Origin of the sequence: Pseudomonas sp. p106 (assembly GCF_003936645.1) — a bacterium.
In the GTDB taxonomy this organism is placed as follows: Bacteria; Pseudomonadota; Gammaproteobacteria; order Pseudomonadales; family Pseudomonadaceae; genus Aquipseudomonas; species Aquipseudomonas putida_E.
The window spans coordinates 55,862-170,814 of sequence record NZ_RHQR01000011.1; the positions used below are offsets into that span (position 1 = coordinate 55,862).

Below are 114,953 nucleotides of genomic sequence, written 5' to 3' on the forward strand. Positions count from 1 at the left end.
TGACCGACCTGCACGAGCAAGGACGCAGCACCCCATGGAAGGTCACCGATGCACCCAGCGATTACATCGAAGGCATGCTCCGCGCCATCGTCGGCTTCCGCCTGCCCATCGCACGCCTGCAGGGGGCACGCAAACTCAGCCAGAACCGCTCAACGCAGGACATCGAAGGCGTACGCCAAGGGTTGGCCAGCAGTACCGATCAGCTAAACAATCAACTGGCGGCGCAGATGCGCACGCCCTGAAGGAACAGCCCCATGCCCAACGTCATCCTGCGCCCCGTCAGCGCCAACGACCACGCCGCGTGGCTGCCCCTGTGGCAGGCCTACCTGCGCTTTTATCAAACCGAACTGGCCGATGAAGTCAGCGCCGTGACATGGCAACGCATCCTCGACTCGCAGGAGCCAACCCACTCGGCGCTGGCCTGGATCGATGGCAAGGCGGTAGGCATGGTCAACTGGATCTATCATCGAACCAACTGGAGCATTGCCAACGCCTGCTACCTGCAGGACCTGTACGTTGACGGTAAGCAGCGCGGCCTGGGCGTTGGCCGGCAACTGATCGAACTGGTCAACGCCAGTGCCAAAGCGGCCGGCTGTTGCAAGGTGCACTGGCTGACACATGAAACCAACGCTACCGCCATCGGCTTGTACGAGCAGGTCGCCGAGCGACCCGGCTTCATCCAATTTCGCCAAACGCTGTGAGACGGGAGCAACGCATGAGTCAACCCAATAACTGGCAACCTGCGGCCCTGCCCCAGGCCGAGCCCCTTGAAGGGCGTTTCATCCGCCTGGAGAAGCTCGATCCGGCGGGTCATGCGGACGATCTCTGGGAGGTGCTGCAAGGTCCGCACTGCGACCCAGCACTGTGGGACTACCTGCCCTATGGACCGTTTGCCGAGCGCGGTACGTTCGATCAATGGCTTGCAGACAATGCCGCCAGCCGCGATCCGCTGTTTTACAGCGTCATCGACCGCAGCAGCGGCCAGGTACAAGGCATTCTGAGCCTGATGTCGATGGTGCCTGCCCACGGTCGCATCGAGATCGGCCATATTGCCTTTGGCGCAGCCATGCAACGCACCCCCAAGGGCACCGAAGCGGTATACCTGCTGGGCAAGCTCGGTTTTGAACTGGGTAATCGCCGACTGGAATGGAAGTGCAACAACGCCAATGCCCGCTCCAAGCGCGCAGCGGAGCGCTTTGGCTTCATCTACGAGGGTGTGTTCCGCAATCACATGGTGATCAAGGGCCAGAACCGCGACACGGCCTGGTACTCGATTACCGATCACGAGTGGCCTGCAGTGGCGGCCGCTTTCGAGCGCTGGCTGAGTGCCGACAACCAGCGCCACGAGGGTCAGTCGAAAACGCTGGAAGCCTGCCGGGAGCAGGGCTGAGGCTCAGCTCAGGTTACGCTTGAGCTCAGCGATGTGCTCTGGCCCGATGCCACAGCATCCGCCGAGCAAGCTGGCGCCGCGCTGGCGCCAATCCTGGGCCCAGCTCAGGTAACCCGGCGGGTCGAGGTCTTCGCGCAGCTCATCCAGGCCATCGTTAGCGGTGGCGTCCTTGGGTTGCGGCGGGAAGGCGTTAGCGTAGGCTCCGATGGCGATATCCACACCCAGGCGCTCAAACACTTCGCGCGCAGCGTCGATGGCAGCACCGATCACTTCCGGCTGGCTGCAGTTGAACAGCATGGCTTTGACGCCCAGCGTTGCTACTGCTTCGGCAGCTGCGGTCACACTTTCACCAGAACGCAGCTGCGGTACGTCGCCGACCTCTTCATCCTGCAAGGTGAACGATACCCACAACGGCTTGCCATCTGCTGGCAACTGGCCGGCAATTGCCTGCACTTCTGCGATCGCACTCTGGGTTTCGGCCAGCCAAAGATCGACATACGGTGCCAGCCCCACCACCAGTGGGAGCAATACCTCGGACACGCGCTGTGGCTCGAACAGGTCAGGGCGGTAGGAGCCGAACAGCGGAGGCAATGAGCCAGCGACTCGCACTGGCCGTGGGCTGGCATCCGCCGCAGTACGTGCCAGCTGACCAGCGGTGGCGGCCAAGGCGAAGCCTTCATCAGCGAAGCGGTCTTCACCAATATGGAACGGCACCACTGCATAACTGTTGCTGGTGATCACCCCAGCACCGGCTTCGATATAGGCCGCATGCACCGCCACTACGGCTTCCGGCGCTTCGCTCAGTGCAAGTGCCGACCACTCCGGCTGGCGGAACGGCGCGCCTCGGCGCTGCAGCTCCCGACCCATACCGCCATCAAGAATTTCCAACGTCCGATCGCCCATATAACTTCCGCTTATATTGATATGAATAATATTCACTGGTGGCTTTAAACTTATAACTATTAAATATCGAAATCTGATTTTTTAACAACTTTTTCCAGGTGTCTTCATGCGTTTGCCTTCCTTGATTTGCGCAGGCCTTCTGGCCCTGAGCGCCACCTCTGCAGCCTTTGCCGGTGCCACACTGGACCGCGTCGAGTCGCGCAAGGAAGTCGTCAACGTACTGATGGAGAGCTACCCGCCGTTCTCCTTCCTCAATGAACAGAACCAGCTCGATGGTTTTGACGTCGATGTGGCCAAGGCGGTCGCGGCCAAGCTCGGCGTAAAGCTGCGACTGGAAACACCCTCCTGGGATGTCATTGCTGCGGGCCGCTGGAGTGGTCGCTACGACCTGTGCATCTGTTCGATGACGCCAAGCAAGGCCCGCGCCGAGGTGTTCGACTTCCCGGTGGAATACTACGCCTCGCCTGCGGTGATCGTGGTCAACGCCAAGGATGAGCGGATTCACACGGCCAAGGACCTCGACGGCCTCAAGGTCGGCCTGACCAGCGCCTCCAGCTATGAGAGCTACCTGAACAAGAACCTGGTTATCGAAGGCGCGGAAGACAAGAAGATCGAGTACCCCTTCGACTTCGTCCAGATTGCCCCCTATGACACCGACAACGTCGCCTTCCAGGACCTCGGCCTGGGTGCAGGCGTGCGCCTGGATGCGATCCTGACCAACTTGGTGACCGCGCAGCCACGCCTGGCCCAGGACAAGCGCTTCAAACTGGCAGGCGCGCCGCTTTACGAAGAGCCCAACTCAGTCGCCATCGAGAAAGGCGATCCAGAGTGGGACGCCAAGCTGCGGCAAGTGTTCGCCGAGCTGAAGGCCGATGGCACGCTGGCCAAGCTGTCGCAGAAGTGGATCGGCGCCGACATCAGTAAATGAGCGCCCATCAACCTGCACCCAAGCCCGTCGCCTCCGCGACGGGTTCACGCCTGTTCGGCTTTCGCACCCGTCTGTACCTGACGTGGCTGGTACTGCTGTTGCTGTTCGTGGGTTTCTTTCTCAGCTTTGATCTGAAATTCTCGATCATCGTCGAGAAGTTCCCCAACCTGGCAGGCTTCAAGCTGGGCCCCAATGGCTTCCTGCAGGGCGCTGCGCTGACCCTGTTCCTGTGCTTGTGCTCTATGGTGGTGTCGGTGCTGTTGGGCTTTGCCGCCGCCCTGGCACGGTTGTCGAAGAGTGCGCTGCTGTTCGGCGTGGCCAGCTTCTACACCTCGTTCTTCCGCGGCACGCCGCTGCTGATCCAGATCCTGTTGATCTACCTCGGCTTGCCCCAAGTAGGCCTGGTGCCAGGTGCAATCGCAGCGGGCATCATCGCCCTGTCGCTAAACTATGGCGCTTACCTGAGCGAAATCTTCCGAGCCGGCATCATTGGCGTTGCCTTGGGCCAGCGCCAGGCAGCGCTCGCCCTGGGCATGCGCCCGGTGGCGATCTTCTGGCACATCACCCTGCCCCAGGCAATGCGCACCATCATCCCGCCGAGCGCCAACCAGTTCATCTCGATGCTCAAGGACTCGTCGCTGATTTCGGTGATGGGTGTCTGGGAAGTGATGTTCCTGGCCCAGTCGTATGGGCGCTCAAGCTATCGCTACCTGGAGATGCTGACGACAGCTGCAGTGATCTACTGGGTGCTGTCGATCCTGCTCGAACTGGCCCAGGCCAGGCTGGAGCGGCATTTTGGCAAGGGCTATCAGCGCTAGGTCCAGCGCAACCGAGGGGGTATTTGAGCTAGCGCCGCCCGCATCGCAAGGGGCCTGACAACCACCCAAAAAAAGGGGAGCATCCGCTCCCCAGAGGTTAACCGCTTGTAGATGAGGGCTTATGTCAGCCCTCGATCTCGATCAGGATCTCACCCGGCGTCACGCGATCGCCCTTGGCCACGTGGATGGCAACGACCTTGCCGGCGATGGCCGCCTGCACTTCGGTTTCCATCTTCATCGCTTCGGTGATCAGCACTGCCTGGCCGGCCTTGACTGTGTCGCCTTCCTTGACCAGCACATCGACGATGTTGCCCGGCATGGTAGTGCTGACGTGGCCTGGCGCGCTGGCCTGCTTGCGCTTGCTGCTGCCGCCGCCGACAAACTCGTTGAGGGGCTCGAACACCACTTCTTCCGGCATGCCGTCGATCGACAGGTAGAAGTGGCGCTTGCCTTCGGCCTTGACGCCAACGCCGGTGATGTCGACGCGGTAGGTTTCACCGTGCACGTCGATGACGAACTCGGTCGGCACACCTTCACCCCCCGGGGCGGCGACCGCACCGGCTTCCGGGATCGGCAGCAGCGCTTCGGGGGTCAGGGTGCCAGCTTCACGCTCTTCGAGGAACTTACGGCCAATGTCCGGGAACATGGCGAAGGTAAGCACATCTTCCTCGCTGTGCGCCAAGGCGCCGATGTCGGCACGCAGTTTGGCCATTTCCGGCTTGAGAAGATCGGCCGGGCGCACATCGATCACGTCTTCGCTGCCGATCGCCTGGCGGCGCAGTTGCTCGTTGACCACGCCCGGTGCCTTGCCGTAACCGCCTTGCAGGTACAGCTTCACTTCGTTGGTGATGGTCTTGTAGCGTTCGCCGGCCAGTACGTTGAAGAACGCCTGGGTACCGACGATCTGCGAGGTCGGGGTCACCAGAGGTGGGAAGCCAAGGTCTTCTCGCACCCGCGGAATCTCGGCCAGCACTTCGTTCATGCGGTTGAGCGCGCCCTGCTCCTTGAGCTGGTTGGCAAGGTTGGAAATCATCCCGCCTGGCACCTGGTTGACCTGCACGCGGGTGTCCACCGCAGTGAACTCGCTTTCGAACTGGTGGTACTTCTTGCGCACGGCATAGAAGTACAGGCCGATTTCCTGCAGCAGTTCCAGGTCCAGACCGGTGTCGAACTCGCTGCCCTTTAGCGCGGCGACCATCGATTCGGTACCCGGATGGCTGGTCCCCCAGGCAAAGCTGGAGATGGCGGTGTCGATATGGTCAGCACCGTTTTCCACAGCCTTGAGCTGGCACATGGCGGCCAGGCCGGCGGTGTCATGGGAGTGGATGAACACCGGCAGCGACTGCTCGGCCTTCAGCGCCTTGACCAGCTCGCCGGTGGCATACGGGGTCAAAAGGCCAGCCATGTCCTTGATCGCCACCGAGTCGCAACCCATGGCTTCCATCTGTTTGGCCTGGTTCACGAAGGCTTCGATGGTATGCACCGGGCTGGTGGTGTAAGCGATGGTGCCTTGGGCGTGCTTACCGGCAGCCTTCACCGCCTCGATGGCCACGCGCAGGTTACGCACGTCGTTCATTGCGTCGAAGATGCGGAACACGTCGATACCGTTGACCGCCGCCTTGGCGACGAACGCCTTGACCACATCATCGCTGTAGTGGCGGTAGCCCAGCAGGTTCTGCCCGCGCAGAAGCATCTGCAGGCGGGTATTGGGCAGCGCATTGCGCAGTTTGCGCAGGCGCTCCCACGGGTCTTCCTTGAGGAAGCGCACGCAGGCATCGAAAGTGGCGCCGCCCCACACTTCCAGCGACCAGTAGCCGACCTTGTCGAGCTTGTCGCAGATCGGCAGCATGTCTTCGGTCCGCATACGGGTAGCCAGCAGGGACTGGTGGGCGTCACGCAGGATTGTGTCGGTAACAAAGATCTTCTTGGACATTCTTATCTCCTCATGGCGACAAGCTTGAAGCTACGAGCCGCAAGAAAAAGCCGATTCGCTTCAACTTGCAGCGGGTCGCTCACAGCTTGCAGCTGCATTCATAGGCCTGCGTGGGCGGCGATGGCGGCGGCGATGGCCAGGGCCAGCTCTTCGGGTTTGCGCTTGATCGAGTAGTTGGTCAGTTCAGGGTGGCTTTCGACGAAGCTGGTGTTGAACTGGCCGCTACGGAATTCCGGATTGCGCAGGATTTCCTGGTAGTACGCGGCGGTGGTCTTCACTCCTTGCACGCGCATGTCGTCCAGGGCCCGCAGGCCACGGTCCATGGCTTCTTCCCAGGTCAACGCCCACACCACCAGTTTCAGGCACATGGAGTCATAGAACGGTGGGATGGTGTAACCGGTGTAGATCGCTGTATCGGTGCGCACACCCGGGCCGCCAGGGGCGTAGTAACGGGTGATCTTGCCGAAACTGGGCAGGAAGTTGTTCTTCGGGTCTTCAGCGTTGATGCGGAACTGCAACGCGTAGCCGCGGTGCTGAATATCTTCCTGCTTGACCGACAGCGGCAGGCCCGAGGCGATGCGGATCTGCTCGCGGACCACGTCGATACCGGTGATTTCTTCGGTGATGGTGTGCTCGACCTGCACACGGGTGTTCATTTCCATGAAGTACACCTCGCCATCGGCGAGCAGGAACTCCACAGTACCGGCGTTCTCGTAGTTCACAGCCTTGGCTGCCCGGACCGCCAGGTCACCGATGTAGGCACGCTGTTCGGGGGTGAGCTGGGGGCTTGGGGCAATTTCGATGAGCTTCTGGTTGCGGCGCTGGATCGAGCAATCACGCTCGAACAGGTGCACCACATTGCCGAAGCTGTCGCCCAGGATCTGCGCCTCGATGTGCTTGGGGTTGACGATGCACTTTTCCAGGAACACTTCCGCTGAACCGAAGGCCTTGGTAGCTTCGGAGATGACGCGAGGGAAGTTCTGCTCCAGCTCTTCACGGCTGTTGCACCGGCGAATGCCCCGGCCGCCACCGCCGGAGGTGGCCTTGAGCATCACCGGGTAACCGATACGCTCGCCTTCGCTCAGGGCTTCATGGATGTCGGCAACGTTGCCTTCGGTGCCTGGGGTAACGGGCACGCCTGCCTGAATCATGGTGCGGCGCGCTTCGGTCTTGTCGCCCATGCGGCGAATGACGTCGGCGGCCGGGCCGATGAACTTGATACCGCGCTCGGCGCAGATCTCTGCCAGCTCCGCGTTTTCCGACAGGAAACCGTAGCCCGGGTGCAGGGCATCACAGCCGGTTTCCACAGCAAGATTCACCAGCTTGCGCGGGTTCAGGTAACCAGCCAGCGGCTCGGCACCAATGCTGTAGGCCTCGTCAGCGCGCTTGACGTGCAAGGCGTGACGGTCGGCGTCGGAATAGATCGCGACAGAGCGAATACCCATCTCGGCGCAGGCACGCACGATGCGGACTGCGATTTCACCCCGGTTGGCGATCAGGATTTTTTTTATCACTGGAGTCTTCCCAAAGCCGTAGGAACAGTCGAGCCGGTTCTACCGGTCGGCGCGTGACCAAGCGTCGCTGGCCAGTCGCACATTCACCCTAGCGCTGTAGGTCGATAAACAAAAATCAATATTTGTTAGAGGCTGTATTAGCAAAAGCTTATAGTTAGGTAACAAGGTTTTACCGGAGCCTAGAATAAAAATGCGTAAGTCCTTGATGCGTATGACTTTGCGTCAGTTGCAGGTCTTCAATGAGGTGTGCGATTTGCGCTCATACAGCCGCGCCGCCGAGGAGATGGCGCTGACGCAACCCGCCGTTAGTCTACAAATTCGTCAGCTGGAAGAGCTGGTAGGGCAGCCGCTGTTCGAATACGTCGGCAAGAAGCTTTACCTGACCGAAGCCGCCGAGGCGCTGCAGCGCGCCAGCCGGGACATCTTCGGGCGCCTGGAAAGCCTCGACATGCAGCTTTCCGACATGCAGGGCTCACTGCAAGGGCAACTGAAACTGGCGATCGAATCCAGCGCCAAATACTTCGTCCCACACCTGTTCGCCGCCTTCAAGCAACGTCACCCGGAGGTCAACCTGACCCTTACCGTGGTCAACCGCGCCCAGGCGATTCGGCGCCTTTCCGACAACCGCGACGACCTGATCATCATGTCCATGGTGCCGCAGGACATGGGCCTGGAGTTCCTGCCGTTTCTCAACAACCCGATCATCGCCGTGGCGCCGCCGGACCATGCGTTGTGCAAACTGGAGCAGTTGCGCCTGCAGGACCTGGAGCCTCATACACTGCTGGTCCGTGAACAGGGCTCAGGGACGCGCAAAGCCTGCGAGGAGTACTTCAAGGACAAGCGTGTGCACTTCACCCAGACGCTGGAGGTAGCGTCGGCCGATGCCCAGCGCGAATGCGTCATCGCCGGCCTTGGTATCGCCCTGCTGACCCGCCATGCAGTGAACATGGAGCTGGCCATGGGCGTGCTCAAGGAATTGCCAGTGGAGGAACTGCCGCTGTACCGCAGCTGGTGTGTGGTGCAGGCCAAGGCCAAGCGGCAGTCACCGGTAGCCTTGGCCTTTCTGGCTTTCATTCGCAGCGAACGTGCGCTGATCAGCGCGCTTGTTGAGCGCTTTTCGGGGAAGCTGCCGCTGAAGTCTGCCACACCGTGAGGGCTTGCAGCTCCGGGTAGTCTGCAAGGTCGCGCAGCAGTTGACGTTGGTCGCAGTAGCTTTCGATCGCACGGCGGTACTCCATGCGGCGCTGATCTTTTTCCTGCTGTTTGCGAGCCTTGGCGCTAGGTAGGTAAGAGCCATCGAAATCACGAGCCATGCCTGTCTCCCTGATCGAGTGCGGGGAGTTTCAGACTGGCTCGAGCGCTTTACCGTTTTGCTGAGGATTGGTGACAAATCGATGAAATTTGCAGATTCTTCCGCAATTGCCGATCAGTCATCCATCGCCTTGATCGACTTGGGCGACAACCGCAGGCTGCGCAAGCTGCGCTTCACACTCTTGAGGTGATTGACCAGGCTCGGCCCGCGGGCCATGGCCACGCCCATGGCCAGCACATCGATCACTACCAGGTGGGCGATACGCGAGGTCAGCGGGGTGTAGATTTCAGTGTCTTCGTGCACATCGATCGCCAGGTTGACGGTCGAAAGCTCGGCCAGTGGGGTCTGGCTGGGGCACAGGGTGATCAGGTTGGCGCCGCTCTCACGCACCAGGTTGGCGGTGATCAAAAGGTCCTTGGAGCGCCCGGACTGGGAAATGCATACCGCCACGTCGCCTGGCTTGAGGGTGACCGCCGACATGGCCTGCATGTGCGGGTCGGAGTACGCGGCGGCACTGAGCAACAAGCGGAAAAACTTGTGCTGCGCGTCTGCAGCAACCGCGCCGGATGCACCAAAGCCATAGAACTCCACACGTTGCGCCTGCGCCATGGCACTCACCGCCTGTTGCAACGCGTGCGGGTCAAGGTGCTCGCGCACTTCCATCAGGGTGTGCAAGGTAGTGTCGAAAATCTTCAGGCTGTAATCGGCAACCGAGTCGTCCTCATGGATGGCGAACTGCCCGAAGCTGGCGCCGGCAGCCAGGCTCTGCGCCAGCTTGAGCTTGAGGTCCTGAAAACCTGAACAGCCGATCGCCCGGCAGAACCGCACGATGGTCGGCTCGCTGATACCCACGCTGTGTGCAAGGTCCGCCATCGAGCTGTGCATGACGGCAGCCGGGTCCAGCAGCACGTGGTCGGCCACTTTCAGTTCCGATTTGCGCAGCAGGTGGCGCGATTGGGCGATATGTTGCAACAGATTCACGGGCTGGACTCGGTTATGATCGGCTGGCCGGGATGTAGCTTTCTTGTAGTTATACTACATGGACGCCAACCCGCCCAGTTAAACGAACGTGGAGAGTGGTGGTTTGACTATTCCTTGCGACATTCTGGTGTTCGGCGGCACTGGCGATCTGGCCCTGCACAAACTGCTGCCGGCGCTCTATCACCTGTATCGCGAGGCACGCCTGAACATTGCCGTGCGCATCATTGCCCTGGCCCGGCGCAACCTGTCGCGCAACGAGTACCTGAAGCTCGCCGAACGCCATTGCCGAGTGCAGATCGCCCGGAGTGATTTCGACGAAGAAGTGTGGCAACGCTTTTGCGCACGCCTGGACTACTTTCCCATGGACGCCGCGCAAAGTGCCGACTTCGGGCGCCTGGCGCGCTACCTCGGCGAGCCTGGCGGGCTGACCCGCATCTATTACCTGGCCACCGCGCCCAATCTGTTCGTGCCGATTGCCAACCACCTACGGGTGGCGGGCCTGGCCGACCATGAGGCGCGCATCGTGCTGGAAAAGCCGATTGGCCATTCGCTGGAGTCGGCCACCGCCATCAACGAAGCGATCGGCGCGGTGTTCGAGGAATCTCAGGTGTTTCGCATCGACCACTACCTGGGCAAGGAGACCGTGCAGAACCTCATGGCTCTGCGTTTCGCCAATGCGCTGCTTGAACCGGTGTGGCGCAACGGGCAGGTCGATCATGTGCAGATCAGCGTCTGTGAAACCCTCGGTGTAGAAAACCGAGGCGGCTACTACGATCGGTCCGGGGCCACCCGCGACATGCTGCAGAACCACCTGCTGCAGCTGCTGTGCCTGGTAGCCATGGAGCCGCCTGCGCAGTTCGAGGCCGAGGCGGTACGCGACGAGAAGGTCAAGATTCTGCGCGCCCTCAAGCCAATCACCGGCCAGGACGTTCAGGACAAGACCGTGCGCGGTCAGTACGGTGCCGGGCACATCGGCGGCCAGGAAGTGCCCGCCTACTACTTCGAGAAGGACGTGGACAATGACAGCGACACCGAAACCTTCGTCGCCGTCCACGCCCACATCGACAATTGGCGCTGGGCTGGCGTGCCTTTCTATCTGCGCACCGGCAAACGCATGGCACGACGCTCGTCGCAGATCGTCATCCAGTTCAAGCCCGTCCCCCACGAGCTGTTCAACGGTGGCCAGGTCAACCAGCTGTTGATCCGGCTACAGCCCGACGAGCGCATCAGCTTGCGCATGATGACCAAAAGCCCCGGCAAAGGCATGCGCCTGGAGCCGGTGGACCTTGACCTCAACCTGGCGCAGGTGTTCGGCCAGACGCGTCGCTGGGAAGCCTATGAACGCCTGCTGCTGGACGTGCTGGAAGGTGATTCGACGCTGTTCATGCGGCGTGACGAGGTGGAAGCCGCCTGGGCTTGGGTCGACCCGATCATCAAGGGTTGGGAGGAGCATTTTCAGGCCCCCCGCCATTATGCGGCCGGCAGCAATGGCCCAGACCAGGCCAACAGCCTGTTGGCCAGGCACGGCAGGCACTGGCATGGCTGAAGAGGTACGCCACGCAACGATGGGCGGCGGCGCGGCAGGGTGAATATTTATACAGTAGGCGTTTGCCCCGTAACCGGCCTGCCCCTAGAATGGGCGGATGCACACAGATGACCTCTCCCTCCTGCTGAACTCCCTCAACGATGCCCAACGCCAGGCCGTCGCGGCCACGCTCGGGCGTCAGCTGGTGCTTGCTGGCGCCGGTTCCGGTAAAACCCGCGTGCTGGTGCACCGCATCGCCTGGCTGATCCAGGTCGAACAGGCCTCGCCGCACTCGATCCTGTCGGTGACCTTCACCAACAAGGCCGCCGCCGAGATGCGCCAGCGCATCGAGCAATTGCTGGGCATCAACCCGGCCGGCATGTGGGTGGGCACCTTCCACGGCCTGGCGCATCGGTTGTTGCGCGCTCACTGGCAGGAAGCCCGTCTGGTCCAGAACTTCCAGATCCTCGACAGTGATGATCAGCAGCGCCTGGTCAAGCGGGTGATCCGTGAGCTTGGCCTCGATGAGCAGCGCTGGCCAGCGCGCCAGGCCCAGTGGTTCATCAATGGGCAGAAGGACGAAGGCCTGCGCCCACAGCATATCCAGCCCGGTGGCGACCTGTTCCTGGGGACCATGCGCAGCATCTACGTGGCCTACGAGCAGGCCTGCGAACGCGCCGGGGTGATCGACTTCTCCGAGCTCCTGCTGCGGGCCCTGGACCTGTGGCGCGACCACCCGGGCCTGCTCGAACACTACCAGCGGCGCTTCCGTCACCTGCTGGTGGACGAGTTCCAGGACACCAACGCCGTGCAGTACGCCTGGCTGCGCCTGCTGGCTGGCAAGGGCGGCGGCAGCCTGATGGCCGTGGGCGACGACGACCAGTCGATTTACGGCTGGCGCGGCGCCAAGATTGAAAACATTCACCAGTACACGGCTGACTTCCCTGATGCCGAGATGATCCGCCTGGAGCAGAACTACCGCTCCACCGGCGGCATCCTCAAAGCCGCCAACGCGCTGATCGCAAACAACAGCGGGCGCCTGGGCAAAGAGCTGTGGACCGACCTGGGCGAAGGCGAGCCTCTGACCCTTTATGCGGCTTACAACGAGCATGACGAAGCGCGGTACGTGGTCGAGACCATCGAGAGCCTGATCAAGCAAGGCAATTCGCGCAGCGACATCGCCATTCTTTATCGCTCCAACGCCCAGTCGCGCGTGCTGGAAGAAGCGCTGCTGCGCGAGCGCATCCCCTACCGCATCTATGGTGGGCAGCGCTTCTTCGAGCGCGCCGAGATCAAGAACGCCATGGCTTACCTGCGCTTGATGGAAGGCCGTGGCAACGACGCCGCGCTCGAACGGGTAATCAATGTGCCACCGCGTGGCATCGGTGAAAAAACCGTCGAGGCCATCCGCGAACATGCGCGCCACGGTCAGTTGTCGATGTGGGGCGCCATGTGCCAGTTGCTGGCAGCCAAGGCACTCAAAGGCCGGGCCGCCAGTGCATTGGGCGCTTTCATCGAGCTGATCGAGAGCCTGGCTGGCAAAGTCGCGGACATGCCCCTGCATACCATGACGCAGACGGTCATCGAGCAGTCTGGCCTGATCATCTATCACCAGGAAGAAAAGGGTGAAAAGGGCCAGGCACGGGTAGAAAACCTTGAGGAACTGGTCAGCGCCGCTCGCAACTTCGAAACCACTGACGATGACGCCGACCTTTCGCCGCTGTCGGCCTTCCTCGGCCATGCTTCGCTTGAGGCCGGCGATGCCCAGGCTGACGAGCACGAAGACAGCATTCAGCTGATGACGTTGCACAGCGCCAAGGGCCTGGAATTCCCCTACGTCTTCCTGGTGGGCATGGAAGAAGGCCTGTTCCCGCACAAGATGAGCCTGGAAGAGCCAGGCCGCCTGGAAGAAGAGCGCCGCCTGGCGTACGTGGGCATTACCCGCGCCATGCGCCAGCTATTCATGACCTATGCCGAAACGCGTCGCCTGTATGGCAGTGAGACCTACAACAAGGTGTCACGATTCGTACGTGAAATTCCGCCTGGCCTGGTTCAGGAAGTGCGTCTTTCGAACAGCGTCAGCCGCCCGTTCGGCGGCGCCAAGAACACCAGCGCCAGCAGCCTGTTCGCCAATGCCAACATTCCGCAGACCGCTTTCAATCTGGGCCAGCGGGTACAGCATTCGGTATTCGGTGAAGGCGTGATCCTCAACTTCGAGGGTTCCGGCGCACAGGCGCGTGTGCAGGTGAACTTTGCCGAAGGCAGCAAGTGGCTGATGCTTGGCTATGCCAAGCTCGAAGCGATCTGAAGCCTGTGGGGCGCGCTGAAATATTTAGGCAAAAGCTGGAAACATTATGTCGCTGGTCATGTGCACAGGAACCTGTGCAACATGACGCGCGTGCAATCCACAACAGGGGAAATCCCATTTATGCAACGTTTTCTTAGCATCGCACTGGCGCTTTGCGTCGGCCTGACGCTGAGCCTGGACGCCAACGCCAAGCGCTTCGGCGGCGGCAAGAGCTCGGGCTCCGCGCCTATCCACCAGACCCGCCAGGCTACGCCAACCACGCCTGCCGCTGCACCGACCGCTCCTGGCCGTGCACCGGCCGCCGCCAGCGGTGCTTCGCGCTGGCTGGGCCCACTGGCCGGCCTCGCCGCCGGTGGCCTGCTGGCGTCCATGTTCATGGGTGACGGCTTCGAGGGCCTACAGATCATGGACTTCCTGATCGTCGCCCTGATCGCGTTTCTGGTGTTCCGCTTCATCGCCGCACGGCGCCGCCAGCAGCAGCCGCAGATGGCCGCTCCGGGCCACGCACCGTTCCAGCGTGAAGCCCACGGCCAGCCTGCCCAGCCGTCGATCTTCGGTGGTTCGGCTGCACCTGCAGCGCCAGCCGCGCCGGTCATCAACGCCCCGGCCTGGTTCAACGAGCAGAGCTTCCTGGCCGCAGCCCGTAGCCACTTCCAGTCGCTGCAGCAGCACTGGGATGCCAACGAGATGGACAAGATCGCCGAGTTCGTCACCCCGCAGATGCTCGAGTTCCTCAAGCGTGAGCGTGCTGACCTGGGTGATGGTTTCCAGGCTACCTACATCGATAACCTCGATGTGCAACTGGACGGTGTCGACGATCGTGCCGACCGCACCGACGCCACCCTGACCTTCCGTGGCGTGTCGAAGACCTCGCGCTTCGACCAGGGCGAACCTTTCAGCGAAAGCTGGCACATGGTTCGTGCCCCGGGCGAGAACCAGCCTTGGCTGGTCGCCGGTATCCGCCAAAACGGTTAACCGTCGCACGTTGCACAAAAAACCCCGGGCTAGCCCCGGGGTTTTTGCTTTTGCCAGACCGCCCTACTAGGGTATAACGCGCAGCGATGTCATCAAGGTTGGAGGAAATGAACCGTGGAAGAAGTGATCGAACAACTCCGTGAAGCCAATGAACCGGTACCGGTGCCCCTAGAGCTTCCCGACGAGGACCAACTGGTCGAGATCGAGGAACAACTGTTCATCAACATTCCGTTCGTATTCAAAGAATTCCTCTTGACCGTCAGCGACGTGGTGTACGGCTCCCTGGAACCGGTCACCGTCACCGATCCCCAGTCACATACCTACCTGCCCGACGTGGCCGCCAATGCCTGGGATGCTGGAGTACCGCGTGACCTGATCCCGCTGTGCCAGGACGGCGACAATTTCTACTGCGTCGAGGAAGACGGCACGGTGGTGTTGTGGGATGCCGACGAGGAAGGGGTTGGTGAAGACAGCTGGGAATCGGTCTGGCACTGGGCACGGGACGTCTGGCTGGAAAGCTGATGACTTGCACGGTCGCCAGGCTTTAAGCGCCTGGCGACATCGTTACCGCTCCGTCCACTCCGACAATGGTGGAATCCAGCGCAGATACCCTCCCGCTCAGTGCGTGTTTTCCCGGCTGTTTTCCAGCGTCTCCAGCAGGGCGATCTGCATCCGCGAATGCACACGGATGAACCAGCGCCACAGCACCGCCACCACTATTGCGGCCACCACGGCAATGATCAGCAGCAATTCGTTGGTCGGCAGGATGCTTGCCGACAACGCCGACAGCAGCAGGAAGATGACCAGCAGTGACAGCAGCGGGATCACTTCGGCCACTACACGGCGAACGCGCTGGGTATGGCGCCCAGCCATTTCCGGTTTGACACCCATCTCCGCCAACAGCATCGACAACGCTTTGAGCTTGCGATAGGCAGCGATAAGGAAGGGCAGCGACAACAACAGCGCCGCGCCCCAGATTATCGCCTTTTGCTGGCTGACATCGCTCACCCATTCACTGAGCCAAGTACCGATACGTACAGCGAAATAGCCGCCGCTGAAGAAAATCGCGATCACCAGCGCCAGGTTGACACCCACCTGCAGCAGGATGCGCCGGATCATCGCGGCCAGCATCGCGCTTTCACCCTGCGGCTGGATACTGCGCAGCCATTCGCCATACAGCGACAGCACGCGCGACAGCCGGCTCGGCATCACCTTGCCCAGCTTCAGCGACAGCGGGTCCGCAGCGCGGATGAGATAGGGCGTGAGCAACGTGGTGATGGCCGAAACAGCCACCGCAACCGGGTAGAGGAAGTCACTGGTAACCTGCAGCGTCATGCCCAAGGCCGCAATGATGAAAGAGAACTCGCCGATCTGTGACAGCCCCATGCCCACGCGCAGCGAGGTACGGCCGTCGTTGCCGGCAATGAATGCACCCATGCCGCAGGACAGCATTTTGCCCAGCACCACCGCTACGGTGATCACCACAATCGGCCAGGCGTAGTCGAGCAGCACGTTCGGGTCGATCATCAAGCCAATGGCAACGAAGAATATGGCGCTGAACAAGTCACGTACCGGCTCGATCAGCCGTTCGATCTTCAGCAACTGGCGGGATTCGGCCATGATCGCACCGATCAGGAAAGCCCCCAGCACCATGCTGTACTCGAGTTTGACCACCAGCAGGCAGAAGCCGAAGCACAGGCCCAGGACGGTGATCAGCAGCATCTCGTTGCTTTCGAATTTCGCCACGTAGGCCAGCAGTCGCGGCACCAGCAAAATGCCGATGACCAGCGCCACGATCATGAACAATGACAGCTTGCCGACCGTGGAAAAGACCTCACCGGAACTGACCGTACCGCTGACCGCAATCCCCGACAGCAGCGCGATAATGCCGATGCCCAGAATATCCTCGACGATCAGCACGCCGAAGATCAGCTGCGCAAAACGCTCGTTTTTCATCTTCAGGTCGTTGAGTGCCTTGACGATGATGGTGGTCGAGGAAATCGCCAGGATCGCACCGAGGAACAGCGAGTCCATGGTGCTCCAGCCAAACCAGCGGCCGATCTCGAAACCGATCCAGATCATCAGGACGATTTCCAGAAACGCTGCAATGAACGCCGTGGCCCCCACCTTGAACAGCTTGCGCAGGCTGAATTCAAGCCCCAGGCAGAACATCAGGAAGATCACCCCCAGCTCGGCCAGTGTCTTGATGGTGTCTTCATCGTGAATCAGGCCGAACGGCGGGGTGTGCGGGCCGATGATGAAACCGGCAACGATGTAGCCCAGCACTACTGGCTGCTTGAAGCGATGAAAGATGATGGTCACTACCCCGGCGACCAGCATGATCACTGCCAGATCCTGGATGAAGCTGATGGCATGCATGGCGCGATACTCCTTTTCGTTGCCCGGGCAAACCGCTCCTCTGCCAAGGCAAACCCGAGCGAGCAGCAAATACATACTGTATTGAGTGCAGGAAGGCCCATGTTGCATGGGCTTACTCAGGTTAACATCGCACCCAACCGCATAATGCCGATGCAATATGTGGAAACAGATCGGCCGTTCAACGGCCCCTGATGGCATGATCGGCGTGACGACGGCGCTTCTGTCGACGTCCCGTATCAGGAAGGCAACTTCAAGAGGGGAAACAGAAAGTGTCAGCAGATACCCGCCCCGATTCAGCGCAACCTCACCGTGAGCACACTATGGAACCTGGAAACGCCCAGCTGAGCATGACCGTCCTGATGACCCCGGACATGGCCAACTTTTCTGGCAACGTACATGGCGGCACCCTGCTCAAGTATCTCGATGAAGTGGCCTATGCCTGCGCTAGCCGCTATGCCGGCAGCTATGTGGTAACCCTGTCGGTCGATCAGGTGATTTTCCGCGAGCCGGTGCACGTGGGCGAACTGGTGACGTTCCTGGCCTCGGTCAACTACACCGGCAATACCTCCATGGAGGTGGGCATCAAGGTGGTGACCGAGAACATTCGCGAACGCTCGGTGCGGCATTCCAACAGCTGCTTTTTCACCATGGTGGCGGTCGACGACAACCGCCGCCCGGTCCCGGTCCCTGCGCGTCAGCCGCAGTCCAGTGAAGAAAAGCGCCGTTTCCTGCAGGGCCAGCAACGCCGGCAGATCCGTCAGGAACTGGAAAAGCGTTACCAGGACCTGAAGACCGACGCCCTTTAAAACGCCAGGCGCTGCGCCTCGAAGCGTACACGCGGGTGAGCGATGCGGTCCTGAGCGCGCACCAACTGCAGTTCGTAGCTGGCGCAGGCCTGGGTTTCCAGCAGCACCTCATGGACAGCTGCCGCGGTGTATTCGAAGGCTTGCACCCAGCTGTCGCCCAACAGCACCCGGGCCAGGAACAGCCCTGAGGTCAAGTCCCCTACCCCGACCGGCTGGCGAGGGAATGCCAGCAGCGGGCGGCGCAAGTGCCAGCTGTGGTCATGGGTGACCAGCAACATTTCAAACATGTCTTCGCAACGCCCCGGGTAGGCCAGGTGCTTGACCAGCACAACCTGCGGGCCACGCTCGAGCAGGCCGCGAGCCATGTCCACGCAATCTTCCAGGCTTTGCGCGCGCCGGCCACAAAAACTGTCCAGCTCCAGCTGGTTGGGGCACAGGATGTCAGCCTGGGCAACCGCATCGTCCAGCAGGAACTCGCTCACCTCCTGGGGCACGATGCAGCCCTTCTCCGCATGCCCCATGACCGGGTCGCACAGGTACAGCGCCTTCGGGTTGACCGCCTTGATCCGCTCTACACCTGCCAATATCGCCCGCCCCTGCTCGGCGCTACCCAGATAGCCCGAGAGCACGGCATCGCAATGCCCCAGTTCGCCAATGTTGGAAATGCCTTCCACCAACGCAGGAATTTGCGCTGGAGCAAGCACTTCGCCCGCCCACTGGCCATACTGAGTGTGGTTGGAGAACTGCACGGTATTGAGCGGCCAGACATTGACCCCAATACGCTGCATGGGGAACACCGCGGCGCTGTTGCCGGCGTGGCCGAACACCACGTGGGACTGAATGGCGAGCAGGTGCGGAGTGCGTTTCATGCGGGCGTTTTCCAAAGCTGTTTCAAGGATTTGCGTCGCGCAGTATGAACTCGATTGCCACCTGTACGACAGACCAGGGACGCAGTTAAGCTGGATCGACCTGTTTGGAGCATACGCAAATGTTGACCCTGGAGAATCTCTTCGTCCTGATGCTGGTGGCCACGGCAGGCGCTTGGTTATGGCACAACCACGGGCTGCGCGAGAAAGCCTTGGAACGGGTCAAACAGCATTGTGCCAAGCTGGATCTGGAGCTGCTCGACGATGCCGTCGCGCTCAAGCGCATCGCATTCTTGCGCGATGCCAACGGCAGAAAGCGCCTGGCCCGCGTGTATGCCTTCGAGTTCACTGTCACCGGCGAACAACGCCACCCGGGCACGGTGACTCAGTTTGGCGCTCATAGCGTGCAGATCGAGCTGGCGCCCTACCCGTTCGAGATCAATACGCCGCCACGGGCCGACAACGTGATCGAGATGAAGCAATGGCGCCAGGAACACAATCGCTGGCACAACTGATCACACCACCCGGCAAGCCTCCAGCGCAGCCTGCAGCGCTTGAAGGGGTTGGGGCTGGTCGAAAATAAGCTCAATGCGCGTGTCCTTGCGCCAGTCACTCGGCTGCCAAGCCGGCAAGTTGCCGGCAAGGCCGTTGAAAGACTGCCACCCCTGCGGGCTGTGGATAACACCTTTGGCCCGACGCCATGAGTGAGAGTCAAGCAAGCCACGCAGAGCCTGTGGATCGAATTGCTGGCTTGGGTGCCAGCGCCAGCCGACACTCCAGCCGCCCTCACCTTGCTGTGCATGACAGATTGGCTGACGTGGGTCTATCCACAGGGCGCCTGCGGCCGCTTGGTGATTGTCCACAACCCTTTTATCCACAGCAGCATCGGTCACGGCGGCTGTGGATGAATAAGGAAGTCTGGAAACTGCTAACAGCCCCTGCTCTGTCCAAACGCCCTGTTCCGCTGCAAATTCCTTATTTATCAACAACCTACTATTTTCATCAACAGCCTCGCTCTTATTGAAAACGACCAGCGCCGCGACTGCCAGAGCCTGCTGTTGCGCATCAGGTAACGGCTCACCTCGCGCCAGCGCTTGAGCATCCACAACCATCACCATCGGCTGCAGCGTCAGCACTCCAACCCAGGGGGCCTGATTCAGTTGAGCCAGTAACTGCAAGGGGTGACCAAGACCCGAAGGTTCAATGAACAGCCGGTCGGGCCGCGCCTTGCGCAACAGGCGCCCCAGCCCGACCTGAAACGGAGTGCCATTGACGCAGCACAGGCATCCACCCGCCACTTCGGCAATGGCAACCCCATCTTCATCACGGCTGAGCAGGGCCGCATCCAGGCCGATCTGGCCAAACTCATTGACCAGTACGGCCCAACGCTCGCCGGCCGGGCGCTGAGCCATAAGCTGACGGATGAGGCTGGTCTTGCCTGCACCCAAGGGGCCAGCGATGACGTGGGTAGGAATGTTCTGCAGCATGCGTTTACTTCAGGCCGAAATTCACTCCACTATGCCCCGTCACGCCAACCAGTCAAGGCTGAGCAACAGGCGAGGGTCATGGCCAGCCGGCGAGCGATGGATCAGGCCTGCCCCTTCGTTGCCTACCCATTTTTCGCCCTTCAGCAGCGCAACATCACCCGCTTGCAGTCGTTGGATGTTATCCACAGGTGCCGGTGCGAGCTGCAATCCGGCTCGTTCGATGGCTCCTTCGCACAGCCATTCGCTGCCGCAGCCCACATAAGTCGTGAGCAAGCGCACAGGCACGTTATCCACATGAAAGCGCGGGCACATGGCATTGTGCAGTACCCGCACGCGCAGACCGACCCGACGTGCACCCAACAGGCACGTATAGGCTGAAACCAGCCAGCACACATCTGCGACGAAACTCTCATAGCCCTGCAGATCAGCCGCTTCCCCCAAAAAGCCCGGCAGTAACGGCGGCTCATGCTCATCCACCTCGAGCACCCGCTGGTCCGCCAACGGTTGGCCGAGGCTGACCACCAATCCCGCGAAGTCTTCAACCTGGGCAGGCAAGCGTCGCTGCCAGACTGCCAGGTTCACGCCCTCTTGAAATATGTCGGTCAGTACCCGAGGCGATTCGCCGTGTACTTGGCGGATATCCACAGGCTGAGCCGCTGGCGTCATGCTGCCTCCTCGGTGTGCCAGGGACCGAAGGGATCCGGCAGGCGCAGCCAGCCCGCATGGCCCATTTCCATCTCGTCATCGGTCAACAAGCAGGCATCCAGGTCTGTGGATAACTGGGCAAAGTCGATGTTCTGCCCAATGAACACCAGCTCCTGACGGCAGTCACCACTCTCAGGCACCCAGTGTTCAAGAATTTCTGCAGCGCTCTGTTCGTCCTGCGGCCAGTGTTCCTTTGGCACAAAACGCCACCAGCGACCGGCCAGTCCATAGCGCATCATGCCGCCAGCCTGCGACCAGCTGCCAGCCTCCTGAAACTTGCTGGCCAGCCAAAAGAAGCCTTTGGAGCGCAGTAACCGGCCATTGCTCCATTGCTTGTGGATAAAATCAAAGAAGCGTTGTGGGTGCAGCGGCCTGCGAGCTTGCCAGGTAGTAGCGGCAATGCCGTATTCCTCGGTTTCCGGCACATGCTCACCGCGCAGTTCCTGAAGCCATCCAGGTGCCTGTGCAGCCTGCTCGAAATCGAAAAGGCCGGTATCCAGGATCTGTGCCAGCGGCACCTGGCCCATGACCATCGGCAAAATCTGCGCTCGGGCATTGAGGCTGCGCAAAATGGCGATGAGCTCCTCGCGCTCATGCTGGCTGATCAGGTCGATCTTGCTCAGCAGCAGTACATCAGCAAACTCCACCTGTTCGATCAGCAGGTCGCTGATCGATCGCTCATCGTCGTCCCCCAAGGTTTCGCCACGGCTCGCCAGGCTGTCCGCCGCCTGATAATCGCGCAGGAAGTTCAGGCCATCGACCACCGTCACCATGGTGTCCAGCCGTGCCATGTCGCTCAGGCTACGGCCCTGCTCATCGCGGAAAGTGAACGTCTCAGCTACCGGCAACGGCTCGGAGATGCCGGTCGACTCGATCAGCAGATAATCGAACCTGCCTTCCTCAGCCAGCCGTGCGACTTCCTCCAGCAGGTCCTCACGCAGGGTGCAGCAGATGCAGCCGTTGCTCATCTCAACCAGCTTTTCTTCAGCCCGATTCAGGCTGACATTACGCTGGACCTCACTGGCATCAATGTTGATTTCGCTCATGTCATTGACGATGACTGCGACACGCAGGTTGTCGCGATTACGCAGGACATGGTTGAGCAAGGTGCTTTTACCGGCACCCAGGAAGCCGGAAAGCACAGTAACGGGAAGACGATTGGGCATGGCGAAACCTCTACAGGCAGACGCATTCGAAACGATGCATTGCACAATGTTATAAAGTAACAATACAATTTCGCCAAGCCGTACTCGTCGGATGAGTACCCGGAGATGGAAATGAACCTGTCACCTGCCGCCCTGTTGCTGCTGCTCGCTGCGCCTACATCCTTGCTTGCGATGCCTCAGCAAAACACGCTGGCGGTATGTACACGCAGCGCGACGCTGTTGGCCTGCAAGGACGCCAATGGCAGTTACTACAGCGTGCGTACGGAGGGCAGCCACTTCTACCTGCGCGGTTTCGACAGTGCGACGCGCCGCTTATGGGCGCAAACCAACAGCCGCTATGGAGCGCTGACATTCTTCACCGGCCTGGCCAGCGATGGTGAAGCCTGGGTTGGCTACAGCCGCCGAGTTGGCTGGACCTCTCTTAACCGCGTTTCCAGCTCCAACGGCCAACGGTTCAATCTGCATTGCAGCCTGGTCGGTGGCTGCCGCTGACATTTCTTTTATCTGGTATTGCCAATGACTAGCCTGACGCTCCCCGATATCGCCGCACAGACACATCAGCATGCTACGCCACTGGCCTGGGTGGGCATGTGCGGGATCGCCCAGCTCGTGCACTTCGACGGGCGTAGCGTAGCGGCCATGGCCGATGCAGGTGTAAGCCTGGAGGATGGCGCCTCGCGCGGTATTCATATGTCCCGGCTGTACCTGTCACTGGAGCGTCTCGAACGTCAATCGCTGACTCCGTTGGCAATCCGCCAAATACTGGCAGATTTTCTGGCTAGTCATGAGGGCCTATCCCATGCCGCCTACCTGCGTTTGACCTTCGATCATTTGTTGAAAAGGCCGGCCCTTGTCAGCCCATTGGCAGGATGGAAAAGCTACTCGATCACCGTGAATGCCAAGGTTGAAAATGGAATGTTCCACGTGGAACTATCGGTTCGCGTGCCTTATTCGTCGACCTGCCCATGCTCTGCGGCACTTGCACGGCAATTGATTCAGCAACAATTCCAGGCAGACTTTTCCGGGCAGGCAATGAACCGAGAGGCGGTCGTGGAGTGGTTGGGCAGCAGCCAGGGCATCGTTGCTACCCCCCACAGCCAACGGAGCCTGGCTGAGGTTCACGTACGGTTGGGCGAAAGCCTGGAAGTACTACCGGTCACGAAGCTGATCGACCAGATTGAGGCAAGCTTGGGCACCGCCGTTCAAACAGCCGTGAAACGCGCAGACGAACAGGCGTTCGCCTTGGCCAACGGACAGAACCTGATGTTCTGCGAAGATGCCGCCCGCCGCCTGCATGAAGCGTTGCGACAGATGGAATGGACCACCGCCTTCAAGCTGCGTGTGGTACATGCAGAAAGCCTGCATGCCCACGACGCAGTAGCCGCCAGCCATTGGCAATGGTGAGCTCTTCAGGTACGCGGCTTTACTGTTCCACAGTCATTTCCCAGCCATACCGCACGGGTATTCATACTGCCCCGTTGTTGGACACCCGAAGCATTGAATGTCCCGTTGACCTGGGTAGTGAACTCCTTATCACTGAGGAAAGTAGCCTGGCCGGTACCCTGAGCTTTTGGGCAACTGAACTGAAACTTCCAGACATTGCCGGTCCGGTCGGTAATCTTTTGCGTGCAGCCTGACTGAGGGTCCTGCAAGGGAATATCGTTTGTTTTCACCTGCTCCGGCGTCAGGCAGGAACGCACGCCATTACCTGCTACCGCGATGCCCTGCTTGGCCAGCGCCCCTTCCATCATAGCCCTCTGCTCGGGCGGCAGGTTCTTCAGTTGGCCAAGCATGAACTGCATGTCCGGCAACTGCTTACCGTCGACCTGCATGTTGCTGGTGGTGAGCTCCCACAGACCAGGCTGCAACATCTGCGCATGCACCAGTGGGCTGGCCAGGCCAAAAGCAAGGGCCAGCAGTGGCAGACGAATCTTCATGGACGAACGCTCCTCAAAATAACCGGCTCATGGCCGGGCAAAGGCTTAGACGGCAAATCCGCTTTCAGGTTGCAAGGCGGCCCTGGAAGTGTTCTGTTATCTGCTGTGTATTTGCCAAGCAGGATGCGTATGGATTACCACAGCCCCTACTTCTTCGGCTATGTGCTCGGGCTCGTTCACTTGCTTGGCATCATCGCCGCGCTGCATGCGGTGTTTACCGTGCGTACTGCCCAAGGGGCCATCGCCTGGGCCATGTCGCTGTTCTTCATTCCCTACTTCACCCTCATCCCCTACCTGGTATTCGGTGCCCGCTCCTTCAATGCCTACATCAAGGCTCGGCGCCAGGCCAACCAGGAAATGCACGTGGCCATGGCCAACCTCAACTGGCGGCCATGGGTGGAGGAAGCCCTCACCGCTCGGGAGTCACAGAGCTACGCCGCCCTGCGTGCCATGCCGAAACTTGGGCGAATGCCATGCCTGGCCAATAACCAAGTGAAGCTGTTGATCGATGGCAAGGCCACCTTCGACGCCATCTTCACTGCTATCGAACAAGCGCGAGAAGTGGTGCTGGTACAGTTCTTCATCATCCACAACGACACCCTCGGCAAAGCACTGCAGCAACTGTTGCTGCGCAAAGCGGCCGATGGCGTGAAGGTGTTCGTGCTGTATGACAGGGTTGGCAGCCATGCCTTGCCCGCCAGCTATAGCCAGAGCCTCAGAGACGCAGGTGTACAGATTCATGCCTTCGCCACCCGCCGCGGCTGGTTCAATCGCTTCCAGGTGAACTTCCGTAACCACCGCAAGATTGTCGTGGTCGATGGGGTCACCGGTTTCATCGGCGGGCACAACGTCGGTGATGAATACCTTGGCGGCAACCCCCAGCTCTCGCCCTGGCGTGATACCCACGTGCAGATCGGCGGCCCGGTGCTGGCCTGCCTGCAGGAGTCTTTCGCCGAAGACTGGTACTGGGCAACGCGTCAGCTACCGCCACTGATCCTGCCGGACACCTATCCTGACAATGGTGTGCTGTGCCAGGCCCTGGCCAGCGGGCCGGCAGATTCCCAGGAAACCTGCTCACTGTTTTTCATCGAAGCCATCCACTCCGCGACTCGCCGCGTATGGATCACCAGCCCCTACTTCATTCCCGACGAGGCCGTGTTCGCCGCACTGCGCCTGGCCGTGCTGCGCGGTGTGGATGTGCGCATCCTGATTCCAGCGCGGCCTGACCATCGGATCGTTTACGCAGCCTCCAGCCTGTTCGCCTTCGAGGCCGTACGGGCGGGGGTACGCATGTTCCGCTATCAGCCAGGTTTCCTTCATCAGAAGGTGGTGTTGGTGGACGACGAGGTCAGTGCTATCGGTAGTGCCAACCTGGACAACCGCTCGTTCCGGCTCAACTTCGAAATTACCCTGCTGACCGTGGATCGGGATTTCGCGGATCAGGTCGAAACGATGTTGACCACTGATTTCGAGAAGGCCAGGGAAATTACGCCTGAGGACAGCAGTAAAACCCACCGCATTCAACAGCTAGGGATGCGTATTGCGCGGTTGATTTCGCCGATACTCTGATAGGTAACCGGGGCCACTGAAGCGCCCCGGGGGAATCAGCGATACAGGTCTTCACGCGTCCAGGGCAGGTCATGATGCCCATCGGCGTAGGGTTTGACGGCAAGGATCTGATGCAGGTTGATCCAGCCCTTCTGGAATGCGTAGGCGCAGCCGGCCAGGTACAGACGCCAGATGCGCAGGGTCTTTTCCGGCACCAGCGCGGCAGCCTTGTGCAACTGGTTCTCCAGGTTTTCGCTCCAGTGGTGCAAGGTCTTGGCGTAATGCAGGCGCAGGCTCTCGACGTCGACGACCTCCAGCCCGGCCGCACAGATACTTGCACTGATCATCGACAAGTGCGGCAGCTCACCGTTGGGGAATACGTAACGGTCAATGAACTCACCCGCCCCTCGCCCCACCGGACGGCCATCGACATGCTTGGCGGTGATGCCATGGTTCATCACCAGGCCGCCCTCTCGCACAGCGCCAAACAACTTCTGGCTATACAGCGCCAGGTTGGCATGCCCGACATGCTCGAACATGCCAACGCTGACCACCTTGTCGAAGCGGCCATCCTGAGGAAGGTCGCGATAATCGAGGATCTGCAGGTCGACCCTGTCGGCCAGGCCTTCTGCCTTGACCCGTTGCCGCGCCAGCTTGAGCTGCTCTTTGCTCAAGGTGATGCCGAACACTTTCGCCCCGTACTCGCGTGCGGCAAAGCGTGAAAGCCCACCCCAACCGCAGCCGACGTCCAATAGGTAGTCATCGGTTTGCAGGCGCAGCTTGCGGCACAAGTGGTCAAACTTGTCCTGCTGTGCCTGATCGAGGGTGTTGTCCTGCTCACGGAAGTAGGCGCAGGAATACGCCATGTCCTGATCGAGCCAGAGTTGATAGAACGCGTTGGAGACGTCGTAGTGGTAGGAGATGGACTTGGCGTCTGTGCGCTTGTCGTGAGCCACACGCTGTGGCGGTGCATCATCTTCCCCCGTCAGCAAGGCTTCGCTCAGCTCATCGCACACCCGAATGGCTTCACCGATATCGCCCTCCAGCTCCAGCTTGCCTTCCACGAACGCGGCGCCCAGCTGGTCCATGGTTGGATGGGTCAGCTGAGCGATCAGCTGAGGCTCCTTGACGAGGATGGTGACCTGCGGACTGGGCCCCAGATCGAACTGGTTACCGTCCCACAATTTCAGACGAAGTGGCAGATGCAGGCTCTGCAGCGCCGGCGGAAGTTGCGCAAGCATGAACGACCCTCCTTCTGGGCTCGATACATGAAATTTCGAACACCACCGAAACAGGGTAGTTCATTCGTGCGAAGTTTCCGCTGAACGAGACCAAGGTCTAGAACCAACTGATCTTATGAATACCTCAGATTGTATACAATTTAGCGCTCTCAGCTTAACCTTGTGTCCATCTCGCGCTTCTTCATCTGGAGTAGAAAACCCATGAAATCCTATGACGTGGTGATCATCGGCGGTGGCCCCGGCGGCTACAACGCGGCGATTCGTGCCGGGCAACTGGGCCTGAGTGTCGCCTGTGTGGAAGGCCGCTCGACCCTTGGCGGTACCTGCCTGAATGTCGGCTGCATGCCGTCCAAGGCATTGCTGCATGCCTCGGAGTTGTATGAGGCTGCCAGCGGTGACGAGTTTGCCCACCTCGGCATCGAAGTGAAGCCAACCCTGAACCTCGCCCAGATGATGAAACAGAAGGACGAGAGCGTGACTGGCCTGACCAAGGGCATCGAGTACCTGTTTCGCAAGAACAAGGTCGACTGGATCAAAGGCTGGGGCCGCCTCGATGGCGTCGGCAAGGTCATTGTCAAAGCCGAGGACGGCAGCGAGACGCCGTTGCAAGCCAAGGACATCGTCATCGCTACCGGCTCCGAGCCCACTCCCCTGCCAGGCGTGACTATCGATAACCAGCGCATCATCGATTCCACGGGCGCCTTGGCCCTCCCCGAGGTGCCCAAGCACCTGATCGTGATCGGCGCTGGCGTCATTGGCCTGGAGCTGGGTTCGGTGTGGCGTCGCCTGGGCAGCCAGGTCACCGTCATTGAATACCTCGACCGCATCTGCCCCGGCACAGATGAGGAAACCGCAAAGACCCTGCAAAAGGCCCTGGCCAAGCAAGGCATGGCCTTCAAGCTCGGCAGCAAGGTGACCCAGGCGACGGCCTCGCCCGACGGGGTCAGCCTGACGCTGGAACCGGCCGCCGGCGGCGCTGCAGAAACACTTCAAGCCGACTACGTACTGGTTGCCATCGGCCGTCGTCCTTATACCCAAGGTCTGAATCTGGAAAGCGTCGGGCTGCAGACCGATAAACGCGGCATGCTCACCAACGAGCATCATCGCACCTCGGTGCCCGGTGTCTGGGTCATTGGCGACGTCACCTCCGGCCCGATGCTGGCGCACAAGGCCGAAGACGAAGCGGTCGCCTGCATCGAGCGCATCGCCGGCAAACCCCACGAGGTCAATTACAACCTGATCCCCGGCGTGATCTATACCCGCCCCGAGCTGGCCAGCGTCGGCAAGACCGAAGAGCAACTCAAGGCAGAGGGCCGCGCCTACAAAGTGGGCAAGTTCCCCTTCACCGCCAACAGCCGCGCGAAGATCAACCATGAGACCGAAGGCTTCGCCAAGGTCCTCGCTGATGCCAACACCGATGAGGTACTGGGCGTGCATCTGGTCGGCCCAAGCGTCAGCGAGATGATTGGCGAGTTCTGCGTGGCGATGGAATTCTCGGCCTCGGCTGAAGACATCGCCCTCACCTGCCACCCGCACCCGACCCGCTCCGAGGCCTTGCGCCAGGCGGCGATGAATGTGGATGGGATGGCGATGCAGATCTGAGGTTCGAAACCCCGGAACGACGCCCCTCTCACTGAGGGTTGTTACAGTGAGTTCGAAGAACTGAAGCTGTTGCGGCAGGCCCCAAATCATGGGGCCTGTGGTCTGGTCCAGTCTTCAAAATATTTCTCCCGACTGCCCCCTGGAGACTGAACGGATCATTAATATAGAGCGGCTGATAATAATAATGAGTGGAACCCCAAGCCGTGAAAATCCAGCCTCTTCCGCCGCTCAACAGCCTGCATGCGTTTGAGTCTGCAGCCCGCCATTTGAGCGTTACCCTTGCTGCCAAAGAACTGAACGTCACCCAGGGTGCCATCAGCCGTCAGGTTCGCCTGTTGGAAGACTACCTGGGCAAGGCACTGTTCACCCGCACCACCCGCACCATGACCCTCACCCATACCGGCACGCAGTACTACGAAACGGTGCGCGAGTGCATGTTGCACCTGGCCCGTACCACGGGCGAGATTCGCCAGTGGCATGGCAACCAGCAAGTGACGGTGGCCACCAGTACCGCCATGGCCTCACTCTGGTTACTGCCCAAGGTGTCGGAGTTCCAGAGTGCCCATGAAGACATCGATCTGCGGATCATCGCCCACGATCATGTGAAGGATTACGCCAGGCTCGAGAGCGACCTCGCGCTGTACTACTGCAACCCACCGCCCAAGGACATGACTGTCACGCCGCTGTTCTCGGAAAAGATCTTTCTGGTATGCAGCCCGGCCTATCTGGCCAGGCATCCGCAACTGAGCAGCATCGAAGGCTTGTCGACGTGCACCTGGCTGTGGCTTGAAGACTCCCAGCGCGACTGGGTAGGTTGGCCGGAGTGGTTCAAGCGCCTGGGGTATCAGCCGATGACGCCCAAGCACCGCGTGAACATCAACAGCTACAGCATGTTGATCCAGTCGGCGATCAGTGGCCAGGGCGTGGCTCTGGCCTGGGGCAACCTGGTGGACGATGCGTTGAGCAGTGGCGCGCTGGTCATGCCCAATGATGTGGTGCTGCAGACCGATGCCAAGTTCTGCCTGCTGGAGTCGACCAACGAGCGGGGCCCCCGTGAAAGCGTGCGGCTGTTCCGGGACTGGTTGATGGCCCAGCCATCCGTGCAGAAATAGGCTGCCAGAAAAGCCCAAGACCGACAGCGGATGACTGCCGGTCTTGGGTATTGCATACCGGGTTGGGCTCAGCTGGCTTTCTTCGCCGTCAGCCCTCCATCAAGGCCCCCGCCCGTCAGTGTGCCCGTCACCGGGATGATGCCCTGAGGGATGATCTGCGGGATTGGCATGCGCCCGCCCGGCGGTGTATCGAGCACGCCATCAGCCATTTCCTGGCGCAAGCTGCGCATCAGGGTGTAACTGATAAGCAGGATGAACCCCGCAATGGGCAAGCCCGCTGCGATGCTTGCCATCTGGATCGCCTTGAGCCCTCCCGCCATCAGCAGGGCCGTAGCAATGGCACCCTCCAGAATGCACCAGAGCAGGCGGATACTCTGCGGCGGGTTGGCACTGCCCATGGAGTTCAACGTACACAGCACCTGGGTGCCGGAGTCAGCCGAAGTGATGAAGTACGTCGCAAGCAGGATACAGACCAGCACGCTCAGCACCTTGCCCAACGTACCTGCTTCGATCTTGTGCAGCAGGGTGAACATGGCGGCGGTGGTTTCCTGCTTGGTCGCCAGCAACACCGTGCCACCTTCGAACTTGGCCTTGTCGCCCTGCAGTTCGCCGCTGGCTACCTGCTGCTCGTGGTGCTGGCGGTCGACCTGTTCGGTCTTGAGGGCTGCGCCCCCGAACACCGACATCCAGACAATGGTCACCAAGGTTGGCACCAACAGCGCGCCGGCAATCAGTTCACGAATGGTGCGGCCCTTGGAGATCCGGGCGATGAACAGACCTACAAACGGCCCCCAGGTCATCCACCACGGCCAGTAGAAGGCCGTCCACCAGTTCTGCCAGCCACTGTCCTTCTGGGCATCGCTCCAGAAGCTCAAGCCGACGATGTGCTGGGCATAGTCGCCGGTGCTTTCAAGCATCAGGTTGAGAATGTAGCGCGTCGGCCCAAGCAGCAGGATCAACACCACCAGTATCACCGACAGCAGCATGTTCCATTCCGACAGGCGCTTCATGCCACGCGAAACACCGGCCATCACCGATACGGTGGTCACCAGGGTAATGAGCACGATCAAGGTGACTTGCACCCCCAGGCTGATGGGCAGGTCGAACACCTGGCTCAAGCCGGTGTTCATCTGCACCACACCCAGCCCCAACGACTGGGAGACACCGAATGCAGTGATCACCACTGCAAGGATATCGACCACGTGACCGATAGGCCCATAGATGCGCTCACCGATCAGTGGGTAGAGGATCGAGCGCATGCTCAGCGGCAAGCCCTTACGATAGGCAAAGTACGCAAGACCAAGGCCCACGATGGTAAAGATTGCCCACGGATGCAGGCCCCAGTGGAACAAGGTGATGCGCATGGCGGTGGTCGCCGCTTCGTCGGTCAGGCCCGTGGCAAAGGGGTTGCCCGCGTAATGCCACATGGGCTCTGCAACCGACCAGAAGATCAGGCCGATGCCCATGCCACCACTGAACAACATGGCGATCCAGGAGCCGAAGCTGAACTCAGGCTTGTCGTCGTCACGCCCTAACTTGATGTGCCCGAACTGGCTGCACATGAGATAAAACAGTAACCCCAACACACCAGTGACCGAGATCAGGTAGAACCATTTGAAGTTCTGCAAGATAAAGTCGGAGGCACGTTGAAAGGCAGCAGCCGCGTGTTCTGCGAACAGGGCGCAAAACAGCACGAAAAGTACAACGGCCAGCAACGACCATATCGTCACGGTGGGATTGAGGCCTTTGAGCAGGCCAGATTCGGCACGCATGGGTTATCCCCTATTGTTTTTGTTCAAGGGTTTTTTGTCACGGCTGGATAGCGCCGCTGCCACAGGCAGGTGCCAGATCCCTGGCGGCGGTCCTCCCGTAGGCCCAAGGCACGGCACGCTCCCTTGGGCCCTGACAAAATGGGAGAATCACCCACACTTCGACAAACTATTTCTTGTCATCAATTGATTACAAAAAATCATAAACGTGGGCAATCCAGAAGATGACCGTTCATCAACTATTCCTTTGCGAAGACCCTAACCTGCGCGCAAATCATTAATGATTAAAAATGATAAATAACGCTGAAATAAATCGTTTGTCGAGCCCTCCTTCTCTTGCTGAAACTGGCGCCAGGCATCAAGGCACTGCCTGCCGTGCATCTGACAAGAGAAAACAAAAATGACCGTATCGACTGATTCCCGCCTTATTCCCGTCCACGCCCTGGAAACCGTTCTGGCACCGATCCATGAAGCCCATGGCCTGACCAATGAGTTCTACACCGACCAGCGCTATTTCGAGCTTGAGCGCGATGAAGTGTTGGGGCGCAACTGGGCCTGTATCGGTTTTGCCAGCGACCTGCCGACCACCAGCTACGTCAAGCCTGTGGACTTCATGGGCCTGCCGCTGTTGATGATGCGCAACCGCGAAGGCCTGGTGCAGGTGTTCCATAACGTCTGCAGCCACCGCGGCGTGAAACTGGTGCAGCAGGCGGGTGAAGTGCAGGGCGTGATCCGCTGCCCCTACCACTCCTGGACCTACGACCTCAATGGCGGCCTCAAAGGCACACCGCACGTCGGCGGGATCAATCAGCACAAGGACGAGCGTTTCGCCTGCGAAAAGCATGGCCTGAAGGCACTGCGCACCACGATCTGGATGGACATGGTGTTCATCAACCTGTCCGGCGATGCACCGGCCCTTGAAGATCAACTCAAGCCACTGACCGAGCGCTGGACCCAGTTCCTGGGCAGCGACGGCATGAACCTGCTGCGCCGTGAAGCGAACAGCGGCGCCATGAGCATCGAGGTCAACTGCAACTGGAAGCTCGCGGTCGAGAACTACTGCGAGGCCTACCACTTGCCGTGGGTACACCCGAGCCTGAACAGCTACTCGCGCCTGGAAGACCACTACAACATCATGTTCGAGGAGTTCGCCGGCCAGGGCAGCCACGCCTACAACCTCTCGGCCGTTGCCGGCACCCATTTGCCGATTTTCCCATCCTGGCCACAGGAGCGCCTGCGCACCGCCGAGTACGTGGCGTTCTTCCCCAACGTGCTGCTCGGCATCCAGGCCGACCACGCCTTCGCCATGATGCTGGAGCCCGTGGCCCCAGGCAAAACCATCGAACACCTGCGCCTGTTCTATGTCGGCGATCAGGCCCTGGACAGCCACTACGACGCCTCGCGCAAAGCCGTGATGGAGTCCTGGCGCGTGGTGTTCGCCGAAGATATCGCTTCGGTCGAAGGTATGCAGAAGGGCCGCCTCTCCCCTGGCTATAGCGGTGGCGCATTCTCGCCGGAAATGGACCTGCCGACTCACTACTTCCACAAGTGGGCTGCCCGCCAATTGCTCGACTGCGCGCAGCGCGCCTGAGGTGATCACCATGCATTCGATAGCCCCGCACTGGCTGAACTTCATCGACGGCCAGTGGACCGACAGTGAGCAGCACCTGACCATCCACAACCCCGGCACCAGCGCACCTGTGGCGACCGTCGCCCAGGCCAGCGTGGCCGACGCCGAACGCGCCCTGCAGGCCGCCCGACGCTGTGCCGACAGCAATGTGTTGAGCCGCGTGCGGCCGGCGCAGCGTGTGACCTGGCTGCTTGAGATTGCGGCGCAGATTCGCGCAATCACCGATGAAGGCGCCTGGGTGCTGTGCCAGGAAAACGGCAAGAGCCTGCGTGATGCGCGTGACGAATTCGTCGAAGCTGCGCGCTACTTCGAGTATTACGCCGGCATGGCCGACAAGATCGAAGGCAAGTCGATTCCGCTGGGCGACGGCTACATGGACTTCACCGTCTACGACCCGATGGGCGTGTCGCTGCAAATCGTGCCGTGGAATTTCCCGGTGTCGATCTGCGCGCGCTCCCTGGCCCCGGCCCTGGCGGCGGGCAACGCTGTGGTGATCAAGTCGCCGGAGCTGTCGCCGCTCGGCCTGTGCGTGCTGATGCAGGCCATCGAGCGTGCTGGCCTGCCACAGGGTGCGGTCAACCTGATCTGCGGCCGGGGCCGTGAAGTGGGGGCCTATTTGGCCGGCCATCGCGACGTCGACCAGATCGTCTTCACCGGCTCTGTTGCTACCGGCCAGAGCATTTTGCGTTCCGCCGCCGACCACGCAACCCCCAGCGTCATGGAGCTGGGCGGCAAGTCGGCTGCCCTGGTGTTCCCCGATGCCGATCGCGAGCAAGTGATCAACAGCGTGAAAAGCGGCATTTTCTTCAACGCAGGCCAAGTATGTTCGGCCATGTCACGCCTGTTGGTGCATCGCTCGGTCTACGACGATGTCGTCGCTGATGTCGTGGCAATGGCAGAGGGGTTGAGCGTCGGCCTGGGCCAGGACAACCCGGACCACACACCGGTGATCTCTGCAGGCCAGCTCGAGGGTATCGAAGCCCTGTGCCAGCGGGCCCAACAGCAAGGCGCCGTCGTCGCAACCGGCGGCGAGGCCATCTCTGGCCTGCGTGGGCACTACATGGCGCCGACGGTACTGCGCGATGTAACCCCGGACATGGAGATCGCCCAGGCCGAAGTGTTCGGCCCGGTGTTGGCAGTGATGCCCTTCGACAGCGAAGAGCAGGCCATCGCCATTGCCAACGGCACCGTCTTCGGGCTGGTGGCAGGCGTGTTCACCCAGGACCTCAACCGCGCTCTGCGCTGCGCACGGCGCCTGTGCGCCGGCCAGGTGTTCGTCAACGAGTGGTATGCCGGCGGCATCGAAACCCCGTTTGGCGGGGTCGGGCTCTCGGGCTTCGGACGCGAAAAAGGCCAGGAGGCGCTCTACAGCTACGTCAGGACCAAAAACCTGGCCGTACGTATCAAGGGCGAGTGAGGAGGTAACGCGATGAAAACCTGGCTCTGCATCATCTGTGGCCTGATCTACGACGAAGCCAAAGGCTGGCCCGACGACGGCATCGCCCCCGGCACCCGCTGGGAAGATGTGCCCGAGGACTGGCTGTGCCCTGAGTGCAAGGTCGGCAAGGCCGACTTTGAAATGATCGAACTGAGCACTCCGATTGCTGCTGTGGCGGCGGCGCCGGTCATCCAGGCGCAACCTGTGGTCGTCGCCCGCCCGGCGCAACCGGTGGTCATAATCGGTAGCGGCCATGCCGGCTATGGCCTGGCACAAGCCCTGCGCAAGGCCGACCCGCAGCTGGAGATTCGCGTACTGACCCAAGAGTCGGGGCATATCTACTCCAAACCTGCCTTGTCGATCGCCCTGGCCCAAGGGCGCACTGCTACAACCCTTGCAACTGAAAGCCCGCTGGCGATCGAGCAGCGATTGGGCATTCGAATCTATGCCGGATGCAAGGTCGAGCGTATTGATACCCAGGCGCGACGGCTGCATACCAGCCTAGGCGAAATGGACTACGGCCAACTGGTACTGGCCAGCGGTGCTTCTGCGGTGCGGTTGCCTATCGAGGGGTGCGCCGAGGCGCTGCTCAGCGTCAACAACCTGCACGATTACCAGGCGTTCCGCCAACGTCTCAAAGATGTAAAGAGCGTGGCAATTCTGGGTGACGGGTTGATTGGCTGCGAGTTCGCCAACGATATGGCGAGCAATGGCTACAAGGTGCGGGTGATCGGCCTGGGCGCCTGGCCCATGGAGCGCCTGCTGCCCGAGGCGGCAGGCCAGCACTTGCAGCAGGCGCTTTCGGGCCTTGGCGTGCAATGGAATCTGCGCACCACCTTGCAGCGCATCGAGCGCAACAGCGACGGCTACCAACTGACTCTGGCCGACGGTCAAGTGGTCGAGGCAGACCTGGTGCTCAGCGCAGTGGGCTTGCGCCCCAACCTTGAACTGGCGCTAGAGGCCGGCCTGGACTGCGGCCGGGGGATCAAGGTCGATGCACAACTGCAGACCTCGCACCCGGGCATATACACCTTGGGTGACTGCGTCGAGATCAATGGCCAGTTGCTGCCCTACCTGGCGCCGATCAACGAGGGTATTCGTGCCCTGGCCAAGACGTTGCTGGGTCAACCGACCGCTGCCCAATACCCACTGGCGCCTGTGACCGTGAAAACCCCGGTTGCCCCACTGTGCCTGCTGACGCCACCCGGTGACTGTCAGGGGCAATGGCGTTGCGATCCGACCAGCGATGGATTGAGCGCGGCGTTCCACGACCACGCCGGTGCCCTGCGCGGGTTCGTGCTGCTCGGGCGCCAGGCGCAACTGCAACGTAATACCTGGCTGCAAAGCTGCCAGGACACCCAGCAACATGTGGCCTGAGGCCGAACCATGAACAGTATTGTCAATCTGCCTCACGACGACCGCAGCTGCGGTTGGTACGCCGCGCTGCCTGAGCCGGCACCGAGCAAGCGCCTGAGCGGCGAACAGAATGCCGACCATGTAGTGATCGGTGCAGGCTTCGCCGGGCTTGCGGCCGCACGGCGGCTGGCCGAGCACCGGCCACAGGCGCGCATTATCCTGGTGGATGCCCAGCGCATCGCCTATGGCGCCTCGGGTCGCAACTCGGGCTTTGTCATCGACCTGCCGCACAAGTTCGCTCTGGAGCATCCCGACCCGCAACACAAGCAGCGCCTGCTGGGGCTGAACCGGGCCGCCATCGACCAACTGCAGACCTTGATCGACCGTCATGGCATCGAGTGCCAGTGGTCTCATGCGGGCAAGTACCAGGGCGCGGTGGGCGAGCGTGGCCAGGGCTACCTGGACCATTTCGAAAAACTCATGGCCGACCTGGGTGAGCCCTATCGCGTGGTGGAGCGTGACGAACTGGCCGGCGTACTCGGTAGCCGCTACTACAGCCGTGCTATCTATACCCCGGGTTGTTACTTGATGCAGCCTGCCGCCCTGGTCCGTGGCCTGGGTGGTGCGCTGCCGGCCAACGTCGAAGTGCTTGAAGAGTCGCCCATCCGCTCACTCGAGAAAGACCCCAGCGGCAAGTGGCTGCTGCGCGGCGATAACGGACTGATCCGTACCCCGCAGGTATTGCTGGGCACGAGCATTTTCACCCAGGAGTTCGGTTATCTGCGCAACCGCCTGCTGCCGGTGATGACCTTCGCCAGCTGGACACGGCCGCTGAGCGATGCCGAGATGGCAGCAATCGGCGCCCAGGCCGACTGGGGGCTTACCCCTGCCGACCACGCCGGTACCACGGTGCGCATGACCCAGGACCGACGCCTGATCATTCGCAATACCTACAAGCACGTTCCTCGCTACGGCCGTAGCATCACCGATACCGCCCGCAACAATATTCGCGATGATCATCGCAAGGCGTTCGAGGCGCGCTATCCACAACTCAAACAGGTGCCGTTCACGCATACCTGGGGCGGTGCCTATGCGATCTCGCGCAACTTCACCAATTACTTCGGTCAACTCGATGACGGCGTCTACGCAACCGCCTGCGACAACGGCGTTGGTGCCGCCTGGGGCACCATTTCCGGCACGCTGCTGGCCGACATGGCAGTGGGCGCGGACTCGCGGCAATTGAGCGACATCCGCGCCGTGACCGGGATGCCCTCACGCAACCCGCCTGAGCCGTTCCTGGGCCTGGGCGTGCGCACTCGGATTCGCTGGGCAGCGTTCAACAGCAGGCGCGAAGTATGAGCCGCGTGCCGAGCGGCAAAGGCCCGGTACGACTGGTCGATCATCGCGACCTGGATTTTGCCCAGCGTGGCGGCCCGCCGGGTGACGCATGGGTCGCACGCGCCATCAGCAACGAAGTGTCGCCCAACCTGGGCATCGGCTTTGCCCGCTGGGCAGGTGCCGAAGTGGCCTGGACGGTGCTTTACGACGAAGTGATTTTCGTCATCGAGGGCTGCTTTGAGCTCCAGGCCAACGGCGAGCTGTATCGGGTATCGCCTGGCCAGGTGTTGTGGATTCCCGAAGGCACGCAACTGGTTTATGCAGGCCACGCGCTGTTCGGCTATGTGGTGTACCCGGGCGACTGGAAACAGCGTCACGGCCTTGCCTGACTACCGACCCTCTCCCTGGGGAAGCCAATTGTTCGCACTAAGTAAAAGGTTCGGCACGATTTATGTCGCTGCCTTGTTGATGCAACTGGGCTCCAGCCTGCTGATGACCTACCTGGCCCTGCGCCTGGATGCAGCCGGAGTGGCACAGTTGTGGGGCGGCGCGCTGATGGCCGCAAACGCGTTGGGGATGGAGTTCGGAGCCCGCTCCGGCTACTGGCTGATTGGCCTGGCCGGCCATGCGCGGGCCTTTGTGGTGAGCGCCGGGGTGATAGTGACTGCGGTGCTCACGCACCAGCTCAGTGATGGCTTGCCGCTGTGGCTTGCCCTACGGTTTATCGTGGGGGCAGCGATGATGTGCCAGTTGATGGTCATCGAGAGCTGGCTCAACGACTGTGCTCCGGTTAACCGGCGAGGCGGCGCCATGTCGCTGTACATGGTGGCCAGCTATGTCGGCATGATGCTTGGCCAGCTGATGCTGAGCCTCGGAGATGGGTTGCATACACTGGCGCTGACAGGCGTGGCCATTGCCTTTGCTATTGGCTTGATCCCAGTGGCCCTGCACAGCGGTGCCCAGCCGAGCGGTATCAGCCAGGCTCGGATCAAACCGATGTTGTACCTGCGCAGGCTTCCTCAATCGTTGTTCACGATCCTAGCTTCGGGGTTACTGAACGGTTGCCTGTATGGGCTGACCCCGATCTTCGCCGCGCAACTGGGCTTTACCCCGGCGCAGGTTGGGCAGTTCATGGCCATCAGCATCGCCGCCGGGCTGCTGGCGCAGCTGCCGCTGGGTAAACTGTCTGATCATTTTTCGCGCATCACGCTGATCCGGGCTACGGCCTTATTGCTGTGCATCGCTTACCTGCCGCTGGCTCTGGGCCTGGCATCAGGACAGCTGTGGATAATTTTGGCGGGCGCCACCATCGGTTTCTTGCAGTTCTGCCTGTATCCACTGGGTGTGGCGCATGCCAACCACAATCTGGAGCCTGAGCTGCGTGTAGCGGTGGCTGGGGTATTGCTAATGACGTTTGGCATTGGCGCCACCATCGGGCCCTTGATTGCCAGTGCGATGATGGAGCAATCCGGGCCGCAGGCGCTTTATATCTTCAGCATTGGCGTGGCGGCGATGGTGACGTGTTTTATAAGAGAGAAGCGCAGCGTGGGTGGGTCACTGGCAGGGGCAGCATAGCCTTAGGTGTGCATGTTGCGTTTTCCGCTGGGCGAACAACTGCAGGCTGTCGCAGTAGCTACGCCAGTTCCCGCCTGGGGGTGTCTGCTCATCCAAGATGAGTACACCCATCATCGAAGGGTTGCGATATATTCGGAAAAGCGTATATTCGAAAAAACATATAGGCGCGGATTGGCAAGATCCGCGTCCTGTTTGTTTGTACCGCAAACGCAGCTCGCTCGCCGCTCGCCAAGCTTTGCTCCGGCACACGAACCCTGTGCATTTCACGCTTTCAGCGCAGCGACCAGTGACAAACACGATGCCTTCCGACACACCCTTCACGAGATCCATGAGCGCATCAAGATGTTCGTCCTTGTGAAGACCAAATACTGAGTAACCCATGACTGACTCGCTGACCCCTACCAAGGTCTTCAAATGCCTCGCCGACGAAAACCGCATTCGGATGATGCTGCTGATCGCACGCGAGGAAGAACTCTGCGTCTGTGAACTGACCTGCGCGCTGGAAGAAAGCCAGCCAAAGGTTTCCCGCCACTTGGCGCAGCTTCGCACCTGTGACCTGCTGGAAGACCGCCGCCAGGGCCAGTGGGTTTATTACCGGCTGCATCCATCGCTTCCCGCCTGGGTACGTGAGGTCCTGGCAACGACGCTGGAGGCCAACCGTGAATGGCTGAGTACCAGCACCAAACGACTGGACTCCATGGGTGACCGCCCACAACGCGTCGCCTCGTGCTGCTGATCCTTGCCGAGAAGAACCGATGAAAGTTCTGTTCCTCTGCACAGCCAATAGCCGCCGCAACACCCTCTGCGAGACCGCTTTCAGCCACCTGGCGCCTTGTCTCAGGAGTAAATCATGACCGAACACCACATCCCCAACATCGACAACGACCTGGTCGACCTGCTGACCGCAGACAAACTGGCAGTCGAGCAAAAGTCCACCCATAAGCCTCGCATCCTGCTGCTGTACGGATCGACCCGAGAACGCTCGTTCAGCCGCCTGCTGACGGAAGAAGCAGCACGCCTGCTGGAGCACTTCGGTGCCGAAACGCGAATTTTCAATCCGTCCGGCCTGCCATTGGCGGACGACGCCCCCGATGACCACCCCATGGTCAAGCAGCTGCGCGATCTGGTGCTGTGGTCCGAAGGCATGGTCTGGTGCTCGCCAGAACGCCACGGTGCAATGACCGGCGTGTTCAAGTCGCAGATCGACTGGATTCCACTGAGCATGGGCGCCGTGCGCCCGACCCAAGGCAAAACCCTTGCGGTGATGCAGGTCTGCGGTGGCTCGCAGTCGTTCAACGTGGTCAACCAGCTGCGTGTCCTCGGCCGCTGGATGCGCATGTTCACCATCCCTAACCAGTCGTCCGTGCCGAAGGCCTATCTGGAATTCGACGAGGCGGGCCGCATGAAACCCTCTTCGTACTACGACCGTGTCGTCGACGTTATGGAGGAGCTGGTGAAGTTCACCCTGCTGCTTCGTGACCGCTCCGACTACCTGGTCGATCGCTACTCCGAGCGCAAGGAGTCGGCAGAGGAACTATCCAAGCGTGTCAATCAACGATCCATTTGAGGCTTTCTGAGCAGGCAACTGCACCCGTATTCCGTGCTGGCAACGCTGCGCACGTTGGATACATCAACCAGTTCAGCGTCACCCTCTGACCATTCGTTAATCGCGATTCCGAGAACAAGAACATGGCTATCAAAGTAGGTATCAATGGGTTTGGCCGTATTGGTCGCTTGGCGCTTCGCGCGTCCTGGGACTGGCCGGAATTCGAGTTTGTGCAGATCAATGACCCGGCCGGTGACGCCGAGACCCATGCCCATCTGATCAACTTCGATTCGATCCACGGACGCTGGCACCGTGAAGCTCGCGCAGAAGGTGACGCGGTAGTGATCGAAGGCAAGCGCATCAAGGTCACCGCGAACAAGACCATCACAGACACCGACTGGTCGGGCTGCGACCTGGTCATCGAGGCCAGCGGCAAGATGAAGTCGGTAGCCGTGCTCCAGGCCTACCTGGGTCAGGGCGTCAAACGTGTGGTGGTCTGCGCTCCAGTGAAGGAGAAAGGCGCACTGAACGTGGTGATGGGCGTCAACCAGCACCTGTTCGACCCGGCGCAGCACCGTATCGTCACCGCCGCTTCTTGCACCACCAACTGCCTGGCCCCGGTGGTCAAGGTAATTCACGAGAACCTGGGCATCCGCCACGGCTCGATCACCACCATTCACGACCTCACCAATACCCAGAGCATCCTCGATACACCGCACAAGGACCTGCGGCGCGCGCGTGCCTCGGGCATGAGCCTGATACCGACCACCACAGGCTCGGCCACCGCAATCGCCGAGATCTTCCCCGAGCTGCGCGGCAAGCTGAATGGTCACGCCGTGCGTGTACCGCTGGCCAATGCCTCGCTGACCGACTGCGTGTTCGAAGTGGAACGACAGACGACGGCTGAAGAGGTCAACGCGCTGCTGAAAGCCGCTGCCGAAGGGCCGCTGAAGGACATCTTGGGCTACGAAGAGCGCCCCTTGGTGTCCATCGACTACCGCACCGATCCACGGTCCTCGATCATCGATGCGCTGTCCACCCTGGTGGTCAATGGTTCCCAGGTGAAGATCTACGCCTGGTACGACAACGAGTGGGGCTACGCCAACCGTGCAGCTGAGCTGGCACGCTTGGTCGGCGCAGCGGAGTAAACAGCGATCATGAAGGCGTTGTCAGCCCTGCCTGCACAAGTGCGTCAGTACCTGCTGGTTACCGGCAATTACTGGGCCTTCACCCTCACCGACGGCGCATTGCGCATGCTGGTGGTACTGCACTTCCATTCGCTGGGCTACACGCCGCTGCAGATCGCGGCGCTGTTCCTGTTCTACGAAGTGTTCGGCGTGATCACAAACCTGGTGGGCGGTTACCTCGGCGCCCGCCTGGGGCTCAACCGCACCATGAACATCGGCCTTGGCATGCAGGTTGTGGCCTTGCTGATGCTCACGGTACCGGCAACCGGGCTGACGGTGCCGTGGGTGATGGCCGCCCAGGCGCTATCCGGCATCGCCAAGGACCTGAACAAGATGAGCGCCAAAAGCTCCATCAAGCTCCTGGTGCCGGACAGCCAGCAAGGCACGCTCTACAAGTGGGTGGCCATCCTCACGGGCTCCAAGAACGCGCTCAAAGGCGTCGGCTTCTTCCTCGGGGGAGCACTGCTTGCGCTGCTTGGTTTCACCCTGGCGGTGCTGGCCATGGCAGCAGTACTGGCTCTGATCTGGATCGGCAGTTTGATGCTGCTGAAAAAGGACTTGGGCAAAGCCAAGGCCAAACCGAAGTTCCGCGACATGCTGTCCAAGAGCAGGGCGATCAACATCCTCTCGGCCGCACGGCTGTTTTTGTTCGGTGCCCGGGACGTCTGGTTCGTGGTGGCACTGCCGGTGTACCTGAGCTCTGCGTTTGGCTGGGACTTCTGGCTGGTCGGTGGTTTCTTGGCCACGTGGGTAATCGGCTACGGCATCGTCCAGTCGCTTGCTCCTCACATCACCGGCAAGAAGCGCGGTCATGTGCCCGATGGCAGAGCGGCCTTCATCTGGGCAATCGCCCTGGCCGGGCTCCCTGCGCTCATAGCCGTGGGCCTGTCGGCAGGCTGGTCGGCGCCGGTAGTGCTGCTCGGTGGGCTGATGCTGTTCGGCGTGCTGTTCGCGGTTAACTCATCGCTGCACAGCTACCTGATCGTCAGCTATGCCAAGGAAGACGGCGTCTCCTTGGATGTAGGCTTCTACTACATGTCCAACGCCCTCGGTCGCTTGGTCGGCACGTTGCTGTCAGGTTGGGTGTTCCAAGCTTATGGGTTAGAGGCTTGTTTGTGGGTCTCCAGCATCTTCGTATTGGCTGCCGCACTCATCTCGACCGGATTGCCTCTCGCACAGCCATCAAGCGGAAGTACGGGGAGTTCACACCCAAAGATCTAAAAGTAAGGGAGCCAGTAGCGGCTCCCTCTGATCAACACCAATTTTGACCGTCCTGCGACAGTTCTCTAAAACCAATTGGATTTAGAGAATTAAAACTGTCGCGGACGCATCACAGTTTTCGCAGCCTGCAGCCTCGTTAAGAGAAATCGCAAAACTGTCGCGATCACCTAAAATGCCAATCCAGACGGATACTTTAGAGAATTAAAACTGTCTCAGCCAGAAACGACGCGGCTTTCAAGCGCGCTCAAGAAGACCGGCGGCTGGTCGGCCGCCGGTCGTAGAGTCATCGACGAGGGATGAAATAGGCAACGTGACCGATGGTCATCAACCAGACGTGGGTTGAACTATCAATCGGGGTGTCACCTGGGAATAGCAACATGGTGAACATGGGCCGATTCTCCGGCCAGGGGCGAGGGTCAAAGCCGGGATTGACTTATGACTATCCTGACTACGTATTTACAGGTGTTGATTCCATGTTGACGAATCCAGACGAAAAATCGCCCCCGGCTTAGCCGGGGCTTACGCTTGCGCTCAGGTTTGGGATTGCGGGGAATTGTCTTCCTTATGGCCACGGATCAGAAGCAGCAAAACTGTGGCTACCTGCAGAGGTTGCTTTTGCAGGCAGCCAGTGACCAACGCTCAATCCCTCTGGAACTGCGTTACGCTTTCGGGTGACAAATGTAATTACCGCTTCGCAGGAAGGTTTCATGCTTGTTCGGCGAGTAGACGCTCAAGGTGCCTTGCTCGTTGGCGGCGATGTGTTTCCAGGTGCCTTCTTCGAGAACCAGTTCCGCAAAGATTTCCCCTGATTGACTTACATAGAGCGTTTCTCGGCCCCACTTCGTCGAGAACAGGCTCATATCCTGCAAATGCGCACAGTCACTGATGCGAATATCCTTGGACTGAAGCTTCCACTCGTAGCCATTTTTGTCGGACGTCATGACGCAGTCCGAGTAGAAGCACATAAACTTCTGGCCCACGCGCGTGATGAGCGGCACACCGTAATGGTCGTCCTCATTGGCCCAAGTGCAGTTTCTCCAGCCCTTCCCAGCAACGTAGTAGCTGACAAAAGAAGCTGCATTGTTCTTCTTCTTCGACGTGGTATAGAACCAGTCGTACTTGCAGAACGCTAGCAGCGTATTCCCACCTGGTAATGGCTGGAGGCTCTCCACCACAACACCTTCCGAGAAGCTCGGTGTGTCCTCCCAGCGTTGCCACTGATTGTCGAGGTTCGCCGTGCAGAAGACGGCTATCTTGTCGAAGTTGTTGGTCTTGGTCGAATCGAAGATCAGGCCTTTTTCAACGTAGGCGTATTCTCTGCGCTCCTTGAAGCGCCATAGCCAGAGACCATTGAAGTAAACGATTTCATCGGTGCAGGTAAATTCGTAGCCCGGCACATCAGGGAAATGACTCTGTTTCCAGTTCTGCGCATCCCGGGAGTAATAGAAGCCATCGCTGTAGCCCGCCACAGCGATCCACATGCCGCCCACATAATCCAGTTTGCTGATGTAAGGCGAGTCTTCGCCGGCGCTGAGGCGCACAGTGTGCCAGTGCTCACGGTCGAGGCTGCGATAAACCCGGTTGGCGTTATCGACGATCAGCCATGTGGCGCCATCGGTCTTGATAGACTGAATCTTCTCAGGGTCGCAGGGCGGGTGTTCTACCTGCCTCCATTCGATGCTGAACAGATGATCACGGCCGTCCTTGTCGAAGGTGACCGACTGTTTGGCCAGTTTTTCTTGCTGTTTTTGTGCGATCCGTTCGGCGCTTTGTTTTGCTTTGCTTTCGACCACCGACTCGTCGAATCGCCCTTCCATAAAGAGCCAAAGCTGTTTGGCAACATCCTCACAGGCTTCGGAAAAGGACGTAAGCGTGTTGCCCAATTGCTGGTCGAAGTGATTGAACTGATCGTACCAGTCTTCGTTGGTTGCGGAGTTGTCCAACTCGAAATCGGCGTAGCCGCACTCGTCCTTGAACGTAATCGAGGCCAAGCCCCAGCGCGACAGCACACGATTTCCCTGATTCAACGTACTCGAATGTGCAGAGATGAACGCACTGATTTTCTTGCGCATTTCGTTCAGTGTAGATAGGCAAGAGCTGCGACCGATCGTATAGGCGGCGCCGCCCACTTTTGTGCTGACCTTGCTCAGGAACGAGTCATCCCAAGCGTCCATGAAGTACGAATACTCCGACGCTTTCATGGTCGCCTTGCTAAGCTCGAGCGAAAGATGAACGGCGTCGAAACTGATGCTGCTCAACTGTGTTTTGATCTCGGAGAACGCTCTGTCGAAGCGCAACTCGCGGTAACGCACGATGTTCTTCCAGCCGCGCGTCTGTGCCTGCAGCTTCTCGGCGGCAGCGAGTATGTTCTGCTCATCCTGCTCGGTGAGCATCGCCAGCATGCGGGGGAATTGCTCTTTGAACTGGGTGGGCTTGAGCGCATTCAGGATCCGCAGTACCTGTGGGCCTTCGATCGCTTTCTGGCAAAGCGTCAACAAGTAGAACGCATCGATCAGCCAGGTATAAGTGTTGTCATCGCCCTTGAGCAAATTTTGCAGGACCGGCGAGTAGTCCTGAGCCTTGCGAGGATTGTCCGCCAGGGCTGCAATTTCCACTGGCACTTGCGGGCACCCGGCTTTGTGCGCCAGCAACTCGAGAAATTCTCGGCCCTGTCTGTTCAAGGACTGCGAGTTCTCGATGCAGAGCGCGAACAGCAACATGTAGCTGTGTCGGGCTTCATGATCGGCGTTGGTGTCGAAGAAGGTGTGAGCGCGGATATCCGGTAAGGACGACACCAGCGCAACCGGTTCCCCGTGAGCGTCTTCGACGATGTCGTCGGGCAAGGCGTTCAGACCGTGCTGATCCTTGTAGATATCCAGGGTCAACAGACTGCCGCCGATGATTTCCTCGATCAAGTCGCGCATCTGGTATTGGGTATAAAGACCGGAAAACGCCTTGCCGAAGAATCTGGAAATGATACGCTCGCGTTTTTCGTCGCTGTCACACACCTCACCGTCCGAGACCATGTCGATGATGCGATCGTACTCGTCGGAAAGGTAATACAGTGAGTTGAATGCCAGTCCCGAAATGTTCTTCTGGATGAAGTAGGAATCGGCCGTGTGGCCCTCGAACGAAAGCTCAATGATAGCGCGATAGCGCTCGATGCTGGTGGCTTCGATCTGGTCGATCAGGTCGATGATGAAGCTCAATAGTTCAACTTCTTCATCGCAGTCAACGTCCAGCTTTTCCAGGGTGACGATCAGGTGGTTGATGTCCTGTGTGGTCAGCATTACACCGGGGTGACTGCGCATGAAATCATAGGCGAGGTTCAGCACCAGCAACGCCTTGGGCATTGATTTGAAGCGACGCTTGTTCGCTTCAATGTTCAACGACCATTGGTGAAAGCTGGTGTTGTTCTCAACCCGGATCAACCGCCGGTTGATCTTGTCGACCGCCTGGAACAGGAATTCGCGGGTTTCGATGATGTATTCGTTCATCGTGCCCAGATTGTTGCGGATTACCGCGATGCTCTGGGCATTGATTAGATTCTGCTGCTGCAGTTGCTTGAGGTAGTGCCAGGCGAACTTCTGCATGTGCAGCGCATCAAGCTGATTCAGCAATTGGTTCTGACGATTCTTGCCGCTAAATGCACCCGCAAAGCGCTTGAAGAATCCGCTGTCGGCTTGTTGTTTCAAGCGCTCCTCGCTGCACGTGATCAGCCGTGATGCATCCACAGCCAACTGCTGGGTCAGTGCGGCATTGTTCCGGTGCTGAGCGACGAGCGCTTCTACCGCTTCTTGCTCTGAAGCATCCAGCTGCTGATTGAAGATTTCCTTGGGTGCTGCTTCGACCGTTTCGTTCATTGAGATGTGCCTTAAAGACTATCAATCAGGTTTTTCAGCTGCGTGCTTTGGGCTGCCATAGTCTTCACCTGGCCGGCAAAGTGGCGCTCGGCTAGATACAGCCCTTTGTGGAATTCGGCATAGAACGATTGCGACATCTGCAGGTATTCCAGCGATTCGTGCATGACCATCGCGTTGCTCGTCACGTGTTCGGTGGCTTCCAGTGTCAGACGGAAGCTTTTCTCAATGTGGTTATCGACCGCGATGCTCATGGCCATCGTGGTGATCAAGCCGCCGATGATGCCGCCGACCAACGCACCGATCGGCCCACCAAGGGCACCGACCGCAGCGCCCACCGAACTGCCGACCACAGCGGCGCCGGTTTGCAGCAAGTTGTGGCCTGTTCGGGTTTCGAGTTCTTCGCCAGTGATCTTGCCCGCCGCGAACAGCACCACGTTCTGCACCACATCCACTGCACACACCGCCGCCGCCGCTACGCCGTTGTTGGCAAACGCGCGCTTGAAGGCCGTGCCTGCGAACAACGTCGGCAGGTTGCGGGCTGTGATGCTGACCGTCGCCGTGGCGATACCCGCTTTCAGGGCGCTGTCACCCGCGGCGATTGCAGTGTTCTGCAAAATCTGAACAGTGGCTTGTTCTACGGTGATATCGCCGTCACGCACGCGTTTAATCGACTGGAACGTATTGATGCTGCCCGCGATGACGGTGGTGATCACCGCTGCCGAGCCTGCTGCGCGCAAGCTTTGCTGCACGGTGGCTTTGTTCAGGTAACCGTTCTGCATATTTTCATGCAGCTCTTTACCGGTTTTGCTGCCACTGCCCACCTGTTCGGCTTCCCGCTTGCTCAGCGGCGTCGATTGGACGCCCTCTACGTCAAGATTGGCCGTGGTCTTGTCACGCACTTTTTCAGCAGCATTAGCCACTTCCGGACGCGTGTGTTGGTTGCGCTGCATATCACGTTTGGCAGCGTCCTTGATCTGCTCGATCTGGTCCGCCGGGCCGATGAACGCATCGCTGTCCTGATACCGATGAACGCCATCTTTGGTAGACCTGAAAGCCTTTTGGGTGGCATCGCCATTCTTGAAGTACTTCAGTTGGGCACCGAGCAATTGCTCATCACCCTTCATCACGACGATGTCGTGAGTCGTATGGTTTTTGGCAAGCGGGGTGTTGCTGAAGTTATCGGTGAAGGCCCGGACGTCCTTGTCTTTGAGGATGGCGTCCAGGTTGAACGATTCGGCATGCCAGGTCTCGGCCGCGAAACCGCCCTTGATCGCGCTGTTTTGCGCGGTTCCGGCAATCTTGTCGATAATGGCGTTCGCGTGATTGATCTCGTTCAGCATGTGACCAATTTTCTCCGATGCCTGTGCAGGCCAGATCGGGCAGAGGCTGACCGAATTGCTCAATGCCCTTGTACGTTCGTTGCCCATGGAGCTTCCTTGGCCTCATCAAAATGTGGGGTTGATCGTGCCGCTGGTGGTCATCAAATGCCGGTTGAGCTGACATCGGCATAAAGGGTGCGCAGGTTATTCAGCTTCTGGTGAATTTCATCGACCCAGACCTGAGGCGCATAGACCCTGATGTTGTCGTTGAGCCCGAAGATCCACCACAAGGTATCCCGGTCCAGTGCCACTTGGGCATGCAAGCGTTTCCAGGTGTGGTCGGGGAGATCGCTGAGACGCTGCACATTACTCAGAGGTGTCTCGCTGAGCAGAGCGGCAATCTGCGGGTGAACATCGGCTATGAGCTCGACTTGGGCATCGGCTTGTCGATGGTTGAAAATCCCGGTATCGATGTAATCGTCAACGTCGAATGTGGCGTGCAGTTCTGCTGGTTCATCCAATACCCGCACGTCGCGGATGCGATGCAGAGCGAACTGACGAAGGTCGTCGTAGCCGTCCACCGATGCGACCAAGTAGCTGATGGCATGTCGTGACACAAGCCCAGCGGGGTGCAGTCGGAACTGCTTGAGTTCGCTTTTGCTGCGGCTCTGGTACGCCACTTCCAGTTTTCGGCGCTCCAGCAAGCCGGTTGAAACCTCGCTCCAGACTTGCGGAGCGATGCTGGCAGGCATCAAGGTTTTGCCGTTGGGTACCGTACGGACTCGCTTCGCCCAATCCGCTAGACCGTTGTTACCCAGATCGCCCAGAAAGTTTCGGGCGCGCCTGAACTGGGGGCCGAGTTGGTCCAGCACAGTTTGCGGGAGCAATGTGGTCAGATGCCGTTCGGAGAGATAGAGCGCCAACGCTGTCGGGGTGTCCATGTCTTCCAGCCTCAGCGGCGCGTCGCGGGTGAAACTCCAGCGGAAGGGAATTTCACTCTCGTCGCACTGCAGAGAGAAGGGAATGGACAACCGGTTCAGGTCGCGCTGAACAGAACGCAACGTCACTGCAAAGCCCTTGTCCCGGAGCTTTTCCAGCAGCGTTGGTGTGGCGATACGCTGCGGCTCGGTGGGGATCAAACGCAACAACGCGAACAGCCGGAGCAGCGTGTCCTTCGCTTGTGACATGGCAACTATCCTGTAGGCCGGAATCAACGAGTGGTCACCATTCTGGCGCCAAATTAACATTGATATTACGAAACTTGATGGCTCTGTGCCATCCCTGGTGTTGGCCCTGCCACTAAAGTTTCGGCAGGGCCTGCGCCTGGTCAACTGGGTGCGCGACGGTTATGGGCATTGCGTTTCAGATCGCTGTATTCGCGATAGAACGCGTAGCCTTTTTGCAGAACGACACATAGTCCGATCACTGCAAGCAGGTTTTTCATGAGTGGCTCCTTTATTTGCAGCCATTGTCTTCAATGGCGCGACAATCTGTGTCGCGCCCTCTCTCGTCTTCGAGTGCGAGAAACTCTTCAAGGCGCGCCTTGAACACCTCTTTTTGAGTTGCCTCGCGGCATCCGAGCGACAGCGCTTGGCAGGTCGGACAGTGCGTGGGAGGCGGAACGGTTGGCCGTGAGTCACACCCAGGCAAAATGGTCGCTTTCCACGAACACTCAGGACAAACAAGGGTGAAAGGGCGCGATATGAGCATGATGACTTCCGGCAATCTTCGGTGCTGCAAGATTGCTTTGCGGGGGCGACAGGCCATGTCGCCGGTAATCCGAGCTCTTTAGAAGGGAAGTAGGTGGCGCAGAGTGCAATCAAGGGGAGGAGAATCAAAGGGGCCGGTTGTGACTTGGCCTAATGATTTTTGAGACCTTCTTAGGGCGCTGTGAATCACTGTTTGAAAATATCTACATCAGATTTTCGGAGCTGTAGATAAAGATTTCGATCGACAAATGAACGGAGCGATTCATCAGGTTGGATTCGCAGCAGCATGGCTGGTCGGTGTCTACAGATTAGGGAGGATGGGAGCTCAGGCGAATGGCCGGTGGAACCGCAGGAAACGATGAGACAGACCTCACCGGCTCCTGCGACAGTTTTAATTCTCTAAAACCACAATAGTGTTGCCGATTAATAAACTTTGTCACAAAGTCTCTTGCATTTCGCGGCCTAGCGAGGAGGCTGCTTCTAGGGAAGCAAAAATAAAGGTTGTCACAAAGCATAATTTTTCAAAATTTCTCGGGCTTTTTCGTTTAATAAAGGTTGTCACAGCAAAGGTTCAGCCAGAAAAAATCACAGGAAGGACCCCGTGCTAAAACCCCAAAAAAATTATGATGGTATCTTTTTGGGGCGTGGTAACCGGTGCGAGCGCTCCTGGCTGGGAGCCCCCTACAAATCGTTGGGTTGGGCATGGATTTCTCTGAGATACATCTTGGAGGGGTTGCTGCTTTTCCGAGCGCAGACGCGCCAACCAGACTGACTGTTTTCCGCTACCAGGCAGGTTTAAAACCGTCCAAGGATACGCCTGTATCCTCACTCATGAAGTCGCTCAATCATGCCGGGCCCAGGGCTCGCCATCTTCAGGGCGCCGCAGGACTCAGTGAAATTCGTGGAGGCGAGTTCCCTGAGGTGACACCGAGTTCATGTCGCCAGATCCTTCACCATATAGACCGCAGAGGTCGGACAAAGGCTCTTGAACTCCTCCGAACTGGAAATTGCCTTTGGGGCTTGAGATCGGTCTCTGTGCTCATATCCCCGAGCCTCGAAGAAGTCGGGTGCTGTTGTGGTCAGCAGATGAAGGCTCTGGGCTCCGTCAGCTTCCGCTATTCGCTCAAGTGCTCTGAGCAGCAGGGTACCGATCCCTGACTTTCGCTGGGCCGGTACGACAACCAGTGAGCGAATCAGACGAGTCCGACCAGTTCCTTCAATGCCCCCGTATCCCAGCTCCGTTTCTCCCCGATGAAAGGAATAGAACATTCGGTCGGGCTGCAAAAGGTCTTGGGTCGGCAAGCCCGCTGCAGTCAGATGCGCAGCCAGGCCTTGGATTTGATCGGTACCAAGCAATCGGACAGAGATATCAGACTGGTTCATTGGGGACTCTGGGGATGGTATCGACGGCCAGTATAGGGCCCAAAGCGAGGGCTTTTTCCAGTTTTATGACGTCCCGTAAGGCGAGGCGAGTGTAAATATCTGCTTTACCGTATATTCGAATTGGCATATATTCGGATTTCCAGATATTGGCCGTACACGCATTCCCCAGGAGGTCACATGCGGGAAACACTGACTCCCCCCATCGTTTTCAAATGCCTGGCTGATGACACCCGGGCCCGGATGACCCTGCTGATCGCCCGTGAAGGCGAACTCTGTGTCTGCGAACTTACCCACGCGCTGGAGCTGAGCCAGCCGAAGATCTCCCGGCATCTTGCCCAGTTGCGCGAGGCTGGAATCCTGATGGATCGCCGCAAGGGTCAATGGGTGTACTACCGACTGCACCCCGAACTGCCGCAGTGGGTGGACGCGATGCTGAAGGGAGTGGTCGATGCCAACCAGGAATGGTTGAGCCCCGATGCATTGCGCCTTGCCGAAATGGGCGAGCGGCCGCAGAGCCCTGTTGCTTGTGCTTGAGAATTCCCTTCGCTGATTGAGTTGTAGTCATGCTGATCGCATTTTTGATTTTCCTGGTGACGATCGTTCTCGTCATCTGGCAGCCCAAAGGCCTGGGCGTGGGCTGGAGCGCCGCACTGGGGGCCGTCGTGGCGCTGCTGGCGGGCGTCGTGAGCCTGTCCGATATTCCCGTGGTCTGGCAGATCGTCTGGAACGCTACCGCCACTTTCATCGCCGTCATCATCATCAGCCTGCTGCTGGATGAGGCGGGGTTCTTCGAGTGGGCGGCATTGCACGTGGCCCGCTGGGGCAATGGCAGCAGCCGCAAGCTGTTCGCCTTCATCATCCTGCTGGGCGCCGCCGTCTCGGCGCTGTTCGCTAACGACGGTGCGGCACTGATCCTGACCCCGATCGTCATCGCCATGCTGCTGGCCCTGCGCTTCTCCCCGGCGGCGACGCTGGCATTCGTCATGGCGGCGGGCTTCATCGCCGATACCGCGAGCTTGCCGCTGGTGGTGTCCAACCTGGTGAACATCGTTTCCGCCGACTACTTTGGCATTGGCTTCAGCGAATACGCCTCGGTCATGGTGCCGGTGAACCTGGTCAGCATCGCCGCCACCCTGGGAATGCTGCTGTGGTTCTTCCGCAAGGACCTGCCGCGTACCTATGAACTCGACCAACTGAAGGCTCCCGAAGCCGCTATCCGCGACAAGGCGACGTTCGTTGCCGGCTGGTGGGTGCTTGCGCTGTTGCTGGTTGGCTTCTTCGCCATCGAGCCGCTGGGCGTTCCGATCAGCGCCATCGCTGCTGCCTGTGCGCTGATCCTCTACCTGATCGCCGCGCGTGGGCACGTGATTTCAACCCGCAAGGTGCTCAAGGACGCGCCTTGGCAGGTCGTGGTGTTCTCGCTTGGCATGTACCTCGTGGTGTATGGCCTGCGTAACGCCGGCCTCACCGACTACCTGACGCAGATCCTCAATGTCTTCGCTGGCTACGGAATCTGGGGCGCATCCCTCGGGACGGGGCTGCTCGCCGCTGGCCTGTCGTCGGTCATGAACAACATGCCCACTGTGTTGGTAGGGGCCTTGTCGATCCATTCCGCCGAGGCCACCGGCATCGTGCGCGAGGCCATGATCTACGCCAACGTCATCGGCTGTGACCTCGGTCCGAAAATCACCCCCATCGGCAGCCTGGCCACCTTGCTGTGGCTACACGTGCTGGCCCGCAAGAACATCGTCATCACCTGGGGTTACTACTTCCGCACCGGCATCGTCCTGACGCTGCCGATCCTGCTTGCCACCTTGGCCGCATTGGCCATCCGCCTGAGCTTTTGAACCGGAGATACCTGATGAAAGTCTTGTTCATGTGCACCCACAACAGCTGCCGCAGCATCCTGTCCGAGGCGCTGTTCAATCACCTGGCCCCAGAGGGTATGGAAGCTGTGAGCTCGGGCAGCTTCCCAAGCGGCAAGGTCAATGAGCGGGCACTGAATACCCTGGAAGCCGCCGGTATCCCCACCGCAGGTCTTTCAAGCAAGGCCTCGGATGCCTTCGAGAGCTCTCCTCCCGACATCGTTGTCACCGTGTGCGACCGCGCTGCCGGCGAAGCCTGCCCGATCTTCTTCGGTCCATCGCTCAAAGCCCACTGGGGCCTGGCCGACCCTTCGGCGGTCACCGGGAGTGAGGCAGAAATCGAAGAAGCCTTCCAGACAACACTTGCGAAGATTGATGAGCGCGTGCGCGCCTTCATTGCGCTGCCTTTCTCGCAACTGAGCCAGGACGAACTGAAAGCCGAACTTGCCCGCATCGGCGCGCTGTAGGCCCTGGATCAATGGAGACCGAAATGAACGACCACCTGCCCAATGTCCAACCAGAACTTATTGATCTGCCGTCGCTGGAGCGGCTGGCGCCGAAGGATCCTTCCACACACAAACCGCGCATCCTGCTGCTGTACGGATCGACCCGCGAACGCTCATTCAGCCGCTTGATGGTCCAGGAGGCTGCGCGCCTGCTGGAAGAGTTCGGCGCCGAAACCCGAATCTTTGATCCTTCCGGCCTACCGCTGCCGGATGACGCTCCGGACTCTCACGAGAAGGTGCTGGAACTCCGCGAGCTGATGCAATGGTCCGAGGGCCAGGTGTGGTGCTCGCCCGAGCGTCACGGCTCAATGAGTGCTGTCTTCAAGGCGCAGATCGATTGGGTACCGCTGGCCATGGGCGCGGTTCGCCCAACCCAGGGCAAGACCCTCGCGGTGATGCAGGTATGTGGAGGCTCGCAGTCCTTTAACGTGGTGAACCAACTGCGCGTGCTTGGCCGCTGGATGCGTATGTTTACCATCCCGAACCAGTCGTCGGTGCCGAAAGCCTTCCTGGAGTTCGATGAAGCCGGGCGCATGAAGCCGTCTTCTTTCTACGATCGACTGGTCGACGTGATGGAGGAACTGACCAAGTTCACGCTCCTGCTGCGTGATCGCCAGGATTATTTGGTAGACCGCTACTCCGAGCGCAAAGAGTCGGCGGAAGAACTATCCAAGCGAGTCAATATTCGGTCTATCTGAGGTCATGAGCATGTCGCATCCTTACTCATTGAAATCGTTGCCCCATGCTCCGGGTGTGCTGATTTTTACGCCTTGTCCGGGCACCCAGACCAGCGGTCTCGCTGAAAGCCTGGATACGCTCAAGAAGGCCGGTGCCGTGGCGCTGGTTACGCTGATGTCGGACGCAGAGCTTCAGGAAAACGGAGTTGCCCAGCTTGGCGTCGCGGCCAAGCAGCATGGGTTGGAGTGGTACCAACTGCCGATCAAGGATGATCATGCTCCGGATAAAAACTTCGAGGTCGGGCTGGGAGAGATCCGCCACCAGTTGAACGCTTTGCTCGCATCCAACAAGGCCCTGGCCATCCACTGCAAGGGCGGCTCCGGCCGCACCGGGCTGTTCGCTGCCCGTCTGCTGATCGAGTCCGGAATGCCGCGCCGCGAGGCGATTGCATGGGTGCAGGATCTTCGCCCACGGGCGATTCAGAAGCCTGCGCACATCAACTACATCAACCAGTTCGGCGAAGGCTGAGCGCTCCAGCCAGACAGGAGAAACCATGGCCACCGAAGGCGAGCTACTCGATGTCATCGTGATTGGCGGCGGGCAGTCCGCGCTGACGGTGGCCTATTTTCTCAAGCGGGCCAAGCTCTCGTTCCTGCTGCTTGACGCTGAAGAGGCTGCGGGCGGGGCGTGGCGCCATGGCTGGCACTCGCTGACGCTGTTCTCGCCCTCCGCTTGGAGCTCCATCGCGGGCTGGCCGATGCCGCCAGTCACCGAAGGTAATCCTGATAGGGATCACGTGGTCAGCTACCTGGAGCAGTACGAGGCGCGCTACGGGTTTCCTATCGTTCGCCCCGTCAGCATCACGGCGGTGGAGCGGACCGCACGTGGTCTTCGTGTGCGCTCGAAGGACCGCAACTGGGAAGCCCGTGCCGTCATCAGCGCAACGGGGACCTGGAGCAAGCCCAATGTTCCGGCCTATCCGGGGATAGAGCTGTTCCAGGGGCAGCAGATTCACTCCGCCCAGTACCAGTTACCAGAGGCTTTCCAAGGAAAACGCGTGCTGGTCGTTGGTGGTGGCAACTCGGGGGCGCAAATCTACGCGGAGCTGTCCGAGATCGCCGACGCAACGTGGGTAACCACGAAGGAACCGGCGTTTCTGCCTGATGACGTGGATGGCCGGGTGCTGTTCGAACGGGCTACCGAGCGCCTCAAGGCTCAACAGGAGGGCCGTGTTATCGACGCACAGGTCGGTGGGCTTGGTGATATCGTCATGGTGCCCTCAGTAGTCCGGGCTCGCGAGCGCGGGGCCCTTCGTGCTGTAAGGCCTTTCACCTCATTTACGTCGGATGGGGTCGTCTGGCCCAACGGTGAGAAAACCCAGGTCGATGTGGTGGTCTGGTGTACTGGATTCCGGCCGGCACTGGATCACCTTAAGGCACTGGACGTGCTGGATGACTACGGAAGGGTCGAGGTTGATGGGGGGCGTTCTATTCGCGAGCCGCGCCTCTGGCTGGTCGGATATGGCGACTGGACCGGCTTGGCCTCGGCGACGTTGATTGGCGTCACCCGTACCGCGCGCAGCACAGTTAACGAAGTAGTCGAACACCTGAACAGCTTGGAGCAGTCGGATGCATAGCGGAATCGAAATTCGTGTCGCCAGACCAGAGGATGCAGAAGAGATCCAGATCATCTACGCGCCCATCGTACTCAACACGGCCATCTCATTCGAAGAGGCAGTGCCGAGCGTGGAGCAAATGTGTGAGCGTATCTCCACGACGCTGCAAACCTATCCGTATCTGGTGGCTGTGCGAGAAGGACGGGTAGTCGGCTATGCCTACGCCAGTCAGCACCGGGCGCGTGCGGCGTACCGGTGGACGGTGGATGTGACGGTGTATGTCGCCGAGGGGCAGCGCCGCAGCGGAATTGCTCGGCAGCTCTATGACGTGCTGCTGCCGGTTCTGAAGCGTCTGGGATATCGCTCGGCGTATGCCGGTATCGCCTTGCCGAATGAAGGCAGTGTCGGGCTGCACGAACGACTCGGTTTTCAGCACATCGGTACGTTTCCGCAGGTCGGATTCAAGCTCGATGCTTGGCATGATGTGGGGTATTGGCGGTTTGAGTTCGGTGACGACGGCCTTCGACCCGAGGCTCCAATGAGCTTCGTATCCTAAACCCGAATGCCACGCTAGAGCGTCCCAGCCCGCGCCGTTGCTGGCTGCGACAGCACTAATCCTCCAACACATGTGAGTAAACCTGAATCGTCCCAGTTTTGTAGACACCTCCAAACCTAATAATGATGCCCAAAGATTGGTGAAATGGTGCTTGCACTACAGGGGGCTAGTTGAAAAGGGCCAAGAAACGGCTGAAATTGACAGCGGCAATGGCAAGGCCGCTCAGTACGATAACTGTCGTGTAGATCGGGTGGTCTTTGACGATTTCAATTAACACAACAGGATGCACCCCGTTCCGCTCGTACCATTTGGATTTTGTCTTCAAGGACTTTTCATGTGTACGCTCGAAGAAGTTCGCAAACATATCGAGCTTCCTTAGGGTCGATTGATGCATTTTTATGTACTCAGCGTTCACAAAGGCGGCAGCCTCATCAGCGCCGGGCAGTGCGTCTTGGTCGCTGGCATTATTGAGTTCAGCCAATGCCATGATCCTGCCTTTCCTTCCCCTACTATCGGCATGCGGGGCATAGTTTCTTCCATATAACGCAACCAGCTCACGCGCAAGGTCAACCTTCTTGTCATCCGGCAGCTCTACGGGTTTGCCCCCGAGCACCCGAAAGCGATGCTCAAGCGCAAAGAACCCGAAATTTTCGTCTCGCATGTTCCAATGCAGGAACCGACAATCCTTGTGCTTATCAAGCCATTGGAAAAAACCTTTCAGCATCGACTTTTCGAATTTATTGAGCTCTGCTTGCATGCTGGAGAGCTGTTTGCTGAGCTCTGCTTCTTTATGGATGGACCACGATTTGGTTTGGCCGGTTTTTAGGTTCCGTGTGGCGATGGATGTCACACGTTTCGACTCCCCCGTATCATTTTCATAAAACGATTCGCAGGAGTAGTGAATTACGTAAACTCGGTTCGCGTCCAGGTAGAGGTCTTCGATTAACGCTCTGCTCCTTTTGCGATCCTTTACCCGATCTAGCTCTGCTCCCACACCTTTCCCCTCAACCCAATGCACTGTAGGCGAAGCTGGTGATTTTGCCCTCAAATGTGGGTACCCGCTAGATTCACCCCTAGCTTTGCCTTTGACTCTTCCTGAGGGTATACCGCTTGGGGATAATCAGCCGGCTTTGTCTTGGTGGATTGCCCTACAAATCGACGTGGCCTTCACCAAGCCGCTCCCAATGCCGGCCGTCAGAACGTAGGACCATTCGCTTCCGCCGAAGCGGGCTGGTGGGCGTGAGCCAACAGGCGTATCCTACAAGTGCTTGCTCCGAGACTTGTTGGCCTACAGCCTCCCCTTGGAGACATCTGATAGCCCGCCGCTGAGGCGGGCTTCTTTGCTATCGGGTCGCAGCGCCTTTGGTTTGCTAGCTTCCCAAGCTAGGCTCTGCCAGGGCGCATGCCCATCAGCGGTCTACCCGCCTCCCTAAGCACGACGATTATCGACGTACCCAAATCCTTAATCAGGCGCATGGAAAGCAGGCGGAGGTTTGGCGAAATTCGCTTACGCAGCCATTGCTTCGCAGGATTCTGCGCAGGTCATGCAGGCCTGGGCGCATTGCTGACAGTGGTCTGCCTTATGCTTACCGCACTCCTCCCCGCAGGCCCGGCAAATTTTGGCGCATAGGGCACAAAGCTCTTTGGCCAGCATGCTTTCTCGTGCCATCAAGGTAGCCGCAAGGTTGCACATATCTGCGCAATCTCTGTCCAGCTTGATGCAGTCAGCCATCATTTTTACATCTTGTTCTTGTAGGCAGGCTGACGCACAGCCTTCACAGGCCAGCGCACAGCGCAGGCATTCCGAGATGCATTCTTCAAAGCGACTGTTCATGGTCATATCTCCGGTATCGGGTCGATTTGATGCCAGTGCACCGTCTCATGACGGTATGTAGCGTTCGACCTGACGGGGTCCTGAAGATTGATTACATTTCTGTAAGCTTGTCCGAATCCTCTCGGTGTGAAGGCGTGCCCGATCATTTAAGGCTGGAACATCACTGCTTATGAATGCTCACGATCTTCGCGACGCTTCCTTCCATACGGAACCCAAATTTCACCTTGTCTCCTACGTTCAAGCCCTTCAGCTGTGCAGGCTCAGCATGGAAACCCATGGTCATCGCCGGCCATTTGAGCTCTGCTACCGGGCCGTGGGCCAATGTGATTTTTCCGCTTTGAGGATCCAGCGCCTTTATTGCCCCTTCAGCATGCGCGGTGGGTGCCGCCTGGGTGCCTTGGCCTCCTTCGGCGGAAGCTGGCATGTTCTTCATGTCCATACCATCCATGTCCTGGGCATGCACACTGGCGGCGAAAGCTGTGACCAGGGCTGCGATGACGATTAGCTTTTTCATTGGTTTTCTCCTGAGGGGTTGGGGGTAGTGACAGTAAGTTCGCGGCGACGGATCAGCCAGTACGCCGCAGGTATTACAAACAGGGAGAGCAACGGAGCGGTTAGCATGCCGCCGACCATGGGCACCGCGATGCGACTCATGACCTCGCTGCCGGTACCGCTGCTCCAGAGGATGGGCAGCAGGCCTGCAACGATGACCGCCACGGTCATTGCCTTGGGTCTGATGCGCTGCACCGCACCCTCACGGATTGCGCCGAGCAGCGCTGCTCGTGTGGTTTCGCCACTGGCCTGACGCTCAGCCCAAGCGTTATTCAGGTAAATGAGCATAATCACGCCAAACTCCGCCGCTACGCCGGCCAAGGCAATGAAACCAACGCCTGTGGCCACCGACAGGTTGTAGCCCAGCAAGTACAGCAGCCAAACGCCTCCGGTTAGCGCGAACGGTAGCGTGCCCATGATGAGTAGCGCCTCACCGAGGCGCCCAAAAGTCAGGTAGAGCAGCACGAAGATGATGGCCAGCGTCGCCGGCACCACCCAGGCCAGGCGTGCGTTAGCGCGCTCCAAGTATTCGAACTGCCCGGAGTAACTCAAGCTCATGCCCGGATCTAGCTTTACCTCGGTGTCGATCACCTGCCGCAGGTCTGCCACAACAGACGATAGGTCTCTGCCGCGCACATCGACGTACACCCAGCCCGAGGGGCGAGCATTTTCGCTCTTGAGCATGGGCGGGCCATCGGCAATACGTATGCGGGCCACGGTGCCAAGCGTCAGCTGGCCCCCCTGCGACGTGTAGATCGGCAGCTGACGCAACGCCTCCACGGAATCACGCCATTCACGTGGATAGCGCACGCTAATGGGAAAGCGAGCTAACCCTTCAACCGTTTCCCCAATGGTTTCGCCACCTATGGCACCGGCTACAATAGCCTGTACGTCGGTAATGTTCAGGCCATAACGCGCAGCGGCATGGCGGTCGATGTCCAAATCAATGTAGCGACCGCCAGTCAAACGCTCTGCCAGGGCCGAAGTCACTCCAGGCACCTTTATCGCTGCCCGCTCTACAGCAAGGGTAGCCCGGTCTATCTGGTTCAGATCGCTGCCGGCAACCTTGACGCCGATCGGACTCTTGATGCCGGTGGCCAGCATGTCAATCCGATTGCGGATAGGCGGAATCCAGATATTGGTGAGCCCAGGCACACGCACGATACGGTCAAGCTCTTCGATTAGCTTCTCAGTGGTCATACCTGGACGCCATTCACTCTTGGGCTTGAGCCGCACGGTGGTCTCGAACATCTCCAGCGGTGCAGGGTCAGTGGCCGATTCGGCGCGGCCGGCCTTACCAAAGACGCTGGCTACCTCGGGGACTGTACGAATCAAGCGATCCGTTCGCTGCAACAGCTCTGAAGCTTTCTGCGCGGAGAGTCCAGGCAAGGCTGAAGGCATGTAGAGCAGATCACCTTCATCAAGTGGGGGAAGAAACTCGCCACCCAGATGGTTCAAGGGCCACAGACTGCTGAGCAGGATGAGCAATGCTCCAGCGAGGGTAAGCAAGGGCCGGCGCAGGACGACCTCCAATGCCGGACGGTACAGCCGGATGAGGCCCCGGTTGAGCGGGTTGCGCTGTTCCGCAGGCAGTGGCCCTCTGATCCAGTACCCCATCAGCACCGGTATCAGGGTCACCGATAGCGCAGCCGCCGCTGCCATCGCGTAGGTCTTGGTAAAGGCCAGGGGGGCAAAGAGGCGGCCCTCCTGGGCTTGCAGCGTGAACACCGGGATGAACGAGAGCGTGATGATCATGAGGCTGAAGAACAGCGCTGGTCCAACCTCGACGGCCGCCTCCGTCATTACGTTCCAATGCGCTTCGCCCCGCAAAGGTTGACCAGGATGCTGGGCATGCCAGGCCTCTACACGTTTGTGGGCGTTCTCGATCATGACCACGGCAGCGTCCACCATTGCACCGATGGCAATAGCGATTCCGCCAAGGGACATGATGTTGGCGTTGATGCCCTGATGACGCATGACGATCAGCGCAATCAGGATTCCCACGGGCAGCGACACGATGGCCACCAGCGACGAGCGCAGGTGCCAGAGAAACGCTGCGCATACCAACGCCACTACCACAAACTCCTCGACCAGTTTGTGACTGAGGTTCTCCACAGCACGGTCGATCAGCTGGCTGCGGTCGTAGACGGTGACAAGCTCCACCCCGGCAGGCAGGCCTTTCTTCAGGGTTTCGAGCTTGGCCTTGACGTGCGCGATGGCCTCACGAGCATTCTTGCCGCTGCGCAGGATAACCACTCCACCTACGGCTTCACCGAGGCCGTCCAGTTCACCTATGCCTCTGCGGGCTTCCGGACCTATCTGCACCGTAGCGACATCGCCTAAGTTCACCGGCACGCCCTTGGTAGCCAGTCGCAGAGGGATCGCTCTGAAATCGTCCAGCGATCCTAGGTAGCCGGCCGCACGAACCATGAATTCTGCTTCGCCTTGCTCCAGCACACCACCGCCGGTCTCCTGGTTGGCCTTACCTATAGCCTCTATCACCTCAGCTTGGGTGATACCGAGGCTGGCCATGCGAAGCGGATCGAGGAGGACTTGGTATTGCTTGACCATACCGCCGATGGTGGCCACCTCAGCGACATCCGGCAGGGTCTTGAGCTCATAGCGCAGGAACCAGTCCTGCAGGCTGCGCAGTTGCGACAGGTCATGGCCACCGTTGCGATCGACCAGCGCATACTGAAAAATCCACCCGACTCCGGTGGCGTCCGGTCCGAGTACCGGCTTGGCTGCCGCAGGTAATCGCGATTGTGCCTGGCTCAGGTACTCAAGAACCCGAGAGCGCGCCCAATACAGATCGGTGCCGTCCTCGAACAGCACGTAGACGAAGCTGTCACCGAAGGCGGAGAAGCCGCGTACCGTTTTGGCCTCCGGAACCGAGAGCATTGTGGTGGTCAGCGGATAGGTCACCTGATTCTCAACGATCTGAGGAGCCTGACCTGGGTGGGACGTGCGGATGATCACCTGTACATCCGACAGGTCGGGCAAGGCGTCGATTGGCAGACTGCGCACCGAGACGAAGCCCCATGCCACCAGAAACAGCGTAGCGAGCAGCACCAGTACACGGTTGCCTACCGACCAGCGGATCAGTTTGGCAATCATGGTTGGCCCTCCAACACTTTGATCTGCTCAACCACCATGCCCTCGTCGCGTTCGCGTATCCCAAAGCGAATCTGTGCACCGACCTTGAGGCCATCAAGGAGCGACTGATCAGCCACCGGGAAGGTCATGGTCATCCCAGGCATACCCAGGGTGAGGAAGGGACCATGGTCAACGGTGAGCTGGGCTCCGTCTATCTGCACGATACGGCCGTTCGCTTCATGTAAGGCGGGCCCCGCTTTTGGCTGAGCGTCTTGCGCCGTCGCCGCTTCGATGCCTTTCAAATTAGCTTCGGAGTCCAGTAGGAATTGCCCCGACGCTACGATGCGCTGACCTGCCTGAAGGCCCTGCAACACCGCAACTTGCCCCTTGCTCTCCTGACCCAACACGACTTCCACCGGTCGGAAGCGACCACCTTCTTCAGCCAGCATCACCAGATCCCGCTTGCCGGTACGTATGACCGCCTCGGCAGGCACCAAGAGGCTCTGCTCGGCAGACACGCCGGGATTGAGAGCCACTTGAGCGGTCATCCCAGGACGAAGCCGTCCATCCGGGTTGGGCAACTCGATACGCAGGCGCAACGTGCGGCTTTGCAAATCGGCATCAGCCAACAGCGCGGTCAACTTGCCCGGTACCGGATCGCCTGGGAAAGCTGGCAATTGCGCTTGCACAGGCTGGCCTTCGCGCAGGCCTTGAGCCTGGGCTTCTGGCACAGCGGCTTCCAGCCAGACGTTGGCCACTCCGTTGATCCTTGCCAAGGTAGTCCCCGGCGTCAGCGTCATGCCGGGTCGCAGATCGAGAACCTGGATGACACCGGCAGTGGGCGCGGAAAGTGTGACCGAGAGCTGTACCTTTCCAGTGCTCGCGACCCGGTTGATCAGGTAGACCGGCATGCCGGAGAGCAGGAGCCGCTGTCGTGCCGCCGCTGTCAGTTGAGCGTCGCCGGAATGCCGCAACGCCAGATATTCCTCCTGCAAACCAGCCCACTCCGGGGTCAGCACATCGGCTAGGGGAGCCCCTTTAGCAACTATATCCCCCGCCGCCCGGCCATATACGCGTTCGACGTAACCGCCAGTACGGGCCTGCAACACGCTGAAGTCGCGTTCGTCGAACGCCAGAACGCCGCTCACGCTCAGGGATCGTTCAAGCCTGCCAGCCATCACCGTTGCCAATCGCATCCCGAGATTTTGCTGGAGCCCAGCCGAGACCTGAACCGCAGGCTGCCCCTTGTCATCCGTCTCGCCTGAATACTTGGGCACGAGCGGCATGTCCATGAACGGCGACTTTCCGGGTGCCGGGAAATGCTGCTGGGGATACATCGGGTCGTACCAATACAGCGCTTTTTGCTCACCTACTGGCTGCGATGGGGTAACCGTGCCCCGTCCACCTAGCCAGAAGCCCGCGCCTGCTCCAATAGCAAGGGCAGCAGCCACAACCAACCCAATCGACCTATTCCTCATGCCCGCACCTCTCCATATACGAAATGCAGACGCGCTGCTGTTGCAGCCAACTGTCCTTGCAGATCCACATCCTGTAACAGCGCTTCCACGCGTTGCCGACGTGCCGACAGCACTTCACTCAACGGCGACTTACCGGCGCGGTAGTCCGCCAGAGCGAGGCGTACCCGGTCCTCGGCCAGAGGTAGAAGCGTCTCGCGACTGCGCCGCACCGCCCGCTGCAAACGTTGGTACTCGGCAAGGTCTGTTTCAAGCTGGGCTTGATGCTCGCGCAGGGCTGCATCCTGCTCATCCTCCAACTGACGAACTTGCGCGCGTCGTGCCGCAATCATCGGGTCTTGCCGGGAGCCGGTGAACAACGGCAGCTGGAAGCTGACTTGCAAGCTGACCATGTTGCTGAAGTCCGGGCCACGACGCTGATAATCCACCCCCCAAGACCAATCCGACTTCTTTTCTGCCTGGGCCTGGTGTACCTGGGCTTGCGCCTCGCGTGTCATGGCGTTGTAGGTATTGAGCTCCGGGTGGGCATGTACGGAGTGCAGGTATTCAGCTGCGTCTACAGGCCAGAGTGGGAACGTCGGCGCCCCTACTTCGGCGTCCTGCCCAATCCAGCGCTTCAGCGCGGATCGCGCTTGAGCTGCCTGACTCAATAAAACATCCTTCTGCTCGTCCAGCTGCGCCAATTCCTGTTTCGGAGCCAGCGTATCGGTCGTCGAGCCTGCGCCACCGGCCAGGCGCGCCCGCACCGTAGAAGCCAGCAGCTGGTTTTCTTTGTAGAAAGCGTCGAACTGTTCAAGTTTTCGCTGCACGGTGTACGCATTAACCCAAGCCTGCGCGGTTGCCGCTCGAATCTTCAGGCGCTCGAAGACCGCCTCAGCATCGGCTCGCTCGACCGTGGCCTGAGCTGTCTCTACGCGAGCTTTACGTTTGTCCCGGTTCGGTACGTCCTGGGACAGGCCAACCACCTGCATGGTCATGAAGTCTCTGTTCAAGCTCCAGCGATCAGCGCCTTCAATCGGCAGGTTTTGTACTCCAAGATTCAGGCGCGGATCGGGTAGTTCGCCCGCTGGAATGACCAAGTTGCGCGCAGCTGATGCCTGCTCTTGGCGGGCTTGTAGAGAGGGAGCGTTGCGTTCAGCCAGTTGCAGCGCTTCATCCAGCGGCAGCGTTGTCGCCTGTGCTGAGACAGCCGGCAGCAGTATGAAAAGGACGGCAGTGGGAGTTCGTCCCTGAAAACGTTGGGGAGTCATGAGAATGATTCCTCGAAAGATCAGCGCCCAGGCGCGTGCCATCGGCCCGCTGCTAGGCAGAACGATGGTGTGAAATTAAGAGGGAGTCAGACGCGGGGAGGACGCCATGGATCGGGGGGAGAACCTGTTGCTATGCCTACAGCGTAGGTATCGGCAGGTCGTGGCTTGGCATAGGTCAGTCCAGGCGTCAGGAAGCTGAGCTGCACTGTGCTGGCAGTTCTGCACTCCTGGCCTACCTTGCAGGATTTGGCATGGTCACCAGTCTTGCCCGGCTCTTGGTCCTGGCAGCAGTCATGGTCCATGCCCGCCATCATTTCCATGCCCATGGTCTGCATTGGGCAAGGTTCAGTCGCCGAATCGATGCCCGCCATCCCGTTAAGCGGAAGCGCCACGATAAGCATCAGGATGGTGAGCAGTCGAATGAAGCGTTTCATGATGGGCGAATATAGGTTACCGGGATGAATTCAGCATTAAGAGGCTTCACCAAACAACCGCTTGGAGGCTGGAAGGCTGATGTAAAAGGTTGTGAATCCCTCCGCTGAAGTACACCAAATTCGTCCGCTGTGAGCCTCGATGATGGAGCGTGTTATCGACAGGCCCAGGCCTGCATTGCTTGGTCCGCCTTCGCGTCTGGCTGGATCAGCCCGATAGAACCGGTCGAAGATCTTGCCAATGTGCTGAGGATCGATGGTTACTCCGCTGTTACGTATGGACAACGTCACGTTTTCACGTGTTTGCTCGATCTGCACTGATATCTCGTTGCCTTCCGGGGTGTAGCGCAACGCGTTCGATAAAAGGTTGGAAAGCGCTCGGTCAATCATCAAGAGATCGCCACGAACCTTGCCACGACCTTGGAGGGTCAGCTGGATGCCTTGATCCTCAGCCAGAAACTGGTAGTACTCGAACAGCTTGGATACGAGTTCGGAGAGCTCCACATCAATCTGCTCAGGCACGATCAGACCGTTATCCGCCTTCGCGAGGAAAAGCATGTCGTCGATCATGCGCGACATGCGCTTGAGGTCTTCAAGGTTCGAATAGAGGTTTTCCTCATAGGCATCCAGGTCACGCTTCTTGGTGAGCACCACTTCGGTATGGGTAAGTAGGTTGCTGACCGGCGTTCTCAACTCATGAGCGATATCGGCAGAGAAGTTGGACAACCGAACGAATGCATCCTCCAACCGTCCCAGCATCCCGTTGAAAGACAGGATGAGCTCCTGAAGCTCTAGCGGTACGGGCTCCAGCGGAATGCGCTCGCGGAGCGATCTTGCCGACATCCCGGTGGCCACTTTGGTGATTTGCCCGACAGGCCGAAGCCCACTCTTGGCAACGACCCAGCCCAAGCCTGCGCTCACAATCGCGCTGATCACCAAGCCGATGCCGAACCACCATTGCAGGGTGACAAAGAAATGCGCGTGAGTGGTGACATCGAGCATCAGCACGGCCGTCACCGGTTCCGGCTCGCCCGCGATGGTCATCTGGGCGGTGATACCGCGGAAGTTCTGCGCTTCATCCTGCCATTCCCAAACTGCGCCCCGGTGCGCCTGCTCGAACTGCTTAGGAATTTGCGAAGCCTTGGGATCTGAAAAAAGGACCGTTCCGTCAGCCTTGGTGATTTTCGCCGACAGATCCTGATGTGCGCCGAGCAATGCCCGCAGCTGCTGCTTCTGATCGTCGAGCCCGCCTCGCGCTACTGAAATGGACAGAATATGACGCGTTGACTCCAGCTTTTCGGAGAGCGCCTGCTCATCCAGCATCCGGAAATGGTGCTGGCTGAGCCCGTAGAAAGCCACGCCGGCAACGACCAAGACAGCAGTCACCGCGAACATGAACATCAGGGTCAGTCGCTTGACGAGCGATGATTGCGGGCGCATCACTCGGCCACATCCATCATGTAGCCCATGCCTCGGGCGGTATGGATGAGCTTTGGCGCGAAGTCGTCATCAATCTTGGCCCGCAGTCGGCGAATCGCGACCTCGATCACGTTGGTGTCACTGTCGAAGTTCATGTCCCAGACCTGAGAAGCGATCAGCGACTTGGGGAGCACCTCCCCGCGTCGGCGCATGAGCAGCTCCAAAAGGGCAAACTCCTTGGCAGTAAGGTCGATCCGCTTGCCGTTTCGCGTAGCCCGGCGCTTGAGCAGGTCAACCTCAAGGTCCGCCATCTTCATGGTGGTTTGAGCAGAACCACCGTTGCCTCTGCGCAGCAGTGTGCGGACCCGAGCCAACAGCTCAGAGAACGCAAAGGGCTTCACAAGGTAGTCATCAGCACCCAGCTCCAAGCCTTTAACGCGATCATCTACGCCATCACGGGCCGTGAGAAAGAGGACCGGCACGTCTTTCCCCGCTGCCCGGATCTTGCGCAGGACCTCCCAGCCATCGAGCCCCGGCATCATTACGTCCAAGATCAGCAAGTCATACGCTTCGCTCTGCGCCTGTTGCAGGGCGTCAGTGCCTGTCATCACCCGGTCTACAGTGAAGCCAGCCTCTGTTAGGCCTTGCTGGAGGTAGACACCGGTTTTCGGCTCATCTTCGGCTACGAGTAATTTCATCTGCTCTCATCCACGCGGAGTGCATCTCCAGTTTGCAGGAAAAAAGACGCCCAACCAGAAGCTGACGGAAAAGTAATGTCGCGATCAGTTTTCTGACAGCACCGCGAGGCTAATTTGACCCTGTACCTGACGCCATGAGGCGCAGAACCCACTGAGGATCTCCAGATGAACATGGTCAAAGCAATTGTGATGGTCGTTACCTTCGGCATGGCAGGCATCGCCCTGGCAGAGGGCGGCGCGGACCGGACCTTTGCGCGGATGGAAGCGGCTCGCCAAAACTCCATGCAGGCCTATCAGGTTGCGCAGCAGGAGAAAGAGCAGCCGCCGGTCGCCGCACAGTCCAGCAAGCATGTCGGCCACGAGAGCTGCTGATCCGAGCTTACAGAAATGTAATCACTCCGGAATCTGAACTATGGCAGTTTCAGACTACGGCCTCTCATCAGCCTCGCGCAGTAGCGAAAGTCTACGAGACTGGTGAGAGCTCCAACGAACCCAAGGGCTGCGCCATCGAGCAGCCTGGATATCAGCGATCTACCTGACTGGACGCAACGGCATGCAAAGCAAAACCACGAGACGATCATTCGTCAAAGGCCTGGCCGCTACCGGACTTCTGGGTGGGCTCGGCATGTGGCGCGCGCCGGTCTGGGCTGTGACCAGCCCTGGCCAACCGAACGTGCTCAGCGGCAATGAATTCGACCTGTATATCGGTGAACTGCCCGTCAACATTACGGGGGCAGCTCGTACGGCCATGGCCATCAACGGCTCCGTGCCAGGGCCGATCCTGCGATGGCGCGAAGGCGACACCGTGACGCTGCGCGTACGCAACCAGTTGAAACAGGACACCTCCATTCACTGGCACGGCATAATCCTGCCCGCCAATATGGACGGTGTGCCGGGCTTGAGCTTTCACGGCATCGCTCCCGATGGCATGTACGAATACAAGTTCAAGGTCCATCAGAACGGCACTTACTGGTATCACAGCCACTCAGGCCTCCAAGAGCAGTCTGGGGTCTATGGCGCACTGGTGATCGATGCTAAGGATCCCGAGCCGTTTGTATATGACCGCGATTACGTCGTCATGCTCAGCGATTGGACGGATGAGGACCCGGCGCGGGTGCTCTCCAAACTCAAGAAGCAGTCCGACTATTACAACTTCCACAAGCGCACGGTCAGCGACTTCGTTGACGACGTGAGCGAGAAAGGCTGGTCGGCCGCTGTAGCGGATCGGAAGATGTGGGCTGAAATGAAGATGAGCCCCACCGACCTCGCAGATGTGAGCGGGTATACCTACACCTACCTCATGAACGGCCAAGCTCCGAACGGCAACTGGACGGGTATCTTCAAGCCCGGCGAGAAGATCCGCCTGCGATTCATCAACGGCTCGGCCATGACCTATTTCGATGTCCGGATTCCTGGGCTCAAGATGACGGTTGTGGCTGCCGACGGCCAGTACGTCAAACCCGTATCGGTCGATGAGTTCCGGATCGCCGTTGCTGAAACCTACGATGTCATCGTCGAGCCTGAAAACGAACAGGCCTATACGATTTTCGCGCAATCCATGGACCGTACCGGGTATTCCCGAGGCACCCTGGCAGTTCGCGAAGGCTTGCAAGCGCCCGTACCGGCGGTAGATCCACGCCCGATCATCGCCATGAGCGATATGGGCATGGACCACGGCAGCATGGGCGGAATGGATCATGGCAGCATGGCTGGCATGGACCAGGGCAGCATGGCCGGCATGGATCACAGCAAGATGGCTGGAATGGACCACGGCAGCATGGCCGGTATGGACCACAGCAAGATGACTGGGATGGGCAATGAAGGCATGGCCGGCATGAGCGGCGCAATGCAAAGCCATCCGGCTTCCGAGACCAACAACCCACTGGTCGATATGCAGACTATGTCGCCAACGCCAAAGCTGAACGATCCGGGAATTGGCCTACGCAACAACGGGCGTCGAGTGCTGACGTACGCCGATCTGCGGAGCACCTTCATCGATCCCGATGGTCGAGAGCCTGGACGGACAATCGAACTGCACCTTACCGGCCACATGGAGAAGTTCGCGTGGTCGTTCGACGGTATCAAATTCTCCGACGCTGAACCGCTGCGGTTGAAATATGGCGAGCGTCTTCGCATCACCTTGGTCAACGACACCATGATGACTCACCCCATCCACCTCCACGGTATGTGGAGTGATCTGGAGGACGAGAACGGCAACTTCATGGTTCGCAAGCACACCATCGACATGCCACCTGGCTCAAAACGAAGCTATCGCGTCACCGCAGATGCCTTGGGACGTTGGGCCTATCACTGTCACCTACTGTTCCACATGGAAATGGGCATGTTCCGAGAAGTACGTGTGGACGAATGAACTGGAGATTTGAGATGAGCAAACCAATGAAACGAAGCGCCTTTTTCCTTTCTGCTGCGATGGTAGGCATTCTGGCTGTTTATGCCCCGTCGTCGTGGTCCAGCGACAATCATGATCAGCATTCCCAGAAAACCACAGAGGCCGGCAAAGCCAAAGGCTCGCAGGACAAGCAGGGCCGGGGGATGAACCATGAAGGCATGGACCATGGTTCCATGGAAGGTATGGACCACGGCTCGATGAAGGGAATGGACCATGGCTCGATGGAAGGCATGGACCACGACAAAATGATGAAATCGCATGGCAGCGACAAAGCTAAGGCAGGGAAAGATGGCCAATAGCCTCGGGCGGCCTTCGCTGCTGGCTCTGACCGTTTCGATCAGCATGCTGGGCGTAACGCCCAGCTTCGCTGCTGAAGAAATGGATCACTCGGGCATGGATCATTCGAAAATGGGGCACGGCTCCATGCAAATGGATGCTGCTCCATCCGAATCGATGCCGGCGATGGATCACAGCAAGATGGGGATGGGCAAACAGCAGAAAAAGCCTGCCCCTGTTGATCACAGCCAGATGGGGCATGCTCAAAGCAAGAGTAAATCCAGCCCGGTGGACCACAACAAGATGGACCACAGCAAAATGAACCATGGAAACATGCAGGGCATGGATCACGGCTCTATGAAGGGCATGGACCATTCCCAGATGAACCATAGCTCAGCGACTTCTCCGACCACGACGAGCCGCACGCCGATTCCAGTGCTCACTGATGCGGATCGCGAGTCGGCCTTTCCGCCCCTGGGTGGCCACCAAGTGCACGACAGCGGAATCAACAGCTTCTTCCTGTTGGACCAGCTCGAATACCAGGACGCCGATGAGGGCAGCACCCTGGCCTGGGACGCATCAGGCTGGATAGGCGGCGACATTAATCGCCTCTGGGTTCGTTCGGAAGGCGAGCGCACCAATGGGGTAACCGAAGATGCTGAGCTGCAACTCCTGTACGGGCGCTCGGTCAGCCCTTGGTGGGATGTGGTCGCCGGGGTCCGCCAGGATTTCAAACCGGAATCCCCACAGACCTGGGCAGCCTTTGGTATTCAGGGCATGGCTCTGTATGACTTCGAGGCCGAAGCCACGGCGTTTATAGGCGAGAACGGTCAGACTGCTGCGCGTCTTGAGGGCGAATACGACATCCTGCTGACCAATCGCTTGATTTTGCAGCCCACGGCCGAGGTCAATTTCTATGGCAAGAACGATCCTGAGCGCGGCGTTGGCTCGGGCCTTGCCAATACCGAAGTCGGGCTGCGCCTACGGTATGAAATTGTCCGCCAGTTTGCTCCATACATAGGCGTTACCTGGAGCCGCTCCTACGGCAACACCGCTGACTTCATCCGAGACGAGGGTGGAGATGTTGATGAGGCACGCTTCGTTGCCGGTATCCGGATGTGGTTCTGAGAATTCCAACATGAAAAAAACAATTACAACGCTGCTTGGGGCCGGTGCTGTCGGAAGTGCTGCGGTATTGGGCACAGCCTATTTCGGTCTGGTGAATGTCGGCGCTGATGATCCTCACTTCCCGGCAGTCCATTCCTTTCTCGCCATGGCTCGTGATCGGTCTATTGAGGTTCGAGCGCGAGACATCGAAGTCCCTGATCTGAAGGAAGCCGCGTTGATCAAAGCGGGGGCGGGCAACTACAACGCCATGTGTATAGGCTGTCACCTTGCCCCTGGCGTTGGGAAGACTGAGCTAAGCCAAGCGCTATACCCGTCGCCACCCGACCTCACCAAGGTGGGTGTCGGAGGCGATCCAGCCGCCGCATTCTGGACAATCAAGCACGGTATCAAAGCCACGGGCATGCCCGCCTGGGGCAAGAGCATGGGCGATGAGTACATCTGGGGAATCGTCGCGTTCCTGGATCAACTGCCCCAGATGAATGCCGAGCAGTACAAGGCCTTGGTGGCCACGAGCGGCGGCCACCAGCACGGCGGCGGTGAAAGCGATATGCACAACCATGAGGGCCAGCACGGCGGGAGCGGTCGTGCCGAGCATGGTGATCACGATGAAGCGGCAGACGACGATCATGCCCAGGCAGCTCACGACCATGGAGCTGCACCCGCAGGCTCCGCTCAAGCGGCAGATCATCACGGTGACCACAATGCGGCCGAGGCCCATTCGGATGCCCACCCGACATCGTCGCCAAAGACGCATGTTCACAAAGACGGTAAGGAGCACACTCATGCCAACTAACCGGATATTCGTTCGGCTAGCCGCTATCGCTGGGCTTCTGGTGACCTCGGCGGCCTATGCTGCCGAGCCATTGTCCATCGACGTTCACCGAGACGCGAACTGCGGTTGCTGCAAGAAGTGGATCGCGCACCTGGAAGCCAATGGTTTCAAAGTGACCGACCATGTTGAGACGGACATGAGCGCAGTGAAACAGAAGCTGGGCGTAGCGCCACGGTTAGCGTCCTGCCACACAGCTGTGATCGACGGAAAGTTTGTTGAAGGTCACGTGCCAGCTGAGCAGATTCGAGAACTCAGGGGGCGGAACGATCTAGTCGGGATCGCCGTACCAGGAATGCCAGCTGGGTCCCCAGGCATGGAGGTTGATGGCGTAAGCCATGCCTACCAAGTCATTGGTTTAATCAAAAGCGGCGAGGACCAAGTAGTCGCCAACTATCCAGCCAAATAACGCACCTACCAGGAGGACGGCGGTAGGCTGACTGCCGTCCCTTATTCCCCCGCTAGAAAGCTTCATCAGCTCAACAGGACGACAGAGAGGGGCTACAAAGGGTAGCTAGTCAGATTCACGGCGCTCGCGGACTGGCTTGAGTACGATATCGCCGTTGATGAGCTCGATGGAGAGTCTGTCGCCCGTCGTGACCCCGAGCTCGCGCAAAATGTCATCGGGTAATTCCACAATCACATCGCCGGAGCCGTCGCCGGGATCTAGGCACTTTACCGTGGTGCGCGCTGATTGAGTCATTGGACTCTCCTGCCTGAGCTACCAGTCCTCATCGTACTCCACCAGTCATGAAAGCCGGTAACCAGGCGATCTATTGCCGGAATTGACGCTTCAACCCGGCGTTTTATCAGAGTAAGTCCTGTCCACTCGCTCAGTGCTCAGTTCTGGCCCCGGCAACCGACTCCAGCGGTCCGGTATTCAAGGATTTTCACGTCTCCGTTGGAATCCTCGTAATTCATCTGTGCCGGCATCACGTCACAGCTCGCCTTGGTCGACGTCATGCTGATCACCTTCGCCACGTCGAGCCGCATCCCGTAGCGATAGTGGATCACCTCCGGTGGGTTCTTTCCCTTGGCAGCGGCATAAGCTCGCATAGCTTGCTCATTGGCCTGAATCATCTTTCCATGCAGACGGTCGGATCCTCCTTCGGCGAGTACGGCTGACGAAGCCACTAGGGCCAGGATAGCGGTGATACTTTTGATGACTTTCATTTCAATCACTCCAATAAACGTGACTGAAGATTAGGGGTTGATCGCTGTCAATTGAGTGATACGGGAATTACAAGGTTGTAAGTCCCGCATGTAAAAAGAGGTAGCGTTGCCTCCTCGCCGCATACCAACCTCGCCCTCAGGCAAGCTACTGGTAGACACCCAAGCGTATACGCTCAAGATAGTCCGCTACGACGCTGAACCCGAGCGACGTGTCGAGCATCTCGAAGGGTACAAACCCCAACAAACGGCCGCACGGCCGACAAAGCCACTGCTCCGCGAGCATCTGAGAGCCAAATACCTTCGATGCAAGCTCCAGTCCTTTCGCATACTGGAACGCCACCGCGCTCTGCTGGGCATCCAGACGATGGGCCTGAGCGGGATGGCTCAGACGGTGAATGCTTCTGGTCGATCTTCCTGTGATTCGCCCGACGAGGTTACGAGCCTTGAACAGGCTCGATGACTCGACCATGCACTTCACGTCGCTGAAAAAGAATCCTGTTTGGACTAGACTCAGGAGCTCCAGCTGGCTCAACCCGTCGGGGTGGGTATGAACCAGGTGGAACGTTGGTGGAAAGGCCTGCGATTCAACAGGTGGGCGAGTGCTTGTAGGATTCACTGCATCGACCTCCTCTTGTGCGTTGGCTGCCAGACTAGCCATTTTGATTCCCAAGCACGTCCGGCGCCCTTCCACCTTCACAATAGCCCAATACGGTCACCAATGTGGATGCGATACCGGTGACTTCTAACTAAAATGGCATACCGCCCGTCTAGCAACGTGTACAAGCACTTCAATTAATGAGAATTTTCGCACCATTACCTGGAGAATATGTCGCATCAGCGCTTAAGCGAGGCAATGAGCTTCTAGGTATTAAATCTCTAAAAACTGAAGATTTCTATATAAAACCGATACCTCGTGTTGGCTTCGGGATTAGTAAAACCTTAAGCACCGTGCAAGCAGAGTGGCGGCCGCATCAAGAATTTTATTACCCAAAACTGCTAGACGACCACAAAATTTCCGAACTAGTCCTAAACGACCACACTTTGTATCCTATGATAGCTGCGCTTGGTCGTCATCGAGCGACCGCAATCGTCACACCAAAGACTTGGCAGAAAGTTTGTCCAGATTGCGTTCTCGAAGACTTGAATAACTGCGGAAGCCCCTATATTCATTGCAGGCACGTGTTGGGTTCCGTACAGGTTTGCAGTACTCATGCTTGCACTCTAATCGAAACATGTCCGGCCTGCTCAATGCCACTGAAAAAGCACGAGATTGGTCACCTAGCCAAGTGCAGCAAGCAGGGCAAATGGTCAAGACGTCAAAAGCGAGAATTCGGATCAACCCGTCATATGTACGCCAAATTTGTCGCAGATCTTCTGGGCTACCGCGGCCCGATGATACATGATGGAACGGCAGACTTTATCGCATATGCAAGCCTCATGATTAATCGCACTAGAGAATTCGAACGCACCGAGCTGGATATTTCCAAACTGATTTACAAAGAAATGGGGATTACGTCGAGACTTACCACGAGCAGTATCTCCACCAGTGACAAATTTCCTATGTATGTATTTTTAGGATGTCACACCGCTGAGAATTATTTAAATTTGCTAGCGAACCAAGATGAGCAAGACCTCCTGCGAGAGAAGAAAAAATCCATATTCAATAAACTCTTGCACGAAGCCAATAGAACTAGTCCATATCGTCACGTATCTGCATGAGGATTTCATCTTCGGATACGCGAGATATCCGTATTCCGGCATAACGGTAGAGAACACTCATGGCACAGTGTTCAGTCAGAGAGTATTCTCGGATTGCCCACCGGATTTTACGCAGCTGGTGGTCATGAGTAGACTCAAGCAAATCCGCCATCAACCTTATGCTCCTCGGAAAATGTTCCGGCATTTTAAGGAAAGCGTGGGCGTTTACCACAAGCCTGCATAGAGCAGCGCGGGTGACCTGCTGAGGCTTTCCGTGTACAGAAAGTAAGATCGCCCTAGCTTTAGCGAGCTCTGACGCAAGGGTGAAGTCCCTGGATTGCCAGTCGATTCGAATCTTTCGATCTCTGAGGTAGGGGTTTGCAGCAACATAGTTGACCAACCATTCCCTGTCGTGGCGGTACAACCACTGATAGCCCGGCTTGTCATGACATTTGGGGTTAGCACTGTTTGCAAAGGCTAACCGGCGGGCTTGGAGGTCATTGTCATCAGTAAGGTTATTCGGCCTATCACGACAGACCATAACACCAGCGGATATATCGGCCTCTGGACAGTAGGTCTTGAGGTGTTCCAGCTCCAGATCGAGGAGCCAGCAGAGGAAATAGAACTTGAAGGGCTGCACGATTCGCTCTCGTCGCCGTATGATCTGCAAAACCCAGTCACAGGACCGAACCATTTCTTCAAACTCGGCAGCGCTAGGACTGCACCGAAGTCGCCTGGTTAAGAACTCTCTCAGCATTCCCTCTCTAATTCGACCAGACCTAATAAAACTCATCTCGTCCAAACGGGTCCTGAAAAAATTTCCAGCCTGGATCGCTTTGATCTCATCGGGGTGGTCGAGCCCCCATAGCTGCATACGGGCAATCGCAATGGCCGCGCTGTGTTCTCCACAGTCCATAACCGGCGTTCCACCTGATTCGCCCGGTAGCAACATGCAACGCCAATCTGCCCCTTTGGGAAATCTCATCGCCTGTAGCACTTCGCTGTGGCGCGGACAGACGCAAATGCCCGAAGCTTGATGAATACGATGCCAGTAGGCTAAGCCGCACTCCAGCATGTCCTGTCCGACGCAGCTCTCGCAATATCTAAACGAGGCGTGTTGGAGGAAACGCGACGCTGTTATGCCCAAGGCCATCTTGAGTCCTGTACCCCGATTACCTCCCATTAGAACAACGGCATCGCGGCCCTTCTGTTCATTCAAAAACGGCAAATAAAGCGGTAAAAGTGTGAAGCGATTGATCAACTCTCCTACGGGAATGGCGCCTCCCAGACGCTCAGACAGAGCCCCTAAGCAGCATGGCAAAATGGAACCACAGGTACGCGAGTAGCTACCGAAGAGCTCGTGGCTTGACACGCGGTATCCTGGATTGGCCGCTAGCTTGTGATAGCGCACGGCCAGGCTGTAGAGCGACTCATCCGGGAACGGCTGGGGGAAGAACAGAAGGTTAGCCACTGCCTTGAGCTCCCGATCCTCATGTCACCAGGAGGAATCCCTATCCACCCAGCCGCGCTGTTCGAGCTGAGCCTGAAGGTCTTCGTCCTTCGAAAAATGCACGTTAGCTAATGCTCCGTCAGCAACCGGGACCACGGTACGACCCGTAGCCTTCGATGCCGATTTATCCTTGGCTTGAGGTGGAGGAGTGATCGCGGCCTGGGTAAGTAGCGAAAGATGAGCTCTGTCGGCCCGGCGAGCCAAGTCGTAGTTCATCATCTGGGCGATCTGGTCTTTTGTAGGCATCATGTCCTCGAAGTCAGCAATCTGAAGAGGATCACCGCTTCGTAGAGCCTCGATGGGCTTGTGTAGAAGCCTCATTTGATTGTCATACACCTGCTGAAGCACCGCTGGCGTAATAGCGTCGAGGCCCTCCCAAATTACATGACGCTGCGCAAGCATAAGCAGTTTCGCTAGGAAATCAGTATTGCCTTGGGCGAGATCATAGATCTTGGACAAGAGCTCCTTCGTCAGGGGGGCGCATGATGCCGTCCAGTCATAGGCCCAGAGTTGGGACACCAAGTGCTCCCAAAACGGATCGTCTTCGCTGAATCGGTCAAAAGCGATGGGTCCCATCCCCGCCGCTCTTCGGGCGTTGCGCAGCACACCAGAAAACAGCGGGAGCATTGCGTTGGTCCCTACATACACCAGCGGAACGCCTGCATCGTTGGATAAAGTTACGAAGAAATTCAGCAACTTTTCCCGATCCTGTCCCCCCCGCGAGGAGCAAAGATGCTGCATTTCATCAATGATCAAAGCACCAATGAAAAAGGTTTTGCACAGCTGACTGATGTGCTGGAGCATTACGCTGATGCTGTTGCCAGAACCGCCCCTGCGCGAGTATTTGTCGACTCCTAACGCAGCATCCAACGCTGAGAAGAATGCTGCACAGAAACCGCGCAACGAGCCGTCATGAGGGCACTCAATCTTTAGCCACACGACCTGGGTTTCGATGAGAATGGCGTCTTTATATCTGCTGTGGCTGATCACCTGCGGATAAAGCCTTGCGATGGAATTGAGCGCTGTGGTCTTACCCATACCACTCAAGCCGATGAGCGTCATCGTCTCAGCGGTGGACATGAATCCGTGGCCCTTGGCCTCCGCTGAGGAAGGCAGCCGATGCCTAACAGATGAGGCCAACAGCGGATTGCGTCCCATATATCCGTAGCGAATCAGCTGGCTGAAAAGGTCTTCAAGGCGCAGGTGAATTTCGAATGGAACAACAACATCTTTCAGCCGGTTGATCCCATGACCGCGAAGCTTCGGTGGCAACGCTCGTTCGGCCTCGTCGGGCTTCGGCGGAAGGTTCCCAACGCGCCTGACAACATCTACATCCGACAGAATTCTAGGCAAGCATTCGATCAGCGGGTTGCCATCGTACTGAGGCATGCCTGTAGGAATGTATTCTGCGGGGGAGAACGTCAAATCGTTCATGTCTCAGCCTCGCTTCCCTCGCTGACGACTAGTTTCAGAAACGCCGCGCTTCTCGCGGAACTGGGCCTGCCGGTGACTAGCTTAGAATTTTCTGCCACAGGAGGTATGTTATCCACAACGCGTAGCTGATTCAGATCAGCGGTATGGGAATCGCGCTCGGTCTGAGCTTCGGTAGCACGCTTGGCACGTTTGTCCCGCTTGAAATCTGCATTCGATTTCGGGTCACCCTGAGCGACACGTTTGGATTTGGCCCGGTCAAAGATTTCCTCTTGCCGCCCCCTTACCAGCGCCGCAGTATTATCACTGTCATAACGGGCATCCGGCGAAACTTGGTTCAGGACATGGATCATATCAAGAACCTCCTCCATACGGAGTCCACCATATTTCTGCCGTTGCTGCGGTACAATAGTTAAAGCCTCAAAACCTGCTTCTGACTTGATCCAACAATTTTCAATAGAGTTAGGATCATAGAATACTCGAACATATTTCGTCCGCAGGTTGTGCGAGCGCTCCAACCACTCCTCGCGTAACGCTGTTTGACATGTATACTGTACGCCTTGGAAAACAATACCGCCTCGACTTATACGACACTGCTGAGAGGGCAATAGAGCGATTTTCAACTCAGCCGGCGATACTACTTTTGAATTTATAGGGCTATTATCCTTCGACCAATTCCAAATCGCTATAGGCGTTGCTTCCACTCCGCCGGCAATCATCTCGCGATTTAAAAGGTGTGGTATCCGCAGGCTCTTATTGTGAGCCAAGACTCCTACAATAACCATTTCGGTGAACTCGTCGATATCCAAAATGGCATCGAGTTGGTAGTCCCTATCGCCGCGCTCCATTTTACGAGCATCCACTCCGCCTGGAACGAACTTCAAGTCGAGGTGTTCATTGATCAGACGGAAACGGCTTTCGATGATCCCTTTCCAATCAGGCCTGAAAGGAGGCAAAATTTGCACCCCAAGCCCCAAGCTTTGGGAGAGCGTTGCCCCCGCCTCGCTTAGAAGTTCAGCCCGGTCAGCCACAATTTCGACTGGCAAATGCGAGCATGGCCAGTCAGCTTCCTCAATGTCTACGTTGTATCGTTTGCAAAACTCAACCTTTGAGGTGCAAGCGTTGTATATCGCGTGTCTAGCCCCATTCCAGCTGGGCCCCTCAAGGCCCACGTGAATTCCTACAATCATTCTGGTGTAGGTATCGACGACTACATAAAGTATCGGACGCCCAATGAGCCACAGCCTATTAACGCGATGCACTAAATAGACATCAGCGATGGTGGAATCTATCTCATATCGCTGCGTTGCGCCTATCAGGCCTTGGGATGCTGAGCCAACGATAGCCCGATGGTCTTTGTTGTACCTGATAGAACCGCCACGCACCTTGAGCTTATACAGGTCATCGAAAAATAATTTACCGTGATATCTAAGCTGTGCAGTAGTCGGGTAACTGCCGCGTACAATATTTCCTTTCGATCCGTCAGGGAGAGTCGCTCTATAAAATTTGTTTAACATCCACTTATGTGCATCTTTCAGGGTGCCACACTTGCCGCTAGCGACTCGCCCGTAAGCCAAACGGATATGAGAGAGATGGCGCTGTTCGAGCGGGATGGCACCACCATCATTGACAACGACACCAAGATACTTACGCGGCCGACCGGGGATAATACCTGAGGACCGATCCTTTTTCTTCCCACGTCCGCCGCAAGCGCTTGTGTTCCAAAGAAACGCGTTAGGTGTCTGACCCATACTCCAATAGCGGTATAGAAGCCGGTATATCTGCTTACGCTCTACCCCTGTCTCTATGGCATGCGTCGCAACAAGCTTCCCAAAATCAGGACCAAGAATATCCAAGGCAGAGCGATCTTCTACTAAACTTCTTATAAGACTCCAATTTCGATTTCGGCTCGCCTTTTCATTTTCATTAATTTCATCGTCGCTTCTGAGCAGATGTAAAGGAACCATTTCTGGACTTAAGACCGCGCGCCCTGAATCAATTTCGTCAATTAAAACTGACTTATCAATCTGCCAAGGCTTGCCTGGATTCATATTCAGCTCAATCACGATAACAGTATCATTATTTATGCCTAAGACCCTAACTGCCTTTTTTAGTAAGCTCGGTTCTTCGCCGGGAGAAACAATGCTGTTAATTTGAAAATCAAGCATGATGAGAAACCTCGGTTGGCGGAGACAAAGCCGCTGACCGATGGCTCGGCCATACGTGCAACGGCTGCGACAAGCTTATTATTTTCGAGGTAAGATCAGACTCTAAACGGCCGATCCATAGCAGGTGATGGAAGAGCCGCTTCACGCTCATATAGTCAATATAGATATCACGTGACGCCTTTTCCAAAAGAGCTTTTAAGGGTATTTGATCCGTCTTTGACCCCGCGATGTATTCAAGTAAGTTCCCTATATTTTTCTCAGTCGGCAACGAGGGATGGATATTGGCATAAGTCCTGAGAACTCTGAGGTTCGCTAATCTAATCTTCGAGAGGTTTTCGTGCAGGACCAGCTTCCAGTCCACGCCCCTCATTGACCAGTATTTTTCCTCAATAGCGAGCTTTTCAGCTATTCGATTCCGCACATGAAGATCAGCCTGCTCAAATTCCTTTCTATATTTTACTGAGCGAGCAGCTAACCTCGTTTCACCAGAGGGATCCAAGAAGGTGATGAGAAAGTCCGTCGTCATAACGACAGGTATCTGCGTACCAGGATATACAGGGTGACGACAATTTATGCTTGAGGCAATTGCTTGAGTCTCAGCCTGTGTAAGCAGGGGGTACTGCTCTCGGATATCAATGATCGAGGCGTCGTGCTCAAGTACAGTGAGGTAATCTCGCTCCGCATTGGACAGCAGGTGATGAGTGCGGAAAATCTTAACTCCCGCAATCATATGGGAGACACCCTTTGATTTGATTTCCCACACCTTGATCCATGGTTTATAGGAATCTCTCACTCCACTTCCACGGCCTGATTTAATTTTTTTATCTATTTTTGATTGGGTCATCAGCTGGCGGTGGGCAGCCTTGACCGGAGCTACGGGCGCAGATGCCATGTTCAAGTCGCTCATGATTGGGCGACCCACTCGAACGGAACGAGGCTGGTGTGTCGTGTAAAGAGGACACGCCAGCGAGCGGGCTCAGCCAGGACAATAGTCACAGCGGTGCGTAGAGGATTGTCACCCAAATCTCCAAGGCCTGGCTCCGGCCTGATGTGCGGTCGGGGCCAGCCTTGTGACAACCTTTATTACGTTGTGACAACCTTTATTGTTTTGTGACTACCTTTATTAATCAAAAACAAATAGGGTCGAACGCTGCCGCGCTTATTCCACCGTCACCGACTTAGCCAAGTTACGCGGCTGGTCAACATCAGTGCCCTTGAGCACCGCCACGTAGTACGACAGCAACTGTAGTGGAATGGTGTACAGGATCGGTGCCAGCGCGTCAGCGATGTGCGGTACCTTGATTACATGGGTACCTTCGCCGTTGCTCATACCGGCGTGCTCATCGGCGAACACCACCAGCTCACCACCCCGGGCGCGGACTTCCTGCAGGTTCGACTTGAGCTTCTCCAGCAGCTCGTTGTTCGGCGCTACCGTTACCACCGGCATGTCGTTATCCACAAGCGCCAGCGGGCCATGCTTGAGCTCACCCGCCGGGTACGCTTCGGCGTGGATGTAGGAAATCTCTTTGAGCTTGAGCGCACCCTCCATCGCAACCGGGTACTGCGCACCACGGCCCAGGAACAGGGTGTGGTGCTTGTCGGCGAACAGCTCGGCGATCTTTTCGACGGTGTGGTCCATGGCCAGGGCTTCGCCCAGGCGTGCCGGCAGGCGACGCAGCTCTTCGACCAGCTCCGCTTCCACACCAGCCTCGAGGGTGCCACGCACCTGGCCCAGGGCCAGGGTCAGCAGCATCAGCGATACCAGCTGGGTAGTGAACGCCTTGGTCGACGCCACGCCGATTTCCGGGCCGGCCAGTGTCAGCAGGGTCAGGTCGGATTCGCGTACCAGCGAGCTGATACCCACGTTGCAGATGGCCAGGCTGCCGAGGAAGCCCAGTTCCTTGGCATTGCGCAGGGCAGCGAGGGTGTCGGCTGTTTCGCCAGACTGGGAAATCGAAACGAACAGGGTATCCGGCTGGACCACCACCTTGCGGTAGCGGAACTCACTGGCGACTTCGACCTGGCAAGGGATGCCGGCCAAGCTTTCCAGCCAGTAACGGGCAACCATGCCGGCGTGGTAGCTGGTACCACAGGCCACGATCTGCACGTTGCGCACCTTGGCGAACAGTTCAGCAGCCTGTGGGCCAAAGGCCTGGACCAGCACATGGTCCTTGCCCAGGCGGCCTTCCAGAGTGCGCTGAACCACGGTCGGCTGCTCGTGAATCTCCTTGAGCATGAAGTGGCGGTATGCGCCCTTGTCAGCGGCTTCGGCGCCTTCGTGATACTGCACGGTTTCGCGCTGGACCGCGTTGCCGGCCTGATCCCAGACCTTCACCTGGTCACGGCGGATCTCAGCGATGTCGCCCTCCTCCAGGTACATGAAGCGGTCAGTGACCTGGCGCAGCGCCAACTGGTCGGAAGCCAGGAAATTCTCACCATGGCCAAGGCCAATCACCAACGGGCTGCCACTGCGCGCGGCAACCAGACGATCGGGTTGTTTCACGCTGATCAGCGCCAGGCCATAGGCACCGTGCAGGCGCTTGACCGCTGACTTCAGTGCGTCCGCCAGGTCCGGGATGGTCTTGAGGGTATGGTGGATCAGGTGGACGATAACCTCGGTATCGGTTTGCGAAACGAACACATAGCCAAGGCCTTTGAGCTCTTCGCGCAGCTCTTCATGGTTTTCAATGATGCCGTTGTGTACCACTGCCACTTCTTCACCCGAGAAATGCGGGTGCGCATTGCCCTCGGTCGGTGCGCCGTGGGTAGCCCAACGGGTGTGGGCAATGCCCAACTGGCCGATCAGCGGGTCGGCAGCGTTGGCAGCGTCCAGTTCAGCGACCTTGCCGATGCGGCGCCGGCGCTGCAGTTCACCTTGCTGGGTATAAACGGCAAGGCCGGCGCTGTCGTAGCCGCGGTACTCGAGCCGCTTGAGGCCTTCGATGAGAATGGCGGTGATGTTGCGTTCAGCTACGGCGCCAACGATTCCACACATGATTATTTCTCCTGGCTGATCGCGGCGCAGATCAGGTTGACGCCGCGGGCTTGAATCTGTTCGCGTGCCGCTGCTGGCAGGCGTTCGTCTGTAATGAGGGTGCTGACACTGCCCCAAGGCAGTTCAAGATTGGGGATCTTGCGCCCGACCTTGTCGGATTCGACCATCACGATCACCTCGCGGGCCACTTCGGCCATGACTCGGCTCAGGCCCAGCAGCTCATTGAAAGTCGTGGTGCCGCGGTTGAGGTCGATGCCATCTGCGCCGATGAACAACTGGTCGAAATCGTATGAGCGCAGTACCTGCTCGGCGACCTGGCCCTGGAACGACTCGGAGTGCGGGTCCCAGGTGCCGCCGGTCATCAGCAGTACCGGTTCATGCTCAAGCTCGCTAATGGCGCGGGCCACGTTCAAAGAGTTGGTCATCACCACCAGGCCTGGCTGGCGGCCGAGCTCAGGGATCATCGCGGCAGTAGTGCTGCCACTGTCGATGATGATCCGCGCGTGTTCACGGATACGGCCGACAGCAGCGCGGGCGATGGCTTTCTTGTAGGCAGACACTGGCTGTGCGGTTTCCCCAAGCATCTCCTGCGGAACCGGTACCGCGCCGCCGTAGCGACGCAGCAGCAAGCCATTGGCCTCTAGGGCCGCGAGGTCCTTGCGTATGGTGACTTCCGACGTTTCAAAGCGCTTGGCCAACGCGTCCACACTGACCTCACCTTGCTCGCTGAGCATGGCCAGGATGTTGTGACGGCGTTGGGGGGTATTTCGTTTCGACATGGGCGCTTAAGTTTCGATTCGAAAGATAATGATTGCAATCAAAACCTATGAGAGAGATTTCGTCAAGGCTGTCGATCTGAAAAATCACCGGCCTGTGGATAAATAAATGCCACCGATCGCGGTGCAGCGGCTTGCCCTTCCGATGCCTTTACAGCCAATAAAAAAGCCGACTTATTCACACAAGTCGGCTTTCGATCGAACGGGCTGTGGATAATCAGCCCTTCTTGATCTTCTCCGGCCGCTTCCAGCCCTCGATGTTGCGTTGACGCGCACGTCCCACGGCAAGTTGCCCAGCCTCGACAGTCTGGGTAATCGTCGAACCCGCCGCAGTCGTGGCCCCTGCCTTGATATCCACAGGCGCCACCAACGAGTTGTTCGAACCGATGAACACATCCTCGCCCATCACAGTCTTGAACTTGTTGGCGCCATCGTAGTTGCACGTGATGGTGCCAGCACCAATATTGGTGCGTGCCCCGATCTCGGCATCACCCAGGTAGCTCAAGTGACCCGCTTTGGCGCCTTCACCCAGGTGGGCATTCTTCAGTTCGACAAAGTTACCCACATGGGCCTTGGCATCCAGCACGCTGCCCGGGCGCAGGCGCGCGAACGGGCCGGCATCGCTACCCTCGCCCATCACGGCGCCTTCAATATGGCTGTTGGCCTTGACCACCACGCCTTTGCGCAGGGTGCTGTCCTTGATCACGCAGTTAGGCCCAATCTGAACGTCGTCCTCGATCACGACCTTGCCTTCGAGGATGACGTTGATATCGATCAGCACATCGCGACCAACGGTCACTTCACCACGCACGTCGAAGCGAGCCGGGTCACGCAGGGTCACACCCTGTGCCATCAATCGTCGGCCTTCGCGCAGTTGATAGTGGCGCTCGAGTTCGGATAGCTGGCGCCGGTCATTGGCACCCTGCACTTCCATCGGGTCGTGCGGTTGTTCGGTAGCCACCACCAGGCCATCAGCCACTGCCATGGCGATGACGTCGGTCAGGTAATACTCACCTTGGGCGTTGTTGTTCGACAAACGCCCCATCCAGTCGGCAAGGCGAGCGGCTGGCAGGGCCAGGATGCCGGTATTGCCTTCCTTGATCGCTTTCTGCACATCGCTGGCGTCCTTGTGCTCGACGATCGCAGTCACCTTGCCTTGGGCATCACGCACAATGCGCCCGTAGCCGGTCGGGTCTTGCAGGTTAACGGTGAGCAGGCCCAGCTGCTGGTCGGTGGCCTTGGCCAGCAGGCGTTGCAGGGTTTCCACTTCAATCAGCGGTACGTCGCCATACAGCACCAGCACCGTGTCGGCAGTGATCGCCGGCAGCGCTTGGGCAACGGCATGCCCGGTACCCAGTTGCTTGTCCTGCATAACGAAATTCAGGTCGTCGGCTGCCAGGCGCTCACGCACCTGCTCCGCACCATGGCCAATCACTACGTGAATGCCTTGAGGCTGAAGCTGCCGTGCGCTGTGGATAACATGACCGAGCATGGAATTGCCGGCCACCGGGTGCAGCACCTTGGGCAGCGCCGAGCGCATGCGGGTACCTTGGCCGGCGGCGAGAATAACGATATCGAGTGACATTGACTGGCTACCAATCCTGGGCGGTCAGAGAAATGACCGAGGGGGAATTCGGAAAAAGAAAAAGGGTAGCCGAGGCTACCCTTTTACTCAATCGCAACAGCAGTGATCAGCCGGGGCCGATTACTTGCCTTTGCGCATTTGCTGGACGGTACGCAGCTGAGCTGCGGCCTCGGCCAGACGTGCGGCGGCGGCGCCGTAATCGAAGTCCGCGCCTTTCAAACTCAGGGCGTTCTCGGCAGCCTTGAGGGCTTCCTGAGCCTGAGCTTCATCCAGGTCTGTAGCACGTTGCACGGTATCGGCAAGCACCTTGACCATGTTCGGCTGAACCTCGAGGAAACCACCAGAGATGTAATACACCTCTTGGGCGCCACCCTGCTTGGTCAGCGTGATCGGACCTGGCTTCAGATTGGTGATCAGAGGCGCGTGGCCTGGAGCGATACCAAGATCACCCAGGTTACCGTGCGCAACCACCATCTCGACCAGACCGGAGAAAATCTCTCCTTCCGCGCTGACGATATCGCAATGGACTGTCATAGCCATCTGCTTGCCTCAACCTGATAGCGCCCCTTGCGGGGCGCAGGAATTACAGTTTCTTGGCTTTCTCGATCGCTTCGTCGATGCTGCCGACCATGTAGAACGCTTGTTCTGGCAGGTGGTCGTAGTCACCTTTGAGGATGCCGCTGAAGCCAGCGATGGTGTCTTTCAGGGAAACGTACTTACCTGGCGAACCGGTGAAAACTTCGGCCACGAAGAACGGCTGCGACAGGAAGCGCTGGATCTTACGAGCGCGGGCTACCAGTTGCTTGTCGGTCTCGGACAGTTCGTCCATACCCAGGATCGCAATAATGTCCTTCAGCTCTTTGTAGCGCTGCAGAACATACTGAACGCCACGAGCAGTGTCGTAGTGCTCATTGCCGATCACGTTCGGGTCCAGCTGACGCGAAGTCGAGTCCAGTGGGTCGACCGCTGGGTAGATACCCAGGGAGGCGATGTCACGGGACAGAACGACGGTGGCGTCCAGGTGGGCGAAGGTGGTCGCTGGCGACGGGTCGGTCAAGTCGTCCGCTGGTACGTATACGGCCTGGACGGAGGTGATCGAACCTTCCTTGGTGGAGGTGATGCGCTCTTGCAGAACGCCCATCTCTTCAGCCAGGGTCGGCTGGTAACCTACTGCCGAAGGCATACGGCCCAGCAGTGCGGATACTTCGGTACCGGCCAGGGTGTAACGATAGATGTTGTCGACGAACAGCAGAACGTCGTTACCTTCGTCACGGAACTTCTCAGCCATGGTCAGGCCGGTCAGCGCTACGCGCAGACGGTTTCCTGGTGGCTCGTTCATCTGACCGTAGACCAAGGCTACTTTGTCGAGAACGTTGGAGTCCTTCATCTCGTGGTAGAAGTCGTTACCCTCACGAGTACGCTCACCCACACCAGCGAACACGGAGTAACCGCTGTGTTCCATGGCGATGTTACGGATCAGTTCCATCATGTTTACGGTCTTGCCGACACCGGCACCACCGAACAGACCAACCTTACCACCCTTGGCGAACGGGCAAACCAGGTCGATAACCTTGATGCCGGTTTCCAGCAGGTCGTTGCCGCCTGCCTGGTCAGCGAACGAAGGCGCTGGCTGGTGGATACCGCGACGCTCTTCTTCGCCGATCGGGCCGGCTTCGTCGATCGGGTTGCCCAGTACGTCCATGATACGGCCCAGGGTGGCCTTACCAACAGGAACGGAAATGGCAGCACCGGTGTCGACGACATCCAGACCGCGCTTCAGGCCTTCGGTCGAGCCCATCGCAATGGTACGAACCACGCCGTCGCCCAGCTGCTGCTGAACTTCCAGGGTGGTTTCCGCGCCTTGTACTTTCAGCGCGTTGTATACACTCGGCACGACGTCACGTGGGAATTCCACGTCGATGACGGCGCCGATGATTTGAACGATACGTCCGCTACTCATAGCTGGATCCTCTGAATATGTGAACCGTTAAACCGCGGCAGCGCCGCCGACGATTTCCGAGATCTCCTGGGTGATCGCAGCCTGACGCGCCTTGTTGTAGATCAACTGGAGCTCTTTGATCAAATCACCGGCGTTGTCTGTGGCGTTCTTCATCGCGATCATCCGGGCCGCTTGTTCAGCAGCGTTGTTCTCGACCACCGCCTGGTATACCTGCGACTCCACGTAACGCACCATCAAGCCGTCCAGCAGCTCTTTTGCGTCGGGTTCGTACAGGTAATCCCAGTGGTGCTTGAGTTCCTGATCCGGGGTTGCCACCAACGGTACCAATTGCTCGACCGTCGGCTTCTGGGTCATGGTATTGATGAACTTGTTCGAAACCACGCAGAGGCGATCGATACGGCCGTCCAGGTAGGCGTCCAGCATCACTTTGACGGAGCCGATCAGATCGTTGATCGATGGCTCTTCGCCCAAGTGGCTGATCGCGGCTACGACGTTGCCGCCAAAGATGCGGAAGAAAGTCGCACCCTTGCTGCCGATCACGCACAGGTCGATTTCCACGCCCTGTTCGCGGTTCGCGTTCATGTCCTTGACCAGGGCCTTGAACAGGTTGGTATTCAAGCCACCGCACAGACCACGGTCACTGCTCACCACAATATAACCGGCACGCTTTACAGGGCGCTCGATCATGAAGGGGTGGCGGTATTCCGGGTTGGCGTTGGCCAGATGACCGATCACCTGGCGGATACGCTCCGCGTAAGGACGGCTAGCAGCCATGCGCATTTGTGCCTTGCGCATCTTGCTGACCGCCACTTTCTCCATGGCGCTGGTAATTTTTTGCGTGCTTTTGATGCTCGCAATCTTACTGCGAATCTCTTTTGCGCCTGCCATGTATCACCTATCAGGTTAGCAAGCGGGGGCCTGAGCCCCCGCTGCGGCTTACCAGGTCTGGGTGGCCTTGAACTTCTCGATACCGGCTTTCAGGCCTGCGTCGATTTCGTCGTTGAAGTCACCCTTCACATTGATCTTCGCCATCAGTTCAGCGTGATCACGGTTGAAGAAGGCGATCAGTGCTTGCTCGAAGCTGCCGATCTTGGAGACTTCTACGTCAGTCAGGAAACCACGCTCAGCGGCGTACAGCGACAGGGCCATGTCCGCGATGGACATTGGCGCGTACTGCTTCTGCTTCATCAGCTCGGTAACGCGCTGACCATGCTCCAGCTGCTTGCGGGTCGCTTCGTCCAGATCGGAGGCGAACTGGGCGAATGCAGCCAGTTCACGGTACTGAGCCAGAGCGGTACGAATACCACCGGACAGCTTCTTGATGATCTTGGTCTGAGCAGCACCACCTACGCGGGATACCGAAACACCGGCGTTCACTGCAGGACGGATGCCCGAGTTGAACATGGCCGATTCCAGGAAGATCTGACCGTCGGTGATGGAAATCACGTTGGTCGGAACGAACGCGGAAACGTCGCCAGCCTGAGTTTCGATGATCGGCAGCGCAGTCAGGGAACCGGTTTTGCCAGTTACAGCACCGTTGGTGAACTTCTCGACGTACTCTTCCGAAACGCGCGATGCACGCTCCAGCAGACGGGAGTGGAGATAGAACACGTCGCCTGGGTACGCTTCACGTCCTGGTGGACGGCGCAGCAGCAGGGAGATCTGACGGTAGGCAACGGCCTGCTTGGACAGGTCATCGTAAACGATCAGTGCGTCTTCGCCGCGGTCACGGAAGAACTCGCCCATGGTGCAACCGGCGTATGGCGCCAGGAATTGCAGTGCGGCGGATTCCGAAGCACTGGCAACCACCACGATGGTGTTGGCCAGGGCGCCGTTTTCTTCCAGCTTGCGAACGATGTTGGCAACGGTGGAACGCTTCTGGCCGACAGCAACATAAACGCAGAAAATACCGGAGTCTTTCTGGTTGATGATGGCGTCGATGGCCATGGCGGTCTTGCCGATCTGACGGTCACCGATGATCAGCTCACGCTGGCCACGGCCGACCGGGATCATGGCGTCGACGGACTTGTAGCCAGTCTGTACAGGCTGGTCTACCGACTTACGCCAGATCACGCCTGGAGCAACTTTCTCGACCGCGTCGGTCTCGGTGTTGCCCAGAGGACCTTTGCCATCGATCGGGTTGCCCAGTGCGTCGACTACGCGGCCCAGCAGTTCCTTACCAACCGGAACTTCCAGGATGCGGCCGGTGCACTTGGCGCTCATGCCTTCGGCGAGGGTGTCATAGGCACCCAGGATCACTGCACCTACGGAGTCTTGCTCCAGGTTCAGGGCCATGCCGTAGACGCCGCCAGGGAACTCGATCATTTCGCCGTACATGACGTCGGCCAGACCGTGTATCCGCACGATACCGTCGGAAACCGAAACGACGGTACCTTCGTTACGGGCTTGGGAGCTCACATCGAGGTTGTCGATGCGGCCCTTGATGATTTCACTAATTTCGGAAGGATTGAGTTGCTGCATTGCTCTGCTGCCCCTTCAAACTCAAGATTTCAATGCTTCGGCCAGTTTCGCGATTTTGCCGCGAACAGAGCCATCGATTACCAGGTCACCAGCGCGGATGACGACGCCGCCAATCAGGCTGGCATCCTCCGACGCGTGCAGGCGCACTTCCTGGCCTAACCGTGCACTGAGAACCTTGGCGAGTTTGTCTTGCTGTTCTTGGTTCAACGCGAAGGCACTGGTGACTTCCACGTCCACGGATTTCTCTTGCTCGGCCTTGTACAGGTCGAACAGAGCGGCAATCTCCGGCAGAAGCAGGAGACGGTCGTTTTCCGCGGCAACATGAATGAAATTCTGTGCCTGTGCATTGAACTTGTCACCGCACACGTCAATGAACGTGGCGGCCTTTTCTGCGCTCGTCAGTCGCGGGGCCTTGAGCAGGCGCTGCATGGTGTCGTCTTGCGACACCGCAGCAGCCAGGCCGAGCATGGCTGACCAATTGGCCAGTTGCTGATGGGCCTGGGCATGCTCGAAGGCAGCCTTAGCGTAAGGTCGGGCCAACGTGGTCAGTTCTGCCATGATCGCCCTCGCTTAAATTTCAGCGGCCAGTTTGTTAACCAGCTCCGCATGCGCGTTTTGATCGATTGTGGCGCCAAGGATCTTTTCAGCACCACCAACGGCCAGGGCACCCACTTGGGTACGCAGGGCGTCTTTGGCACTGTTCAGTTCCTGTTCGATCTCGGCCAGAGCCTGAGCCTTCACACGGTCAGCTTCGACGCGGGCCTGTTCACGGGCTTCCTCGACAAGCTGAGCAGCGCGTTTCTTGCTTTGCTCAATGATTTCGGCTGCCTGTGCTTTAGCTTCACGCAGTTGCTGACCCGCTTTCTCTTGGGCCAGCTCCAGGTCGCGAGCTGCGCGGTTGGCAGCGTCCAAGCCGTCAGCAATCTTCTTTTGGCGCTCTTGCAGAGCAGTGATGACCGGAGGCCATACATACTTCATGCAGAAGAGTACAAAAATCAGAAAAGCAACGGATTGGCCAATCAGGGTTGCATTAATGTTCACGCCAACACCTCGCTCGGTCTTAATTCATACAGCCATCAACTCGTGAATACGAGTGATTAGCCGGCGATCTGACCAACGAACGGATTCGCGAAGGTGAAGAACAGAGCGATACCAACACCGATCATGGTTACGGCGTCGAGCAGACCGGCAACGATGAACATTTTGACCTGCAGCATCGGAACCATCTCAGGCTGACGAGCAGCGCCTTCCAGGAATTTGCCGCCCAGCAGGCCGAAACCAATGGCGGTACCCAGAGCACCCAGGCCGATCAGCAGAGCAACAGCGATAGCGGTCAGACCAACTACAGTTTCCATCTTTCCTCCCGACTTTTACGTCGTATTGGTTAGGTTTTTAGTTTGAAGCGGTAAAACAAATCGTTTGGAACAGCTGCCCTTGCGGACTTTTAAAGCCCTCCCCCCAAACGAGCGGGGAAGGCTATCAGACACGCCAGGCGGTCTTAATGGTTATCTTCGTGAGCCATCGACAGGTAGACGATGGTAAGCATCATGAAGATGAAAGCTTGCAGGGTGATGATCAGGATGTGGAACACAGCCCACGCCCACTGCAGCACCACACCCAGGCCGCTCAGCCACAGAAGGCCGGAGCCGAACATCACGGCGATCAGGATGAACACCAGCTCGCCGGCGTACATGTTGCCGAACAGTCGCAGCGCCAGCGAGATCGGCTTGGCGATCAGGGTGACGAACTCGAGCAGGAAGTTGACCGGAATCAGCAGGATCTGCACGAAGATGTTCTTGCTGCCGAACGGGTGCAGGGTCAGCTCACCGATGAAGCCGCCCAGGCCCTTGACCTTGATGCTGTAGAAGATGATCAGGGCGAACACGCAGAAGGCCATTGCCAGCGTCGCGTTCGGGTCGGTGGTCGACACGGCGCGGAACGGAATGTGCGGATCACCGGAAATTAGGATGGCCAGCTGAGGAATCCAGTCGACCGGTACCAGGTCGACGGCGTTCATCAGGAATACCCAGACGAAGATGGTCAGTGCCAGCGGCGCAATCACCGGGCTACGGCCGTGGAAGGAGTCCTTCACGCTGCCGTTGACGAAATCGACCATCACTTCGACGAAGTTCTGCAGACCGCCAGGCTGGCCGGAGGTCGCCTTCTTCGCCGCCATGCGGAAGATGAACAGGAAGATCAGACCCAGCGCGACGGACCAACCCAGGGTGTCCAGGTGGAACGCCCAGAAGCCCATTGCCTTGGCTTCTGCAGCCGAATGGGCGAAGCCCCAGCTGCCGTCTGGTAGTTGACCGTAGGTCAGGTTCTGCAAGTGGTGCTGGATATAGCCCGAAGCGGTTTCTGCTGCCATGGTTGCCTCAAACGCCCTAAGGTCTCGAAAGTCTTTTATTCATCAGCAGGGGCGCAAACCAGCTGACCAAAAGGGTCAACACGAAGACGCCGAAGACTGCTAACGGCGCCAGTGGCTTCACTCCTGCGAAGGTCAGTGCGAACAGCACTGCCGTCAAAATCATCTTGCCGGCCTCGCCTGCGTAAAACGACTTGACGATGGCCTGCGCCGCCCGGGCTCCGCTAAAGCGAAAAGCCTTCCAGGCGAAATACATATTCGGCAGCCAGGCAATCAAACCTCCGCAGAGACCTGAATATCCACTGACTGCCCCTTTCCACTGCCACAACACCAATGTTGCCAGCAGCAGCACGACAAATTGAGCCAGCAGTACCGGAAAAACCGCCCAGCGATGGAAAGGCAGGCGGTTTGGCGTGCGGATTTCCATCACAACTGCTCCTCAGAAGTCGACCAACAAGTCAGTAACGACTTGGCATAAATTGTGCCGACAAAATGCGCGCAGAGTATAGGGGTGGATTAACCCCTATTCAACTCTTGGGTAGTGATTTCCGACTGCGCGCTACAACTGGAATTGTTTCAGCGGATGTGAGCAAGGACGCCCTGCAACTCGTCGAGCGAGTTATAGCGAATAACCAGCTGGCCTTTTCCCTTGTTTCCGTGACGAATCTGCACCGCGGAGCCCAGGCGCTCTGCGAGCCGCTGTTCAAGGCGCTCGATATCCGGATCAGGTTTGCTCGGTTCTACCGGGTCAGGTTTGCCACTGAGCCACTGGCGCACCAGTGCCTCGGTTTGGCGCACAGTCAGCCCACGTGCGACAACATGACGCGCCCCTTCTTCCTGGCGATCTTCTTCAAGACCGAGCAAAGCACGTGCGTGGCCCATCTCCAGATCACCATGGGCAAGCATGGTCTTGATCGCTTCAGGCAGCGAGATCAGGCGCAGCAGATTGGCCACGGTAACCCGCGACTTGCCCACGGCATCGGCTACCTGCTGCTGGGTCAGTTCGAACTCCTGTTGCAGGCGCTGCAGGGCCAGGGCCTCTTCCAACGGGTTAAGGTCCTCTCGCTGGATGTTCTCGATGAGGGCCATGGCGATGGCCGCTTCATCAGGCACTTCCCGCACCATCGCCGGGACGGTGTCCAGGCCAGCCTGCTGCGTGGCCCTCCAGCGGCGCTCACCGGCAATGATCTCGTAGCGGTTGCCATCGATCGGGCGCACCACGATCGGCTGCATCACACCGTGCGTGCGAATCGAGTGCGCCAGTTCTTCCAGCGCCTGCGGATCCATGTCACGGCGCGGCTGGTATTTACCGCGCTGGATCAACTCGACCGGCAGGTGTTGCAGTTCTTTCTGGTCGATCTTGACAGCCTGCTCTTCGAGCGCGCTGACGGAAGGACCACTGAGCAGTGCATCCAACCCACGTCCGAGACCCCGTTTCTTAACGGCCATGCGGATTCCTTAAGTTGTTTGTGCAGTGCGTGATTGACGGCGTTGACGGCGAACCAGTTCCCCGGCCAGGGCCAGATAGGCCAGTGCGCCACGCGATTGCTTGTCGTAGGCCAGCGCCGGCATGCCAAAGCTCGGTGCCTCGGCCAAGCGGATGTTGCGCGGAATGACGGTATCGTAAAGCTGCTCGCCGAAGTGCTCCTTGAGCTGCGCCGATACATCGTTGTTCAGGCTAAGACGCGGGTCGTACATGGTGCGCAGCAGCCCTTCGATCTTCAGCTCCGGGTTCAGACGGGCGGCAATGCGCTTGATGTTATCCACAAGGTCGCTGAGACCTTCCAGTGCGTAATACTCGCACTGCATCGGGATGATCACACCATCGGAGGCGACCAGGGCATTGAGCGTCAGCATCGACAGCGACGGTGGGCAATCGATGAGGATGAAGTCGTAATTCTCGCGGATCGGCGCCAGGGCGTTGCGCAGGCGGCTCTCCTTGACCTGCATTTCCAGCAGCACCACTTCCGCGGCAGTCAGGTCGCGGTTGGCCGGCAGCAACTGGAAGCCACCATGCTCGGAGTAGTGCATGGCCTGGGCAAGGTCGCATTCCCCGATCAGCAGGTCGTAGACCGAGTGTTCGAGTTCGTGTTTGTCCACACCGCTGCCCATGGTGGCGTTGCCCTGCGGATCGAGGTCGATCAGCAGCACACGACGCTTGGTCGCAGCCAGCGATGCGGCGAGATTGATACAGGTGGTGGTTTTACCCACTCCACCTTTCTGGTTCGCAATTGCGAATACCTTAGCCATTGTTGCGTGTGTTCCCAGTCATGCCTTGCGGCGCAGTATCAGCAGATGGCGCTGGCCCTGGCAACCTGGAACGGTCAGGGCCTGCTCGCTTTCCACTGTGAAGTCTGCGGGCAATGCTACCAGTTCATCGGCAGGATGCAGCCCCTTCATTGCAAGCCATTGCGTCCCGGTGTCGCCCAAGTGGCGGGTCCAGTTGGTGAAGTTCTCCATGCTGCTGAAGGCGCGAGAGATGATGCCGCTGAACGGCTGTGCTGGCTGGAAGGCCTCGACCCGGCTGTGGATAACCGTGAGGTTGTCCAGTTTCAGCTCCATCTTCACCTGGGTGAGGAAGCGGGTTTTCTTGCCGTTGGCGTCCAGCACGGTTACGCGTTTGTGCGGATGCAGGATAGCCAATGGAATCCCGGGCATGCCACCGCCGCTGCCGACATCAAGCCAGCTATCGCGATCGCTGTGGATAAAACCCATTACGCTGAGGCTGTCCAGCAGATGGCGCGAAACCATCTCGTTCGGGTCGCGCACGGCCGTCAGGTTGTAGGCTTTGTTCCATTTGATCAACAGGGCCAGGTAGCCAAGCAGCCGTTCGTGCTGCTCGGCGCTCAGCTCGACACCGAGCTGGCGTGCACCTGTGGACAACTCTTCAGCGTGTTGCGGGGTGACCAGGGAACTCAAGCGCTTTGCTCCAATTCGCGGCCAGCGCCGCGTTTTTTCAGATGTATCAACAACAGGGAAATTGCCGCTGGTGTCACGCCAGGGATCCGCGAAGCCTGGCCCAGCGTCTGCGGGCGAGTCTGGCCGAGCTTGCCCTGGATTTCCTTGGACAGGCCGGAAATCGAGGTGTAGTCGATATCCACAGGCAGGCAGGTGTCTTCACTGGCACGCAGGCGAGCGATCTCGTCCTGCTGGCGATCGATGTAGCCAGCGTACTTGGTCTTGATTTCGACCTGTTCGGCAACCTGTGGATCGATCTGTTCGCCGCCGGTCGCTTCGATCAGCCCGGCGTAGTCCACTTCCGGTCGCGCCAGCAGGTTGAGCAGGCTGTATTCGTGACTCAGCGGGGTACCGAACTTATCCACAACGGCCTGGCCCTGCGGTGTATTCGGGCGTACCCAGGTCGATTTCAAGCGCTGTTCCTCACGCTCGATGCCGTCACGCTTGGCGCAGAACGCGGCCCAGCGCTGGTCGTCGATCAGACCCAGCTCACGACCTTTCTCGGTCAGGCGCAGGTCGGCGTTGTCTTCGCGCAGGATCAACCGGTATTCGGCCCGCGAAGTGAACATGCGGTACGGCTCCTGGGTACCCAGGGTAATCAGGTCGTCGACCAGCACTCCGATGTACGCCTCGTCACGGCGCGGGCACCAGCTTTCGCGGCCCTGCGCGCGCAGTGCGGCGTTGGTACCGGCCAGCAGGCCTTGGGCGCCGGCTTCTTCGTAACCGGTAGTGCCGTTGATCTGGCCAGCGAAGAACAGGCCACCGATGACCTTGGTCTCGAGGCTGTACTTGAGGTCACGCGGATCGAAGTAGTCGTATTCGATGGCATAGCCCGGGCGCACGATGTGCGCATTTTCCATACCGCGAATCGAGCGCACCAGCTCCAGTTGCACGTCAAACGGCAGCGAAGTGGAAATGCCGTTGGGGTACAGCTCATGGGTGGTAAGGCCTTCCGGCTCGATGAACACCTGATGGCTTTCCTTGTCGGCAAAGCGATGGATCTTGTCCTCGATCGACGGGCAGTAACGCGGGCCGACACCTTCGATGACGCCCGAGTACATCGGCGAACGGTCGAGGTTCGAAGCGATGATTTCGTGGGTACGCGCATTGGTGTGGGTAATCCAGCAGCTGACCTGACGCGGGTGCATCGCGGCGTTGCCCATGAACGACATGACCGGGATTGGTGTGTCGCCCGGCTGCTCGGTCATCACCGAAAAGTCCACCGAACGACCGTCGATACGCGGAGGTGTACCGGTTTTCAGACGACCGACGCGCAGCGGTAATTCACGCATGCGGTGGGCCAGGGCAATCGACGGTGGATCGCCAGCGCGGCCGCCGGAATGGTTCTGCAGGCCGATGTGGATAAGGCCACCCAGGAAAGTGCCGGTCGTGAGCACCACCGAATCGGCGAAGAACCGCAGCCCCATTTGCGTAACCACGCCTTTGACCTGGTCTTGCTCGACGATCAGGTCGTCACAGGACTGCTGGAATATCCACAGATTTGGCTGGTTTTCCAGGATTTCGCGAACCACGGCCTTGTAGATGGCGCGGTCGGCCTGTGCACGGGTGGCGCGAACAGCCGGGCCCTTGCGGTTGTTCAACACGCGAAACTGGATGCCGCTCTTGTCAGTGGCCAGTGCCATGGCACCGCCGAGCGCATCGATCTCTTTGACCAGATGGCTTTTACCGATGCCACCGATGGCCGGGTTGCAGCTCATGTGACCGAGGGTTTCCACGTTATGGGTCAGCAGCAGGGTTTTCACACCCATGCGTGCAGACGCAAGCGCAGCCTCGGTACCGGCATGGCCGCCGCCGATGACGATCACTTCAAAACGGGAAGGGAAATCCACCACGCACCTCGTGCCTGTTTTTGCGAATAGAGAAGGTAAGCGGACAAGTATAGGGACTTCACCCCCTCTAAAGAAACCTTTTGCGCAAATTTTGACCAGGCTGTGGATGAGTGGCTGATAACAGAAACTAGAGAGAAGAAATTTAAAAAAGCTTTGTTTTTATGTTTATTCTTATGCACGCACCAATCTGTGGATAACGTTCTACATCCCTCTGGATTCGCCATGTAGAAGAAAATTAAACCCTGTGGTTGGAGTGCCATGAGGGCTATGGATAACCGGATTTAGCCTGTGGATGAAATGCCTACTTACCCACAGGGCAGGTTTTCCTCAGAAAAAAAGCATGCTTATCAACGGAGCTGAAGCCGACTTTTCCACAGGGCTCATGAGCGCTTTTTCAGGCCGGTGATTAAAAATCTGCAGCTACAAAACCCTGTCCGAGACGCCCGAGCCCCAAATCTCAGGCAAAAAAAAGCCGCTCCAGGAAGAGCGGCGTCGTGAATGGTTTGGCTAAAAGCTACTTACCGATGCAGAAACTCGAGAAAATCCGCCCCAGCAGGTCATCCGAACTGAACGCGCCCGTGATTTCCCCCAGCGCGTGCTGGGCCTGGCGCAGGTCCTCAGCCAACAGCTCTCCGGCCCCCGCCAAGGTCAATTGCGCACGACCGTGCTCCAGATGAGCACTGGCCTGGCGCAGGGCATCGAGGTGCCGCCGGCGTGCGCTGAAGCCACTCTCTGCAGTCTGTTCATAACCCATGCAGGCTTTGAGGTGATCGCGTAACAGCAGCAAGCCTTGATCGTCACCTTTGGCGCTCAAGGTGATGGTTACATGACCGTCATCGCACTGTTCCAGCCCTACGGGTTCGCCGCTGAGGTCGGCTTTGTTGCGAATCAGTGTGACCTTGCCCGGATCAGGCCTTTGATCAAGAAACTCCGGCCACAGGGCGAACGGATCACTGGCCTCAGGGGCGGTGGAGTCGACCACCAACAACACTCTGTCGGCTTCGCCTATGGCCTTGAGTGCGCGCTCGACGCCTATCTTTTCCACATGGTCGTCGGTGTCGCGCAAACCGGCCGTATCGACGACGTGCAGCGGCATGCCATCGATGTGGATATGTTCACGCAGGATATCCCGCGTAGTACCTGCGATGTCGGTGACGATTGCCGCCTCACGACCGGCCAGTTGATTCAGCAGGCTCGATTTGCCTGCATTCGGCCTGCCGGCGATCACCACCGTCATGCCGTCACGAAGCAGCGCACCCTGTCCGGCCTCACGCTGCACTGTGGACAACTCGGCACGCACTGAGTCGAGCATCGACAGGACGTGGCCATCGGCAAGAAAGTCGATTTCCTCCTCGGGGAAGTCGATCGCTGCCTCGACATAGATCCGCAGCGCGATCAGTGCTTCAGTCAGGCTGTGCACACGTTTGGAGAACTCCCCTTGCAACGAGCGCAGGGCGTTGCGTGCTGCCTGGCTGGAGCTGGCTTCGATCAGGTCGGCAATCGCTTCGGCCTGGGCCAGGTCGAGCTTGTCGTTGAGAAACGCCCGCTCACTGAACTCACCCGGGCGGGCCAAGCGGCAACCCACCTGCACGCAGCGTTGCAACAGCATGTCCAGTACGACCGGGCCACCATGCCCCTGCAATTCGAGCACGTCCTCACCGGTGAACGAGTTGGGTCCGGGGAAGAACAGTGCAATACCTTCATCCAGCACCAGCCCTTCCTGGTCGCGAAATGGGCCGTAATGGGCATGGCGCGGTGTCAGTGTGCGGCCGGTTATGAGCTGGCCAGCCTTGGCCGCCAATGGGCCGGACAGCCTGACAATACCCACCCCTCCACGTCCTTGTGCGGTTGCGATGGCAGCGATGGTTTCACGCACAGTGTTCATGCTCGAAAGCCTCTACGACAAAAACGACAGATAGCAAAAACGCCCCCGAGGGGGCGTTTTTATTCACAGGCTAGCGCAGTAGCCCGTCAAGCAGCAGCTTTTTTGGTCGCTGCTTCAATACGGCGGGTGATGTACCACTGCTGCGAAATCGACAGGCAGTTGTTCACAACCCAGTACAGCACCAGGCCAGCCGGGAACCACAGGAAGAAGAAGGTGAAGATGATCGGCATCATTTTCATCACCTTGGCCTGCATCGGATCCGGCGGCGTCGGGTTCAGGCGCTGCTGGATGAACATGGTAGCGCCCATGATGATCGGCAGGATGAAGAACGGATCCTTGATCGACAGGTCGGTGATCCACAGCATCCATGGGGCCTGGCGCATCTCGACGCTTTCCAGCAGCACCCAGTACAGGGCCAGGAACACCGGCATCTGTACCAGGATCGGCAAGCATCCACCCAGTGGGTTGATCTTCTCTTTCTTGTACAGCTCCATCATCGCCTGGGACATCTTCTGGCGATCGTCACCGAAGCGTTCCTTCAGTGCGGCGAGCTTCGGCGCCACGGCACGCATGCGCGCCATCGAGCGGTAGCTGGCGGCCGACAGCGGGAAGAACAGGCCCTTGATGAGCATGGTCAGGACAATGATCGACCAGCCCCAGTTACCCAGCAGGCTGTGGATATGTTGCAGCAACCAGAAGATCGGCTGGGCAATGAACCACAGGAAGCCGTAATCGACGGTCAGTTCCAGGCCTGGGGACAATTCCTTGAGCTTGGACTGGATCTTCGGGCCGGCATACAGCATGGCGCTGGTTTCGGCCTTGCCGCCAGCCGGTACGCTGATGGCCGGGCCGGTGTAGCCGATGATGTAGTTGCCCTGGCTGTCCTTGCGGGTCTGGACGACATTGTTGTCCGACTTGGCAGGGATCCAGGCAGTTACGAAGTAGTGCTGCAGCCAGGCAACCCAGCCGCCAGACACATTTTCTTTCAAACTACCTTTGTCGATGTCCTTCATCGACACTTTCTTGTACGGCTCGCCAGCTGTCCACAGGGCAGCACCCAGGTAGGTGGCGGTACCGGTGGCGGTGCTCGAGGACGGATCACCACTGGCGTCACGCTTGAGCTGGGCAAACATGTTGCCGCTCCAGGCCTGGCCGCTCTGGTTGTCGATCAGATAGCTGACGGACAGGTCGTACTCACCGCGCTTGAAGCTGAAGCGCTTGATGTAGTTCACACCGTTGTCGCTGAACTTCAGGTCGACCACCAGTTGTTCCTGGCCATCAGCCAGCTGGAAGGACTTCTGCTCTGCGGCGTACAGCGGACGGCCGGTGGAGCGCGCATCCGGGCCGTTGGCACCGGTCAGGCCGCTCTGGGCCAGATATACGCGCTCGCCACCGTTGTCGAACAGCTGGAACGGAATGTCCGGATGATCCTGACGACGCGGGTACTTCGGCAGGTTCAGCTGGACGATGTCACCGCCGACTGGATCGATAGCCAGTTCCAGGACATCGGTCTTGACCCGGATGAGATCCTTGCTGAGTGCAACAGGTGCCAGTTCGGCAGGGCTCGACTCGGCGTTGGCGCTCGGTACATCGGCGCTGGCGCCGTTGTTAGCGGCCGGTACGCCATCGGGCAGGCCCGGAGCAACAGTGCTGGCAGCAGTATTCTGAGTCGGCAAGGCAGCCTGGCCGTAGTCATCGTTCCACTTCAGGACCATGACGTAGGACACGATTGCCAGGGCGGCGATCAGGATCGTGCGTTTAATATCCATGATTACTCGGCTATCGAAGAAGTTCGGGAGGAAGGCGCGGGGGGAACGGGATCGAAACCGCCGTCGTTCCACGGATGACAACGCCCCAGGCGACGAACGGTTAGCCACCCGCCACGCAAGAGGCCATGGGTTTCTATGGCTTCCAACGCATAACAGGAGCAACTGGGGTAGAAACGACAGTGGCTGGCCATCAGAGGACTGATGGCATAACGGTAAAACTGGATCGGAACGAGTGCCAGTTTACGCATCTTGGCTGTCTACCCCTGCGGAATCGGCGTTAGCCGCTGGAGTGGGCCGGCTGCGCGCCAGGCGTTTCCAGAGCTTGCCAAAGTGTTGGTGCAATTCCGGGTTTTCTATCTCACCCAATCCCTTGCGCGCGACGATCACTATGTCCAGGCCAGCGAGCATTTGCTGGTGCAGACGGAAGGAATCGCGCATCAAGCGCTTGAGGCGATTGCGTTGAACGGCAAGCTTGACGCTCTTCTTGCCAATCACCAAGCCAAGGCGTGGATGATCGAGACCGTTCTCGCGAGCAAGGATCAGCAGGTTTTTCCCTGGAACCTTGCCGGTTGGGGAGTCGAAGACCGCTTTGAAATGCCGGGGTGTAAGCAGTCGCTTTTCCCGACTGAAGTCCTGACTCACCACCTTTGCCGAAAGATCAAATGGCCAGACGCTTACGGCCTTTGGCACGACGACGCGACAGAACAGCACGGCCGTTCTTGGTAGCCATACGGGCACGGAAGCCGTGGGTGCGAGCGCGCTTGATGGTGCTTGGTTGGAAAGTACGTTTCATGGCGTGTTACCTGGTTTGTCGACAACGGGCCGGAATGGCCCCCTTTTTAAGAGATCGACGATTCTAGAGAAAGCAAGCCAATAGGTCAATTTCCAACCAGCCTTTCCTTATGGAAGGTGCTTTCAGCGATCGAGCGGGGCGGCGTCTGGTCGGGCAGGCAAACGGATGACAAAACTAAAAAAAAGAAGAGACATATAAAAAGCTTTTCTGAATAACTTATAAATCTTAGGTGGATAAGTTTCTGTGGATAACCTTCTGCAGGCCAAAGATTACGGGCTGTACAGCGATCAGAAACATTGTCCACAACCCGTGCTGCGCTTGTGCTGGGCCTGCGTACAGCCTGTGGATGAAAAGGCTCATTATCCACAGGTGAGTTATCAACAGATCTTGACCCTGGGTTGTGCATAGCCCTTATGGTGGGTTATCCACAGAGCTTATTCACAGTCCTTCAGGGTCGTTTTGGTCGCTAAATGGCTGTTTTGCCATGGCTCATAATGTTTCCACATGTGGATAACTGATCGCTTGACCGGTACAATGGCCGTTTGTTTTTGCCTCATCCGGCTTTCAAACTCAGGGGATATCCGTGTCAGTGGAACTTTGGCAGCAGTGCGTGGAGCTTCTGCGCGATGAACTGCCTGCCCAGCAATTCAACACCTGGATCCGTCCGCTACAGGTCGAAGCCGAAGGCGACGAGTTGCGCGTGTATGCGCCTAACCGTTTCGTTCTCGATTGGGTGAATGAAAAGTACCTCGGCCGTCTGCTCGAACTGTTGGGTGAGAACGGTAGCGGCATCGCGCCTGCCCTTTCCTTATTAATAGGTAGCCGTCGCAGCTCCGCACCGCGGGCCGCGCCCAATGCCCCGGTCAGCGCTGCAATGGCTGCGTCCCTTGCGCAGAGCCACGCGCAGCCAGCAGCCGCGCCAGTCATGGCTGTTGCTGACCCGGTCTCGGTGCCCACTGCTGAACCTGCGCAGGCCACCGACATGGCCGAGGCGTCGTCGCGAGGCAGCTATGATTCGATGGCGGACAGCGCTCCGGCACCTGTCGCGCCGGGGCGTACCGAACAGCGCAACGTTCAGGTGGAGGGTGCGCTCAAGCACACCAGTTATCTGAACCGTACGTTCACCTTCGAAACCTTTGTCGAAGGTAAATCGAACCAGTTGGCCCGGGCAGCCGCCTGGCAGGTTGCCGACAACCCGAAGCATGGCTACAACCCACTGTTCCTTTACGGTGGCGTGGGCCTGGGTAAAACGCACTTGATGCATGCTGTGGGTAACCACCTGCTGAAGAAGAACCCGAATGCCAAGGTGGTGTACCTGCATTCCGAGCGCTTCGTCGCGGACATGGTCAAGGCGTTGCAGCTCAACGCGATCAATGAGTTCAAGCGCTTCTACCGTTCGGTCGATGCGCTGCTGATCGACGATATCCAGTTCTTCGCCCGCAAGGAGCGTTCACAGGAGGAGTTTTTCCACACCTTCAACGCATTGCTCGAAGGTGGCCAGCAGGTGATTCTCACCAGTGACCGCTACCCGAAGGAAATCGAAGGTCTGGAAGAGCGACTGAAGTCGCGTTTCGGCTGGGGGCTGACGGTGGCTGTGGAGCCGCCGGAGCTGGAGACCCGCGTGGCGATCCTGATGAAGAAGGCCGACCAGGCCAAGGTCGAGTTGCCGCACGATGCCGCTTTCTTCATCGCTCAGCGTATTCGCTCCAACGTACGTGAGCTTGAAGGGGCATTGAAGCGCGTCATCGCCCACTCGCACTTCATGGGCCGCGACATCACCATCGAGCTGATTCGCGAGTCGCTGAAGGACCTGCTGGCGCTGCAAGACAAGCTGGTGAGTGTGGATAACATTCAGCGCACCGTGGCCGAGTACTACAAGATCAAGATCTCCGATCTGTTGTCCAAGCGCCGTTCGCGCTCTGTAGCGCGCCCGCGTCAGGTGGCCATGGCGTTGTCCAAAGAGCTGACCAACCACAGTCTGCCGGAGATCGGCGACATGTTTGGCGGCCGTGACCACACCACCGTGCTGCACGCTTGCCGCAAGATCAACGAACTGAAGGAATCCGACGCGGACATCCGCGAGGACTACAAGAACCTGCTGCGCACGCTCACCACCTGATGGCCGCCAGCGCAGCTAATTGAAGGCAAGGGACTAGACCATGCATTTCACCATTCAACGCGAAGCCCTGTTGAAACCCCTGCAACTGGTCGCCGGTGTCGTCGAGCGCCGTCAGACCTTGCCGGTCCTGTCCAACGTACTGCTGGTCGTGCAAGGCCAGCAGCTGTCGTTGACCGGTACCGACCTGGAAGTCGAACTGGTAGGCCGCGTCCAACTGGAAGAGCCGGCCGAGCCTGGCGAAATCACTGTCCCGGCGCGCAAGCTGATGGACATCTGCAAAAGCCTGCCGAACGACGTTCTGATCGATATCAAGGTCGACGAACAGAAGCTGTTGGTCAAGGCCGGCCGTAGCCGTTTCACCCTGTCGACCCTGCCAGCTAACGACTTCCCCACTGTGGAAGAAGGCCCAGGTTCGCTGACCTGCAACCTTGAGCAGAGCAAACTGCGTCGTTTGATCGAGCGCACCAGCTTCGCCATGGCTCAGCAGGATGTACGTTACTACCTCAACGGTATGCTGCTCGAAGTGTCGCGTAATACCTTGCGTGCCGTGTCTACCGATGGGCATCGTCTGGCGCTGTGCTCCATGAGCGCAGCCATCGAGCAGGATGAGCGTCATCAGGTCATCGTGCCACGTAAAGGTATCCTCGAGCTGGCGCGCCTGCTCACCGACCCGGAAGGCATGGTCAGCATCGTCCTGGGCCAGCACCACATCCGTGCGAACACAGGCGAGTTCACCTTCACGTCCAAGCTGGTCGATGGCAAGTTCCCTGACTATGAGCGTGTACTGCCCAAGGGTGGTGACAAGCTGGTCATCGGCGATCGTCAGGCCTTGCGTGAAGCGTTCAGCCGTACCGCAATCCTTTCCAACGAGAAGTACCGCGGTATCCGCCTTCAGTTGGCTGCCGGTCAGTTGAAAATCCAGGCAAACAACCCGGAACAGGAAGAGGCGGAAGAAGAGATCAGCGTGGACTATGACGGTGCATCGCTTGAGATTGGCTTCAACGTCAGTTACCTGCTGGACGTATTGGGTGTGATGACAACGGAACAGGTTCGCCTGATTCTCTCCGATTCCAATAGCAGTGCTCTGCTGCAGGAAGCCGGCAATGACGACTCGTCTTACGTTGTCATGCCGATGCGCCTGTAACCTGTAGCAGGCCAAATGTCCCTTCGACGTATCATGGTCACCGCGGTGCGCAACCTGCACCCGGTGACCCTCTCACCCTCCCCCCGCATCAATATCCTCTACGGCGCCAACGGCAGCGGCAAGACCAGTGTGCTGGAAGCTGTGCATTTGCTCGGGTTGGCCAGATCGTTTCGCAGTACCCGACTCAATCCCGTCATTCAGTACGAGCAGGCTGCGTGTACGGTTTTCGGCGAAGTACAGTTGGGCGAAGGCGGCACCAGCAACTTGGGTGTGTCGCGCGAGCGGGCGGGCGACTTCACTATCCGTATCGATGGGCAGAATGCCAAGAGCGCCGCGCAGCTTGCAGAACTACTGCCCCTGCAGCTCATCAACCCAGACAGTTTCAGGTTGCTTGAAGGCGCGCCGAAGATCCGTCGCCAGTTTCTGGATTGGGGAGTGTTCCACGTGGAACCTCGCTTCATGCCAGCTTGGCAGCGTCTGCAGAAGGCGTTGCGGCAGCGGAACTCATGGTTGCGGCATGGTACACTTGACCCAGCTTCGCAAGCCGCCTGGGACCGGGAATTGTGCCTGGCCAGCGCGGAAATAGATGAATACCGTCGCAACTACATCAAGGCCTTGAAGCCCGTCTTCGAGCAAACCCTGAGCGAACTGGTCGAGCTGGACGGGTTGACCCTTAGCTACTACCGAGGCTGGGACAAGGACCGGGAACTCAACGAAGTACTCGCCTCTTCTCTCCTTCGCGATCAGCAGATGGGCCATACCCAGGCCGGTCCGCAGCGTGCTGATCTGCGTCTTCGTCTGGCTGCTAACAACGCAGCCGACATCTTGTCGCGTGGTCAGCAAAAGCTGGTGGTTTGTGCATTGCGCATCGCCCAAGGCCATCTCGTTAGTCAGGCTCGCCGCGGCCACTGTATTTATCTGGTGGATGACTTGCCGTCCGAGTTGGACGACCAGCATCGCCGTGCACTGTGCCGCTTGCTAGAAGAATTACGCTGCCAGGTGTTTATCACCTGTGTAGATCACGAATTACTGAGGGAAGGCTGGCAGACGGAAACGCCAGTTGCTTTGTTCCACGTGGAACAAGGCCGTATCACCCAGACCCACGACCATCGGGAGTGAAGGCATGAGCGAAAATCAAACGTACGACTCTTCAAGCATCAAGGTGCTGAAAGGTTTGGATGCCGTGCGCAAGCGTCCCGGCATGTACATTGGCGACACCGATGACGGTAGCGGCCTGCACCACATGGTCTTCGAAGTGGTCGACAACTCGATCGACGAAGCCCTCGCCGGGCACTGCGATGACATCACCGTCATCATCCACACCGATGAATCCATCAGTGTGCGCGACAACGGTCGCGGCATTCCGGTCGACGTGCATAAAGAAGAAGGCGTTTCTGCAGCCGAGGTCATCATGACCGTACTGCACGCCGGCGGTAAATTTGATGATAACTCCTACAAAGTTTCCGGCGGTCTGCACGGTGTAGGTGTTTCGGTAGTAAACGCCCTTTCGGAAAAGCTGGTGCTTACCGTTCGCCGTAGCGGCAAGATCTGGGAGCAGACCTACGTTCATGGTGTTCCACAGGCGCCGATGGCCGTTGTGGGCGAAAGCGAAACCACCGGCACCCATATTCATTTCAAGCCTTCGGCTGAGACCTTCAAGAATATTCACTTCAGCTGGGACATCCTGGCCAAGCGTATTCGTGAACTGTCCTTCCTGAACTCTGGCGTTGGCATCCTGCTTAAAGACGAGCGCTCGGGCAAAGAAGAGTTCTTCAAATACGAAGGCGGCCTGCGTGCATTCGTTGAATACCTGAACACCAACAAGACTCCGGTCAACTCCCAGGTGTTCCATTTCAACGTCCAGCGTGAAGATGGCGTGGGTGTTGAAGTTGCCCTGCAGTGGAACGACAGCTTCAACGAAAACCTGCTGTGCTTCACCAACAACATTCCGCAGCGCGATGGCGGTACCCACCTGGTTGGTTTCCGCTCTTCGCTGACCCGTAGCCTGAACAGCTACATCGAGCAGGAAGGCCTGGCCAAGAAGAACAAGGTTTCCACCACCGGTGACGATGCTCGTGAGGGCCTGACCGCGATTATTTCGGTCAAGGTGCCGGATCCGAAGTTCAGTTCGCAGACCAAGGACAAGCTGGTTTCCTCGGAGGTGAAAACCGCCGTGGAACAGGAAATGAACAAATACTTCGCCGACTTCCTGTTGGAAAACCCCAACGAAGCCAAAGCGGTAGTCGGCAAGATGATCGACGCTGCCCGTGCCCGTGAAGCGGCGCGCAAAGCGCGTGAAATGACTCGCCGTAAAGGCGCGCTGGATATCGCGGGCTTGCCGGGCAAACTGGCGGACTGCCAGGAGAAGGACCCTGCCCTTTCCGAACTGTACCTGGTGGAGGGTGACTCCGCAGGTGGCTCGGCCAAGCAAGGTCGTAACCGTCGTACCCAGGCGATCCTGCCGCTGAAGGGCAAGATTCTCAACGTCGAGAAAGCACGCTTCGACAAGATGATCTCCTCCCAGGAAGTGGGCACACTGATCACCGCACTGGGCTGTGGCATCGGCCGCGAAGAGTACAACATCGACAAACTGCGCTATCACAACATCATCATCATGACCGATGCTGACGTTGACGGTTCGCACATCCGTACCCTGCTGCTGACCTTCTTCTTCCGTCAGCTGCCAGAGCTGGTCGAGCGTGGCTACATCTACATTGCCCAGCCGCCGCTGTACAAGGTGAAAAAAGGCAAGCAGGAGCAGTACATCAAGGACGACGAGGCCATGGAAGAATACATGACCCAGTCGGCCCTCGAAGATGCCAGCCTGCACCTGGATGAGTCTGCGCCAGCCGTTTCCGGCGTTCAGCTGGAGGTTTTGGTCAACGAGTTCCGCGGTGTGATGAAGACCCTCAAGCGTTTGTCTCGCTTGTACCCGGAAGAGTTGACCGAGCACTTCATCTACCTGCCGGAAGTTACCCTGGAGCAATTGGGCGACCATGCCGTCATGGAGAACTGGTTGGCCAAACTGCAGGAGCGCCTGAGCAACAGCCAGAAGTCTGGCCTGATGTACAAGGCCACCCTGCGCGAGGACAAGGAGCGCAATGTGTGGCTGCCTGAAGTGGAAATCACCTCGCACGGCCTGGCCAGCTACATCACCTTCAACCGCGATTTCTTCGGCAGCAACGACTATCGCACGGTGGTCAACATTGGCTCCAAGTTGTCGAGCCTGCTGGGTGAAGGTGCTTACGTACAGCGCGGTGAGCGTCGCAAGGCGATCGTCGAGTTCAAGGAAGGCCTGGATTGGCTGATGAACGAGACCACCAAGCGTCACACCATCCAGCGATACAAAGGGCTGGGTGAGATGAACCCGGACCAGTTGTGGGAAACCACCATGGACCCAACTGTACGTCGCATGCTCAAGGTCACCATCGAAGACGCGATTGCCGCCGATCAGATCTTCAACACCTTGATGGGTGACGCGGTTGAGCCTCGCCGCGACTTCATCGAAAGCAACGCGCTGTCGGTTTCTAACCTGGACTTCTGATCAGGTTGTTCTTACCAAAAAGCCCGCGCAAGCGGGCTTTTTGGTTTGGGCTGTCATTCAATCTTTTTGAGCTTCACGTGCACTGACCTCAGCTGATCTTTTTCATGCGCGAGTGTAAGTGACGCCTCTGCACGCATGACAAGCTGCTCCCCATGCCTGATGCAACTCTGCTTGAAAAGCGCGGGGTTTATCTGGGCCAGGCTGACAAGTGCCTTGAGCAACCGAAGGTCGACTTCTAGAAGAGCGGCGCCGTCTCTGCTGATAGGGGCAAAAAAATCGTCGAACAAATCGTCCACCGTCAACCCTCGCAGGTGGACCCACTCGCAGCTTTTTTCCTGGTCCGGTTCGCAAGCGTGTGCTTTGCCCCAGTACGTCAAAGTTCTAAGGCCCCTGCCAATCACATCAATAGCGGTGCCCGGATCATTGACCGCTGGTGACAACGCGCGGGATGCGATTTCCGATAGCACGCATAGCCCAAACCTCGGGTCATGTTCAAAGGTTCTTCGGGTGCCTATGGTCAACGTCGCCAGCGTGTCCTTGAGGCTTTGCTCATCAGGATGCTTGTCACTCAAAGGCACAATGCGAGCGACCGGCATACCGATGTGGACAAAACTACCTGGGAGAACTTCCACATAGATCCGGATCTGTAGCGCTTTGGAAATGGCGCCCAAGGCTTGCACATCGATATGTTGGACGTAGCCAGTCTGGTTGCTGGCAATGGTTTGCGCGGACAGCGGTAGTACAAGGTCTACCGGGTACGCTGAGCCTCCCAGATAGGGCCAGCGAATGCGATGAGCCATGGCCTCTATCGCCGCCTTTTCCACACGGTCAATGGTTTCTCCGACCCGTCCGAGTTTGGAAAGGTGGTCTATCCAGCGCAGCAGTGTGTAAATGATCAGCGTCACGACAGCTAGCGTCACCGCAAAAAGCACGACTCGGCCCTGGCTTCCATAGAGACCGGTACTCAGGGCAATGATGCCAACCAGGCTGAAGAGAAACGAACCGATGAATGTGGCCAGCGCGTTCTGGGTCGTGGTGTCTTCCATGACCAGCGTTGTGGCACGCGGGGTCACCCCGCTACTTGCGGCCCCGTAGGCGGTGACCATCGTGCTCAATGAGAAGGTGGTCACAGCCAGCATGCTGGAGGCAATGATCCCGAGAATCTTGTCCACTGCATCTGCGCCGATGCGCGCTGGCAAGGTTTGCGGGATGAAGTCTCTGAACAGGATGGCAAGCAATGCAGTCGCCACACCCAGAATGGAGAACAGAGAGGCTCTGAACCAGAGTCGCTTGGTGAGTTGACCCGCTACCCAACGCCAACGCGCAATCATGTGCAGTACCTTCAAGAGACTGATCGAATAGTTAACAGACTAGAAGTTTCAATCCACAACCCAGCAAAAAACCCGCGTAAGCGGGCTTTTTGTTGGCGGCTGGTTTTATACGGCCTTAGTAACCGCTGAGGATGTTTACGATCACCCCGGAAGCAATGGCCACCAGCACGTAGTCGCCGTTGACGTACAACCAACGGTGGTCGCGGGGCGGCGGCGAGAGGTGCCGGGCGCGCCAGTCGGTCACCCAGTAACGGTCATTGCGATAGTGCGGGTCTACCACATGGCCGCGCTTCCATTGCTGGTGAGGTACCGGCATCCCCGGTTGTGGACGGAAGTTCGGATTACGGTAGGACTGAGCCTGGCCGTTGCCGGGTTTGCCATGTTGTTGCGGATGGCCTTGCTGCTTGTTCTGCTGCGGATGACCTTGGCCCTGATGCGAGCGGTCGCCATCGTGCCCCTGAGGTGGGCCGGGCTGGGCGAAGCTGGCCAGTGGTACGCTGAGCATCAAGGTAGCGCAGAGCACAGAGAGGCTTTTTTTCATCGTATGTCGATCCTTTGCATGTTCACGTCCGGCGGGTTTCAACGAGACGCCGATTACGGTTAATGCTTCAGACCGTGATTCGCGATGAGTAATCCCTGGCAAGAGGTAAAGGTCCGGTAAAGAATCGCCAAGCACTAAGCCGGATTCAGCCCCAGCGCTTTCAAGCGCCGATACAGCGTACGTTCACTCATCCCTAAGTGGCGCGCCAGTTCGCTACGCGGGCCCTGAAACTGTTCCAGCGCTTGTGCCAGATCACTCAGGTCGCTGCGAGCGCGCCCCTTGTTCGCACCGGTTGCGATTTGCGGGCCTACATCTTCCGGCAGATGCTCAGGCCGTATCAGCCCATCATCGGCAAACAGCCGCGCCCGTTCCAGGATGTTGCGCAGCTCGCGGATATTGCCTGGGAACGTATGCAGGGCCAATTGTTGAAGCGCAGCGTCAGTAAGGCTCGCGGCAGGTTTGCCTGCCATGCGTTGCAGCAGGCTCTGCGCAAGCAGCGGCAGATCCTCTACGCGTTCGCGCAAGGCAGGCAGGCGGATGGGAAAGCCACTGATGCGGTAATACAGGTCTTCCCGGAACGTACCCTCGGCAACCATCTGCTTGAGCGGTTTGTGTGTTGCAGACACCAGGCGGAAGTCCGCATGCACGGTGCGCAGGCTGCCAACCGGGCGCAAGGTGCCGGATTCGATCAGGCGCAGCAATTTGACCTGCATCGCCAGTGGCACCTCACCAATCTCGTCGAGGAACAGCGTGCCGCCGTGGGCCGCTTCTGCCAGGCCGATCTTGCGCTGGTTGGCACCGGTAAAGGCTCCCTTCTCATAGCCGAACAGCTCGCTCTCGAACAGTGACTCGGTCAAGCCGGTGCAGTCGACCACCACCAAAGGGCCATTCGCCCGTGGGCTACCCATATGGATCGCCCGGGCGAAAAGCTCCTTGCCTGTACCGGATTCACCCTGGAGCAATACCGGGATCTGTGCGGGGGCCGCACGTTGCAGGCTGGCCAGTGCCGTTTTGAACGCTGGCGCCCGGCCGACCAGGCCCTGTTGTTGAGGTTGCGCCGAGGCCAGTGTGACCGTGGTCAGGCGTTCTACGAAGGCCACCACCCTGCCCTGCTCATCGAGGATCGGCCGCAGTTCCACATCCACATGCTCAGGCCCGCGCGGGGTGTGATGAATGTGCAGTACCCGTTCCGGCAGCTTGCTGTCCCAGGCCTTGCGCATGGGGCAATGCTCACCGGCCTGGTCGCAAGGCACGGCGTAGTGATGGGAAACCCGGTGGCACTTCTCACCCAGTGGCGCACGGTCGTCACGGCCGAACTGCCGACGATAGGCGGCATTGGCTGCGAGGATGTTGTAGTCGGTGTCCAGCACGATGGTAGGCAACGCATCGTGTTCGAGGTAGGAAACCAGAGCTAGGATGAGGGGATGGGATTCAGGCATGACGGCACCGATTGGATAAGCCGTTGAGGGTAACAAGGACTGCCAAACACTGCCATTGGCTGACAGTCGACTGCCAGCGCAACTGCCACACCGGGCTGTCATGCGCCATCAGGGGCCGATTTCACTGGCCTTGGCACGGGTTAAACCCCTGGCATGCATCTTGATAAACCACCCGTCACTGCCTACGCCTCTAAAAGGCGGGGTGGATTATTTGGAGAACGTGATGATCATCGGCAACAACCTTCAGGTGGAAGCCTTTTTCGACGACGCCACCTCGACCATCAGCTACCTGGTACTGGACCGCGAGACCAACCAGTGTGCGTTGATCGACAGCGTACTGGACTATGACCCCAAGTCAGGCCGCACCTGCACCGAGTCTGCAGACCGTCTGATTGATCGGGTACAGAGCCTGGGCGCCAAGGTGCAGTGGATTCTGGAAACCCATGTACACGCCGACCACCTTTCAGCTGCGGCGTATCTCAAGGAAAAGCTCGGCGGCCACACCGCCATTGGCGCTGAGATAACCAAGGTACAGAAAGTCTTCGGCGACTTGTTCAACGCCGAGCCGGGCTTCGCCCGTGATGGCAGCCAGTTCGATGTGTTGCTCATGGACGAAGAAGGCTTTCGCATAGGTAACCTGCACGCCCGCTCGTTGCACACGCCTGGGCATACCCCCGCTTGCATGAGTTACCTGATAGAGGATGCGGGAGAAAAAGCACTGTTCGTGGGCGACACCCTGTTCATGCCCGACTACGGTACCGCACGCTGTGACTTCCCAGGCGCTGATGCTCGCACCTTGTACCAATCGATCCGCCGCCTGCTGGCCTTCCCTGACCAGACCCTGCTGTTCATGTGCCATGACTACCTGCCGGGCGGGCGTGACATGCGTTATGTCACCACCGTTGCCGAGCAGCGCGCCAGCAACATTCATGTTCACCAGGGCATCGATGAGGACAGCTTTGTCGCCATGCGTGAAGCGCGTGACAAGACCCTCGAGATGCCCGTCCTGATCCTGCCTTCGGTGCAGGTCAACATGCGCAGTGGCCATTTTCCGCAGCCGGAATCCAACGGCGTGAGCTACCTGAAGATCCCGTTGAACAAGCTCTGAGCGCCCTGCCCCATCATTAGAATTCCCAGGATTTACGCCATGCCTGCCTTGTTGTCCCCTGCTAATTCCGACCACCACAAGGTGGTCATCGTCGGTGCCGGCGCTGCCGGCATCGCCACTGCTTCCAGCCTCATCAGCCGCGACCCGTCACTGGATATCGCGGTGATCGACCCTGCCGACGTTCATTACTACCAGCCCGGCTGGACGATGGTCGGTGCGGGTGTGTTCAAGGCACCGAGCACCGCGCGCACCATGGCCTCGACCATCCCCCGTGGCGTGCGCTGGATCAAGGCGCGCGTGCAAGGGTTCGACCCGCTGGGCCAGCTGGTCATGCTCGAAGATGGTCGCACCATCAGCTATGAACAGCTGGTGGTCTGCCCCGGCCTCAAGCTCGATTGGGCTGCCATTGACGGGCTCAGTGATACCCTGGGGCGCAACGGCGTCACCTCGAACTACCGCTACGACCTGGCACCCTACACCTGGGAGCTTGTGCAGAACCTCAAGCAAGGCCGCGCCCTGTTCACTCAGCCGCCCATGCCGATCAAGTGCGCCGGTGCGCCGCAGAAGGCGCTGTACCTGTCCTGCGACCACTGGATGCGCCAGGGGCTGCTGGGCGATATCAAAGCCTGCTTCTTCAATGCCGGCGCAGTGCTGTTCGGTGTGCCCGATTACGTGCCGGCCCTGATGGCCTACATCGACAGGTACGGTGTGGACCTCAATTACAGCCACCGTCTGGCTGCAGTAGATGGCCCGAACAAGCGCGCCACCTTTGTCCGCACCTTTGCCGATGGCAGCACTGAAACCCGCACTGAAGCTTTCGACATGCTGCACGTGGTGCCGCCACAGGTTGCCCCGGACTTCATTCGTCAAAGCCCATTGGCCGATGCCGCTGGCTGGGTCGATGTCGACCCGCATACGCTGCGTCATCGCCAGTTTGCCAATGTCCATGCCCTTGGCGATGTGGCCAGCACCAGCAACGCCAAGACTGCGGCCGCTGCGCGCAAGCAGGCTCCGGTGGTTGCCAACAACGTGCTGGTGGCGCTGGGCAGGCTGGCTAACCTTGCCCAGTACGATGGCTACGGCTCCTGCCCGTTGACGGTCGAGCGCGGCAAGATCGTGCTTGCCGAGTTCACCTATGGCGGCAAGGTCGCGCCGAGCTTCCCGCGCTGGTTGCTGGATGGCCGCCAGCCGACGCGCCTGGCCTGGCTGCTCAAGGCGCGAGTGCTGCCGCCGCTGTACTGGCAAGGCATGCTGAAGGGACGAGAGTGGCTGGCACGCCCGCAACCGCTGGCGGCCGAGGCACCACGGTGATCGAACATCAACTGCTCGGTGCCGGGCTGGGCGCGATCATTGGCGCAGTGCTGGCGCTGACTGGCGCGGGGGGCGGCATCCTGGCGGTGCCGCTGCTGGTGTTTGGCCTTGGTCTGTCGATGGTCGAAGCTGCGCCCATTGGCCTTCTTGCCGTAGGTCTTGCCGCTGCCGTGGGGGCGATCCTCGGCTTGCGCCAAGGGCTGGTGCGTTATCGCGCCGCGCTGTTCATCGCCCTGATCGGCATCGCTGCTGCACCGCTCGGGCTGATGCTCGCCCATCGTCTGCCCGACACACCCTTGGCCCTGGTGTTCGCCGGCGTGCTGGTTTACGCATGCCTGCGTATCTGGCGCAAGGCTGCCAGCGAGTTGCGTGGCGAGGCCAACGAAGCCCACCGTTTCATCGAGCCGTGCGTGCTCAACCCGCTGCAGGGCCGTTTGCGCTGGACACTGCCCTGCGCGCGGGCGCTGGCCATGACCGGAGCGCTTTCGGGATTGTTGTCCGGCTTGTTGGGGGGGGGGGGGGGCGTCGTGATCATCCCTGCCTTGAACCGCTACACCAACCTGCGTATGAAGAGCATCGTCTCGACCTCGTTGGCGGTGATCGCCCTGGTGTCTACAGGTAGCGTGGTCAGTGCCAGCCTGGCCGGGGTTATGCACTGGCAGGTGGGCGCACCTTTTGCCGCGGGCGCGGTGCTTGGCCTGCTGCTGGCGCGGCCACTGGCGACGCGGCTGGCCGGGCCTCGCCTGCAGCAGCTGTTCTCGGTGGCCGGCTTTGCGGCTGCCCTGCTGCTGGCCGGCAAGGCGCTACTCGGCTAGCAGCTCGGCCTGTTCCTGCGCGCACAGCGCCAGCAGGTAATCCCAGACCACCCGCAGGCGTACCGACTTGTGCAATTCACGACGGGTGCATATCCAGTAGCTGCGCTGGATGGTTTCGCTGGGCAGTACGCGCACCAATGTCGGGTCGTGGCGAGCCATGTAGTTGGGCAGCACGGCGATACCCAGACCGGCGCGCGCAGCAGTTTGCTGGGCTATTACGCTGGTGCTGCGAAAAGCCACATTGGGCGCCCGGCAGAAACTGTTGAGAAACAGCAGCTCCTGGCTGAACAGCAGGTCGTCGACGTAGCCGATCCAGCTGTGCCGGGCCAGATCTTCACGGTTGCGTAAAGGTGGCGCGCGGTCCAGGTAAGCCTGGCTGGCATAGAGGGCCAGGCGGTAGTCGGTGAGTTTGCGGGTAATCAGCAGGTCGGCACTGGGACGTTCCAGGTGAATGCTGATTTCCGCCTCGCGGTTGAGGATGCTGACAAAGCGAGGCACGGCCACCAGCTCCACTTCCAGGCCCGGATACCGATCGAACAGCGCATTCATGCGTGGGGTGAAGAACATGATGCCGATGCCTTCGGTGACCCCAAGGCGAATCTTGCCCAGCGGTGTGATGGCCTGGGTGATTTCTTCCTGCGCCAGCAACGCGACGTTCTCCATGGCTTCGGCGTGCTTGAGCAGCGCCTGGCCGGAGGGCGTCAATTCGTAGCCCTGCGCGTGTTGCACGAACAGTGGGGTCCCCAGGCTTTTCTCGATGCTCTCGATATGCCGGGCAACCGTGCTATGGGTCGTGTTGAGCCGCTTGGCAGCGCT

106 protein-coding genes and 1 pseudogene (2 of these 107 running past the window's edge) are annotated in these 114,953 nt (G+C 58.7%); 49 read left to right on the forward strand and 58 right to left on the reverse strand.

The annotated features are described in order from the left end of the window. The 3 genes in view from EGJ09_RS15065 to EGJ09_RS15075 are tightly spaced (at most 14 nt apart) and all read left to right on the forward strand, a layout consistent with a single transcriptional unit that may run on beyond the window. Positions 1 to 242: the 3' end of an FMN-binding negative transcriptional regulator gene (locus EGJ09_RS15065; RefSeq protein ID WP_125924275.1), read on the forward strand. It extends 388 nt beyond the left edge of the window; the window shows 242 of its 630 coding nt (coding positions 389–630); its start codon lies off the left edge, out of view; its stop codon occupies positions 240 to 242. A 12-nt stretch (positions 243 to 254) separates the two neighbouring features. Beyond that, positions 255 to 701, forward strand: a complete 447-nt coding sequence (locus EGJ09_RS15070) for a GNAT family N-acetyltransferase (protein ID WP_046786750.1) — start codon at positions 255 to 257, stop codon at positions 699 to 701. A gap of 14 nt (positions 702 to 715) precedes the next feature. After that, complete coding sequence (locus EGJ09_RS15075; protein WP_115273181.1) at positions 716 to 1,390, forward strand: GNAT family N-acetyltransferase; 675 nt, start codon at positions 716 to 718, stop codon at positions 1,388 to 1,390. A gap of 3 nt (positions 1,391 to 1,393) precedes the next feature. Here EGJ09_RS15075 and EGJ09_RS15080 read toward each other — a convergent pair whose 3' ends face one another. Beyond that, entirely contained in the window at positions 1,394 to 2,293 is a 900-nt protein-coding gene (locus EGJ09_RS15080) for a homocysteine S-methyltransferase family protein (RefSeq protein ID WP_046786752.1), read from the reverse strand. 106 nt (positions 2,294 to 2,399) lie between these two features. Here EGJ09_RS15080 and EGJ09_RS15085 point away from each other — a divergent pair, with 106 nt between their 5' ends. Together EGJ09_RS15085 and EGJ09_RS15090 are read left to right on the forward strand one after the other, a co-directional pair. Beyond that, positions 2,400 to 3,221: an ABC transporter substrate-binding protein gene (locus EGJ09_RS15085; RefSeq protein ID WP_039604255.1), complete on the forward strand. Its 822-nt coding sequence runs from the start codon at positions 2,400 to 2,402 to the stop codon at positions 3,219 to 3,221. Further along, positions 3,218 to 4,039: an amino acid ABC transporter permease gene (locus EGJ09_RS15090; protein ID WP_046786753.1), complete on the forward strand. Its 822-nt coding sequence runs from the start codon at positions 3,218 to 3,220 to the stop codon at positions 4,037 to 4,039. Before EGJ09_RS15085 ends, EGJ09_RS15090 begins: the two co-directional genes overlap by 4 nt. A 124-nt stretch (positions 4,040 to 4,163) precedes the next feature. Here the strand turns inward: EGJ09_RS15090 and oadA are convergent, their stop codons facing one another. Together oadA and EGJ09_RS15100 are read right to left on the reverse strand one after the other, a co-directional pair. Continuing rightward, positions 4,164 to 5,972 carry a sodium-extruding oxaloacetate decarboxylase subunit alpha gene (oadA, locus tag EGJ09_RS15095; RefSeq protein ID WP_046786754.1) on the reverse strand — a complete coding sequence of 603 codons (1,809 nt, stop codon included), beginning with the start codon at positions 5,970 to 5,972 and terminating at the stop codon, positions 4,164 to 4,166. 98 nt (positions 5,973 to 6,070) lie between these two features. Continuing rightward, positions 6,071 to 7,486 carry an acetyl-CoA carboxylase biotin carboxylase subunit gene (locus tag EGJ09_RS15100; RefSeq protein ID WP_046786755.1) on the reverse strand — a complete coding sequence of 472 codons (1,416 nt, stop codon included), beginning with the start codon at positions 7,484 to 7,486 and terminating at the stop codon, positions 6,071 to 6,073. Between the two features lie 205 nt (positions 7,487 to 7,691). Between EGJ09_RS15100 and EGJ09_RS15105 the strand changes: the two genes are divergently transcribed. Then, positions 7,692 to 8,639 carry a LysR family transcriptional regulator gene (locus tag EGJ09_RS15105; RefSeq protein WP_177433161.1) on the forward strand — a complete coding sequence of 316 codons (948 nt, stop codon included), beginning with the start codon at positions 7,692 to 7,694 and terminating at the stop codon, positions 8,637 to 8,639. On the opposite strand, the gene EGJ09_RS26775 is transcribed toward EGJ09_RS15105, so the two are convergent. Next, on the reverse strand, positions 8,581 to 8,799 hold the full coding sequence (locus EGJ09_RS26775; RefSeq protein ID WP_080952139.1) for a PA3496 family putative envelope integrity protein: 219 nt from the start codon (positions 8,797 to 8,799) through the stop codon (positions 8,581 to 8,583). The genes EGJ09_RS15105 and EGJ09_RS26775 overlap by 59 nt on opposite strands. 113 nt (positions 8,800 to 8,912) lie before the next feature. Beyond that, positions 8,913 to 9,779 carry a transcriptional regulator HexR gene (hexR, locus tag EGJ09_RS15115; RefSeq protein ID WP_012316879.1) on the reverse strand — a complete coding sequence of 289 codons (867 nt, stop codon included), beginning with the start codon at positions 9,777 to 9,779 and terminating at the stop codon, positions 8,913 to 8,915. Between the two features lie 103 nt (positions 9,780 to 9,882). Between hexR and zwf the strand changes: the two genes are divergently transcribed. From zwf to EGJ09_RS15135, 4 genes are all read left to right on the forward strand, one after another. Next, on the forward strand, positions 9,883 to 11,325 hold the full coding sequence (gene zwf, locus EGJ09_RS15120) for a glucose-6-phosphate dehydrogenase (protein ID WP_046786757.1): 1,443 nt from the start codon (positions 9,883 to 9,885) through the stop codon (positions 11,323 to 11,325). A 97-nt stretch (positions 11,326 to 11,422) separates the two neighbouring features. Next, positions 11,423 to 13,612, forward strand: coding sequence for a DNA helicase II (gene uvrD / locus EGJ09_RS15125; protein WP_125924276.1), 2,190 nt, complete (start codon positions 11,423 to 11,425; stop codon positions 13,610 to 13,612). 120 nt (positions 13,613 to 13,732) lie between these two features. Continuing rightward, the gene (locus tag EGJ09_RS15130; RefSeq protein ID WP_012316883.1) at positions 13,733 to 14,587 is read left to right on the forward strand and encodes a Tim44 domain-containing protein; all 855 of its coding nucleotides are present in this window, start codon (positions 13,733 to 13,735) and stop codon (positions 14,585 to 14,587) included. 114 nt (positions 14,588 to 14,701) lie between these two features. Further along, the gene (locus EGJ09_RS15135; RefSeq protein ID WP_046786759.1) at positions 14,702 to 15,109 is read left to right on the forward strand and encodes an SMI1/KNR4 family protein; all 408 of its coding nucleotides are present in this window, start codon (positions 14,702 to 14,704) and stop codon (positions 15,107 to 15,109) included. Positions 15,110 to 15,205: 96 nt separating this feature from the next. Here the strand turns inward: EGJ09_RS15135 and EGJ09_RS15140 are convergent, their stop codons facing one another. Next, positions 15,206 to 16,966 carry a cation:proton antiporter gene (locus EGJ09_RS15140; protein ID WP_125924277.1) on the reverse strand — a complete coding sequence of 587 codons (1,761 nt, stop codon included), beginning with the start codon at positions 16,964 to 16,966 and terminating at the stop codon, positions 15,206 to 15,208. 320 nt (positions 16,967 to 17,286) lie between these two features. Here EGJ09_RS15140 and EGJ09_RS15145 point away from each other — a divergent pair, with 320 nt between their 5' ends. Next, positions 17,287 to 17,772, forward strand: a complete 486-nt coding sequence (locus EGJ09_RS15145) for an acyl-CoA thioesterase (protein WP_012316886.1) — start codon at positions 17,287 to 17,289, stop codon at positions 17,770 to 17,772. Here the strand turns inward: EGJ09_RS15145 and pdxY are convergent. After that, complete coding sequence (gene pdxY, locus EGJ09_RS15150; RefSeq protein ID WP_119687983.1) at positions 17,769 to 18,641, reverse strand: pyridoxal kinase PdxY; 873 nt, start codon at positions 18,639 to 18,641, stop codon at positions 17,769 to 17,771. The two genes, EGJ09_RS15145 and pdxY, sit on opposite strands and share 4 nt — an antisense overlap. Before the next feature lie 119 nt (positions 18,642 to 18,760). On the opposite strand from pdxY, the gene EGJ09_RS15155 reads away from it, so the two are divergent. Next, complete coding sequence (locus tag EGJ09_RS15155) at positions 18,761 to 19,153, forward strand: DUF3301 domain-containing protein (RefSeq protein ID WP_012316888.1); 393 nt, start codon at positions 18,761 to 18,763, stop codon at positions 19,151 to 19,153. On the opposite strand, the gene EGJ09_RS15160 is transcribed toward EGJ09_RS15155, so the two are convergent. Genes EGJ09_RS15160 through zigA form a run of 3 tightly spaced genes read right to left on the reverse strand, consistent with a single transcriptional unit; the run spans position 19,154 to position 21,996 of the window. Beyond that, the gene (locus EGJ09_RS15160; protein ID WP_125924278.1) at positions 19,154 to 20,125 is read right to left on the reverse strand and encodes a GTP-binding protein; all 972 of its coding nucleotides are present in this window, start codon (positions 20,123 to 20,125) and stop codon (positions 19,154 to 19,156) included. A 39-nt stretch (positions 20,126 to 20,164) separates the two neighbouring features. Continuing rightward, entirely contained in the window at positions 20,165 to 20,791 is a 627-nt protein-coding gene (locus EGJ09_RS15165; RefSeq protein WP_119687984.1) for a DUF1826 domain-containing protein, read from the reverse strand. Next, the gene (zigA, locus tag EGJ09_RS15170) at positions 20,788 to 21,996 is read right to left on the reverse strand and encodes a zinc metallochaperone GTPase ZigA (protein WP_125924279.1); all 1,209 of its coding nucleotides are present in this window, start codon (positions 21,994 to 21,996) and stop codon (positions 20,788 to 20,790) included. Before zigA ends, EGJ09_RS15165 begins: the two co-directional genes overlap by 4 nt. A gap of 111 nt (positions 21,997 to 22,107) precedes the next feature. Between zigA and EGJ09_RS15175 the strand changes: the two genes are divergently transcribed. Both EGJ09_RS15175 and folE2 read left to right on the forward strand, forming a co-directional pair. Next, positions 22,108 to 22,488: a hypothetical protein gene (locus EGJ09_RS15175; RefSeq protein ID WP_039602354.1), complete on the forward strand. Its 381-nt coding sequence runs from the start codon at positions 22,108 to 22,110 to the stop codon at positions 22,486 to 22,488. A gap of 24 nt (positions 22,489 to 22,512) precedes the next feature. Next, the gene (folE2, locus tag EGJ09_RS15180; RefSeq protein WP_125924280.1) at positions 22,513 to 23,400 is read left to right on the forward strand and encodes a GTP cyclohydrolase FolE2; all 888 of its coding nucleotides are present in this window, start codon (positions 22,513 to 22,515) and stop codon (positions 23,398 to 23,400) included. 5 nt (positions 23,401 to 23,405) lie between these two features. Here the strand turns inward: folE2 and EGJ09_RS15185 are convergent, their stop codons facing one another. Then, the gene (locus EGJ09_RS15185) at positions 23,406 to 23,933 is read right to left on the reverse strand and encodes a DUF3617 domain-containing protein (RefSeq protein WP_125924281.1); all 528 of its coding nucleotides are present in this window, start codon (positions 23,931 to 23,933) and stop codon (positions 23,406 to 23,408) included. A 129-nt stretch (positions 23,934 to 24,062) separates the two neighbouring features. Here EGJ09_RS15185 and cls point away from each other — a divergent pair, with 129 nt between their 5' ends. Then, positions 24,063 to 25,502 (forward strand): cardiolipin synthase, encoded by a 1,440-nt coding sequence (cls, locus tag EGJ09_RS15190; RefSeq protein WP_125924282.1) that lies wholly within the window; start codon positions 24,063 to 24,065, stop codon positions 25,500 to 25,502. A gap of 35 nt (positions 25,503 to 25,537) precedes the next feature. Here the strand turns inward: cls and cfaB are convergent, their stop codons facing one another. Continuing rightward, entirely contained in the window at positions 25,538 to 26,722 is a 1,185-nt protein-coding gene (gene cfaB, locus EGJ09_RS15195; protein ID WP_046786767.1) for a C17 cyclopropane fatty acid synthase CfaB, read from the reverse strand. 201 nt (positions 26,723 to 26,923) lie between these two features. Here cfaB and lpdA point away from each other — a divergent pair, with 201 nt between their 5' ends. Both lpdA and EGJ09_RS15205 read left to right on the forward strand, forming a co-directional pair. After that, the gene (gene lpdA, locus EGJ09_RS15200; RefSeq protein ID WP_046786768.1) at positions 26,924 to 28,324 is read left to right on the forward strand and encodes a dihydrolipoyl dehydrogenase; all 1,401 of its coding nucleotides are present in this window, start codon (positions 26,924 to 26,926) and stop codon (positions 28,322 to 28,324) included. A gap of 203 nt (positions 28,325 to 28,527) precedes the next feature. Continuing rightward, entirely contained in the window at positions 28,528 to 29,436 is a 909-nt protein-coding gene (locus tag EGJ09_RS15205; RefSeq protein ID WP_125924283.1) for a LysR substrate-binding domain-containing protein, read from the forward strand. A gap of 68 nt (positions 29,437 to 29,504) precedes the next feature. Here EGJ09_RS15205 and EGJ09_RS15210 read toward each other — a convergent pair whose 3' ends face one another. After that, positions 29,505 to 31,208 (reverse strand): BCCT family transporter, encoded by a 1,704-nt coding sequence (locus EGJ09_RS15210; protein ID WP_125924284.1) that lies wholly within the window; start codon positions 31,206 to 31,208, stop codon positions 29,505 to 29,507. A 397-nt stretch (positions 31,209 to 31,605) separates the two neighbouring features. On the opposite strand from EGJ09_RS15210, the gene EGJ09_RS15215 reads away from it, so the two are divergent. From EGJ09_RS15215 to arsJ, 11 genes and pseudogenes are all read left to right on the forward strand, one after another. Then, positions 31,606 to 32,796 (forward strand): aromatic ring-hydroxylating dioxygenase subunit alpha, encoded by a 1,191-nt coding sequence (locus EGJ09_RS15215; protein ID WP_046786771.1) that lies wholly within the window; start codon positions 31,606 to 31,608, stop codon positions 32,794 to 32,796. A gap of 10 nt (positions 32,797 to 32,806) precedes the next feature. Continuing rightward, positions 32,807 to 34,252, forward strand: coding sequence for an aldehyde dehydrogenase family protein (locus EGJ09_RS15220; RefSeq protein WP_046786772.1), 1,446 nt, complete (start codon positions 32,807 to 32,809; stop codon positions 34,250 to 34,252). A 12-nt stretch (positions 34,253 to 34,264) separates the two neighbouring features. Next, positions 34,265 to 34,426: pseudogene (locus EGJ09_RS26780) on the forward strand (rubredoxin); the annotation flags it as partial. Continuing rightward, entirely contained in the window at positions 34,415 to 35,650 is a 1,236-nt protein-coding gene (locus EGJ09_RS15225; protein WP_256658440.1) for an FAD-dependent oxidoreductase, read from the forward strand. The pseudogene EGJ09_RS26780 and the gene EGJ09_RS15225, both read left to right, overlap by 12 nt. A gap of 9 nt (positions 35,651 to 35,659) precedes the next feature. Next, on the forward strand, positions 35,660 to 36,988 hold the full coding sequence (locus EGJ09_RS15230; RefSeq protein ID WP_125924286.1) for an FAD-binding oxidoreductase: 1,329 nt from the start codon (positions 35,660 to 35,662) through the stop codon (positions 36,986 to 36,988). Then, a complete protein-coding gene (locus EGJ09_RS15235; protein WP_125924287.1) occupies positions 36,985 to 37,356 on the forward strand; it encodes an ethanolamine utilization protein EutQ in 372 nt (123 codons plus the stop codon). Before EGJ09_RS15230 ends, EGJ09_RS15235 begins: the two co-directional genes overlap by 4 nt. Before the next feature lie 28 nt (positions 37,357 to 37,384). Then, positions 37,385 to 38,542, forward strand: a complete 1,158-nt coding sequence (locus EGJ09_RS15240) for an MFS transporter (RefSeq protein ID WP_125924288.1) — start codon at positions 37,385 to 37,387, stop codon at positions 38,540 to 38,542. Between the two features lie 379 nt (positions 38,543 to 38,921). Next, the gene (locus EGJ09_RS15250; protein WP_012316898.1) at positions 38,922 to 39,278 is read left to right on the forward strand and encodes a metalloregulator ArsR/SmtB family transcription factor; all 357 of its coding nucleotides are present in this window, start codon (positions 38,922 to 38,924) and stop codon (positions 39,276 to 39,278) included. A 114-nt stretch (positions 39,279 to 39,392) separates the two neighbouring features. Beyond that, positions 39,393 to 40,109 (forward strand): arsenical resistance protein ArsH, encoded by a 717-nt coding sequence (gene arsH / locus EGJ09_RS15260; RefSeq protein ID WP_125924289.1) that lies wholly within the window; start codon positions 39,393 to 39,395, stop codon positions 40,107 to 40,109. 122 nt (positions 40,110 to 40,231) lie between these two features. Beyond that, positions 40,232 to 41,236 (forward strand): ArsJ-associated glyceraldehyde-3-phosphate dehydrogenase, encoded by a 1,005-nt coding sequence (locus tag EGJ09_RS15265; RefSeq protein WP_125924290.1) that lies wholly within the window; start codon positions 40,232 to 40,234, stop codon positions 41,234 to 41,236. A gap of 9 nt (positions 41,237 to 41,245) precedes the next feature. Next, positions 41,246 to 42,496 carry an organoarsenical effux MFS transporter ArsJ gene (gene arsJ, locus EGJ09_RS15270; RefSeq protein ID WP_125924291.1) on the forward strand — a complete coding sequence of 417 codons (1,251 nt, stop codon included), beginning with the start codon at positions 41,246 to 41,248 and terminating at the stop codon, positions 42,494 to 42,496. 659 nt (positions 42,497 to 43,155) lie between these two features. Here arsJ and EGJ09_RS15280 read toward each other — a convergent pair. From EGJ09_RS15280 to arsN2, 4 genes are all read right to left on the reverse strand, one after another. Continuing rightward, positions 43,156 to 46,359, reverse strand: a complete 3,204-nt coding sequence (locus EGJ09_RS15280; protein ID WP_125924292.1) for a hypothetical protein — start codon at positions 46,357 to 46,359, stop codon at positions 43,156 to 43,158. An 11-nt stretch (positions 46,360 to 46,370) separates the two neighbouring features. Beyond that, positions 46,371 to 47,786, reverse strand: a complete 1,416-nt coding sequence (locus tag EGJ09_RS15285) for a hypothetical protein (protein ID WP_125924293.1) — start codon at positions 47,784 to 47,786, stop codon at positions 46,371 to 46,373. 53 nt (positions 47,787 to 47,839) lie between these two features. Beyond that, entirely contained in the window at positions 47,840 to 48,865 is a 1,026-nt protein-coding gene (locus EGJ09_RS15290) for a YafY family protein (protein WP_125924294.1), read from the reverse strand. A 1,455-nt stretch (positions 48,866 to 50,320) separates the two neighbouring features. Then, positions 50,321 to 50,770 (reverse strand): arsenic resistance N-acetyltransferase ArsN2, encoded by a 450-nt coding sequence (gene arsN2, locus EGJ09_RS15300; protein ID WP_023048556.1) that lies wholly within the window; start codon positions 50,768 to 50,770, stop codon positions 50,321 to 50,323. A 177-nt stretch (positions 50,771 to 50,947) separates the two neighbouring features. Between arsN2 and EGJ09_RS15305 the strand changes: the two genes are divergently transcribed. Genes EGJ09_RS15305 through EGJ09_RS15335 form a run of 7 tightly spaced genes read left to right on the forward strand, consistent with a single transcriptional unit; the run spans position 50,948 to position 55,990 of the window. After that, positions 50,948 to 51,304, forward strand: coding sequence for a metalloregulator ArsR/SmtB family transcription factor (locus EGJ09_RS15305; protein WP_049695271.1), 357 nt, complete (start codon positions 50,948 to 50,950; stop codon positions 51,302 to 51,304). Positions 51,305 to 51,333: 29 nt separating this feature from the next. Continuing rightward, positions 51,334 to 52,617, forward strand: coding sequence for an arsenic transporter (locus tag EGJ09_RS15310; RefSeq protein ID WP_049695270.1), 1,284 nt, complete (start codon positions 51,334 to 51,336; stop codon positions 52,615 to 52,617). A gap of 14 nt (positions 52,618 to 52,631) precedes the next feature. Continuing rightward, complete coding sequence (locus tag EGJ09_RS15315) at positions 52,632 to 53,102, forward strand: arsenate reductase ArsC (protein WP_023048558.1); 471 nt, start codon at positions 52,632 to 52,634, stop codon at positions 53,100 to 53,102. 23 nt (positions 53,103 to 53,125) lie between these two features. Continuing rightward, positions 53,126 to 53,839 (forward strand): arsenical resistance protein ArsH, encoded by a 714-nt coding sequence (gene arsH / locus EGJ09_RS15320; RefSeq protein ID WP_023048559.1) that lies wholly within the window; start codon positions 53,126 to 53,128, stop codon positions 53,837 to 53,839. Positions 53,840 to 53,843: 4 nt separating this feature from the next. Beyond that, a complete protein-coding gene (locus EGJ09_RS15325; RefSeq protein WP_080992800.1) occupies positions 53,844 to 54,347 on the forward strand; it encodes a cyclin-dependent kinase inhibitor 3 family protein in 504 nt (167 codons plus the stop codon). Positions 54,348 to 54,372: 25 nt separating this feature from the next. Then, the gene (locus tag EGJ09_RS15330; protein ID WP_023048561.1) at positions 54,373 to 55,455 is read left to right on the forward strand and encodes an ArsO family NAD(P)H-dependent flavin-containing monooxygenase; all 1,083 of its coding nucleotides are present in this window, start codon (positions 54,373 to 54,375) and stop codon (positions 55,453 to 55,455) included. Then, a complete protein-coding gene (locus tag EGJ09_RS15335) occupies positions 55,448 to 55,990 on the forward strand; it encodes an arsinothricin resistance N-acetyltransferase ArsN1 family B (RefSeq protein WP_125924296.1) in 543 nt (180 codons plus the stop codon). Before EGJ09_RS15330 ends, EGJ09_RS15335 begins: the two co-directional genes overlap by 8 nt. Positions 55,991 to 56,156: 166 nt before the next feature. Here the strand turns inward: EGJ09_RS15335 and EGJ09_RS15340 are convergent, their stop codons facing one another. The 9 genes from EGJ09_RS15340 to EGJ09_RS15380 form a co-directional block, all read right to left on the reverse strand. Next, on the reverse strand, positions 56,157 to 56,840 hold the full coding sequence (locus EGJ09_RS15340; RefSeq protein ID WP_172439589.1) for a hypothetical protein: 684 nt from the start codon (positions 56,838 to 56,840) through the stop codon (positions 56,157 to 56,159). Positions 56,841 to 57,497: 657 nt separating this feature from the next. Continuing rightward, positions 57,498 to 57,824 (reverse strand): four-helix bundle copper-binding protein, encoded by a 327-nt coding sequence (locus EGJ09_RS15345; protein ID WP_371263243.1) that lies wholly within the window; start codon positions 57,822 to 57,824, stop codon positions 57,498 to 57,500. 160 nt (positions 57,825 to 57,984) lie between these two features. Next, entirely contained in the window at positions 57,985 to 58,338 is a 354-nt protein-coding gene (locus EGJ09_RS15350; RefSeq protein ID WP_023048565.1) for a copper-binding protein, read from the reverse strand. Continuing rightward, entirely contained in the window at positions 58,335 to 61,493 is a 3,159-nt protein-coding gene (locus tag EGJ09_RS15355; protein WP_125924297.1) for an efflux RND transporter permease subunit, read from the reverse strand. The genes EGJ09_RS15350 and EGJ09_RS15355 overlap by 4 nt, the downstream gene beginning before the upstream one ends. Then, positions 61,490 to 62,950, reverse strand: coding sequence for an efflux RND transporter periplasmic adaptor subunit (locus EGJ09_RS15360; protein WP_023048567.1), 1,461 nt, complete (start codon positions 62,948 to 62,950; stop codon positions 61,490 to 61,492). Before EGJ09_RS15360 ends, EGJ09_RS15355 begins: the two co-directional genes overlap by 4 nt. Next, on the reverse strand, positions 62,947 to 64,197 hold the full coding sequence (locus tag EGJ09_RS15365; RefSeq protein ID WP_023048568.1) for a TolC family protein: 1,251 nt from the start codon (positions 64,195 to 64,197) through the stop codon (positions 62,947 to 62,949). The genes EGJ09_RS15360 and EGJ09_RS15365 overlap by 4 nt, the downstream gene beginning before the upstream one ends. 86 nt (positions 64,198 to 64,283) lie before the next feature. Continuing rightward, positions 64,284 to 64,631: a hypothetical protein gene (locus tag EGJ09_RS15370; RefSeq protein WP_023048569.1), complete on the reverse strand. Its 348-nt coding sequence runs from the start codon at positions 64,629 to 64,631 to the stop codon at positions 64,284 to 64,286. Positions 64,632 to 64,667: 36 nt separating this feature from the next. Then, positions 64,668 to 66,068, reverse strand: coding sequence for a heavy metal sensor histidine kinase (locus EGJ09_RS15375; RefSeq protein WP_125924308.1), 1,401 nt, complete (start codon positions 66,066 to 66,068; stop codon positions 64,668 to 64,670). Beyond that, positions 66,068 to 66,745 (reverse strand): heavy metal response regulator transcription factor, encoded by a 678-nt coding sequence (locus tag EGJ09_RS15380; protein WP_012316925.1) that lies wholly within the window; start codon positions 66,743 to 66,745, stop codon positions 66,068 to 66,070. Before EGJ09_RS15380 ends, EGJ09_RS15375 begins: the two co-directional genes overlap by 1 nt. Before the next feature lie 165 nt (positions 66,746 to 66,910). Between EGJ09_RS15380 and EGJ09_RS15385 the strand changes: the two genes are divergently transcribed. From EGJ09_RS15385 to EGJ09_RS15410, 6 genes are all read left to right on the forward strand, one after another. Further along, a complete protein-coding gene (locus EGJ09_RS15385; protein WP_053868003.1) occupies positions 66,911 to 67,117 on the forward strand; it encodes a co-regulatory protein PtrA N-terminal domain-containing protein in 207 nt (68 codons plus the stop codon). Between the two features lie 181 nt (positions 67,118 to 67,298). Beyond that, positions 67,299 to 69,116: a copper resistance system multicopper oxidase gene (locus EGJ09_RS15390; protein WP_125924298.1), complete on the forward strand. Its 1,818-nt coding sequence runs from the start codon at positions 67,299 to 67,301 to the stop codon at positions 69,114 to 69,116. A gap of 14 nt (positions 69,117 to 69,130) precedes the next feature. After that, positions 69,131 to 69,454, forward strand: a complete 324-nt coding sequence (locus EGJ09_RS15395) for a hypothetical protein (RefSeq protein ID WP_125924299.1) — start codon at positions 69,131 to 69,133, stop codon at positions 69,452 to 69,454. Next, a complete protein-coding gene (locus tag EGJ09_RS15400) occupies positions 69,444 to 70,559 on the forward strand; it encodes a copper resistance protein B (protein ID WP_012316929.1) in 1,116 nt (371 codons plus the stop codon). Before EGJ09_RS15395 ends, EGJ09_RS15400 begins: the two co-directional genes overlap by 11 nt. 10 nt (positions 70,560 to 70,569) lie before the next feature. Then, entirely contained in the window at positions 70,570 to 71,352 is a 783-nt protein-coding gene (locus tag EGJ09_RS15405; protein WP_012316930.1) for a cytochrome c, read from the forward strand. Further along, the gene (locus EGJ09_RS15410; RefSeq protein WP_023048571.1) at positions 71,342 to 71,797 is read left to right on the forward strand and encodes a DUF411 domain-containing protein; all 456 of its coding nucleotides are present in this window, start codon (positions 71,342 to 71,344) and stop codon (positions 71,795 to 71,797) included. Before EGJ09_RS15405 ends, EGJ09_RS15410 begins: the two co-directional genes overlap by 11 nt. A 105-nt stretch (positions 71,798 to 71,902) precedes the next feature. On the opposite strand, the gene EGJ09_RS15415 is transcribed toward EGJ09_RS15410, so the two are convergent. From EGJ09_RS15415 to EGJ09_RS15425, 3 genes are all read right to left on the reverse strand, one after another. Continuing rightward, positions 71,903 to 72,091 (reverse strand): AbrB/MazE/SpoVT family DNA-binding domain-containing protein, encoded by a 189-nt coding sequence (locus EGJ09_RS15415; RefSeq protein WP_016489899.1) that lies wholly within the window; start codon positions 72,089 to 72,091, stop codon positions 71,903 to 71,905. A gap of 137 nt (positions 72,092 to 72,228) precedes the next feature. After that, positions 72,229 to 72,561 (reverse strand): DUF2790 domain-containing protein, encoded by a 333-nt coding sequence (locus EGJ09_RS15420; RefSeq protein WP_012316932.1) that lies wholly within the window; start codon positions 72,559 to 72,561, stop codon positions 72,229 to 72,231. A gap of 145 nt (positions 72,562 to 72,706) precedes the next feature. Continuing rightward, positions 72,707 to 73,219, reverse strand: coding sequence for an antitoxin Xre/MbcA/ParS toxin-binding domain-containing protein (locus EGJ09_RS15425; RefSeq protein WP_023048572.1), 513 nt, complete (start codon positions 73,217 to 73,219; stop codon positions 72,707 to 72,709). Positions 73,220 to 73,356: 137 nt separating this feature from the next. Between EGJ09_RS15425 and EGJ09_RS15430 the strand changes: the two genes are divergently transcribed. Continuing rightward, the gene (locus EGJ09_RS15430) at positions 73,357 to 74,280 is read left to right on the forward strand and encodes a TniQ family protein (RefSeq protein ID WP_125924300.1); all 924 of its coding nucleotides are present in this window, start codon (positions 73,357 to 73,359) and stop codon (positions 74,278 to 74,280) included. Here the strand turns inward: EGJ09_RS15430 and EGJ09_RS15435 are convergent. The 25 genes from EGJ09_RS15435 to rpmH all read right to left on the reverse strand — a co-directional run bounded on the left by EGJ09_RS15435 (position 74,252) and on the right by rpmH (position 100,785). Further along, positions 74,252 to 75,730 carry a TniQ family protein gene (locus EGJ09_RS15435; RefSeq protein ID WP_031312166.1) on the reverse strand — a complete coding sequence of 493 codons (1,479 nt, stop codon included), beginning with the start codon at positions 75,728 to 75,730 and terminating at the stop codon, positions 74,252 to 74,254. The genes EGJ09_RS15430 and EGJ09_RS15435 overlap by 29 nt on opposite strands. 24 nt (positions 75,731 to 75,754) lie before the next feature. Beyond that, positions 75,755 to 77,203 carry an ATP-binding protein gene (locus EGJ09_RS15440; protein WP_023048574.1) on the reverse strand — a complete coding sequence of 483 codons (1,449 nt, stop codon included), beginning with the start codon at positions 77,201 to 77,203 and terminating at the stop codon, positions 75,755 to 75,757. Continuing rightward, positions 77,200 to 79,368 carry a Mu transposase C-terminal domain-containing protein gene (locus EGJ09_RS15445; RefSeq protein ID WP_125924301.1) on the reverse strand — a complete coding sequence of 723 codons (2,169 nt, stop codon included), beginning with the start codon at positions 79,366 to 79,368 and terminating at the stop codon, positions 77,200 to 77,202. Before EGJ09_RS15445 ends, EGJ09_RS15440 begins: the two co-directional genes overlap by 4 nt. Then, entirely contained in the window at positions 79,361 to 80,260 is a 900-nt protein-coding gene (locus EGJ09_RS15450) for a TnsA endonuclease N-terminal domain-containing protein (RefSeq protein WP_045485366.1), read from the reverse strand. The genes EGJ09_RS15445 and EGJ09_RS15450 overlap by 8 nt, the downstream gene beginning before the upstream one ends. Positions 80,261 to 80,527: 267 nt before the next feature. Next, positions 80,528 to 82,363: a glutamine--fructose-6-phosphate transaminase (isomerizing) gene (gene glmS, locus EGJ09_RS15455; RefSeq protein WP_046786781.1), complete on the reverse strand. Its 1,836-nt coding sequence runs from the start codon at positions 82,361 to 82,363 to the stop codon at positions 80,528 to 80,530. A gap of 2 nt (positions 82,364 to 82,365) precedes the next feature. After that, complete coding sequence (locus tag EGJ09_RS15460) at positions 82,366 to 83,142, reverse strand: DeoR/GlpR family DNA-binding transcription regulator (RefSeq protein ID WP_039602579.1); 777 nt, start codon at positions 83,140 to 83,142, stop codon at positions 82,366 to 82,368. Positions 83,143 to 83,356: 214 nt separating this feature from the next. Beyond that, positions 83,357 to 84,724, reverse strand: coding sequence for a bifunctional UDP-N-acetylglucosamine diphosphorylase/glucosamine-1-phosphate N-acetyltransferase GlmU (gene glmU, locus EGJ09_RS15465; RefSeq protein ID WP_046786782.1), 1,368 nt, complete (start codon positions 84,722 to 84,724; stop codon positions 83,357 to 83,359). 120 nt (positions 84,725 to 84,844) lie between these two features. After that, the gene (locus tag EGJ09_RS15470; RefSeq protein WP_012316945.1) at positions 84,845 to 85,264 is read right to left on the reverse strand and encodes a F0F1 ATP synthase subunit epsilon; all 420 of its coding nucleotides are present in this window, start codon (positions 85,262 to 85,264) and stop codon (positions 84,845 to 84,847) included. A 43-nt stretch (positions 85,265 to 85,307) separates the two neighbouring features. Beyond that, positions 85,308 to 86,684 (reverse strand): F0F1 ATP synthase subunit beta, encoded by a 1,377-nt coding sequence (gene atpD / locus EGJ09_RS15475; protein ID WP_016489910.1) that lies wholly within the window; start codon positions 86,682 to 86,684, stop codon positions 85,308 to 85,310. A gap of 27 nt (positions 86,685 to 86,711) precedes the next feature. After that, a complete protein-coding gene (gene atpG / locus EGJ09_RS15480) occupies positions 86,712 to 87,572 on the reverse strand; it encodes a F0F1 ATP synthase subunit gamma (RefSeq protein ID WP_046786783.1) in 861 nt (286 codons plus the stop codon). 48 nt (positions 87,573 to 87,620) lie between these two features. Then, entirely contained in the window at positions 87,621 to 89,165 is a 1,545-nt protein-coding gene (gene atpA / locus EGJ09_RS15485) for a F0F1 ATP synthase subunit alpha (RefSeq protein WP_021785310.1), read from the reverse strand. Between the two features lie 21 nt (positions 89,166 to 89,186). Beyond that, positions 89,187 to 89,723 carry a F0F1 ATP synthase subunit delta gene (locus EGJ09_RS15490; RefSeq protein WP_003253191.1) on the reverse strand — a complete coding sequence of 179 codons (537 nt, stop codon included), beginning with the start codon at positions 89,721 to 89,723 and terminating at the stop codon, positions 89,187 to 89,189. A gap of 12 nt (positions 89,724 to 89,735) precedes the next feature. Continuing rightward, positions 89,736 to 90,206, reverse strand: a complete 471-nt coding sequence (locus EGJ09_RS15495; RefSeq protein ID WP_096426923.1) for a F0F1 ATP synthase subunit B — start codon at positions 90,204 to 90,206, stop codon at positions 89,736 to 89,738. Between the two features lie 56 nt (positions 90,207 to 90,262). Then, positions 90,263 to 90,520, reverse strand: coding sequence for a F0F1 ATP synthase subunit C (gene atpE / locus EGJ09_RS15500; protein WP_003097235.1), 258 nt, complete (start codon positions 90,518 to 90,520; stop codon positions 90,263 to 90,265). A 143-nt stretch (positions 90,521 to 90,663) separates the two neighbouring features. Then, a complete protein-coding gene (atpB, locus tag EGJ09_RS15505) occupies positions 90,664 to 91,533 on the reverse strand; it encodes a F0F1 ATP synthase subunit A (RefSeq protein ID WP_003260030.1) in 870 nt (289 codons plus the stop codon). Positions 91,534 to 91,549: 16 nt separating this feature from the next. Next, entirely contained in the window at positions 91,550 to 91,957 is a 408-nt protein-coding gene (locus EGJ09_RS15510; RefSeq protein ID WP_012316950.1) for a F0F1 ATP synthase subunit I, read from the reverse strand. A gap of 149 nt (positions 91,958 to 92,106) precedes the next feature. Continuing rightward, complete coding sequence (locus EGJ09_RS15515; RefSeq protein ID WP_046786784.1) at positions 92,107 to 92,979, reverse strand: ParB/RepB/Spo0J family partition protein; 873 nt, start codon at positions 92,977 to 92,979, stop codon at positions 92,107 to 92,109. Between the two features lie 9 nt (positions 92,980 to 92,988). Continuing rightward, positions 92,989 to 93,780: a ParA family protein gene (locus tag EGJ09_RS15520; RefSeq protein ID WP_012316952.1), complete on the reverse strand. Its 792-nt coding sequence runs from the start codon at positions 93,778 to 93,780 to the stop codon at positions 92,989 to 92,991. 18 nt (positions 93,781 to 93,798) lie between these two features. Then, positions 93,799 to 94,449, reverse strand: coding sequence for a 16S rRNA (guanine(527)-N(7))-methyltransferase RsmG (gene rsmG, locus EGJ09_RS15525; RefSeq protein WP_119688003.1), 651 nt, complete (start codon positions 94,447 to 94,449; stop codon positions 93,799 to 93,801). Next, on the reverse strand, positions 94,446 to 96,338 hold the full coding sequence (gene mnmG, locus EGJ09_RS15530) for a tRNA uridine-5-carboxymethylaminomethyl(34) synthesis enzyme MnmG (RefSeq protein ID WP_012316954.1): 1,893 nt from the start codon (positions 96,336 to 96,338) through the stop codon (positions 94,446 to 94,448). Before mnmG ends, rsmG begins: the two co-directional genes overlap by 4 nt. A gap of 514 nt (positions 96,339 to 96,852) precedes the next feature. Beyond that, positions 96,853 to 98,223, reverse strand: coding sequence for a tRNA uridine-5-carboxymethylaminomethyl(34) synthesis GTPase MnmE (gene mnmE / locus EGJ09_RS15535; RefSeq protein ID WP_115273205.1), 1,371 nt, complete (start codon positions 98,221 to 98,223; stop codon positions 96,853 to 96,855). An 86-nt stretch (positions 98,224 to 98,309) separates the two neighbouring features. Then, positions 98,310 to 99,992, reverse strand: a complete 1,683-nt coding sequence (gene yidC / locus EGJ09_RS15540) for a membrane protein insertase YidC (protein ID WP_012316956.1) — start codon at positions 99,990 to 99,992, stop codon at positions 98,310 to 98,312. A 2-nt stretch (positions 99,993 to 99,994) separates the two neighbouring features. After that, complete coding sequence (yidD, locus tag EGJ09_RS15545; protein WP_080516506.1) at positions 99,995 to 100,240, reverse strand: membrane protein insertion efficiency factor YidD; 246 nt, start codon at positions 100,238 to 100,240, stop codon at positions 99,995 to 99,997. Continuing rightward, a complete protein-coding gene (gene rnpA, locus EGJ09_RS15550; RefSeq protein WP_080516507.1) occupies positions 100,233 to 100,637 on the reverse strand; it encodes a ribonuclease P protein component in 405 nt (134 codons plus the stop codon). Before rnpA ends, yidD begins: the two co-directional genes overlap by 8 nt. A gap of 13 nt (positions 100,638 to 100,650) precedes the next feature. Further along, entirely contained in the window at positions 100,651 to 100,785 is a 135-nt protein-coding gene (gene rpmH / locus EGJ09_RS15555) for a 50S ribosomal protein L34 (protein ID WP_003253163.1), read from the reverse strand. A 583-nt stretch (positions 100,786 to 101,368) separates the two neighbouring features. Between rpmH and dnaA the strand changes: the two genes are divergently transcribed. From dnaA to gyrB, 4 genes are read left to right on the forward strand one after another with little or no spacing between them, the layout of a single operon-like run. Next, entirely contained in the window at positions 101,369 to 102,904 is a 1,536-nt protein-coding gene (gene dnaA, locus EGJ09_RS15560) for a chromosomal replication initiator protein DnaA (protein ID WP_046786788.1), read from the forward strand. A 40-nt stretch (positions 102,905 to 102,944) separates the two neighbouring features. Then, positions 102,945 to 104,048, forward strand: a complete 1,104-nt coding sequence (dnaN, locus tag EGJ09_RS15565) for a DNA polymerase III subunit beta (RefSeq protein ID WP_012312006.1) — start codon at positions 102,945 to 102,947, stop codon at positions 104,046 to 104,048. Positions 104,049 to 104,063: 15 nt separating this feature from the next. Beyond that, positions 104,064 to 105,167, forward strand: a complete 1,104-nt coding sequence (gene recF, locus EGJ09_RS15570; RefSeq protein ID WP_115273207.1) for a DNA replication/repair protein RecF — start codon at positions 104,064 to 104,066, stop codon at positions 105,165 to 105,167. A gap of 4 nt (positions 105,168 to 105,171) precedes the next feature. Next, complete coding sequence (gyrB, locus tag EGJ09_RS15575) at positions 105,172 to 107,592, forward strand: DNA topoisomerase (ATP-hydrolyzing) subunit B (RefSeq protein ID WP_046786790.1); 2,421 nt, start codon at positions 105,172 to 105,174, stop codon at positions 107,590 to 107,592. 53 nt (positions 107,593 to 107,645) lie between these two features. Here the strand turns inward: gyrB and EGJ09_RS15580 are convergent, their stop codons facing one another. The 3 genes from EGJ09_RS15580 to EGJ09_RS15590 form a co-directional block, all read right to left on the reverse strand. After that, positions 107,646 to 108,923, reverse strand: coding sequence for a DUF2254 domain-containing protein (locus EGJ09_RS15580; protein WP_125924302.1), 1,278 nt, complete (start codon positions 108,921 to 108,923; stop codon positions 107,646 to 107,648). Between the two features lie 115 nt (positions 108,924 to 109,038). Then, entirely contained in the window at positions 109,039 to 109,464 is a 426-nt protein-coding gene (locus tag EGJ09_RS15585; RefSeq protein WP_125924303.1) for an RcnB family protein, read from the reverse strand. Positions 109,465 to 109,598: 134 nt separating this feature from the next. Beyond that, complete coding sequence (locus EGJ09_RS15590) at positions 109,599 to 110,903, reverse strand: sigma-54-dependent Fis family transcriptional regulator (protein WP_115273210.1); 1,305 nt, start codon at positions 110,901 to 110,903, stop codon at positions 109,599 to 109,601. Positions 110,904 to 111,126: 223 nt separating this feature from the next. Here EGJ09_RS15590 and EGJ09_RS15595 point away from each other — a divergent pair, with 223 nt between their 5' ends. From EGJ09_RS15595 to EGJ09_RS15605, 3 genes are read left to right on the forward strand one after another with little or no spacing between them, the layout of a single operon-like run. Continuing rightward, positions 111,127 to 112,011 carry an MBL fold metallo-hydrolase gene (locus EGJ09_RS15595; protein WP_046786793.1) on the forward strand — a complete coding sequence of 295 codons (885 nt, stop codon included), beginning with the start codon at positions 111,127 to 111,129 and terminating at the stop codon, positions 112,009 to 112,011. 39 nt (positions 112,012 to 112,050) lie between these two features. Continuing rightward, positions 112,051 to 113,322, forward strand: a complete 1,272-nt coding sequence (locus EGJ09_RS15600; RefSeq protein ID WP_115273211.1) for an FAD/NAD(P)-binding oxidoreductase — start codon at positions 112,051 to 112,053, stop codon at positions 113,320 to 113,322. Next, positions 113,319 to 114,137 carry a sulfite exporter TauE/SafE family protein gene (locus tag EGJ09_RS15605; RefSeq protein WP_125924304.1) on the forward strand — a complete coding sequence of 273 codons (819 nt, stop codon included), beginning with the start codon at positions 113,319 to 113,321 and terminating at the stop codon, positions 114,135 to 114,137. Before EGJ09_RS15600 ends, EGJ09_RS15605 begins: the two co-directional genes overlap by 4 nt. Here the strand turns inward: EGJ09_RS15605 and EGJ09_RS15610 are convergent. Beyond that, on the reverse strand, positions 114,126 to 114,953 hold the 3' portion of the coding sequence (locus EGJ09_RS15610; protein WP_046786796.1) for a LysR family transcriptional regulator. It continues 60 nt past the right edge of the window; 828 of the gene's 888 nt are visible here — the last part of the coding sequence; the start codon falls outside the window, past its right edge; the stop codon is at positions 114,126 to 114,128. The genes EGJ09_RS15605 and EGJ09_RS15610 overlap by 12 nt on opposite strands.

Coding starts and splice junctions, on each gene's coding strand:
- EGJ09_RS15070 (WP_046786750.1), top strand. CDS start 255: ATGCCCAACGTCATCCTGCGCCCCGTCAGCGCCAACGACCACGCCGCG.
- EGJ09_RS15075 (WP_115273181.1), top strand. CDS start 716: ATGAGTCAACCCAATAACTGGCAACCTGCGGCCCTGCCCCAGGCCGAG.
- EGJ09_RS15080 (WP_046786752.1), bottom strand. CDS start 2,293: ATGGGCGATCGGACGTTGGAAATTCTTGATGGCGGTATGGGTCGGGAG.
- EGJ09_RS15085 (WP_039604255.1), top strand. CDS start 2,400: ATGCGTTTGCCTTCCTTGATTTGCGCAGGCCTTCTGGCCCTGAGCGCC.
- EGJ09_RS15090 (WP_046786753.1), top strand. CDS start 3,218: ATGAGCGCCCATCAACCTGCACCCAAGCCCGTCGCCTCCGCGACGGGT.
- oadA (WP_046786754.1), bottom strand. CDS start 5,972: ATGTCCAAGAAGATCTTTGTTACCGACACAATCCTGCGTGACGCCCAC.
- EGJ09_RS15105 (WP_177433161.1), top strand. CDS start 7,692: ATGCGTATGACTTTGCGTCAGTTGCAGGTCTTCAATGAGGTGTGCGAT.
- EGJ09_RS26775 (WP_080952139.1), bottom strand. CDS start 8,799: ATGGCTCGTGATTTCGATGGCTCTTACCTACCTAGCGCCAAGGCTCGC.
- uvrD (WP_125924276.1), top strand. CDS start 11,423: ATGCACACAGATGACCTCTCCCTCCTGCTGAACTCCCTCAACGATGCC.
- EGJ09_RS15130 (WP_012316883.1), top strand. CDS start 13,733: ATGCAACGTTTTCTTAGCATCGCACTGGCGCTTTGCGTCGGCCTGACG.
- EGJ09_RS15140 (WP_125924277.1), bottom strand. CDS start 16,966: ATGCATGCCATCAGCTTCATCCAGGATCTGGCAGTGATCATGCTGGTC.
- EGJ09_RS15145 (WP_012316886.1), top strand. CDS start 17,287: ATGGAACCTGGAAACGCCCAGCTGAGCATGACCGTCCTGATGACCCCG.
- pdxY (WP_119687983.1), bottom strand. CDS start 18,641: ATGAAACGCACTCCGCACCTGCTCGCCATTCAGTCCCACGTGGTGTTC.
- EGJ09_RS15155 (WP_012316888.1), top strand. CDS start 18,761: ATGTTGACCCTGGAGAATCTCTTCGTCCTGATGCTGGTGGCCACGGCA.
- EGJ09_RS15160 (WP_125924278.1), bottom strand. CDS start 20,125: ATGCTGCAGAACATTCCTACCCACGTCATCGCTGGCCCCTTGGGTGCA.
- EGJ09_RS15165 (WP_119687984.1), bottom strand. CDS start 20,791: ATGACGCCAGCGGCTCAGCCTGTGGATATCCGCCAAGTACACGGCGAA.
- zigA (WP_125924279.1), bottom strand. CDS start 21,996: ATGCCCAATCGTCTTCCCGTTACTGTGCTTTCCGGCTTCCTGGGTGCC.
- EGJ09_RS15175 (WP_039602354.1), top strand. CDS start 22,108: ATGAACCTGTCACCTGCCGCCCTGTTGCTGCTGCTCGCTGCGCCTACA.
- folE2 (WP_125924280.1), top strand. CDS start 22,513: ATGACTAGCCTGACGCTCCCCGATATCGCCGCACAGACACATCAGCAT.
- EGJ09_RS15185 (WP_125924281.1), bottom strand. CDS start 23,933: ATGAAGATTCGTCTGCCACTGCTGGCCCTTGCTTTTGGCCTGGCCAGC.
- cls (WP_125924282.1), top strand. CDS start 24,063: ATGGATTACCACAGCCCCTACTTCTTCGGCTATGTGCTCGGGCTCGTT.
- cfaB (WP_046786767.1), bottom strand. CDS start 26,722: ATGCTTGCGCAACTTCCGCCGGCGCTGCAGAGCCTGCATCTGCCACTT.
- lpdA (WP_046786768.1), top strand. CDS start 26,924: ATGAAATCCTATGACGTGGTGATCATCGGCGGTGGCCCCGGCGGCTAC.
- EGJ09_RS15210 (WP_125924284.1), bottom strand. CDS start 31,208: ATGCGTGCCGAATCTGGCCTGCTCAAAGGCCTCAATCCCACCGTGACG.
- EGJ09_RS15215 (WP_046786771.1), top strand. CDS start 31,606: ATGACCGTATCGACTGATTCCCGCCTTATTCCCGTCCACGCCCTGGAA.
- EGJ09_RS15220 (WP_046786772.1), top strand. CDS start 32,807: ATGCATTCGATAGCCCCGCACTGGCTGAACTTCATCGACGGCCAGTGG.
- EGJ09_RS15225 (WP_256658440.1), top strand. CDS start 34,415: ATGATCGAACTGAGCACTCCGATTGCTGCTGTGGCGGCGGCGCCGGTC.
- EGJ09_RS15230 (WP_125924286.1), top strand. CDS start 35,660: ATGAACAGTATTGTCAATCTGCCTCACGACGACCGCAGCTGCGGTTGG.
- EGJ09_RS15235 (WP_125924287.1), top strand. CDS start 36,985: ATGAGCCGCGTGCCGAGCGGCAAAGGCCCGGTACGACTGGTCGATCAT.
- EGJ09_RS15250 (WP_012316898.1), top strand. CDS start 38,922: ATGACTGACTCGCTGACCCCTACCAAGGTCTTCAAATGCCTCGCCGAC.
- arsH (WP_125924289.1), top strand. CDS start 39,393: ATGACCGAACACCACATCCCCAACATCGACAACGACCTGGTCGACCTG.
- EGJ09_RS15265 (WP_125924290.1), top strand. CDS start 40,232: ATGGCTATCAAAGTAGGTATCAATGGGTTTGGCCGTATTGGTCGCTTG.
- arsJ (WP_125924291.1), top strand. CDS start 41,246: ATGAAGGCGTTGTCAGCCCTGCCTGCACAAGTGCGTCAGTACCTGCTG.
- EGJ09_RS15280 (WP_125924292.1), bottom strand. CDS start 46,359: ATGAACGAAACGGTCGAAGCAGCACCCAAGGAAATCTTCAATCAGCAG.
- EGJ09_RS15285 (WP_125924293.1), bottom strand. CDS start 47,786: ATGGGCAACGAACGTACAAGGGCATTGAGCAATTCGGTCAGCCTCTGC.
- EGJ09_RS15290 (WP_125924294.1), bottom strand. CDS start 48,865: ATGTCACAAGCGAAGGACACGCTGCTCCGGCTGTTCGCGTTGTTGCGT.
- arsN2 (WP_023048556.1), bottom strand. CDS start 50,770: ATGAACCAGTCTGATATCTCTGTCCGATTGCTTGGTACCGATCAAATC.
- EGJ09_RS15305 (WP_049695271.1), top strand. CDS start 50,948: ATGCGGGAAACACTGACTCCCCCCATCGTTTTCAAATGCCTGGCTGAT.
- EGJ09_RS15310 (WP_049695270.1), top strand. CDS start 51,334: ATGCTGATCGCATTTTTGATTTTCCTGGTGACGATCGTTCTCGTCATC.
- EGJ09_RS15315 (WP_023048558.1), top strand. CDS start 52,632: ATGAAAGTCTTGTTCATGTGCACCCACAACAGCTGCCGCAGCATCCTG.
- arsH (WP_023048559.1), top strand. CDS start 53,126: ATGAACGACCACCTGCCCAATGTCCAACCAGAACTTATTGATCTGCCG.
- EGJ09_RS15325 (WP_080992800.1), top strand. CDS start 53,844: ATGAGCATGTCGCATCCTTACTCATTGAAATCGTTGCCCCATGCTCCG.
- EGJ09_RS15330 (WP_023048561.1), top strand. CDS start 54,373: ATGGCCACCGAAGGCGAGCTACTCGATGTCATCGTGATTGGCGGCGGG.
- EGJ09_RS15335 (WP_125924296.1), top strand. CDS start 55,448: ATGCATAGCGGAATCGAAATTCGTGTCGCCAGACCAGAGGATGCAGAA.
- EGJ09_RS15345 (WP_371263243.1), bottom strand. CDS start 57,824: ATGAACAGTCGCTTTGAAGAATGCATCTCGGAATGCCTGCGCTGTGCG.
- EGJ09_RS15350 (WP_023048565.1), bottom strand. CDS start 58,338: ATGAAAAAGCTAATCGTCATCGCAGCCCTGGTCACAGCTTTCGCCGCC.
- EGJ09_RS15355 (WP_125924297.1), bottom strand. CDS start 61,493: ATGATTGCCAAACTGATCCGCTGGTCGGTAGGCAACCGTGTACTGGTG.
- EGJ09_RS15360 (WP_023048567.1), bottom strand. CDS start 62,950: ATGAGGAATAGGTCGATTGGGTTGGTTGTGGCTGCTGCCCTTGCTATT.
- EGJ09_RS15365 (WP_023048568.1), bottom strand. CDS start 64,197: ATGACTCCCCAACGTTTTCAGGGACGAACTCCCACTGCCGTCCTTTTC.
- EGJ09_RS15370 (WP_023048569.1), bottom strand. CDS start 64,631: ATGAAACGCTTCATTCGACTGCTCACCATCCTGATGCTTATCGTGGCG.
- EGJ09_RS15375 (WP_125924308.1), bottom strand. CDS start 66,068: ATGCGCCCGCAATCATCGCTCGTCAAGCGACTGACCCTGATGTTCATG.
- EGJ09_RS15380 (WP_012316925.1), bottom strand. CDS start 66,745: ATGAAATTACTCGTAGCCGAAGATGAGCCGAAAACCGGTGTCTACCTC.
- EGJ09_RS15385 (WP_053868003.1), top strand. CDS start 66,911: ATGAACATGGTCAAAGCAATTGTGATGGTCGTTACCTTCGGCATGGCA.
- EGJ09_RS15390 (WP_125924298.1), top strand. CDS start 67,299: ATGCAAAGCAAAACCACGAGACGATCATTCGTCAAAGGCCTGGCCGCT.
- EGJ09_RS15395 (WP_125924299.1), top strand. CDS start 69,131: ATGAGCAAACCAATGAAACGAAGCGCCTTTTTCCTTTCTGCTGCGATG.
- EGJ09_RS15400 (WP_012316929.1), top strand. CDS start 69,444: ATGGCCAATAGCCTCGGGCGGCCTTCGCTGCTGGCTCTGACCGTTTCG.
- EGJ09_RS15405 (WP_012316930.1), top strand. CDS start 70,570: ATGAAAAAAACAATTACAACGCTGCTTGGGGCCGGTGCTGTCGGAAGT.
- EGJ09_RS15410 (WP_023048571.1), top strand. CDS start 71,342: ATGCCAACTAACCGGATATTCGTTCGGCTAGCCGCTATCGCTGGGCTT.
- EGJ09_RS15415 (WP_016489899.1), bottom strand. CDS start 72,091: ATGACTCAATCAGCGCGCACCACGGTAAAGTGCCTAGATCCCGGCGAC.
- EGJ09_RS15420 (WP_012316932.1), bottom strand. CDS start 72,561: ATGAAAGTCATCAAAAGTATCACCGCTATCCTGGCCCTAGTGGCTTCG.
- EGJ09_RS15425 (WP_023048572.1), bottom strand. CDS start 73,219: ATGGCTAGTCTGGCAGCCAACGCACAAGAGGAGGTCGATGCAGTGAAT.
- EGJ09_RS15430 (WP_125924300.1), top strand. CDS start 73,357: ATGAGAATTTTCGCACCATTACCTGGAGAATATGTCGCATCAGCGCTT.
- EGJ09_RS15440 (WP_023048574.1), bottom strand. CDS start 77,203: ATGAACGATTTGACGTTCTCCCCCGCAGAATACATTCCTACAGGCATG.
- EGJ09_RS15445 (WP_125924301.1), bottom strand. CDS start 79,368: ATGCTTGATTTTCAAATTAACAGCATTGTTTCTCCCGGCGAAGAACCG.
- EGJ09_RS15450 (WP_045485366.1), bottom strand. CDS start 80,260: ATGGCATCTGCGCCCGTAGCTCCGGTCAAGGCTGCCCACCGCCAGCTG.
- glmS (WP_046786781.1), bottom strand. CDS start 82,363: ATGTGTGGAATCGTTGGCGCCGTAGCTGAACGCAACATCACCGCCATT.
- EGJ09_RS15460 (WP_039602579.1), bottom strand. CDS start 83,142: ATGTCGAAACGAAATACCCCCCAACGCCGTCACAACATCCTGGCCATG.
- glmU (WP_046786782.1), bottom strand. CDS start 84,724: ATGTCACTCGATATCGTTATTCTCGCCGCCGGCCAAGGTACCCGCATG.
- EGJ09_RS15470 (WP_012316945.1), bottom strand. CDS start 85,264: ATGGCTATGACAGTCCATTGCGATATCGTCAGCGCGGAAGGAGAGATT.
- atpD (WP_016489910.1), bottom strand. CDS start 86,684: ATGAGTAGCGGACGTATCGTTCAAATCATCGGCGCCGTCATCGACGTG.
- atpG (WP_046786783.1), bottom strand. CDS start 87,572: ATGGCAGGCGCAAAAGAGATTCGCAGTAAGATTGCGAGCATCAAAAGC.
- atpA (WP_021785310.1), bottom strand. CDS start 89,165: ATGCAGCAACTCAATCCTTCCGAAATTAGTGAAATCATCAAGGGCCGC.
- EGJ09_RS15490 (WP_003253191.1), bottom strand. CDS start 89,723: ATGGCAGAACTGACCACGTTGGCCCGACCTTACGCTAAGGCTGCCTTC.
- atpE (WP_003097235.1), bottom strand. CDS start 90,520: ATGGAAACTGTAGTTGGTCTGACCGCTATCGCTGTTGCTCTGCTGATC.
- atpB (WP_003260030.1), bottom strand. CDS start 91,533: ATGGCAGCAGAAACCGCTTCGGGCTATATCCAGCACCACTTGCAGAAC.
- EGJ09_RS15510 (WP_012316950.1), bottom strand. CDS start 91,957: ATGGAAATCCGCACGCCAAACCGCCTGCCTTTCCATCGCTGGGCGGTT.
- EGJ09_RS15515 (WP_046786784.1), bottom strand. CDS start 92,979: ATGGCCGTTAAGAAACGGGGTCTCGGACGTGGGTTGGATGCACTGCTC.
- EGJ09_RS15520 (WP_012316952.1), bottom strand. CDS start 93,780: ATGGCTAAGGTATTCGCAATTGCGAACCAGAAAGGTGGAGTGGGTAAA.
- mnmE (WP_115273205.1), bottom strand. CDS start 98,223: ATGAACACTGTGCGTGAAACCATCGCTGCCATCGCAACCGCACAAGGA.
- yidC (WP_012316956.1), bottom strand. CDS start 99,992: ATGGATATTAAACGCACGATCCTGATCGCCGCCCTGGCAATCGTGTCC.
- yidD (WP_080516506.1), bottom strand. CDS start 100,240: ATGCGTAAACTGGCACTCGTTCCGATCCAGTTTTACCGTTATGCCATC.
- rpmH (WP_003253163.1), bottom strand. CDS start 100,785: ATGAAACGTACTTTCCAACCAAGCACCATCAAGCGCGCTCGCACCCAC.
- dnaN (WP_012312006.1), top strand. CDS start 102,945: ATGCATTTCACCATTCAACGCGAAGCCCTGTTGAAACCCCTGCAACTG.
- recF (WP_115273207.1), top strand. CDS start 104,064: ATGTCCCTTCGACGTATCATGGTCACCGCGGTGCGCAACCTGCACCCG.
- gyrB (WP_046786790.1), top strand. CDS start 105,172: ATGAGCGAAAATCAAACGTACGACTCTTCAAGCATCAAGGTGCTGAAA.
- EGJ09_RS15580 (WP_125924302.1), bottom strand. CDS start 108,923: ATGATTGCGCGTTGGCGTTGGGTAGCGGGTCAACTCACCAAGCGACTC.
- EGJ09_RS15585 (WP_125924303.1), bottom strand. CDS start 109,464: ATGAAAAAAAGCCTCTCTGTGCTCTGCGCTACCTTGATGCTCAGCGTA.
- EGJ09_RS15590 (WP_115273210.1), bottom strand. CDS start 110,903: ATGCCTGAATCCCATCCCCTCATCCTAGCTCTGGTTTCCTACCTCGAA.
- EGJ09_RS15595 (WP_046786793.1), top strand. CDS start 111,127: ATGATCATCGGCAACAACCTTCAGGTGGAAGCCTTTTTCGACGACGCC.
- EGJ09_RS15600 (WP_115273211.1), top strand. CDS start 112,051: ATGCCTGCCTTGTTGTCCCCTGCTAATTCCGACCACCACAAGGTGGTC.